At 67.3% G+C, this 113472-nt stretch carries 99 protein-coding genes, 2 tRNA genes and 1 other RNA gene (2 of these 102 running past the window's edge); 50 read left to right on the top strand and 52 right to left on the bottom strand.

All coding sequences use genetic code 11. The features are described from left to right. The 5 genes from ACFPPA_RS06890 to ACFPPA_RS06870 all read left to right on the top strand — a co-directional run. Positions 1 to 140 carry the 3' portion of a Maf family protein gene (locus tag ACFPPA_RS06890; protein ID WP_377318574.1) on the top strand. 460 nt of this gene lie to the left of the window's left edge, so the window shows 140 of its 600 coding nt (coding positions 461–600); its start codon lies beyond the left edge, outside the window; it ends in the stop codon at positions 138 to 140. A gap of 96 nt (positions 141 to 236) precedes the next feature. Then, a complete protein-coding gene (locus ACFPPA_RS06885) occupies positions 237 to 1178 on the top strand; it encodes an AAA family ATPase (RefSeq protein WP_377318572.1) in 942 nt (313 codons plus the stop codon). Then, the gene (locus tag ACFPPA_RS06880; protein WP_377318570.1) at positions 1178 to 2131 is read left to right on the top strand and encodes a DUF58 domain-containing protein; all 954 of its coding nucleotides are present in this window, start codon (positions 1178 to 1180) and stop codon (positions 2129 to 2131) included. Before ACFPPA_RS06885 ends, ACFPPA_RS06880 begins: the two co-directional genes overlap by 1 nt. Beyond that, positions 2128 to 4098 (top strand): transglutaminase TgpA family protein, encoded by a 1971-nt coding sequence (locus ACFPPA_RS06875; protein WP_377318568.1) that lies wholly within the window; start codon positions 2128 to 2130, stop codon positions 4096 to 4098. Before ACFPPA_RS06880 ends, ACFPPA_RS06875 begins: the two co-directional genes overlap by 4 nt. A 46-nt stretch (positions 4099 to 4144) precedes the next feature. Next, positions 4145 to 4738: a Slp family lipoprotein gene (locus ACFPPA_RS06870; protein WP_377318566.1), complete on the top strand. Its 594-nt coding sequence runs from the start codon at positions 4145 to 4147 to the stop codon at positions 4736 to 4738. Between the two features lie 60 nt (positions 4739 to 4798). On the opposite strand, the gene ACFPPA_RS06865 is transcribed toward ACFPPA_RS06870, so the two are convergent. The 8 genes from ACFPPA_RS06865 to ACFPPA_RS06830 all read right to left on the bottom strand — a co-directional run bounded on the left by ACFPPA_RS06865 (position 4799) and on the right by ACFPPA_RS06830 (position 9954). Then, positions 4799 to 5143 (bottom strand): histidine triad nucleotide-binding protein, encoded by a 345-nt coding sequence (locus tag ACFPPA_RS06865; protein ID WP_377318564.1) that lies wholly within the window; start codon positions 5141 to 5143, stop codon positions 4799 to 4801. Between the two features lie 20 nt (positions 5144 to 5163). Further along, positions 5164 to 5766: a recombination mediator RecR gene (recR, locus tag ACFPPA_RS06860; RefSeq protein WP_377318562.1), complete on the bottom strand. Its 603-nt coding sequence runs from the start codon at positions 5764 to 5766 to the stop codon at positions 5164 to 5166. A 160-nt stretch (positions 5767 to 5926) separates the two neighbouring features. Next, positions 5927 to 6250 carry a YbaB/EbfC family nucleoid-associated protein gene (locus ACFPPA_RS06855; RefSeq protein WP_377318560.1) on the bottom strand — a complete coding sequence of 108 codons (324 nt, stop codon included), beginning with the start codon at positions 6248 to 6250 and terminating at the stop codon, positions 5927 to 5929. Continuing rightward, on the bottom strand, positions 6250 to 7950 hold the full coding sequence (dnaX, locus tag ACFPPA_RS06850; RefSeq protein WP_377318558.1) for a DNA polymerase III subunit gamma/tau: 1701 nt from the start codon (positions 7948 to 7950) through the stop codon (positions 6250 to 6252). Before dnaX ends, ACFPPA_RS06855 begins: the two co-directional genes overlap by 1 nt. Positions 7951 to 8052: 102 nt before the next feature. Next, an RNA gene (gene ffs, locus ACFPPA_RS06845) (signal recognition particle sRNA small type) lies at positions 8053 to 8149 on the bottom strand. A gap of 81 nt (positions 8150 to 8230) precedes the next feature. Continuing rightward, positions 8231 to 8320: transfer RNA gene (locus tag ACFPPA_RS06840), tRNA-Ser, on the bottom strand. A gap of 147 nt (positions 8321 to 8467) precedes the next feature. After that, the gene (locus ACFPPA_RS06835) at positions 8468 to 9226 is read right to left on the bottom strand and encodes an MBL fold metallo-hydrolase (protein WP_377318556.1); all 759 of its coding nucleotides are present in this window, start codon (positions 9224 to 9226) and stop codon (positions 8468 to 8470) included. Further along, entirely contained in the window at positions 9223 to 9954 is a 732-nt protein-coding gene (locus ACFPPA_RS06830; protein ID WP_377318554.1) for a 3-deoxy-D-manno-octulosonic acid kinase, read from the bottom strand. Before ACFPPA_RS06830 ends, ACFPPA_RS06835 begins: the two co-directional genes overlap by 4 nt. 52 nt (positions 9955 to 10006) lie before the next feature. On the opposite strand from ACFPPA_RS06830, the gene ACFPPA_RS06825 reads away from it, so the two are divergent. Continuing rightward, positions 10007 to 11044, top strand: a complete 1038-nt coding sequence (locus tag ACFPPA_RS06825; protein ID WP_377318552.1) for a glycosyltransferase family 9 protein — start codon at positions 10007 to 10009, stop codon at positions 11042 to 11044. Between the two features lie 39 nt (positions 11045 to 11083). On the opposite strand, the gene ACFPPA_RS06820 is transcribed toward ACFPPA_RS06825, so the two are convergent. Genes ACFPPA_RS06820 through hisS form a run of 3 tightly spaced genes read right to left on the bottom strand, consistent with a single transcriptional unit; the run spans position 11084 to position 14853 of the window. Next, the gene (locus ACFPPA_RS06820; RefSeq protein ID WP_377318550.1) at positions 11084 to 11485 is read right to left on the bottom strand and encodes a DUF6165 family protein; all 402 of its coding nucleotides are present in this window, start codon (positions 11483 to 11485) and stop codon (positions 11084 to 11086) included. Between the two features lie 26 nt (positions 11486 to 11511). After that, positions 11512 to 13413, bottom strand: a complete 1902-nt coding sequence (locus ACFPPA_RS06815; protein WP_377318548.1) for an HAL/PAL/TAL family ammonia-lyase — start codon at positions 13411 to 13413, stop codon at positions 11512 to 11514. A 54-nt stretch (positions 13414 to 13467) separates the two neighbouring features. Beyond that, the gene (gene hisS, locus ACFPPA_RS06810) at positions 13468 to 14853 is read right to left on the bottom strand and encodes a histidine--tRNA ligase (RefSeq protein ID WP_377318546.1); all 1386 of its coding nucleotides are present in this window, start codon (positions 14851 to 14853) and stop codon (positions 13468 to 13470) included. A 167-nt stretch (positions 14854 to 15020) separates the two neighbouring features. Between hisS and ACFPPA_RS06805 the strand changes: the two genes are divergently transcribed. Continuing rightward, a tRNA-Pro gene (locus ACFPPA_RS06805) sits at positions 15021 to 15097 on the top strand. A gap of 144 nt (positions 15098 to 15241) precedes the next feature. Here ACFPPA_RS06805 and ACFPPA_RS06800 read toward each other — a convergent pair. Continuing rightward, positions 15242 to 16003 (bottom strand): helix-turn-helix domain-containing protein, encoded by a 762-nt coding sequence (locus ACFPPA_RS06800; RefSeq protein ID WP_377318544.1) that lies wholly within the window; start codon positions 16001 to 16003, stop codon positions 15242 to 15244. 275 nt (positions 16004 to 16278) lie between these two features. On the opposite strand from ACFPPA_RS06800, the gene ACFPPA_RS06795 reads away from it, so the two are divergent. After that, positions 16279 to 17079, top strand: a complete 801-nt coding sequence (locus ACFPPA_RS06795) for a universal stress protein (RefSeq protein WP_377318542.1) — start codon at positions 16279 to 16281, stop codon at positions 17077 to 17079. A 78-nt stretch (positions 17080 to 17157) separates the two neighbouring features. On the opposite strand, the gene ACFPPA_RS06790 is transcribed toward ACFPPA_RS06795, so the two are convergent. Genes ACFPPA_RS06790 through ACFPPA_RS06775 form a run of 4 tightly spaced genes read right to left on the bottom strand, consistent with a single transcriptional unit; the run spans position 17158 to position 23049 of the window. Next, the gene (locus ACFPPA_RS06790; protein ID WP_377318540.1) at positions 17158 to 20415 is read right to left on the bottom strand and encodes an efflux RND transporter permease subunit; all 3258 of its coding nucleotides are present in this window, start codon (positions 20413 to 20415) and stop codon (positions 17158 to 17160) included. Further along, entirely contained in the window at positions 20408 to 21505 is a 1098-nt protein-coding gene (locus ACFPPA_RS06785) for an efflux RND transporter periplasmic adaptor subunit (protein WP_377318538.1), read from the bottom strand. Before ACFPPA_RS06785 ends, ACFPPA_RS06790 begins: the two co-directional genes overlap by 8 nt. Before the next feature lie 29 nt (positions 21506 to 21534). Then, positions 21535 to 21744, bottom strand: coding sequence for a YgaP family membrane protein (locus ACFPPA_RS06780; RefSeq protein WP_377318536.1), 210 nt, complete (start codon positions 21742 to 21744; stop codon positions 21535 to 21537). A 24-nt stretch (positions 21745 to 21768) separates the two neighbouring features. Beyond that, positions 21769 to 23049: an NAD(P)/FAD-dependent oxidoreductase gene (locus tag ACFPPA_RS06775; RefSeq protein ID WP_377318534.1), complete on the bottom strand. Its 1281-nt coding sequence runs from the start codon at positions 23047 to 23049 to the stop codon at positions 21769 to 21771. 190 nt (positions 23050 to 23239) lie between these two features. Between ACFPPA_RS06775 and ACFPPA_RS06770 the strand changes: the two genes are divergently transcribed. From ACFPPA_RS06770 to ACFPPA_RS06750, 5 genes are all read left to right on the top strand, one after another. After that, complete coding sequence (locus ACFPPA_RS06770; RefSeq protein WP_377318532.1) at positions 23240 to 23623, top strand: ArsR/SmtB family transcription factor; 384 nt, start codon at positions 23240 to 23242, stop codon at positions 23621 to 23623. A gap of 275 nt (positions 23624 to 23898) precedes the next feature. Next, positions 23899 to 25800, top strand: a complete 1902-nt coding sequence (gene ftsH / locus ACFPPA_RS06765; RefSeq protein WP_377318530.1) for an ATP-dependent zinc metalloprotease FtsH — start codon at positions 23899 to 23901, stop codon at positions 25798 to 25800. Between the two features lie 27 nt (positions 25801 to 25827). Then, entirely contained in the window at positions 25828 to 26661 is an 834-nt protein-coding gene (locus tag ACFPPA_RS06760) for a universal stress protein (protein ID WP_377318528.1), read from the top strand. Positions 26662 to 26806: 145 nt separating this feature from the next. Then, positions 26807 to 27619, top strand: coding sequence for a universal stress protein (locus tag ACFPPA_RS06755; RefSeq protein WP_377318526.1), 813 nt, complete (start codon positions 26807 to 26809; stop codon positions 27617 to 27619). Positions 27620 to 27679: 60 nt separating this feature from the next. Continuing rightward, a complete protein-coding gene (locus ACFPPA_RS06750; RefSeq protein ID WP_377318524.1) occupies positions 27680 to 28837 on the top strand; it encodes a ribose-phosphate diphosphokinase in 1158 nt (385 codons plus the stop codon). 85 nt (positions 28838 to 28922) lie between these two features. Here ACFPPA_RS06750 and ACFPPA_RS06745 read toward each other — a convergent pair whose 3' ends face one another. Both ACFPPA_RS06745 and ACFPPA_RS06740 read right to left on the bottom strand, forming a co-directional pair. Next, complete coding sequence (locus tag ACFPPA_RS06745) at positions 28923 to 29840, bottom strand: hypothetical protein (RefSeq protein WP_377318522.1); 918 nt, start codon at positions 29838 to 29840, stop codon at positions 28923 to 28925. A gap of 118 nt (positions 29841 to 29958) precedes the next feature. Further along, entirely contained in the window at positions 29959 to 30978 is a 1020-nt protein-coding gene (locus ACFPPA_RS06740; RefSeq protein ID WP_377318520.1) for a CapA family protein, read from the bottom strand. 210 nt (positions 30979 to 31188) lie between these two features. Between ACFPPA_RS06740 and ACFPPA_RS06735 the strand changes: the two genes are divergently transcribed. The 16 genes from ACFPPA_RS06735 (at position 31189) to ACFPPA_RS06660 (ending at position 48122) form a co-directional block, all read left to right on the top strand. Beyond that, a complete protein-coding gene (locus ACFPPA_RS06735) occupies positions 31189 to 31698 on the top strand; it encodes a CDP-archaeol synthase (RefSeq protein WP_377318518.1) in 510 nt (169 codons plus the stop codon). Between the two features lie 271 nt (positions 31699 to 31969). Continuing rightward, positions 31970 to 32419: a CBS domain-containing protein gene (locus tag ACFPPA_RS06730; protein WP_377318516.1), complete on the top strand. Its 450-nt coding sequence runs from the start codon at positions 31970 to 31972 to the stop codon at positions 32417 to 32419. Between the two features lie 26 nt (positions 32420 to 32445). Continuing rightward, positions 32446 to 32937, top strand: a complete 492-nt coding sequence (locus tag ACFPPA_RS06725) for a flavodoxin family protein (protein WP_377318514.1) — start codon at positions 32446 to 32448, stop codon at positions 32935 to 32937. Between the two features lie 310 nt (positions 32938 to 33247). Next, a complete protein-coding gene (locus tag ACFPPA_RS06720) occupies positions 33248 to 35743 on the top strand; it encodes a cation-translocating P-type ATPase (protein ID WP_377319461.1) in 2496 nt (831 codons plus the stop codon). 391 nt (positions 35744 to 36134) lie between these two features. After that, positions 36135 to 37571: a bifunctional enoyl-CoA hydratase/phosphate acetyltransferase gene (locus ACFPPA_RS06715; RefSeq protein ID WP_377318512.1), complete on the top strand. Its 1437-nt coding sequence runs from the start codon at positions 36135 to 36137 to the stop codon at positions 37569 to 37571. 2 nt (positions 37572 to 37573) lie between these two features. Further along, positions 37574 to 38776, top strand: a complete 1203-nt coding sequence (locus ACFPPA_RS06710; RefSeq protein WP_377318510.1) for an acetate/propionate family kinase — start codon at positions 37574 to 37576, stop codon at positions 38774 to 38776. 136 nt (positions 38777 to 38912) lie between these two features. After that, positions 38913 to 41345 (top strand): phosphoketolase family protein, encoded by a 2433-nt coding sequence (locus ACFPPA_RS06705; protein ID WP_377318508.1) that lies wholly within the window; start codon positions 38913 to 38915, stop codon positions 41343 to 41345. Further along, positions 41342 to 42811, top strand: a complete 1470-nt coding sequence (atpD, locus tag ACFPPA_RS06700; RefSeq protein ID WP_377318506.1) for a F0F1 ATP synthase subunit beta — start codon at positions 41342 to 41344, stop codon at positions 42809 to 42811. Before ACFPPA_RS06705 ends, atpD begins: the two co-directional genes overlap by 4 nt. Then, on the top strand, positions 42801 to 43187 hold the full coding sequence (locus ACFPPA_RS06695; RefSeq protein WP_377318504.1) for a F0F1 ATP synthase subunit epsilon: 387 nt from the start codon (positions 42801 to 42803) through the stop codon (positions 43185 to 43187). Before atpD ends, ACFPPA_RS06695 begins: the two co-directional genes overlap by 11 nt. Beyond that, the gene (locus ACFPPA_RS06690; protein ID WP_377318502.1) at positions 43184 to 43525 is read left to right on the top strand and encodes an AtpZ/AtpI family protein; all 342 of its coding nucleotides are present in this window, start codon (positions 43184 to 43186) and stop codon (positions 43523 to 43525) included. The genes ACFPPA_RS06695 and ACFPPA_RS06690 overlap by 4 nt, the downstream gene beginning before the upstream one ends. Continuing rightward, positions 43518 to 43841, top strand: coding sequence for an N-ATPase subunit AtpR (locus ACFPPA_RS06685; RefSeq protein ID WP_377318500.1), 324 nt, complete (start codon positions 43518 to 43520; stop codon positions 43839 to 43841). The genes ACFPPA_RS06690 and ACFPPA_RS06685 overlap by 8 nt, the downstream gene beginning before the upstream one ends. Then, a complete protein-coding gene (locus ACFPPA_RS06680; protein ID WP_377318498.1) occupies positions 43822 to 44508 on the top strand; it encodes a F0F1 ATP synthase subunit A in 687 nt (228 codons plus the stop codon). Before ACFPPA_RS06685 ends, ACFPPA_RS06680 begins: the two co-directional genes overlap by 20 nt. Positions 44509 to 44528: 20 nt before the next feature. Next, positions 44529 to 44810, top strand: coding sequence for a F0F1 ATP synthase subunit C (locus ACFPPA_RS06675; protein ID WP_377318496.1), 282 nt, complete (start codon positions 44529 to 44531; stop codon positions 44808 to 44810). Between the two features lie 3 nt (positions 44811 to 44813). Then, positions 44814 to 45635, top strand: coding sequence for a F0F1 ATP synthase subunit delta (locus tag ACFPPA_RS06670; RefSeq protein ID WP_377318494.1), 822 nt, complete (start codon positions 44814 to 44816; stop codon positions 45633 to 45635). Beyond that, positions 45632 to 47230, top strand: a complete 1599-nt coding sequence (locus ACFPPA_RS06665; protein ID WP_377318492.1) for an alternate F1F0 ATPase, F1 subunit alpha — start codon at positions 45632 to 45634, stop codon at positions 47228 to 47230. Before ACFPPA_RS06670 ends, ACFPPA_RS06665 begins: the two co-directional genes overlap by 4 nt. Further along, on the top strand, positions 47223 to 48122 hold the full coding sequence (locus ACFPPA_RS06660; protein WP_377318490.1) for a F0F1 ATP synthase subunit gamma: 900 nt from the start codon (positions 47223 to 47225) through the stop codon (positions 48120 to 48122). The genes ACFPPA_RS06665 and ACFPPA_RS06660 overlap by 8 nt, the downstream gene beginning before the upstream one ends. Before the next feature lie 55 nt (positions 48123 to 48177). Here the strand turns inward: ACFPPA_RS06660 and hemN are convergent, their stop codons facing one another. After that, positions 48178 to 49614, bottom strand: a complete 1437-nt coding sequence (hemN, locus tag ACFPPA_RS06655; protein WP_377318488.1) for an oxygen-independent coproporphyrinogen III oxidase — start codon at positions 49612 to 49614, stop codon at positions 48178 to 48180. Positions 49615 to 49916: 302 nt separating this feature from the next. Between hemN and ACFPPA_RS06650 the strand changes: the two genes are divergently transcribed. Then, entirely contained in the window at positions 49917 to 50498 is a 582-nt protein-coding gene (locus ACFPPA_RS06650) for a GNAT family N-acetyltransferase (RefSeq protein WP_377318486.1), read from the top strand. Between the two features lie 61 nt (positions 50499 to 50559). Beyond that, the gene (locus ACFPPA_RS06645) at positions 50560 to 51423 is read left to right on the top strand and encodes a universal stress protein (protein ID WP_377318484.1); all 864 of its coding nucleotides are present in this window, start codon (positions 50560 to 50562) and stop codon (positions 51421 to 51423) included. A gap of 27 nt (positions 51424 to 51450) precedes the next feature. On the opposite strand, the gene ACFPPA_RS06640 is transcribed toward ACFPPA_RS06645, so the two are convergent. Genes ACFPPA_RS06640 through ACFPPA_RS06630 form a run of 3 tightly spaced genes read right to left on the bottom strand, consistent with a single transcriptional unit; the run spans position 51451 to position 54962 of the window. Further along, positions 51451 to 53745 carry a heavy metal translocating P-type ATPase gene (locus ACFPPA_RS06640; RefSeq protein WP_377318482.1) on the bottom strand — a complete coding sequence of 765 codons (2295 nt, stop codon included), beginning with the start codon at positions 53743 to 53745 and terminating at the stop codon, positions 51451 to 51453. Continuing rightward, positions 53742 to 54179: a universal stress protein gene (locus ACFPPA_RS06635; RefSeq protein ID WP_377318480.1), complete on the bottom strand. Its 438-nt coding sequence runs from the start codon at positions 54177 to 54179 to the stop codon at positions 53742 to 53744. Before ACFPPA_RS06635 ends, ACFPPA_RS06640 begins: the two co-directional genes overlap by 4 nt. 21 nt (positions 54180 to 54200) lie before the next feature. Continuing rightward, a complete protein-coding gene (locus ACFPPA_RS06630) occupies positions 54201 to 54962 on the bottom strand; it encodes a glucose 1-dehydrogenase (RefSeq protein WP_377318478.1) in 762 nt (253 codons plus the stop codon). Between the two features lie 213 nt (positions 54963 to 55175). On the opposite strand from ACFPPA_RS06630, the gene ACFPPA_RS06625 reads away from it, so the two are divergent. From ACFPPA_RS06625 to ACFPPA_RS06615, 3 genes are all read left to right on the top strand, one after another. Beyond that, the gene (locus tag ACFPPA_RS06625; protein WP_377318476.1) at positions 55176 to 55967 is read left to right on the top strand and encodes a universal stress protein; all 792 of its coding nucleotides are present in this window, start codon (positions 55176 to 55178) and stop codon (positions 55965 to 55967) included. A gap of 83 nt (positions 55968 to 56050) precedes the next feature. Next, positions 56051 to 57091 (top strand): L,D-transpeptidase family protein, encoded by a 1041-nt coding sequence (locus tag ACFPPA_RS06620; RefSeq protein ID WP_377319460.1) that lies wholly within the window; start codon positions 56051 to 56053, stop codon positions 57089 to 57091. A gap of 103 nt (positions 57092 to 57194) precedes the next feature. Continuing rightward, complete coding sequence (locus ACFPPA_RS06615; protein WP_377318474.1) at positions 57195 to 58598, top strand: MBL fold metallo-hydrolase RNA specificity domain-containing protein; 1404 nt, start codon at positions 57195 to 57197, stop codon at positions 58596 to 58598. Between the two features lie 54 nt (positions 58599 to 58652). Here ACFPPA_RS06615 and ACFPPA_RS06610 read toward each other — a convergent pair whose 3' ends face one another. The 9 genes from ACFPPA_RS06610 to ACFPPA_RS06570 form a co-directional block, all read right to left on the bottom strand. Next, complete coding sequence (locus ACFPPA_RS06610; protein WP_377318472.1) at positions 58653 to 59483, bottom strand: ferritin-like domain-containing protein; 831 nt, start codon at positions 59481 to 59483, stop codon at positions 58653 to 58655. A 102-nt stretch (positions 59484 to 59585) separates the two neighbouring features. After that, complete coding sequence (gene purF, locus ACFPPA_RS06605) at positions 59586 to 61058, bottom strand: amidophosphoribosyltransferase (protein WP_377318470.1); 1473 nt, start codon at positions 61056 to 61058, stop codon at positions 59586 to 59588. Between the two features lie 57 nt (positions 61059 to 61115). Continuing rightward, complete coding sequence (locus ACFPPA_RS06600; protein ID WP_377318468.1) at positions 61116 to 61748, bottom strand: CvpA family protein; 633 nt, start codon at positions 61746 to 61748, stop codon at positions 61116 to 61118. 40 nt (positions 61749 to 61788) lie between these two features. Further along, positions 61789 to 62832, bottom strand: a complete 1044-nt coding sequence (locus tag ACFPPA_RS06595) for an SPOR domain-containing protein (protein ID WP_377318466.1) — start codon at positions 62830 to 62832, stop codon at positions 61789 to 61791. Positions 62833 to 62919: 87 nt separating this feature from the next. Then, complete coding sequence (folC, locus tag ACFPPA_RS06590) at positions 62920 to 64194, bottom strand: bifunctional tetrahydrofolate synthase/dihydrofolate synthase (RefSeq protein WP_377318464.1); 1275 nt, start codon at positions 64192 to 64194, stop codon at positions 62920 to 62922. Between the two features lie 138 nt (positions 64195 to 64332). Then, positions 64333 to 66672 carry a heavy metal translocating P-type ATPase gene (locus tag ACFPPA_RS06585; RefSeq protein ID WP_377318462.1) on the bottom strand — a complete coding sequence of 780 codons (2340 nt, stop codon included), beginning with the start codon at positions 66670 to 66672 and terminating at the stop codon, positions 64333 to 64335. Further along, positions 66669 to 67091, bottom strand: a complete 423-nt coding sequence (locus ACFPPA_RS06580; RefSeq protein WP_377318460.1) for a MerR family DNA-binding protein — start codon at positions 67089 to 67091, stop codon at positions 66669 to 66671. The genes ACFPPA_RS06585 and ACFPPA_RS06580 overlap by 4 nt, the downstream gene beginning before the upstream one ends. A 203-nt stretch (positions 67092 to 67294) precedes the next feature. Then, positions 67295 to 67963 carry a nitroreductase family protein gene (locus ACFPPA_RS06575; RefSeq protein ID WP_377318458.1) on the bottom strand — a complete coding sequence of 223 codons (669 nt, stop codon included), beginning with the start codon at positions 67961 to 67963 and terminating at the stop codon, positions 67295 to 67297. 71 nt (positions 67964 to 68034) lie between these two features. Further along, the gene (locus tag ACFPPA_RS06570) at positions 68035 to 69861 is read right to left on the bottom strand and encodes an FAD-binding oxidoreductase (protein ID WP_377318456.1); all 1827 of its coding nucleotides are present in this window, start codon (positions 69859 to 69861) and stop codon (positions 68035 to 68037) included. Between the two features lie 333 nt (positions 69862 to 70194). On the opposite strand from ACFPPA_RS06570, the gene ACFPPA_RS06565 reads away from it, so the two are divergent. After that, positions 70195 to 72393 (top strand): penicillin acylase family protein, encoded by a 2199-nt coding sequence (locus ACFPPA_RS06565; protein WP_377318454.1) that lies wholly within the window; start codon positions 70195 to 70197, stop codon positions 72391 to 72393. A gap of 130 nt (positions 72394 to 72523) precedes the next feature. After that, positions 72524 to 75859 (top strand): bifunctional diguanylate cyclase/phosphodiesterase, encoded by a 3336-nt coding sequence (locus ACFPPA_RS06560; protein WP_377318452.1) that lies wholly within the window; start codon positions 72524 to 72526, stop codon positions 75857 to 75859. Between the two features lie 176 nt (positions 75860 to 76035). Here ACFPPA_RS06560 and ACFPPA_RS06555 read toward each other — a convergent pair whose 3' ends face one another. The 4 genes from ACFPPA_RS06555 to ACFPPA_RS06540 all read right to left on the bottom strand — a co-directional run bounded on the left by ACFPPA_RS06555 (position 76036) and on the right by ACFPPA_RS06540 (position 79816). Continuing rightward, positions 76036 to 76575, bottom strand: a complete 540-nt coding sequence (locus ACFPPA_RS06555; RefSeq protein WP_377318450.1) for a cytochrome b — start codon at positions 76573 to 76575, stop codon at positions 76036 to 76038. Between the two features lie 22 nt (positions 76576 to 76597). After that, positions 76598 to 77638, bottom strand: a complete 1041-nt coding sequence (locus ACFPPA_RS06550; protein ID WP_377318448.1) for a cytochrome-c peroxidase — start codon at positions 77636 to 77638, stop codon at positions 76598 to 76600. A 239-nt stretch (positions 77639 to 77877) separates the two neighbouring features. Next, the gene (locus ACFPPA_RS06545; protein WP_377318446.1) at positions 77878 to 78588 is read right to left on the bottom strand and encodes a hypothetical protein; all 711 of its coding nucleotides are present in this window, start codon (positions 78586 to 78588) and stop codon (positions 77878 to 77880) included. 55 nt (positions 78589 to 78643) lie between these two features. Next, on the bottom strand, positions 78644 to 79816 hold the full coding sequence (locus ACFPPA_RS06540; RefSeq protein WP_377318444.1) for an MFS transporter: 1173 nt from the start codon (positions 79814 to 79816) through the stop codon (positions 78644 to 78646). Positions 79817 to 80086: 270 nt separating this feature from the next. Between ACFPPA_RS06540 and ACFPPA_RS06535 the strand changes: the two genes are divergently transcribed. The 3 genes from ACFPPA_RS06535 (at position 80087) to ACFPPA_RS06525 (ending at position 81846) form a co-directional block, all read left to right on the top strand. Continuing rightward, positions 80087 to 80776, top strand: a complete 690-nt coding sequence (locus ACFPPA_RS06535) for a glutathione S-transferase family protein (RefSeq protein WP_377318442.1) — start codon at positions 80087 to 80089, stop codon at positions 80774 to 80776. A 43-nt stretch (positions 80777 to 80819) separates the two neighbouring features. After that, positions 80820 to 81530: a DUF899 family protein gene (locus ACFPPA_RS06530; protein ID WP_377318440.1), complete on the top strand. Its 711-nt coding sequence runs from the start codon at positions 80820 to 80822 to the stop codon at positions 81528 to 81530. A 145-nt stretch (positions 81531 to 81675) separates the two neighbouring features. Next, complete coding sequence (locus tag ACFPPA_RS06525) at positions 81676 to 81846, top strand: hypothetical protein (RefSeq protein ID WP_377318438.1); 171 nt, start codon at positions 81676 to 81678, stop codon at positions 81844 to 81846. A 63-nt stretch (positions 81847 to 81909) separates the two neighbouring features. Here ACFPPA_RS06525 and ACFPPA_RS06520 read toward each other — a convergent pair whose 3' ends face one another. The 4 genes from ACFPPA_RS06520 to ACFPPA_RS06505 all read right to left on the bottom strand — a co-directional run bounded on the left by ACFPPA_RS06520 (position 81910) and on the right by ACFPPA_RS06505 (position 86063). Continuing rightward, positions 81910 to 83160 carry an RNA polymerase sigma factor gene (locus tag ACFPPA_RS06520; protein ID WP_377318436.1) on the bottom strand — a complete coding sequence of 417 codons (1251 nt, stop codon included), beginning with the start codon at positions 83158 to 83160 and terminating at the stop codon, positions 81910 to 81912. 2 nt (positions 83161 to 83162) lie between these two features. Continuing rightward, a complete protein-coding gene (locus ACFPPA_RS06515; RefSeq protein WP_377318434.1) occupies positions 83163 to 83510 on the bottom strand; it encodes a YciI family protein in 348 nt (115 codons plus the stop codon). A gap of 136 nt (positions 83511 to 83646) precedes the next feature. After that, positions 83647 to 85509, bottom strand: a complete 1863-nt coding sequence (locus tag ACFPPA_RS06510) for a GGDEF domain-containing protein (protein ID WP_377318432.1) — start codon at positions 85507 to 85509, stop codon at positions 83647 to 83649. A 116-nt stretch (positions 85510 to 85625) separates the two neighbouring features. Then, complete coding sequence (locus ACFPPA_RS06505) at positions 85626 to 86063, bottom strand: MerR family transcriptional regulator (protein WP_377318430.1); 438 nt, start codon at positions 86061 to 86063, stop codon at positions 85626 to 85628. 72 nt (positions 86064 to 86135) lie between these two features. On the opposite strand from ACFPPA_RS06505, the gene ACFPPA_RS06500 reads away from it, so the two are divergent. Then, on the top strand, positions 86136 to 86966 hold the full coding sequence (locus ACFPPA_RS06500) for an oxidoreductase (RefSeq protein WP_377318428.1): 831 nt from the start codon (positions 86136 to 86138) through the stop codon (positions 86964 to 86966). An 86-nt stretch (positions 86967 to 87052) separates the two neighbouring features. Here the strand turns inward: ACFPPA_RS06500 and ACFPPA_RS06495 are convergent, their stop codons facing one another. From ACFPPA_RS06495 to pdxR (ACFPPA_RS06475), 5 genes are all read right to left on the bottom strand, one after another. After that, a complete protein-coding gene (locus ACFPPA_RS06495; RefSeq protein WP_377318426.1) occupies positions 87053 to 88381 on the bottom strand; it encodes an amidohydrolase family protein in 1329 nt (442 codons plus the stop codon). Positions 88382 to 88449: 68 nt separating this feature from the next. Further along, positions 88450 to 89076, bottom strand: a complete 627-nt coding sequence (plsY, locus tag ACFPPA_RS06490; RefSeq protein ID WP_377318424.1) for a glycerol-3-phosphate 1-O-acyltransferase PlsY — start codon at positions 89074 to 89076, stop codon at positions 88450 to 88452. Further along, the gene (locus ACFPPA_RS06485; RefSeq protein ID WP_377318422.1) at positions 89073 to 90920 is read right to left on the bottom strand and encodes a DegV family protein; all 1848 of its coding nucleotides are present in this window, start codon (positions 90918 to 90920) and stop codon (positions 89073 to 89075) included. Before ACFPPA_RS06485 ends, plsY begins: the two co-directional genes overlap by 4 nt. 209 nt (positions 90921 to 91129) lie before the next feature. After that, positions 91130 to 92278, bottom strand: a complete 1149-nt coding sequence (locus ACFPPA_RS06480; RefSeq protein WP_377318420.1) for a ScyD/ScyE family protein — start codon at positions 92276 to 92278, stop codon at positions 91130 to 91132. 782 nt (positions 92279 to 93060) lie between these two features. After that, on the bottom strand, positions 93061 to 94551 hold the full coding sequence (gene pdxR, locus ACFPPA_RS06475) for a MocR-like pyridoxine biosynthesis transcription factor PdxR (RefSeq protein WP_377318418.1): 1491 nt from the start codon (positions 94549 to 94551) through the stop codon (positions 93061 to 93063). A gap of 113 nt (positions 94552 to 94664) precedes the next feature. Between pdxR (ACFPPA_RS06475) and ACFPPA_RS06470 the strand changes: the two genes are divergently transcribed. The 3 genes from ACFPPA_RS06470 to ACFPPA_RS06460 all read left to right on the top strand — a co-directional run bounded on the left by ACFPPA_RS06470 (position 94665) and on the right by ACFPPA_RS06460 (position 97302). Then, on the top strand, positions 94665 to 95102 hold the full coding sequence (locus tag ACFPPA_RS06470) for a carboxymuconolactone decarboxylase family protein (RefSeq protein WP_377318416.1): 438 nt from the start codon (positions 94665 to 94667) through the stop codon (positions 95100 to 95102). Positions 95103 to 95121: 19 nt separating this feature from the next. Continuing rightward, positions 95122 to 95427, top strand: coding sequence for a cupin domain-containing protein (locus tag ACFPPA_RS06465; RefSeq protein WP_377318414.1), 306 nt, complete (start codon positions 95122 to 95124; stop codon positions 95425 to 95427). 267 nt (positions 95428 to 95694) lie between these two features. Further along, positions 95695 to 97302, top strand: coding sequence for a tryptophan halogenase family protein (locus ACFPPA_RS06460; protein WP_377318412.1), 1608 nt, complete (start codon positions 95695 to 95697; stop codon positions 97300 to 97302). Between the two features lie 187 nt (positions 97303 to 97489). Here ACFPPA_RS06460 and ACFPPA_RS06455 read toward each other — a convergent pair whose 3' ends face one another. Both ACFPPA_RS06455 and ACFPPA_RS06450 read right to left on the bottom strand, forming a co-directional pair. Continuing rightward, positions 97490 to 98278 carry a LytR/AlgR family response regulator transcription factor gene (locus ACFPPA_RS06455; RefSeq protein ID WP_377318410.1) on the bottom strand — a complete coding sequence of 263 codons (789 nt, stop codon included), beginning with the start codon at positions 98276 to 98278 and terminating at the stop codon, positions 97490 to 97492. Then, positions 98275 to 99381, bottom strand: coding sequence for a sensor histidine kinase (locus ACFPPA_RS06450; protein ID WP_377318408.1), 1107 nt, complete (start codon positions 99379 to 99381; stop codon positions 98275 to 98277). The genes ACFPPA_RS06455 and ACFPPA_RS06450 overlap by 4 nt, the downstream gene beginning before the upstream one ends. Positions 99382 to 99600: 219 nt before the next feature. On the opposite strand from ACFPPA_RS06450, the gene ACFPPA_RS06445 reads away from it, so the two are divergent. Next, the gene (locus tag ACFPPA_RS06445; RefSeq protein WP_377318406.1) at positions 99601 to 100011 is read left to right on the top strand and encodes a hypothetical protein; all 411 of its coding nucleotides are present in this window, start codon (positions 99601 to 99603) and stop codon (positions 100009 to 100011) included. A gap of 41 nt (positions 100012 to 100052) precedes the next feature. On the opposite strand, the gene ACFPPA_RS06440 is transcribed toward ACFPPA_RS06445, so the two are convergent. Next, positions 100053 to 100919: a bifunctional helix-turn-helix transcriptional regulator/GNAT family N-acetyltransferase gene (locus tag ACFPPA_RS06440; RefSeq protein ID WP_377318404.1), complete on the bottom strand. Its 867-nt coding sequence runs from the start codon at positions 100917 to 100919 to the stop codon at positions 100053 to 100055. Between the two features lie 152 nt (positions 100920 to 101071). Between ACFPPA_RS06440 and ACFPPA_RS06435 the strand changes: the two genes are divergently transcribed. Continuing rightward, positions 101072 to 101974: a class I SAM-dependent methyltransferase gene (locus ACFPPA_RS06435; protein ID WP_377318402.1), complete on the top strand. Its 903-nt coding sequence runs from the start codon at positions 101072 to 101074 to the stop codon at positions 101972 to 101974. A 42-nt stretch (positions 101975 to 102016) separates the two neighbouring features. Here the strand turns inward: ACFPPA_RS06435 and pdxR (ACFPPA_RS06430) are convergent, their stop codons facing one another. Beyond that, positions 102017 to 103474 (bottom strand): MocR-like pyridoxine biosynthesis transcription factor PdxR, encoded by a 1458-nt coding sequence (gene pdxR / locus ACFPPA_RS06430; protein WP_377318400.1) that lies wholly within the window; start codon positions 103472 to 103474, stop codon positions 102017 to 102019. Positions 103475 to 103564: 90 nt separating this feature from the next. On the opposite strand from pdxR (ACFPPA_RS06430), the gene ACFPPA_RS06425 reads away from it, so the two are divergent. Continuing rightward, complete coding sequence (locus tag ACFPPA_RS06425; protein ID WP_377318398.1) at positions 103565 to 104362, top strand: MBL fold metallo-hydrolase; 798 nt, start codon at positions 103565 to 103567, stop codon at positions 104360 to 104362. A gap of 25 nt (positions 104363 to 104387) precedes the next feature. Next, positions 104388 to 104861 carry a cupin domain-containing protein gene (locus ACFPPA_RS06420; protein ID WP_377318396.1) on the top strand — a complete coding sequence of 158 codons (474 nt, stop codon included), beginning with the start codon at positions 104388 to 104390 and terminating at the stop codon, positions 104859 to 104861. Positions 104862 to 105037: 176 nt separating this feature from the next. On the opposite strand, the gene ACFPPA_RS06415 is transcribed toward ACFPPA_RS06420, so the two are convergent. The 4 genes from ACFPPA_RS06415 to ACFPPA_RS06400 all read right to left on the bottom strand — a co-directional run bounded on the left by ACFPPA_RS06415 (position 105038) and on the right by ACFPPA_RS06400 (position 110855). After that, entirely contained in the window at positions 105038 to 105385 is a 348-nt protein-coding gene (locus ACFPPA_RS06415) for a YciI family protein (protein ID WP_377318394.1), read from the bottom strand. Between the two features lie 113 nt (positions 105386 to 105498). Continuing rightward, a complete protein-coding gene (locus tag ACFPPA_RS06410) occupies positions 105499 to 107451 on the bottom strand; it encodes a M61 family metallopeptidase (RefSeq protein ID WP_377318392.1) in 1953 nt (650 codons plus the stop codon). Positions 107452 to 107895: 444 nt separating this feature from the next. Beyond that, entirely contained in the window at positions 107896 to 109650 is a 1755-nt protein-coding gene (locus tag ACFPPA_RS06405; RefSeq protein WP_377318390.1) for a hypothetical protein, read from the bottom strand. 554 nt (positions 109651 to 110204) lie between these two features. Then, positions 110205 to 110855 carry a BON domain-containing protein gene (locus ACFPPA_RS06400; RefSeq protein ID WP_377318388.1) on the bottom strand — a complete coding sequence of 217 codons (651 nt, stop codon included), beginning with the start codon at positions 110853 to 110855 and terminating at the stop codon, positions 110205 to 110207. Between the two features lie 339 nt (positions 110856 to 111194). On the opposite strand from ACFPPA_RS06400, the gene ACFPPA_RS06395 reads away from it, so the two are divergent. From ACFPPA_RS06395 to bglX, 3 genes are all read left to right on the top strand, one after another. Further along, positions 111195 to 111662 (top strand): hypothetical protein, encoded by a 468-nt coding sequence (locus tag ACFPPA_RS06395; protein ID WP_377318386.1) that lies wholly within the window; start codon positions 111195 to 111197, stop codon positions 111660 to 111662. Positions 111663 to 111748: 86 nt separating this feature from the next. After that, on the top strand, positions 111749 to 112468 hold the full coding sequence (locus ACFPPA_RS06390) for a spermine/spermidine synthase domain-containing protein (RefSeq protein WP_377318384.1): 720 nt from the start codon (positions 111749 to 111751) through the stop codon (positions 112466 to 112468). Positions 112469 to 112571: 103 nt separating this feature from the next. Further along, positions 112572 to 113472 carry the start of a beta-glucosidase BglX gene (gene bglX, locus ACFPPA_RS06385; RefSeq protein WP_377318382.1) on the top strand. It continues 1502 nt past the right edge of the window, so only the first 901 of its 2403 coding nucleotides appear in the window; it begins with the start codon at positions 112572 to 112574; its stop codon lies beyond the right edge, outside the window.

The following is a 113472-nucleotide window of genomic DNA, read 5'->3' as shown; positions in this document are numbered from 1 at the left end:
GCGCGGGAAGCTTCAAGTGCGAAGGGCTCGGGATCAGCCTGTTCGAATCCATCGACAACCGTGATCCCAGCGCCCTGATCGGCTTGCCGCTGATCGCCCTGGCACGGCTGCTGCGCGAGGCGGGCGTCGAATTGCCCTAGGCGAGGCCGTTGGGCCCGGGAGGCGGCAGCCGCCGCTACACTGGCGACCGCACATGCGTGAAGACCCTCCTCCGTCGAGCCACCCAAGAAGAGCCCATGTCCGCCATCACCCAATCACACGACGAACCCTTGCAGCAGCGACTCGACGCCGCCATGGCCCAGGTCAACCGGGTGCTGCTGGGCAAGCCGCGCCAGGTGAAGCTGGCGTTCACCTGCCTGATCGCCGGCGGCCATCTGTTGCTGGAAGACGTGCCCGGCGTGGGCAAGACCACCCTGGCGCACGCGCTGGCCGCCACCTTCGCGCTGGAATTCCAGCGCGTGCAGTTCACCAGCGACCTGCTTCCCTCGGACATCATCGGGGTCAGCGTGTACGAGCGCGAGACCGGACAATTCCGCTTCCACCCGGGGCCGATCTTCACCGGCCTGCTGCTGGCCGATGAAATCAATCGCGCCAGTCCGAAGACGCAGAGTGCCCTGCTTGAAGCGATGGCCGAGGATCAGGTCACCGTGGACGGCCAGACCCATGCGCTGGCGAAGCCGTTCTTTGTCGTCGCCACCCAGAATCCGCTGGATCTCAACGGCACTTTCCCGCTGCCGGATTCGCAACTGGACCGCTTCATGCTGCGGCTGTCGCTGGATTATCCCGACACCATCGCCGAGCGCGCGCTGCTCACCGGCAGCGACCGCCGCGACCTGCTGGCCCAGCTGACCCCGCAGCTCGACGGCGCCGCGTTGATCGCGTTGCACCGCCGGGCTCAGACGATCACCGCCAGCAGCGCCCTGCTCGATTACCTGCAAGCCCTGCTCGCCGCCAGCCGCCGCCACGCCGATATCCGCGTGGGACTGTCGCCACGTGCCGGCCTGGCCCTGCTCGGCGCCGCTCGCGCATGGGCGCTGCTAAGCGGCCGCGGCCATGTGCTGCCGGAGGACATCCAGGCGCTGTTCGTGCCGCTGGCCGCCCACCGCCTGCTGCCGGCGCGGGGTGCCAGCGGCGACATGCTGGCGCGCCAGCTGCTGGCCGAGGTGGCGGTGGATTGATGCACGGCATGCTGCAACGCCTGCAACGCCGGGCCGAGCGTCGACTGCCGGCGCTCACCCGCTACCGGCGCCCCGAACGCCTGCCGATCGAGCTGCATCGACGACGCATATACATCGTGCCGACCGGCTTCGGCATCGGTTTCTCCGTGCTGCTGCTGGTGATGCTGGTCGGCTCGCTCAATTACGCCAACAACGCCGCGCTGTTGCTCACCTGCCTGCTCGGCGCGGCGAGCGCGGCCAGCATGCTGGTGGCTTTTCGCAGTCTCGACGGCTTGCGCCTGAGCCACATCCGTGCGGGCCACGCGGTCGCCGGCCAGCCGATCGAGCTGATCCTCGCGCTCGATTCCAGCCGGCCGCGCGATGCCATCCGCCTCGATCTGGGCAGCACCTCCCACGCGTTCGCCCTCGATGGCCACACCACGACGCATGCAAGGCTGGCACTGGCCACCACGGATCGCGGCTGGCAACCGCTGCCGCGCCTGCGCCTGTGGAGCACCTGGCCATTGGGCATGTTCCGGGCATGGAGCTGGCTGCATCCTGATCAGGCGGTGCTGGTGTGGCCACGGCCGGAAGCCGCCGGACCATCGCCCAGTGCACCGGCCGCCGACGCACGCCACATGCGCCTGCATCGCGGCGATGAGCTGGCCTCACTGCGCGACTATCGTGCCGGCGATCCGCAGCGGCATATCGCGTGGAAAGCCAGCGCTCGCCACGACAACCTGATGGTGAAGGATTTCGAGCAGCCGCAGAGCCACCCGCAATGGCAACTGGACTGGCGCCAGCTGCGCGGCATGGACAACGAGGCGCGCATCGCCCGGCTTGCCCGCTGGCTGAACGAGGCACAGGCCCAGCGCTGCAGCTACAGCCTGTGGCTGCCCGGCAACGAGATCGGCAGCGGCAGCGGCCCGCTGCATTACGCCCGCTGCATGAACGCCCTGGCACAGCTGCCATGACGCCGGCACGACGGCGCAAGCCGGTCGGCCTGCCGATCGACACGCGCGCATTCGATCTGCTGAGCCTGACCATGGCCCTGGTACTCGGCCTGCATGCGCCGCACCTGCCCTGGTGGCTCGACATGGCATTGGCGATCACGCTGGGCTGGCGTTGGTGGCAACGACGCGGGCTGTCCGGTCGCGTACCGCGCTGGCTCAAGCTGCCCCTGCTGGCCTTGCTGACCCTGGCGGTGATCGTCCACTACGGCAGCATTTTCGGACGTGCACCGGGGACGGCACTGGCGGTCGGCCTGCTGGTCCTGAAGCTGCTGGAAACCGAGACGGTCCGCGATGTCCGCGTCGGCGTCAGCTTTGCCTGTTTTGCGCTGATGACCGCGCTGTTGTTCGACCAGGGACTGGTCGCCACCGTCGTCGTCGCATGTGCCCTGTTGCCGGCGCTGGCCACCCTGCGTGCCCTGGAACCCGGCCAGCTGCCGGTCAGCGGGCCGCGCATGCTGCTGCCCGCGCTGGCCCTGTCGGCGGCCGCGCTGCCGCTGGCCCTGCTGGCCTTCCTGCTGGTACCGCGACTGAGCTCGCCACTGTGGGGCGCGCCCTCGCCGGATCAGGCCCGTTCCGGCCTCAGCGACAGCATGACACCGGGCAACTTCACCGAACTGCTCACCGACGACCGGCCGGCGATGCGGGTGACGTTCGACGGTCCGCCACCGGCGCCCGACCTGCGCTATTTCCGCGCCTACGTGATGTGGAATTACGACGGTCGCAGCTGGCGTCACATCCCTGCCGGGATACAGCCGCCCGATCCGATCGAGGTCGCCAGCTCGATCCACTACCGGATCAGCCTGCAGCCGACCCACCAGCGCATGCTGCCCACCCTGGATGTGCCGCTCGCAGCGCCGGAACAGGCCAGCCTGCAACGCGACCGCGAGGTCTTCGCCGACAGGCCGGTGAACGAGCAGCGCGAGTACCGGTTGAGCTCGGCGCTGCGTTACCGGCTGCAGCCCACGCTGGACGAACGCGCACGACGCCTCGGCCTCCGATTGCCGGCGAATTTCAATCCGCGTACGCGCGCGCTGGCAGCGCAATGGCGACAGCGCTATGGCAATGATGACGCCGCGATCGTGCGGGCCGCATTGACCCTGTTCCACGACGGCGGTTTCCGCTACACCCTGGCGCCGGCGCCGCTGGGTCGCGATGCGGTGGACGATTTCCTGTTCGACACCCATGAGGGTTTCTGCGAACACTATTCGTCGGCGTTCACCGTCCTGATGCGTGCCGCCGGCATTCCCGCGCGGGTGGTCACCGGCTATCAGGGCGGCTACTGGAACAAACTCGGAAACTATCTGCTGGTACGCAATTCCGATGCCCATGCGTGGAGCGAGGTATGGCTGGCCGGGCGCGGCTGGGTGAGGGTCGACCCCACCGGCGCCGTGCGTCCCGAACGCGTCACGCTGGGAGCTGCGGCTGCCGCAGGGGACCAGTTGGGCTGGTATCGCAATGACTGGTTGCAGGGTTTGCGCAATCGCTGGGATATTGTCAACCGATGGTGGGACCAGGGCGTTATCGGTTTCGACGCGTTGCGTCAGCGCGGCCTGCTGACGCCGTTCGGCATTCGCGATGCCGACACGGCGACCTTGGGTGTGCTGCTGGCAGTCGGCAGCGTGCTGTTCATCGTGATCGGGCTGGCGTGGGCATTGCTGCGGCGGCAGCCACGCGATCCGTTGCGCAGCGCGCTGCGCCAGCTGGAACGGAAACTGGCGCGCCGGGGCATCCTGCGCCGATCGGCCGAAGGCCCGCAGCATTACCTGAGCCGTGCTGCGCGTGCGCTGCCCGATCAACGCGATGAACTGGCGATGTTGATGAACAGCTACCTGGAACTGCGCTACGCCCACGACGAACCACCGCCTGAATCGCTGCGTGCATTTCAACGGGCCGTGCGGGATTTTCGGGCCGTCAACGTGGTCAAATGAGAACCGACTCGATGGCGCATGCCATCGCCCCTGATGGAGATATGCCATGCATGCCCTGTACCGCCCGCTCACCCTAGCCACCGCCCTGGCCTTGCTGGGCGGATGCGCGACGATACCCAAGCCGCTGGAAGGCACCTATACCGACGTCTCCACCACCAGTGCGCAGCAGGGCGGCGCCGGTGGCACGCATGTGCGCTGGGGCGGCGAGATCATCAGGACCGAACCGGGCCAGCAGCAGACCTGTTTCTACATTCTGGCGCGACCGCTTGACAGTCAGGCACGGCCCAGGGTGGGCACGGCCGGGGAGACCGATGGTCGTTTCGTGGCCTGCCGCGCCGGCTTCTACGATCCGGAAGTCTTCACCCGCGGACGCGAGCTGACGGTAACCGGAACGCTGCATGGCACGGTGACGGAGAAGGTCGGGGAATACGACTACGCCTATCCCCGCGTCGAGGCCGACGTGGTCTACCTGTGGCCGACGCGGCCGATCAGGGTCGACTACCCGCCCGGCTTCTACGATCCCTTCTGGGGTCCGGGTTTCGGCCCGGGCTACTACGGCTATGGACCGTGGGGTTACTCCCCGTACTGGGGGCGTCCGCGAGTGATCGTGGTGCGTCCGCCACCGCCGCCGAAGGGTTGACCGCACATGAAAACGCCGGCTTCACGCCGGCGTTTTCATGTGCCCGATCGGATCAGCGGGTCAGCCCGGCGGCCAGTGCAGGCGGCGCCCGGCCAGCAGGTGCACGTGCAGGTGAAACACGGTCTGCCCGCCATCCTCGTTGCAGTTGATCACGGTGCGATAGCCCTGCTCGGCAAACCCCTCCCGCTTCGCGTACTCGGCCGTCGCCAGCAGCAGCCGGCCCAGCAGCGCCGCATCGGCGTCGGTAGCCTCGTTGAGAGTGGCCAGTGCCCGCTTCGGAACAAACAGCACATGCACCGGCGCCTGCGGATTCAGATCGCGGAAGGCAAGCACCTCGTCGTTCTCGTAAACGATGTCGGCCGGGATCTCGCGGCGGATGATCTTGCTGAAGATGGTGTCGCTCATGCCCTCGCTCCTTTGGTGAGTCAATCCAGCAATTGGCGGCTGCCGAACGCGTGCGCCAGCGTGCCGCGGTCGACGTATTCCAGTTCGCCGCCGAGCGGGACGCCGTGGGCCAGCCGGGTCGGCCGCACGCCACCGGCACGGGCCAGCTGGGCCAGGTAATGCGCCGTGGCCTCGCCTTCGACGGTGGGGTTCGTCGCGATGATCAACTCGGTGATCTCGCCTTCGCCCAGACGCTGGGTCAGCTGCGCCAGCCCCAGCTCCTCCGGCCCCAGCCCGTCCAGCGGCGACAGCCGCCCCATCAGCACGAAATATTGACCGCGGTAGCCGGTGGCCTGCTCGATCGCCGCCAGGTCGGTCGGCGATTCGACCACGCACAGCACCTGGCGATCGCGACTGCTGCTGGCGCACAGCGCGCACAGCGGCTCCTCGCTGAAATTGCGGCACTGGCTGCAATGGCCGATCCGCCGCATCGCCTGCTCCAGCACCGCCGCCAGCTTCAGGCCCCGTTCGCGTTCGCGTTCGAGCAGATGGAAGGCCATCCGCTGCGCACTCTTGCCACCCACTCCGGGCAGGCAGCGCAGGGCTTCGATCAGATCGGCGAGGAGAGAGGAACCGTTGCTCATGGTGTGATTTGCACGGACGAGGTGCCGCTGGCGATGGCGCGCGATTCGCGCGCGAAGCAATACAACCCGGCACGAGAGAGATCAGCCCGGGCCGGCATTCCGCGAAGTCCACCGCCCCCGTCATCCGCTGCCCGCAGACGTGCCGTGTCTCGGCGTCCCATCAAAATGGCATCTTGAAGCCGGCCGGCAGGTTCATCCCCGCGGTGACGCCACCGAGCTTGTCCTTGCTCAGTTCGGCGACCTTGTTCACCGCGTCGTTGATCGCCGCAGCGACCAGATCCTCGGCCATCTCCGGATCATCGGCAAACGTCTGCCGGTCGATCTGCACGCGCCGTACCTCATGCGCGCCGCTCATCACCACACTGACCAGGCCACCACCGGCACTGCCGGTGACTTCCTGTTTGGCGATCTCTTCCTGCGCACGCTTCATGTCTTCCTGCATGCGCTGGGCTTGCTGCATCAGCTGACCAATCTGTCCTCTCATCACACGGCTCCGGATTCACTGTCAAAGGGTTTGATCGATTGCGGCACGACGCGCGCGCCAAAATCGCGCTTCATCGACTGCACCAGCGGATCGTCCTCGATCGCCTGCTCGGCCGCCGCCTGCGCCGTGTCCCGCGCCTGCGCGGCGCGCGCCGCCGGCGTTTCCACTGCCGCGCCCTGGCTGTGTCCGACGAAGCGCAGCCGGATGCGCTCACCGAGCGCCTGGCTGATGCGCTCTTCCATCTGGCTGACCATCGGCTCCACGGCCAGGCTCATGTGCGCCGGTTGCAGCGCGAGCACGAGGGTCTGGCCATCGCGTTCGCGCAATACCGCATTCTGCGCCAGCAAGCCGAACGGGCCACGCAGGCCGGCACGTTCGATCAGGGCATCCCAGTCCGGCAGGCCGTTGGCGTCCCGCGCGACGGGAGCAGGAGCAGGAGCCGTGGCAGGGGTCGCGGGGGCCGTCGGGCGGGCGGGTGCCGCATCCTTCGGCTGTTCGGCCGCCATGGCCGGGCGCGCAGCGCTCGCTGCGAGAGCGGCACGCGGCGCCGATGGCGCCTTCGGCGGCGGACTTGCGGCCACCGGGCGCTCCGCCCTTGCGGCCGGGGCACCATCACCCGGCCGGAACGCCAGCATGCGCAGCAGCGCCATCTCGAAACCGGTGCGGGCATCCGGCGCCAACGCCAGATCGCGTCGACCCGAGGTGGCGATCTGGTAATACAGCTGCACGTCTTCCGGCGTGATCCGCTCGGCCAGGCCGGCCAGCGCGTGATCGTCGTCGCCGCCTTCGTCCGGCCGGTAACCGGGAATAAGCTGGATCAGCTGCAGCCGGTGCAGCACGCTGGCCAGATCGTCCAGCACGCCTCCGAAGTCCGGCGAATACGAGGCGATCCGGGTGCATTCGGCCAGCAGCCGCTCGCCGTCGCCGGCCGCCAGCGCATCGAGCACGCCCAGCACCTGCCCGCGGGCCACGCTGCCCAGCATGGTGCGCACGTCGTCCGCCTGCAGTGCGCCGCCGCCGTAGGCAATCGCCTGGTCGAGCAGCGACAGGCCGTCGCGCAGCGAACCGTCGGCGGCACGCGCCAGTTCGGCGATCGCGGCGTCCTCGTAGGCAATGTTCTCGGCACCGAGGATGTGCCGCATCTGGCCGGAGATCTGTTCCGGCAGCAGGCGCTTCAGATTGAACTTCAGGCAGCGCGACAGCACCGTCACCGGCAGCTTCTGCGGATCGGTGGTGGCGAGCAGGAACTTCACGTGCGGCGGCGGCTCTTCCAGCGTCTTCAGCAACGCGTTGAACGCGTTCTTGGACAGCATGTGCACCTCGTCGACCAGATACACCTTGAAACGGCCGCGCGATGGCGCGTACTGCGCGTTTTCGATCACCTCGCGCACGTCGTCCACGCCGGTGTTGCTGGCCGCATCGATTTCCAGCAGATCGACGAAGCGCCCCTCGTCCACCGCGGTACAGACCGAACATTCTCCGCACGGATCGGCCGATTGCCCGCGCTCGCAGTTCAGCGACTTGGCGAAGATGCGCGCGATCGTGGTCTTGCCCACGCCGCGGGTGCCGGTGAACAGATAGGCGTGGTGCATACGCCCGGTGTCCAGCGCATTGGTCAGCGCACGGACCACGTGCTCCTGTCCGACCAGTTCGGCGAACTTGCGCGGGCGCCACTTGCGTGCGAGTACCTGATAAGACATGCCTGACTACCTTGGGGCGAAGGTCGATTGTGCCAAGTCGAGGCAGGTAAGTCAGTAAAGGCGGCGCTGGGTTCCGGCGATCACGACCCGAAAAGGCGGCGGCCCCGCCAGCCACACCCCGGCACCCGAATCATTCGCTACCGTTGCTTCCTTCCGGACCTGGCGGAGTTTGCGAACTATCGTCGCGGGGGGACCGACGGGGCCACCATAGACGTCAAGCGATGTCGCTTGCTGATATTGCTGTCACGCCGGCCCGTGGACCGTCGCTGTACTCAAATTCTGGCGGAGAGAGCGGGATTCGAACCCGCGATAGGTTTTACCCTATACACACTTTCCAGGCGTGCTCCTTCAACCACTCGGACACCTCTCCGCATAACTTTCCCCGTCGCGTCAACGACGGAATGGCTCGGCGCTTCCCGCGCCTCACCCGACACTTCCTGACGGACACCCAGGCCCGGCAAAGAAGCGGAATCATAAGCGACTGGCCCCGATGCAGGCAAGCGAACAGGTTTCGTCTTCAGCCCGCATCGCCCCGCGGCGCCGAGGGTGCGGCCACCGCGACCCGCTCGCCGGCACCGGCGATGCGGCAGCCTCGTGCAGCCAGCGCGGCACCATCGGCGGCACTCCCGTAGTGGTACAGCAGCAGCTGCGAGCGCAATGCCTCGGGGTATTCGCGCTCGATATCGTCGATCCCCGTATGCGAGGGATTGCCGACCAGGCTGCAATCGTGCGCGATCAGTTCGCCGCCAGCGGCATGACGCGCCAGCACTTCGGGGATCGGCCGGGTATCGCCGGTGTAGACGAAGCTGCCGTCCAGCGCCAGGCCATACGAAGTGCCGGGCACATGGTGGCGCGTGGCGAATACGTCGAACCACAGCCCGTCCAGCCAGAAGCCGCGCGTGCACGGCACGAGCCGGAAGGCTTCCCAGAAATTGACCCCGCCTTCGGCCAGCGCGCCGGGGTAATCCGCCACGCGCGTCTGCAACCACGGGATCAGGCCGGCGTGGGCAAACAACCGGGTAGTGCCGCGCAGGTGCGGGTCGAACCACAGCTTGAAGAACAGCTGTTCCAGCCCGGCCACATGATCCATGTGGGTGTGCGTGATGAACACCGCCGGCGGCAGCGCATCGTAGGCAGCGACGTAGCGGTCCAGCGTGTCGGGGCCGCAATCGACCAGCAGCAGCGGCACGCCATTGCGCTCAAGCACCACCGACGATGAACCGAGGGTCGTCGCGTGCGCAGCGCCCACGCCCAGAAAGTGCAGATGCCAGTTCATGGGGTCAGGGTACGCCCGTAGCGATGGAGGAGCGGTTGCCAGATGGTGGCCTCGAAAGCTGCCTCGCCCTCACCGGCGGCGCCCAGCTTGAGCAGCGAGCGGCGCAGCCGGCGCAGGTTGGACTGCTGCCAGGCCACGCCCGGCGCACGCAGGCGGCCGCGATCGAAATCGATCAGATACAGGCCGTCCGGCGCCACCAGCACGTTGTGGGCGTTCAGATCGGCATGCCAGATGCCGGCCCGATGGAAGCGGGCAACCAGGGCACCCACTTTTTCGGCCAGATCTTCGTCCAGTTGCCCCGTGGCCAGGCACTCGGCCAGGGTCTGCGCGGCGGCGATGCGGCGGGTGATCAGGTCGGCGCTGTAGACCAGCCCGCGCCGGCAATAGCGTGCCGCCAGCACGAGCGGCCCGGGCAGGCCCAGCCGGGCGATCTCGGCCAGCAGCCGGAATTCCCTGAAGGGGCGCGTACGGCTGGCACCCAGCCACAGATAGCGATCGCCCATCAGCGCGGCCACCAACCCGCCGCGGTGATAATGCCGCAACACGCATTCACCGACCGGGGTCAGCACGATCGCCACACCACCACGACCGCCGGCCTGCATGCGCAATGCATCGCGTTCGCGCCAGTATTCCGGAGCAAACCAGTCATGCCCGACTTGTGGCGACACCGCGGCGTCGAACAGAATCGCGCCCCTGGTGTCCCTGTGCATCCGTTCCTGCATCATCATGCCCGGTGATTCCCGTCATGATTCTAACCCAGGCCCCATGAGCCCAAGCCCGATGAGCGCCACTTCCTCGATCTGCCTGCTGCGCACCTCCGCCATCGGCGACGTCACCCACGTGGTGCCCCTGGTGCGCACCCTGCAACAGGCGTGGCCGCAGTCCTCGCTGACCTGGATCATCGGCAAGCTCGAGCGCAAGCTGGTCGGTGACCTGCCCGGTGTGGAGTTCGTCACGTTCGACAAGGCCGCGGGCTGGTCCGGCATGCGCGCGGTGCATGCGGCGCTGCGCGGCCGGCGGTTCGATGCGCTGCTGCAGATGCAGGTGGCGCTGCGCTCGAACCTGCTGAGTCTGGGCATCAGCGCGCAGCGGCGGATCGGCTACGACCGGGCACGCTCGAAGGACCTGCACGGCATGGTCGTCAACGAGCGCATTCCCGCGCGCAGCGGCGAACACGTGCTGGACGCGATCGGCAGCTTCTGCGAGCCGCTCGGGTTGAAACAGACCCGCGTGCGCTGGGATATCCCGATTCCCGACGAGGCACAGGCCTGGGCCGCGGCGCAATTGCCGGGCGACACGCCGACCCTGCTGGTCAGCCCGACCTCCAGCCACGTACTGCGCAACTGGCGAACGGAGCGCTATGCCGCGGTGATGGACCACGCCGCCGCACGCGGCTGGCGCGTGGCCCTGGTCGGCGGCCCTTCCGGCCTGGAACGCGACATGGCCGATGCCGTACTGGCGGCGTGCAGATCGCGCCCCCTCGACCTCACCGGCAAGGACACGCTGAAGAAGTTGCTGGCCCTGCTCGGCCGCGCGCAACTGCTGCTGACGCCCGACTCCGGCCCGATGCACATGGCGAACGCGGTCGGCACCCGGGTGCTCGGCCTGCACGCGGCGAGCAACCCGCACCGCTCCGGTCCCTACTCCGATCGCCGCTGGTGCGTGGACAAGTACGACGAGGCCGCGCGCAAGTACCTGGGCAAGCCGGCCAGCGAGATTCCCTGGGGCAGCAAGATCGAGAAGCCCGGCGTGATGGACCTGATCGGCGTGGACGACGTGATCGAACGCCTGGAAGCAGGAATGAACGACAAGGAGTGAGAAACGAGCGTACCGCACTCATTTCCCACTCCCCTCCACTCACTTCTGCTGCGTATAGTCCTGGTACGACTTTTCCTCGACCAGCTGCGAGCCCAGCTTGAGGTTGATCTCGCGCTTGAATGCCGCGCGCTCGTCGTTGCGGAAATACACCGAGCGGGCCAGCTCGATGAACTCCTGGTCGAATTCCGCCGCACGCTCCTTCAGGCGGATCTTGTCCTCGATGTCCCACAGCAGTTCGTTCACTTCGAACAGGCGCGCGCGCTCGCTGCCGATGTCGGTCTGCGAAGCGCTGTCGTTCGCCCAGGTGGCCTTGAGCAGATCCAGCTCGTTGCGCACGTTGACCAGCTTGGCCTCGTCGGTGATGCGGCGCGACTTGATCTCGAGGATGGTGATCTTGTCGATCAGTTCACCGTACGACACCGGGGTCTGGATCAGGCTCATGGTCTTGCTTCCGTTGAGGGGGGGAATCATGCCGCCGGGCGGAACGCGCCCTGCTGTACCAGCTCGCACACCTTGCCGACGTCACCGTCCATCGCGCGGTCGCGGTGCATGAAGCCGATGTGCCGACGCAGGACCGCATGGGCATCGCGCACCCTGACACCGGCGTGGAAATCGTCGGCGCCGGCCAGCGCGCCGGCGAGTTGCTGCAGCTCGGCGACGAACTGCGCGTAGTGCGGGTGGTCTTCACGCGGGGCATTGGCGATCTTGCCAGCCAGCGCCTGCCAGCCGCCGCGGCTGGCCAGGCGGCGTGCCGCATTCAGCATCGCCTGGCGGTAATCCAGTGCCTGCGCCGCGGTGTACAGCTCCAGCGCCAGCACGTGACCGAGATCCTCGGTCATCTCCAGCACGTGGCGCGCCTCGTTGGCGCCCATCGACACATGGTCCTCGGCATTCGCGCTGGTCGGCAGCGAGTACACGCTGGCCGGATGCGCCCGCGTGGCCAGGTCGTTGACCAGCGCTGCGGCGGTGTACTGCACGATCATGAAGCCGGAATCGGTGCCGTCCTCGTTGCCGGTCAGGAAGGCCGGCAGGCCGTCGTTCGTGGCCGAATCCACCAGCTTGTTCAGGCGCCGCTCGGAGATCGAGGCCAGCACCGGGATCGCCGCCTTCACGTAACTCATCGCCAGCGCCAGCGGCATGCCGTGAAAATGCCCGGCCGAGATCACCTGCTCCTCGATGAACCGGGCGTCGTCGTTGTCGGGAAAGATCAGCGGATTGTCGGTGACCGAATTCAGTTCGATGTCGAACACCCGGCACGCCTGCGCCCAGGCATCGCGCACCGCGCCATGCACCTGCGGCATGCAGCGCAGGCTGTAGGCATCCTGCGGCTGATGCTTCTTGCCGCCCTTGAACGGCAGGAAGCGGCTGTAGAACGCCTCGCGCCCGTGGCGCTGGTTGGCCGGCACCCAGTCCCAGCCGATATCGAAGCTGAGCGCCTGATCGTCCGGCTCGCTCCACGCCTCGGCGCACCACGGCTTGAACCGCGGCACCAGGTGATACGGAATATCCAGCAGGGTGGACCCGGCCAGCAGCTCGCGCACGTGCGCGGCCGTCTCGACCTGCCCCGGATGCGGACGCAGCGCGTGCACCTCCGGCCGCAGCGCGCCGCTGCGCCCGGCAAACGCGTCCAGCGTCATCGACGCCGCCAGGTCCGCGGTATCCAGCAACTGCTCGAGCCGGTCCAGCGCCAGCACGCCGGTCGCCAGCATCTGCGCGGTACCGTTGTTGAGCGCCAGGCCTTCCTTGAACGACAGCCGGATCGGCGCGAGGCCGGCGCGCTGCAGTGCCTCGGCGCCGCTCATCCGCTCGCCGCGGTAGAACGCCTCGCCGCCACCGAGCAACACGATCGCCAGATGCGACAGCGGTGCCAGGTCGCCACTGGCACCGACCGAACCCTTCTCCGGCACCACCGGTACCACGCCGGCATTGAGCATCGCGGTCAATGCCTCCAGCGTGCTGACGCGGATACCGGAATGACCGCGCATCAATGTGTTGATGCGGATCAGCAGCATCGCCCGCACCACGTCCTCGCCGAACGGCTTACCCACGCAGACCGCGTGGGTGATGATCAGGTTGTGCTGCAGTTCCTCCAGCAGCGTGCCTTCGGGTGCATGCGGATTCCCCCCCGGCAATTCGTCGCGCAGGCGATGCGCGCCGAGCAGCTTGTCGGCATTGCTGCCGAAGCCGGTGGTGACGCCATAGGTCGGCTCGCCACAGCTGACCTTTTCGGCCAGGAAATCGGCGGCGCGCCGCACGCGCGCGAGTCCGGCCGGGGCCAGCGAAACCTTGCGGCCGTGGCATGCGACCGCGACCAGCTGGGCGCGGGTGAGGCTGTTGCCGTCGAGAACGATGTTGTCGGTAGTGCTCACTGTTGCCTCATTCGATGGAATTGCGTGGTGTGTTCCGCCGGGCCGTGGCAACAATCAACCCATCACGGCGGCCTGCTCCAGCTCCACGCGCAATGTCTTGATCAATTCGCTCCGCGGCACTTCGAACTGGTCTTCGCGGCGCAGGTCCTTCACCGTCACCACGCCCTTGGCCAGTTCGTCCTCGCCCAGCACGATCACGAAGCGGATGCCGGCGCGATCGGCGTACTTGAACTGCTTGCCCAGCTTGCCGCCTTCCAGCACCACCTCGGTGGCGATGCCGGCATGACGCAACTCGCCGGCCAGCGCCAGGTAGGCCGGCAGCTGCGCCTCATCCATCTGCGTCACCAGCACGTCGACGGTGCTGGCCGCGGTGTTGATCAGGCCGGCATCGCGCAACTGCCAGTAGAGCCGGGTGAGGCCGATCGAGATGCCCACGCCGGGCAGCTGCGACCTGGTGTACTGGCTGGCCAGGTTCTCGTAGCGCCCGCCCGAGCAGATCGAGCCGATCTGCGGATGCTCGTTGAGCGTGGTCTCGTAGACCGTGCCGGTGTAGTAGTCCAGGCCGCGCGCGATCGACAGGTTCAGTGCGTAGTGGGTTTCCGGTACGCCGAAGGCATGGATCAGCCGCAGCACCTCTTTCAGCTCGGCGCGCCCCTGCTCCATCGCTTCCGGGCCCTGACCGAGGGCATCGAGCTTGCCCAGCGCATCCTGCAGCGAGGTCGAGCGCACTTGCACGAAGGCGAGGATCTTCGCCGCCACTTCGGCGGGGAGGCCGAACGCCTCGCCGGTCAGCGTCTCGCGCACGTAGTCGGCGCCGCGCTTGTCGAGCTTGTCGACCTCGCGCAGCACCAGCATCTGCTGTTCGCTGTCGGCGATGCCCAGGCTCTCGAAATAACCGCGCATCAACTTGCGGTTGTTGAGGTGGATGGTGAACGGGCCGATCGCCAGTTCGCGGAATACGCTGTAGATCACTGCCGGAATCTCGGCGTCGTAACGCACCGACAGCGCGTCCTTGCCGATCACGTCGATGTCGCACTGGTAGAACTCGCGGAAGCGCCCGCGCTGGGCGCGCTCGCCGCGGTAGACGCGCTGCATCTGGTAACGGCGGAACGGGAAACTGAGGTCGCGCTCGTGTTCGGCGACATAGCGCGCCAGCGGCACGGTGAGGTCGAAACGCAGGGCCAGTTCGGGCATGCCCTCATCGACCTTGCCGGCATTCAAGGCGCCAGTCGACTGCACGAAATACACCTGGCGCTCGGTCTCGCCACCGGTCTTGGTCAGCAACACGTCGGAGTATTCGATCACCGGCGTCTCGATCGGCAGGAAGCCGAAGCGCTCGTAATTGCGGCGGATCGTGTCGAGCATGCGCTGGAACGCGATCTGGTCGAGCGGCAACAGCTCGAGCACGCCGGGCATGGTGCGGGCCGGGGTAAGCGCCATGGAATCCTCTACTGACGATGGGGGACATTCCGTCTGACGGCAGACCGCGCGACGGCAGCCGTCAAGATTAGCAGAACGGCATGGGCCATCCGCGGCCGGATCGAGAAGCCGATGCATCGAACCTGTTGCCAAGCCCCCGCGTGGCGATTAAGATACGCGGCTTCCCACGGGGTGTAGCTCAGCCTGGTAGAGCGCTACGTTCGGGACGTAGAAGTCGCAGGTTCGAATCCTGTCTCCCCGACCAAGAAAAGCAACGACTTAGGCCGCCCTTACCCGGTGGCCTTTTTCGTTTTGCTGCAGTCGTTCCGCACCGGCATCACCTTGCAGCATGGCGCCGGACGTGAGGGCGAGTACTGGTGGAATCCCCACACGCGCTGCCGGGTGTCACTCAGTCCGCGTGATCGGCGTACGGCGTGCCGGATTGACCGCACAGCTCCGCAAGCAGGTCGGGGCGCAGTATCCGCACGGCCTTGCGGTTCACCGAGAGAATGCCGGCCGCCTCCATCCGGCTGAACAGTCGGCTGACCGTCTCCATCACCAGGCCCAGATAGTTGGCGATGTCATAGCGTGACATCGGCAGCGTCAGCGTCGCCGGATCACGCGACAACCGCGCGTAGCGAACGGCCAGGCCCTGCAGGAAGATCGCCAGCCGCTCCTGTGCCTGCTGCCGCCCCATCATCACCATGTGCTCGTGCTCGGCCACCATCTCGCGACTGACCACCCGCATCAGCTGGCGATGCAGCGCCGGGACCGCACCGGTGACGTGCTGCAGTTGCGCGTAGGGCAGCTCGCAGATGCTGGTGCGCTCGAGCGCCTCGGCGCTGCACATGTGGTGATCGCTGGTGAGGCCGTCGATGCCCACGATCTCGCCGGGCAGATGGAACCCGAGCACCTGCAGGTCGCCGCCGGCGCTTTCCACAAAGCTCTTCAGGGAACCCGAGCGCACGACGTACAGCGCATGGAATGATTCGCCCTGCCGGAACAGCGTCTTGCCGCGATCGAGCGCGCGCTTGTCGTGTACCGTGGCGTCCAGCAATTCGAGGTCATCCGTCCCGATGCCCGCTGGCAGGCACAACTCATGGAGCGCACACGATCCGCAACTGCGTCGCAGATGATCGAGATCGATAGGGATCGGGCTGTTTTCCATCATCGTCATCGCCGGGGAGCGGGACGCCAGGGGCAAATCCATTGGGAACAATTGCGACTATATCGCACTATGGCACTCCCGGCCGGGCGATGACACCGGGTCGGGCCGTCGACCTCACCGGGATGACCTCGACGGCGGCACCATTCCGGCCCGTCGGCGCACCCGCCGAGAGCTGCGGTGACGGGGGCAACGAAGCTGTCGATCCGTATTGATCGTAGTCAAATGAGCCTGGCCGCGACTGATGCAGGATGTTGCCAGTACGCCATCGTGGAATACCCATGCTCGATCTCATCGTCAATGCCGGACGGACGGAACCCGATTCACCGACGCTGCGCGGCGCACTGGCGCTGGCCCGCCGACAGCAGGCCTTTCTCACCGGCCTGGAGCTGGTGACCGTGTATCCCTCGCTGCTGGCGGTACCCGATGCGATCGCCCTGCTCGCCGAAGCGGAGAAGGAGGCGCGTGGCCGGCGCGACTGGTGGCTGGGACTATGCCGGGAAGCGGGGATTGCCGGCGACTGGGAGGTGATCCGCGGCATCCATGTCGAGGCACTGGCCAAGCGCTCGCGGCTGGCGGATTTCGTGATCGGTGAATTGCGCATCAGCGACCCGGATGCACCGGCCGGCCTGGACGAAATTACCCGCACGCTGTTTGCGGATGCCGCCCCCATGCTGCTCATACCTGATGTCTGGCATCGCGAATTGCACATCGAGCGCGTGCTGATCGCCTGGAATGGGTCGGCCGAGGCGGCACATGCGGTGAAGGCCGCGCTGCCGCTGCTGGCACAGGCCTCGGTGGTGCACGTGCTGGACGGCGAACGCGCGGGCCTGCCGGGTATCAGCCCGCCGCCGCTGCCGTTGCGCGGATGGTTGCGCAGGCACGGTATCGAAGCCCCATGGCAGCCGTTCCCGACCGAGCACGACGTGGGATCGGCATTGCTCGATGCGGCCCTTTCGTTTCAAGCCGACCTGCTGGTCATGGGAGCCTGGGGCCGTTCACGGATCGGCGAGCTGGTCCTGGGTGGTGCCACGCGATGGCTGCTTGGTCACGCGACGCTGCCGTTGTTCCTCGCCCGCTGACGGTAACGACTTCCGCATGGGCCTGCCGCCGCCCCACGGAAATCGACGAACCCCGCCGGCAACCTGCCTGCCCCGCCGTCAATCCACCTTCAATGCCTTCCGGTCGGCCGCACGGGCAAGCCAGGTGTAGTAAAGCAGCGGGATCACCAGCAGGGTCAGCACGGTGGAGACCAGCACGCCGAACACCAGCGATACCGCCAGTCCCTGGAAGATCGGATCGCTGAGAATGAAGAATGCACCGAGCATCGCCGCCAGGGCGGTGAGGATGATCGGCTTGGCGCGCACGGCGCCCGCCTCGACCACGGCCTCTTCCAGGCTCAGCCCCGCCGCCAGCGAGTGGTTGATGAAGTCCACCAGCAGGATCGAATTGCGCACGATGATGCCCGCCAGCGCGATCATGCCGATCATCGAGGTCGCGGTGAACTGTGCACCAAACAGCCAGTGCCCCGGCATCACGCCAATCACGGTCAGCGGAATCGGCGCCATGATGATCAGCGGCACCACGTAGCTCCTGAACTGTCCGACGACCAGCAGATAGATCAGCAGCAGGCCCATCGAATAGGCGATACCCATGTCGCGGAAGGTCTCGTAGGTGATCTCCCACTCGCCGCTCCAGCGCACCGAGTAGCCGGCATCGCTGGTGGGCGGCCCGGTGAATTCCTGCGCCAGATGATGACCGTGGACGGGGGTGTCGCTGATTTTGCCGACCAGCCGGAACATGCCGTAGACGGGACTGTCCTCGCTGCCCGCATCGTCCCCGGTGACGAAGGTATAGGGCAGCAGGTCCTTGTGGTAGATCGCATCGGCCCACGGCTTGTCGACCACCTTCACCACCTCGGAGATCGGCACCAGCTGGCCCGCGGCGGAGCGCACGCGCAAACTCAGGATCGAGTCCATCGAGCCCAGTGCCGCCGGCGGCAACCGCAGCATCACCGGCACCGCGTATTTGGCATTCGGGTCCGCGACATAGCTGGCCGGATCGCCGCCCACGCCCGCGCGCAAGGCATCCACGATCTCGGCCTGGCTTACCCCCAGGGCCGCCGCACGGGCACGGTCGATCTCGATCAGCTGATGGGTCGCCTGCGGGTTTTCGACACTGAGATTGACGTCGGCGATCCCCGGCGTCTTGTCGAACAGCTTCTCCAGTGACAGCGCCACGGCGCGCTGGCCCTTGTAGTTCGGCCCGTAGACCTCGGCCACGATCGGTGCCATCACCGGCGGCCCGGGCGGTACTTCGGCCACCACCATATGCGCATGGAATCGCTGCGCCACCGCGGCCAGCGCCGGACGCACGGCGATCGCGATCTCGTGGCTCTGTCGCTTGCGTTCGTCCTTGTCGACCAGGTTGACCTGGATGTCGCCCTGATAAGGCTGGTTGCGCAGGTAGTACTGGCGCACCAGTCCGTTGAAATTCATCGGCGCCGAGGTGCCCGCGTAGAGCTGGTAGTTCTTCACCTCGGGCACGCTATTCAACACCTGGCTCATGTCGACCAGGGCGCGGTGGGTCTGCTCGAGGGTCGAGCCCTCGGGCATGTTCAGCACCACCTGGAACTCGGATTTGTTGTCGAACGGCAGCATCTTCAGGATGACCAGCTTGACCCCGGCCAGGCCGGCCGCCAGCAGCACCAGCATGCCCATGCCGAGGAACAGCCGGCGGCGGTTGCGCGCGGCCTTCGGGTGGCCCAGGAAGGGCGCCATCACGCGGGTGAACAGCCGCTGCAGGAACCTGTCGATCTTCGACTCTTCCGCCAGCCGTGCCGGCGATACCTCGCCCACCGGCTGGTGCACCTGATGACGCAGCAGCCGATAGGCCAGCCAAGGCGTGACGATGAAGGCCACCGCCAGCGAGATCAGCATGCCGACCGAGGCATTGATCGGGATCGGCCGCATGTACGGGCCCATCAGGCCACCGACGAAGGCCATCGGCAGCAACGCGGCGATCACGGTGAAGGTGGCCAGGATGGTCGGCCCGCCCACTTCATTCACTGCCGCCGGAATCGCCTCGAGCAGGCTCTTGTCGCCGCGGGCCATGTGCCGATGGATGTTCTCCACCACCACGATCGCGTCGTCGACCAGGATACCGATCGAGAAGATCAGCGCGAACAGCGACACCCGGTTGATGGTGAAACCGATCGCCCAGGAGGCGAACAGCGTCACCGCCAGCGTGATCACCACCGCGGTGCCCACCACGATCGCCTCGCGCCAGCCCAGCGCGAACAGCACCAGCAGCACCACCGCCAGTGCGGCCAGCCCCAGGTGCAGCATCAACTCGTCGGCCTTGTCGTTGGCGGTTTGCCCGTAGTCGCGGGTCACCGTGGCATGCACGCCGTCGGGAATGTCCACGCCACGCAGCTCGTCCAGCCGGGTACGGATGCTGGTGGCGATGCTGTGGGCGTTGCTGCCGGCCTTCTTGGCGATCGCCAGGGTCACCGCCGGCGTCAATCCGCCGAGTGGCCCGGTTCGCCCCGGCGGCGTGCCGAACGAGGCCAGGCGCGTCGCATAGTTGGTGCCCGAAACGACGTGGGCCACGTCCGACAGGTACACCGGGTGGCCACCGGCCAGGCCGATCACCAGTTGCGAAACCTCGCCTGCATTCATCAGCAGGGTCCCGGCCTTGACCGGCTGGTCGAGGTTGCCACCGATCTCGCTGCCGACGTCGGCAGCGACATTCGCCGATTTCAGGGTCCGGGCCAGGTCGCCCACGCTGAGGTGGTAGCTGGCCAGCTTCGCCGGGTCGATCTCGACCATCACCGCGCGATCCGGTGCGCCGAGGGTATAGACGTCACGCGTGCCCGCCACGCGCTTCAGATCGGTCTCCAGCGTGTGCGCCACCTTGCCCAGTTGCTCGGGGGTGACTTCGGGCCGGTCGGACCACAGGGTGACCGCCATCATCGGCACGTCATCGATGCCGTAGGGCTTCACCAGCGGCTGGCCGACGCCGAGCCCGGCCGGCACCCAGTCGGCATTGGAATAGATCTTGTTGTACAGGTTGACCAGGGCTTCCTGACGCGGCACGCCCACCTGGAACTCCACCGTGACCACGGCCATGCCTGCACGACTCATCGAGTAGACGTGCTTGACCCCCTTGATCTCGGACAGCTTCTGCTCGAGCGGAAAACTGACCAGGTTCTCGACACTGTTCACGCTGGCGCCGGGATACGGCACCAGCACGTTGGCCATGGTCACCTCGATCTGCGGGTCCTCCTCCTTGGGCGTGATGATCGTCGCCGCGATACCCAGCAGCAGTCCGGCAATCGCCAGCAAGGGGGTGATCTGCGAGACCTGGAACGCCCGTGCGATGCGCCCGGAGATACCCAGCTTGGCCGGCTCACTCATGAGCGGAGGCACCCCTGGCATGCCGCTGGTCGAGCCAGGCCCTGGCCGCCTGCGGGTCACTGGCCACGCGCTCGCCGTCATCCAGCCCGGCCAGTACCTCGATCTGCTCGCCGTCACGGTCGCCGACGCGCACCTGGCGCAGGCTGACGGCGTGATCGTCGATCACATAGACGGCCACCAGCTCGCCACGCTGGACCACGCTCGACGCCGGCACCCGCAGGCGCTTCGCCTCGCCGGTGGCGAAAGCCACCTTCACCGTCATGCCCGGATACAGGCCGGTGTCGCCCGCGGGCAACTGCAGCCTCACGTTGAACGTGTGCGTAGCGGGGTCGGCATAGGGAAATACCTCGACCGTCGCCGCCTGGACGCGACGCCCGTGCCCGCCGTCCAGCAGCACGTCGGCGGCATGAAAGCGGCGGATCGCGTCGACCGCGCTTTGCGGCACCTGTACGTTGACCCGAAGGTCGTCCAGCGCCTGCAGCTGGATCAGCGGCTGCGGCGAAGGAGGACCGGCCTGCACCGCCTCGCCCACGTGCACGAAGCGGCGCGTGATGATTCCAGCGAAGGGGGCGCGCAACACGGTGTAATCCAGTTGCTGGCCAACCTGGCCCAACTGCGCCCGCGCCGACTCCAGCGCGGCCCTGGCCGCGTCACGTGCGGCGCGTTGCTGATCCATCTGCGCGGTGGAGACGTAACCCTTGGCGTAGACCGCCGCAATGCGCTCGTACGAGGCCTGCGCATCCTTGTAGGTCGCCTGCGCCGAAGCGATCTGCGCCTGCGCTGCATTGCGCGCCGACTTCTGCTCCACATCGCTGAAGCGCACCAGCACCGCGCCCCTGGCCACCACGTCGCCGACCTCGTACGGCAATTCGATCACCCGCGCATTGGTCTGCGCGGTGATGGTCGCCTGGTTGACCGCCTCGACCACGCCATCCCACACCTGCTCGCTCCGCGCCTGCTGCGCGTGCACCACGCTGCCCGCCAGTGCAGGAGGTGACGATACCTTGGCGGCAGGAGGCTGCTTGCCGCCGCAGGCGACCAGCGCGACCACAACGAATGACAGCGCGACGAGGCGCGGATTGAACTTCATGGCGTGGACTCGTTGCGAACGTGGATGGTTCAGGATAATGGGAACGCGCTGCCCGGCTTCACGCCCAGCCGGGCGAGGATCCTGGCCAACGGGCAGAAGCCGGTAAACGCCGACTGCAGCAGGTTGGCGCCGACAAACAGAGCCAGCAGCAGCCACCACGGCGAGAAAAAATGCGCCAGCGCCACGCTCAGCAGCACCATGCTGCCGGCGAACGCGAGGACGATGCGGTCGATGTTCATCAGGGTTCTCCGTTGTTGCAATGCTTAGTCGCGGTTCTTGAGACGCAGGATGCCCAGCAGCCTCATGACGTATTTCTCGTACACCGGCTCGGTGTTTCCGGTACGCATCTTGCGCAGGTAGTACTTCTCGAATGCGACCTTGGCCAGGTGGACCCATTTGCCGGTCTTGGCCCAGGTCACGTTGCGTGGCGGGATCTGCGGCAACGCAACGAACGCGATGCCGGTGTCGCCCATGTCGGCCAGGCAAATGGCGTTCCAGGTGGCGCGTTCGGCCGCCTCGCCACCGGCCAGCAGATCGCGCAGGTTGTGCGCGATGGCGGTCACCATCGACTCGATCATGAAGCCGGTCTTGGGCGCACCAGTGGGTACCGGCGTGACTTCCACCGGCGGAATGGCCACGCAGACGCCTGCCGCGAAGATGTTGCGCCAAGTCGGATTGCGCTGGTGTTCGTCGATGAGGATGAATCCGCGCGGATTGACCAGTCCTTCCACACCGCGCACGGCCGGCACGCCGGTGAACGCCGGCAGCAGCATCGAATAGGCGAACGGCAGTTCGTGCGACTGCACCGGCGCGCCCTTGCTGTCCACTTCATCGACCTTGATCCTGCCCGGCTCCACCGCGCTGACCCGGGCATTGGTAATCCACTTGATGTGGCGCTGACGCATCTCCGATTCCATCAGCCCCTTCGAATCGCCCACGCCGCCCAGGCCCATGTGACCGACGTACGGCTCCGAGGTCACGAAGGTCATCGGTACGCGGTCGCGCAGCTTGCGCTTGCGCAGATCCGCATCGACGATCATGGCGAACTCGTAGGCGGGTCCGAAACAGCTGGCGCCCTGCACCGCACCGATCACGATCGGCCCCGGATGGTCAAGGAACGCCTGATAGGATTCCCATGCCGACTGCGCGTGCTCGCCGGTGCAGATCGACTGAGTGAAACCTTCGGCCGGACCCAGTCCCGGCACCTCGTCGAACGCGAGTCGCGGGCCGGTGGCGATCACCAGATAGTCGTAATCCAGCACGCGCCCATCCTTCAGGCGCACCCGGTTTTCGCTGGCCAGCACGGCTTCGGCCGGCACCTCGATGAACTCGATGCCCTTTCCGCGCAGCGGTTCGGCCGCCTCAAGGCGGATATCCTGGGGCTTGCGCCAGCCCACCGCCACCCATGGATTGGACGGCGTGAAATTGAAATGCGGACCTTCGCCAACCACGGTGACGGCATGTTCCTGACCCACCGCGGCCCTGATTTCGTAGGCGGCGGCCATGCCGCCGAGCCCTGCGCCGAGAACGATGATGTGTGCCATTGCGTCAACCCCGCCGGTCTGTCTTTCTGGTACTTCAGGATGGCCATTCGTGCCGCGCGGCTTCTTGACTCCGGTCAATCAGCACGGAACAACACATATATCTAAATTAGATTTATCTTAATTAGAAGAGAATGCTAAAGTCAAGCCTGTGCGAGATGCGATGGGCAGCCCCTGCCCGGGAGATGAAACGATGTCACCGCCAGCCAATCCGCAGCTCATCGCGATGCAGGCCCGCGCCGGGGATGCCTCCCGGCTGCTCAAGGCGCTGAGCAATGCACAGCGGCTGCGCGTGCTGTGCCTGCTGATCGACCAGGAGATGTCGGTCGGCCAGATCAACGAGCAGTTGCCCGACCTCAGCCAGTCGGCGCTGTCCCAACACCTGGCCAAGTTGCGCGAGGAAGGTCTGGTACAGACACGCCGTGAGGCACAGACCATCTGGTACACGCTGGAGCACGGCCCCACGCAACAGATCATCGCCACGCTCTACGGCATCTACTGTGCGCCGCCGGACAACGCGCTGTGCGCAACCGCACCGACCAGGGCCAGGCGCAACAGGAAGACGGGCGCACCCTAGCGTGCTGTTGCGGTCTTGTCGCGCGGGCATTCACCGTTCGGGATGGCCCGCCGTGGCCGGATCCGGTCGCGCCTGGCGGTCTTCCGTCATGCCCGCGGGCTCCCGCTGTTCCGATTGACCTGAATCAATACCCGTCGACAGCGGAACATCGACCATGACTCGGCGATTGCCGGCTCACCTCCTCGCATCCCGGCCGGCACGCGCCTGCAAGCCGCGGCTGCCCCGTGCATGCCGCGTGGCGACAGTGCCCTCACTCGGGATCGGGTCGAGCGTCAATGAATCGGCAACAGCACTTCAGCCTCTGGTATGCCTTCATCGCGATTGCCGTGGTGATGCTGGTGCACGACTACATGACCGAGCGATTCCAGGTCGAAGTCATCCCCTACAGCCAGTTCGAGACGGCGCTGAAAGCCGGCGACATTGCCGACGTGACCGTCTCCGATACCAGCGTGCAAGGCACCTACAAGACACCGGGGCCGAATGGTCAACCACGGCGTTTCAAGGCGGTGCGGGTCGCACCCGAACTGGTCCAGGCGCTGAACCAGGCCAGGGTCACGTATCGCGGGGAACCCGGGCCCGGTGCGTTCCAGCAGATCCTGGGCTGGCTGCTGCCGATCGCCCTGCTGGTCGGCTTCTGGCTGTTCCTGTCGCAACGCCTGGCGCAGAGCCAGGGCGGCGTGCTGGCCGTCGGCAAGAGCAAGGCCCGAATATTCATGGAGAAGTCGATCTCGACCACGTTCGCCGACGTCGCCGGAGTGGACGAAGCGAAGGACGAACTGCAGGAGATCATTGCGTTCCTGAAGGACCCGCAAGGCTATGGACGGCTCGGCGCCCACGTGCCCAAGGGCGTGCTGCTGGTCGGGCCGCCCGGCACCGGCAAGACGCTGCTTGCCCGGGCCGTCGCCGGCGAGGCCAACGTGCCGTTCTTCTCGATCAGCGGCTCGGAGTTCGTCGAGCTTTTCGTGGGCGTGGGCGCGGCGCGCGTGCGCGATCTGTTTGAACAGGCGCAGCAGCAGGCACCCTGCATCATCTTCATCGACGAGCTGGATGCACTCGGCCGCGCACGCGGCATCTCGCCTGTCAGCGGCGGCCAGGACGAGAAGGAGCAGACCCTGAACCAGCTGCTGACCGAACTGGATGGCTTCGACGTACACAGCGGCGTGGTGTTGCTGGCGGCAACCAATCGCCCGGAAATTCTCGACCCCGCCCTGCTCCGCGCCGGCCGGTTCGATCGCCAGATCCTGGTGGATCGCCCGGACAAGGTCGGTCGCCTGGCGATACTTCGCGTGCACGCGCGCAAGGTGACGCTCGACACAAGGGTTTCGCTCGAGGAAATCGCCTCGCTCACCACGGGTTTCACCGGCGCCGACCTCGCCAACCTGATCAACGAAGCGGCACTGCTCGCCACGCGTCGTGGTGCAGGCGCGGTCGAGCAGGCGGACCTGAACGAGGCGATCGAGCGGATGGTGGCAGGACTCGAGAAGAAGACCCGGGTACTCAGTACCCATGAACGACGGACCGTCGCCTATCACGAACTGGGCCATGCCCTGGTTGCCCTGGCGCTGCCCGGCTCCGATCACGTGCAGAAGGTCTCCATCATCCCCCGTGGCATCGCGGCCCTCGGCTACACGCTCCAGCGCCCGAGCGAAGATCGGTTCCTCATGTCGCGTGCCGAGCTCAACAACAGGATGACGGTCCTGCTGGGAGGGCGAGCCGCCGAATCGCTGGTATTCGACGACATCTCCACCGGCGCCGCCGACGATCTGGCCAAGGCCACCGACATCGCGCGCAGCATGGCGCTGCGTTACGGCATGGTCTCCGAACTGGGCCAGGTCAGTTACGAATCCGATCCGACACCCCTGCTGGGGAACAGCATCGAAACCTGGAAGCCGCCACGCTATGCCGAGTCCACGGCGGCGTTGATCGACAAGTCGGTCCGCGAACGGATCGACATGGCGTTTATCCAGGCACGCAGCATTCTGGCCAGTGAGCGTGCGCTGCTCGACGAAGCCGTCGTCCAGCTCCTGGACAAGGAAACCTTGTCCGGGGAGCAACTTGCGGAACTGTTGAAAGGCATGCCCACACCGACCGGCCCGGCAGCACCCGCCGACCACGCGGCTTCCGTCCTGCCGGTCGATCGGCACAAGCCGCCGGACCATGCCGCCACACCCACCTGAAACTCACTCGACGCGGGAGTCAGTGCCATGAAAGACATTCTGGTTTACACGGAAAAGCTCCAGGACTGGTCACCCGCCGTGACCTATGCCGCAGGCCTCGCCGCCACATTCGACGCCACCCTCACGGGGCTCCACGTCTGCGTGTCACCGATGACCACGATGCCCCCATACGATGCACCCGGGGTGATGGAAAACCTGCTGGAAGACATCCGTGCGCGGGAGGACGACGCATTCGCTGCCGGCGACTCCTTCATCGCCAGGGCAACCGGGTCGGGTGTGCCGCGTGCCGCCTGGCAAGTGGCCACGGGCTACCTTCCGAGCGTACTGGAGCGCATCGGCAACTGGCAGGACCTGCTGGTACTCGAGCGCACCGCCAACGCGCCATGGGGCACGACACCTGCCATCAGCCGCATCCTGCTGACGGCCGGACTGCCATGCATCATGCTTCCCACGGGATACGAGCAAGCGTTTTCGCTCGATTGTATCGCCCTGGCCTGGAACGGCGCGGCGGAAGCGGTCCGGGCCATCCATGCGGCGCTGCCGCTGATCCGGCGCGCCAAACGCGTATTGCTTCTGCAAGGCGAAAGCCGGCCCGAATTCAGTGTCAGCGAAATCAGCTGGCGGCCCGAGTTCGACATTTTCCACTACCTGCGTCAGCACGGCGCCCAGGTCGAGCAGCATCCGTTGGTCACGAGCGGGCGCGATGCGGGCGTGGCCCTGCTCGATGCCGCCGACCAACACGGCGCCGACCTGCTGGTGATGGGTGCCTGGGGCCGCACGCGCTTCAGCGAGTGGATGCTCGGCGGCGCCACGCGCCACGTGCTGAATCATGCCGGGATACCGGTGTTCATGCGGCATTGAGACCGGAGCACGCATGTCTCCCGGTGGACCGCCACGATCGGGCGGCCAGCGGGCTTGATTCAAATCAATACGCCAGCCGCGGAAAAGCCGCAGTCTTCAAGTCGTTCACGGGGAATTCGAACAACTTCCCTGGAGGGGAACTGTCATGTATTCGACGTTGATGGTCTACCTCGAGCCGCACCGCGACAACACGCATCTGCTGGCGGCCACGCGAGATCTCGCCGAGCGTTCCGGCGCTGCCGTCATCGGGGTCAGTGCCGGCCGGCAATTCTATCTTGGCTACGCAGTGCGAGGCGTATCGGGCGATATTTTCGAACTCGATCGCCAGGAAATACAACGAAGCATGGCCGCTGCGGAGTCCGGATTCCGCGCCGCACTCGAACAGCCCGGCCGCCATGTCGAATGGCACGCCATCGTGACCAGCAGCCCGCCGATCGGTCAGCTCGCCAGCCAGGTGCGCAGTGCCGATCTGGTGATCACCGGAGCGGAGCGAGGCGGCACATCCGGGGTAGATGCCGGCGATCTGGTCATGCGGGCCGGACGCCCGGTGCTGGTCGTTCCGGCGGGTATCGACAGGCTGACCGCGCGGAATGTCCTCGTCGCCTGGAAGGATGCCCCGGAAGCGCGTCGGGCGATATCCGACGGGCTGGTGTTCCTCAAGACCGCCGGCCGCGTGCAGGTGGTCGAGATCGCCGACGCCGAAGGTATCGCCGAGGCCCGCCGGAGCGTGGAAGATGTCGTCCAATGGCTGAAACGACACGGCATTGAGGCCGAAGGCAAGGCCGTCCCGGAAACCGGTGACCATGCGCTCCAGCTCGCCGCCATTGCCGAGGAGGAAGGCGCTGACCTGATCATCGCCGGCGCCTATGGCCACAGCAGATTCCACGAATGGGTACTTGGCGGGGTGACCAGCGATCTGTTGCTGCGTTCCCGGGTGCCCACGTTGCTCTCCCACTGAGAACGGGCAGGACGGAAACTTGCGGCGCTACTTCCCTGCCCCGGCATGCATCCAGCCTGCGTGGCCATTGCCTGGCCGGGCAACGTCGAGGCGACTGGCCGGCGTATTCGCGGAGACCCGGATCGCGCTCGGCGTCAGCACGGCCGATCGCATGGGCCCGCGTCTCCGTGGAAGCACGCAGTCACGGCGGAACGTTTGAACCGGCGCGGGCCGGTTCATGTACAGCGAGCTGAAAGCGAGGGACTCAACGTGTCGGAGATCAAGGTTTTCGGACTGGGGTGCAGCCGCACGCAGGCACAAGCAATCGCGGCGGCGTTGGGTGTCCCGCCAGCGGGCATCGAGGAGCGTGAATTCGAGGATGGCGAGCACAAGGCGCGGCCGCTGGAAAGCGTTTACGGCGCTGACGTCTACGTGGTGCATTCGCTCTATGCCGACCGGGAGCAAAGCGGCAACGACAAGCTGTGCCGATTGCTGTTCTTCCTGGCCACGGTGCGCGACCAGGGTGCCGCCCGGGTCACCGCCATCGTTCCCTACCTGTGCTATGCGCGGAAGGATCGCCGGACCAAGCCGCATGACCCCATCACCACGCGCTACGTGGCACAGATGTTCGAAGCCAGCGGAGTCGATCGCGTGCTCGTGCTCGACGTGCACAATCCGGCGGCATTCGAAAACGCCTTTCGGTGCAGGACCGAACTTCTGCACGCACAGGAGCTATTCGTCGAGCACCTGCTTGCAGGCATGCGCACTCAGGACGTCACCGTGCTGTCTCCGGATGCCGGTGGCCTCAAGCGGGCCGATGCCTTTCGTGAGGTCATGCAGAAAGCCCACGACCGGCCGGTGGGCCTGGGCCTGATGGAGAAGCGACGCAGCGCCGGCGTTGTATCCGGAGACACCCTGTTTGCCGATGTCGCCGGGCGCAGCGTGATCATCGTCGACGACATGATCGGCACCGGCACCACCCTGCTGCGCGCCGCCCGGGCCTCGCGCGACGCGGGCGCCCGCGCCGTGCTCGCCGTCGCCAGCCATGGCCTGTTCGTCGGCTCCGCCGCCACGGCATTGGCCGACCCGGTGCTGGATCGCATCGTCGTGACCGACAGCGTCTCGCCTTTCCGCCTGGAGGGCAGCCCGGCAGCGGCCCGCGTCCAGATATTGGCGAGCGCCCCGCTGTTCGCCCGGGCGATAAGACAGTGGCGTGGAGAGGAATCGGCGACCGCCTGATCGACCGCCGCCCGTCGGCGGGGATTGAGTCTGCGTCGACGGATTCGGCGAAGGGCCGAAGTGGAGGGTGCCGGTCACCGAGCGCTCAATCACCCGATCGCGCCAGCACGCACCGGGCAATGCGCAGGTACTCGTTGGCGCGTGCCACCCAGGGTCCCGCGGCACCGGTGTCCGGATCGTCGAGATGCCAGATCGCGACCTTCGCACGGACAAAGGCGTTTTGTGCCTTGTGGAACTCGATCAATGGCCTCGCTGGATCGTCATCGCCGAGTTCGACGTAGGCATCGAATAGCCAGCCATCCGATGCGGGCTCGCCCAGACGTTCGCACTCCATCGCCAGAAACGACAATTCGTCGATGGGATCGCGCAAGCGCAGCGCCCGGTCGAACTCGATGCAGTCGATGATCGTCGGCGGCCGGGTCAGGTAGATATGCTCGGGGCGCAGATCGCCGTGGCCTTCCACGATGCGGCCCTCGCGCACGCGTGCGCCGAGCAGGCCCGCATGCGCCCTGATGCGTTTGCGCAGATCCGTGGCTATCCCGTCCACCCGCGCCCGATCCAGGCCGAATTCCGGTCGGGAAAGTTCGTGGGCGGTAACCTTGACCAGCTTCGCCAGGCGCCTCGTGTAACCGGCAGGCGTCCAGTGGGGACGGGCTGCTTCGGAGAAGAACGGCACGAGCCGCTCGATGATGCCACGGGCGTCGGCGGCATCGAATGAGCCGTTCTGGAGACGGCTTTCCAGGGTCAATGCCGAGTCAAGACGCTGCATCTTCACCAACCAGTCGACGGGTCGCCCATCACCGTCGAGCGCCAGCCTGCCGGCACGATCGCAGGTCAGCGGCACCACGCCCAGGTAGACATCTGCCGCCAGCCGGCGATTGAGGCGAAACTCGCTCTCGCAGTAGCGCCGACGCGCGCTCGGCGACCTGTAGTCGATGATGTCGTGATGGAAGGGCTTCTTCAGCTTGTAGACGTGCTTCCCGGCGAAAAAGAGCCAGGACATATGCGTTTCGAGCGCTTCGACTCGCGCAGGATGCTCCGGATAACTTGCCGGCCGGCTCAGGAAGGCGAGCTTCGCCGCCAATCCGGGAGCATGGGCCGCGCGCTGCGATGTCGCCGGGTCAGCCACCGGCGACATCCCCGGTCGGCGCGGCCGAGGTCGGCTGGATCTCGAAGCCCTCATCCAGCAGCATGATCACCTCGCTGCCCAGTGGGCGGCAGGCATCGCGCAGTCGATGCGCTATCCAGATCCGTGCATCGGCATCGGGCGGCGTGGTGCAGCCGATGCGTAACTGGATCGGATAGGCGCATACCCGCTCGACCCGGCCGGCGCCGAGGTCCAGGAGATACAACAATTGCCGATCATTGCGAAAAACCTCGTCCAGCGTGTAATCGTCGACCAGGTCCCCGGTGGAATAGATCGCCACTCCACCGGCTCGCCATTCGGTGCCAAGGATATGGTGCGGACTGTGCCCCCACAGCACCCGCGCGCCGGCGTCCAGCAGCTCGGCCGCCAGTTCCCGATAGGCCTCCGGAATGGACGGCACCCAGTTCGGCAGCCAGTGCAGCGAAACGACCAGATGGTCGACCTGCGCCGCCTCGGTGCGCACACGCTCGACCAGCCCGTTTCGCACGGTCCGATCCTGCAGGTCGAGGTAGTGGATGCCGGCTCGCTGCGGGGTCGCCGCAAAATCGGCCTGATGATCGCAGACCGCGAGGACGCCCACCTGCTGGCCGTCGCCTTCGAGACGACGCACGGCGGCAGCACTCGCCAGATCCGCACCGGCACCGGCAACGGCCACACCGTGCTGTTCCAGGATCGTCAGGGTATCGACCAGACCTTCGCTGCCTGCGTCCATTACATGGTTGTTCGCCAGGCTGACCAGGTCCACCCCGGCCAGTTCAAGCACACGCACCGCATCGGGTTCGGCCCGGAAGTAGAACGCCTTGGCCGGGCCGGCGTAGCGCTGGCGACGCGCACTCAAGGCGCATTCGAGGTTGACCAGAAACAGCTGGGCACGAGCGATCAGTGCCGATATCGCGGCGAACGGATACGCCGCGCCCTCCTCCGCCAGCACCCGCGTCACCAGACGCCCCAGCATCACGTCGCCTCCCAACAGCAGTCGCAGCGGCGGGTTCATCGCATATCCACCGGTCCTCTCCGAATGTCGGCGCCTGCCGCACGGCTTTCTGTCAGTGATTTGCCGATCGTGCAGCCTCGGTTGAAATCGTGAACTTCCCGTTGCCGACCGTATTGATGCAGGTCAAGCGCACGGCATCGCCTTGATCGCCATCAAGGTCGCGTCCGTGGCGACGATTAAGCTGACCGCGTCCAGCCGCGACAGCCCCGCATGAACGAATTCGCCCTGCATCTGATATCGCTGATCTACTTCATGGCCCCGGCCTACCTGGCCAACATGGCCCCGCCCTTCGTGCGCTACTGGAAAGGCTGGAACCGGCCGATCCATCAGCGTCTGCTCGGCAGCCACAAGACCGTGCTCGGCTTCGCGCTGGGTGTGGCGGTGGCCGTGCTGGTCACGCGCCTGCAGGCGGCACTGGCATGGCCGATCGGCCGTATCGACTACGGGCACTGGCTGCTGTTCGGCCTGGGCTTCGGGGTGGGAGCCATGGCCGGCGACGCGCTGAAGAGCCTGCTCAAACGCCGGCTCGCCATCGCACCGGGCAAACCGTGGCTGCCGTTCGACCAGCTCGATTTCGCGCTGGGCGCGCTGGCTCTGGTGGGCGTCCAGGCGGCCCTGTCATGGCCCGACGTACTGGTGATCCTGATCGCGACCTTTGTCGGCGATCTGGCAGTGAACCGGCTCGCGTTCCGGCTCGGCATCAAGGAGAGTCCATGGTGAATCCGGAGTACGATTCCGACAATCGATCGGACGCGTCATCGGAGCATCATGAGATGGCTATCCGACACGGAGCCTGCCGTCGCATCACCGCAGGTGTGCACGACGCAGGCGAGACCCGCGACTACCGCTAGACCCGACCACATCCCGCGGGAACCCAGCGGCGCTGCTCTTGCAACGGCCGGGGTTTATTTGATCCTGGTCAAGACCGCTGCCGCGCGGTCGCGCGATTCTTTCCAAGTGGCCAGCCGGGCCATCTTCGCGGAGACAACTCATGCGCACCGCTGATATTTGCACCCGCCAGGTCATCAGCACGGAAGCGGCCGTATCCATACGTCAGGCGGCCGAGATCATGCGCAAGCATCATGTCGGCGCGCTGGTGGTCACCGAACCGCCGAATGGCGAACGCATACCCATCGGATTCGTCACCGACCGCGACATCGTCGTTGCGGTGGTCGCCGTGGGCATCGACACCGAAGCCCTCACGGTGGGGGACATCATGAGCCAGAACCTGGCCACATGTACCGAGAGCGAAAACATATTCGATGCGATCCAGACGATGCGTGCCCGCAGCGTGCGGCGCCTGCCCGTAATCAACCAGAAAGGGGGGTTGGCGGGCATGCTCACCGCCGACGACATTTACTCCGCGCTGGGCGCGCACATGCGCGAGCTCAATGCGGCACTGACGCGCGAGCAGGTGCATGAGATGAAATCGCGCGCCTGAGTACCCCACCGCGTGGAGTAACTACCATGACAAAGCCCAATCTGGTGGCTTATTACTCGATGACCGGCAACACGCGAAGGATCGTCGACGAAGTCGTCGGCGCGCTCCACGCCGATGCTGAGGAAATTCGCGAGCCGCACCCGCGCCACGGCCTCGGCGGTGTCCTGCGTGCCTTGTTCGACGCCATCACCCGACGCGAACCGCCCATCGAGCCCGGCAGGTACGATCCGGCGGACTACGATCTGCTGGTCTTGAGCGGCCCGATCTGGGCCGGGCGCCTGGCTGCCCCGGTGCGGAGCTACGCACGACAGCATGCGGGAAAGGCACGCCGAATCGCCTTTGTGTGTACGGAAGGTGGCCGTGGCGGAGAGCAGGCATTTGCCGAACTGAGCAGCCTGTGTGGCCGCACACCCGATGCGACGCTGGAGGTCACCGCCGAGCAGATAAGGAATGCGAGCTATCGGGAGGCAGTGCAGCGCTTTGCATCGAGTCTGCCGCCCATGAAAGCGGCCGGGTGAACAAGCACGGGGGCATGGATATCCGCAATTCACCCCGACGGTTCCCTTGCGCATCGAGAAAGTCGTCCGGTCGGCGTGCAACGCCATTCGACAAGCATGAATCGCGCGACCCGATTTACGGCGGACCGGTTTTCCGTGGAGTTCCGGGGGTGGCCGTCCAGCCGATGGCAAAACCTGACGAGACAAGAAACATGTGATGACTCGCCGCACACCCGATGCAACGAAAGCAGAGCCGGCTGACACCGTCGACGTCCGCCGCGACGGAAGCCAAGGGCAGAGGCAGGCATGCCCTTCCCGCGAGCCTCCGGGCCTGTCGAGCAGCGAGGCGGCTGCCCGCCTTCGCCGCAACGGCCCCAACCTGTTGCCGCGAGCGCAACGGACCCGCTGGCTGGGTACGCTCGGCAACCTTCTGCGCGAACCGATGCTGCTGCTTTTGCTCGTTGCCGCGGCCATCTACTGGCTGTTGGGCGATCCACAGGAAGCGGCGGTACTGGGCGTCTCGATACTGCTGGTGATCGCCGTAACGGCGTATCAGGAACTGAAATCCGAACACGCGCTGCAAGCGTTGCGCGACCTCAGCAGCCCGCGTGCCCGCGTGCTTCGTGATGGAACGACTCGGTTGATCGCCGCGCGCGAGCTGGTGACCGGCGACGTGATCGTGCTGGCTGAAGGCGATCGCATACCCGCCGACGCCCGCATGTTCGGCGATGGCGATTTGCAGGTCGACGAATCGATGCTCACTGGCGAGTCGGTGCCGGTGCGGCACCGAAGCGGCGCTGCCATGGCTGACAGCGAAAGCGAATGGCTTGGTGCGAGCACGCTGGTGGTTGGCGGCCAGGGCACGGCCGAAGTCATTGCTACCGGCGCGGACACCACCGTGGGGCGCATCGGCGCCGCACTGCGCTCGATCCGCAAGGAACTGAGCCCCATGCAGCGCGAGATGCGGCGGGTGGTCGCCACTCTGGCCCTGATCGGGCTGGCTTCCTGTGCGCTGGTGGTCGCGCTCTATGTCAGCACCCGCGGCCACTGGCTGGAGGGATTGCTGGCCGGCATCACCCTGGCCATCTCCAATGTGCCCGAAGAGCTGCCGGTGGTGATGACGGTATTCCTGGCGCTCGGCGCATGGCGCATGGCCCGCCATCAGGCACTTGTCCGGCGGGCACCGGCGATCGAGGCGCTGGGTGCCATCACCGTGTTGTGCACGGACAAGACCGGGACGCTCACCGAAAATCACATGGCCGTGACCGAACTGGCGCTCGGCGCGGAAGCGGCGCCTCCCGGAGCAGGCCTTTCGACCGCGCTGCGACGCGCACTGGAATGCGCGGACCTGGCGGGTCCCCAGCGCTCGACCGACCCGATGGAGCAGGCGATCCGGACTGCCGCGCGAGACAGCGGCGTATCCGGGCGCCACGAGCGGGAGCATGTGCGGGAATATCCGCTGTCCGACGAACTGCTGGCCAAGGTCGAAGTCTGGCGTTCATCCGAACTTTCCGCCCTGCAGATCGCCGGCAAGGGCGCACCCGAAGCGATGGCCGACCTGTGTGCGCTCGAGCCCGCGACGCGCGCCCAGACATTGGCCCGGGTGGACGACATGGCCCGGCGCGGCCTGCGCGTCCTCGCCGTCGCGGAGGCGACCTGGCCCGACGCCGACGAAGCCCTGCCCGCTTCGGCGGATGGATTCCAATTCACCTGGCGTGGCCTGGTCGGGCTGGCCGATCCGCTGCGCGATGGCGTACCCGAGGCGATCGCCGAGGCCCGGGAGGCTGGCGTGCGCGTGGTCATGCTGACCGGCGATCACCTGCAGACGGCCTGCGCCGTCGCCTCTTCCGCCGGCCTGGGCACGCGAGTCAGCGCGCTCGGCAGTGAGCTGGACGCGCTGGACGATGACGAGCTTGGCCGGCGCGCGGCCGGCATCGACGTATTCGCGCGAGTGCGACCGGAGCACAAGCTGCGCCTGGTGCGCGCGCTGAAGCAGGCCGGCGACGTGGTGGCGATGACCGGCGATGGCGTGAACGACGCGCCCGCGCTCATGGCCGCACACGTGGGCATTGCGATGGGTGGGCGCGGTACCGATGTGGCGCGCGAGGCGGCGTCCATCGTGTTGCTGGATGACAATTTCGTCACCGTGGTGAAAGCCATCCGGCGCGGGCGCACGATCCACGACAACATCCTGCGCGCCGTGCGTTTCGTCCTCGCCGTGCATGTGCCCATCACCGGCCTCGCCCTGCTTCCCCTGCTCACGGGTGCCCCGCTGGTATTGTTGCCGGTGCATGTCGTGTTTCTGGAAATGATCGTCGATCCGGCCTGCTCGATCGTGTTCGAGCGCGAGCCACCCGAGGCGAACGTGATGCGTCGCCCGCCACGGCAGCCCAACCGGCCTCTGCTGGATCTTGCCACCCTGCTCAGCGGCCTTGCCGAAGGCTTGATCGTGCTGGCCGCTGTCGTCGGCATCTATGCCTACGGGCGCCATGTCGACCTGCCACAAGCCCAGTTGGCGTCGATGTCGTTCACGGCAGTGGTCACCGGCAATCTGGGCCTGATCCTGCTCAACCGCTCGGGAACCAGCATCCTGGGTGCACTGCAGCAGCCGAATGCCGCGTTCTGGCTGGTTTCCTGCGCGGCGCTCGGCCTGTTGATGATCGCGATCTGGGTGGACATGCCCGCGCGCTGGTTTCGCTTCGCCCCCCTGCCGCCCGGGTTGATGGCGATCGCACTTCTCCTGCCACTGCTTTCGGTGCTCTGCTTCGATCTGCTGCGACGCCGCTTCCCGCTTTTTCGCCGCGGCACGTCGACCGACAGCTCCTGACTCCTGAGCCACCCGGCCATCACTCACGAGCGATCATTTCCTCGAAGCACGAGAGACCGGCACGCCGGGCCAGCCCGAGCCTGCCTCCCGCGAGAACAGCGCCGTCCATTGATTTGAATCAATGAGCGACCCGGACGAGCCCTTCAGAATGTTTTCGCCGCATTGAAGTCTGGTGTCTCGTCTCTCCGGCCACCTGCTCGCTGACGAGACGCCGGTAACCGCATTCTCAGGACGCCTGCCAGCCCCATCGACAGCATCCTGCAAGAGCTCGGACGCACCTCGATGCAAGGCATGGACCGGTGGAGACCGTCGATGGCCGACTGCTGTATGCCCCACCCCGCTGGCAGGCGCCGCGCCAGTCACGTCCTTGAGCATTGGAAGAGTCCCCGCCATGAATGCACGTCCGACCGACACCGCTGGATTCATCGAGAACCGCACCTTCGACGAAATCGAGGTAGGCGATCACGCCAGCCTGGTGCGCACGCTGGCGCAGCGGGACATCGAGCTGTTCGCGGCGATGTCCGGCGACGTCAGCCCGGCGCACATGGATCCGGCGTACGCGCGCACCGACCTGTTCCATCGGGTGATTGCGCACGGCATGTGGGGCGGCGCACTGGTCTCCACCGTGCTGGGCACCGAGCTGCCCGGGCCGGGCACGATCTACCTGTCCCAGGATCTTCATTTCAACCTGCCCATTGGACTGGGCGACACCGTCACGGTCAGCGTCACCGCCAGGGAGAAATTCGCCGATACCCATCGCATCGTCTTCGACTGCCGCTGCATCAACCAGCGCGGCGAGGACGTGATCCTCGGCACCGCCGAGGTGCAGGCCCCGGTCGAGAAAGTCCGCCGCCCGCGGATCGAACTGCCGGAAGTGCGCCTGGGCAACCACGACCGCTTCCGCGAACTGATGGCGCGGGCGGCCTTCGGCTCATCCATCGCCACCGCCATCGTGCATCCCTGCGATGACGTGTCGCTCGGTGCAGCGATCGACGCCGCCCGGGCCGGGCTGATCGTGCCCATCCTGGTCGGCCCCGCCGCGAAGATCCAGGCTGCCGCGCAACAGGCGGGGCTCGACATCAGCGGCTACCGGCTCGTCGACACCCCGCACAGCCATGCCGCCGCCGCGCGGGCGGTAGCCCTGGTGCGCAATGGCGAAGCGCGGCTGCTGATGAAGGGCTCGCTGCACACCGATGAACTGATGCATGCCGTGGTCGCCGCCGATACCGGCTTGCGCACCGAACGTCGGCTCAGCCATGTCTACCTGATGGACGTACCCGGTTATGCGCGGCCGCTGCTGGTCACCGACGCGGCGATCAACATCGCGCCCTCGCTGGCCGACAAGCGCGACATCATCCAGAACGCGATCGACCTGGCCCTCATCATGGGCATGAAGATCCCGCGCGTCGCGGTGCTCTCCGCGGTGGAAACGGTCAACCCGGCGATCCCCTCGACAGTGGATGCCGCCGCGCTGTGCAAGATGGCCGAACGCGGCCAGATCAGCGGGGGCATCGTCGACGGGCCGCTCGCTTTCGACAACGCGGTCAGCCCGGAGGCGGCGCGCGAGAAAGGCATCGTCTCGCCGGTGGCGGGTCTGGCCGACATCCTGGTGGTACCCGACCTGGAATCCGGCAACATGCTGGCCAAGCAGCTGACGTTCCTGGCCGGGGCCGACGCCGCCGGCATCGTGATGGGCGCCCAGGTGCCGATCATCCTCACCAGTCGCGCCGATTCGCCACGAACCCGGGTCGCCTCCTGCGCCGTGGCGGTGCTGGTGGTGCGCTCGCGCGCGTCCCGCCCCCAGCCGTTGGTGGCGGTGGAGGCCTGAGCATGCCCGAAGCCGTCCTCACCCTGAATGCGGGTTCGTCCAGCATCAAGTTCGCGGTTTATGAAGTGACAGCGGACGCGACGGCGCGGCGCCTCTCGCACGGCCAGATCGAGGACATCGGCGGCGCGCCCCATTTCGTCGCCACCGATGGCGGGGGCGCGATCCTGGCCGAACACCGCTGGCCGGCGGGCGCATCGCTCGACCACGAGGCCCTGCTGAGCCCGCTGCTCGAGTGGATCACCCGTCACCTCGGCGCGGAGTCGCTGATGGCGGTGGGCCACCGGGTGGTCCATGGCGGCGAGACCTACGATCGGCCGGTGCGCCTGACGCCCGACGTGATCGCGGCGCTGTCCAGGCTGACGCCACTGGCGCCACTGCACCAGCCGCACAACCTCGCGGCGGTGGCCGCGGTCGCACGCCTGCGCCCCGGACTGCCCCAGGTGGCCTGCTTCGACACGGCGTTCCATCACGGCCTGGCGCCGACCGTGACCCGGCTGGCCCTGCCGCGCCGCTACGCGGCCGAGGGCGTGCGCCGCTACGGTTTCCACGGCCTGTCCTTCGAGTACATCGCCGGTCGCCTGCGCGAGCAGGACCCGGCGCTGGCGTCCGGGCGTGTCATCGCGGCGCACCTGGGCAATGGTGCCAGCCTGTGCGCGATCCATGATGGCCGCAGCATCGACGTCACCATGGGCTTCACCACGCTGGACGGACTGGTGATGGGCACGCGCTGCGGCAACCTTGATCCCGGTGTCGTGCTCTACCTGCAGCAGGTGCACGGACTCGACGCCGCGGCGGTAGAGCACCTGCTGTACCACGACAGCGGCCTGCTCGGGGTTTCAGGGATCAGCAACGACATGCGCACGCTGCTGGACAGCGACGACGTGCACGCGCGGGAAGCGATCGACTTGTTCGTGTTCCGCATCGCGCGGGAGATCGGCGCGCTCACTTCCAGCCTGGGCGGTCTCGACGGGCTGGTGTTTTCCGCCGGCATCGGCGAACACGCGCCACCGATCCGGGCGGCCGTGTGCGCGCGACTGGGGTGGCTGGGCGTCAGCTGCGACCTCGCCGCCAACGCCGGCAATGCCGCGCTGATCAGCACGCCGGACAGCGCCGTGCAGGTGCGCGTCATCGCCACCGACGAGGAATCGATGATCGCCACGCACACGGTGAACCTGCTTCACCCCGCGTTGGCATCGGCGGGGTGATCGTGGCGATGCATCGCGCCAGTGCAGTTGCGCGACGGGCCGGCGGATCGAACCGCTACTTCGAAGGGCGAAGGACGTCCGACGACAGCCCACCGCACACCCACCGGTCGGGCTCGGCGACCCCGATCGCCACGTCGTGATCCCGGTTCATGTCAGGCATCAGGAGAACCCGCCGATGACAACCCGCACACTCACGCCCGACCTGCTGCAGCGAATGGATGCCTACTGGCGCGCCGCCAACTACCTGGCGGTGGGCCAGCTCTACCTGTTCGACAACCCGCTGCTGAAGCGTCCGCTGACGCTCGCCGACGTGAAGCACATGCTGCTGGGGCACTGGGGCACCACGCCCGGGCAAAACTTCATCTACGTGCATCTGAACCGGGTCATCCGCAAGTACGACCTGGACATGATCTACGTCTCCGGACCCGGGCACGGCGGCCCGGCGGTGGTCGGCAACACCTACCTGGAGGGTACCTACAGCGAGATCTATCCGGAGATCAGCCAGGACGAGGAAGGCCTGCGGAAGCTGTTCCTGCAGTTCTCGTTTCCCGGCGGCATCCCCAGCCACGCTTCGCCGGAATGCCCCGGCTCGATCCACGAGGGCGGCGAGCTGGGCTATTCGCTGAGCCACTCGTTCGGTGCGGTGTTCGACAATCCGCAGCTGATCGTCGCCTGCGTGGTCGGCGACGGCGAGGCGGAAACCGGCCCACTGGCCACGGCCTGGCATTCCAACAAGTTCCTCGATGCGGCCAGCGACGGTGCGGTGCTGCCGATCCTGCATCTGAACGGCTACAAGATCGCCAACCCCACCGTGCTTGCCCGCATCAGCCACGAGGAGCTGGAGCAGCTGCTGCGCGGCTACGGCTGGTCGCCGATCTTCGTCGAGGGGCATGAGCCGGCGCTGATGCACGAGGCGATGGCGACCGCGCTGGACACCGCGGTGGAACAGATCCGGGCATTCCAGCGCGATGCCCGCGAGCGCGGCGAGCGCACCCGCCCGCGCTGGCCGATGATCGTGCTGAAGTCGCCCAAGGGCTGGACCGGGCCGAAGTTCGTCGATGGCCTGCCCGTCGAGGGCACCTTCCGCGCGCATCAGATCCCGATCAAGGTGTCGGCCACCTCGCCGCCCGAACACCTGCGGCAACTGGAAGACTGGCTGAAGAGCTACCGCCCGCAGGAACTGTTCGACGCGAACGGCCGACTGCTGCCGGAACTGGCCGAACTGGCGCCGGTGGGCGCGCGCCGGATGGGTGCCAATCCGCATGCCAACGGCGGCATCCTGCTGCGCGACCTGCGCCTGCCGGACTTCCGCGACTACGCCTGCGACGTACCCGAACCCGGCGTGCGCGGCATCGGTGACACCCATGTGCTGGGGCCATTCCTGCGCGACGTGGCGAAACTCAACGACGAACAGCGCAACTTCCGCGTGTTCGGGCCGGACGAGACGCTTTCCAACGGACTGGAGGCGCTGTTCGATGTCACCCAGCGGCAGTGGGACGCCGCCACCGAGCCGACCGACGAGTTCCTCGCGCCCAGCGGCCGGGTGATGGAGATGCTCAGCGAGCACCAGTGCGAGGGCTGGCTGGAGGGCTACCTGCTGACCGGGCGCCACGGCCTGTTCAACTGCTACGAGGCGTTCATCCACATCGTCGACTCGATGTTCAACCAGCATGCCAAGTGGCTGAAGGTCACCGCGGGCCTGCCGTGGCGGCGCCGGATCGCCTCGCTGAACTACCTGCTGGCCTCGCACGTGTGGCGGCAGGACCACAACGGCTTCACCCACCAGGATCCCGGCTTCATCGACCACGTGGTGAACAAGAAGGCGTCGGTGGTGCGGGTCTACCTGCCGCCGGATGCGAACTGCCTGCTGTCGGTGATGGATCACTGCCTGCGTAGCCGGCATTACGTCAACGTGGTGATCGCGGGCAAGCATCCGGCACCACAGTGGCTGTCGATGGACGCGGCCGTGAAGCACTGCAGCGAGGGCATCGGCATCTGGCCGTGGGCCAGCAACGATCAGGAAGCGGACGCGCCGGACCTGGTGATGGCCTGCTGCGGCGACGTGCCCACGCTGGAGACGCTGGCGGCGGTGTCGATCCTGCGCGAACACCTGCCCGAGCTGAAGATCCGCGTGGTCAACGTGGTCGACCTGATGCGCCTGCAGCCGTCCAGCGAGCATCCGCACGGCCTCGGCGACGTCGACTTCGACACGTTGTTCACCCGCGACAGGCCGGTGGTCTTCGCCTTCCATGCCTACCCGTGGCTGATTCACCGGCTGACCTACCGACGCACCAACCACGACAACATCCATGTGCGCGGCTACAAGGAGGAAGGCACCGTCACCACCCCGTTCGACATGACCGTGCTGAACGAGCTGGACCGCTTCCACCTGGTGATGGATGCGATCGACCGGCTGCCGCAGACCGGCGACCGCGGCATGTACCTTAAGCAGAAGTTGCGCGACAAGCTGATCGAACACAAGCAGTACATCGACTGCCACGGCGAGGATCTGCCGGAAGTCCGCCACTGGCGCTGGGGCCAGTCGGACGGGAGTCGGAAGCAGCCATGAGCGGTCGTGACGACAAGCCGAACACGGGCGTCGTCGCCTCGGTGCGAGGCAGCGTGGTGGACGTGGCTTTCGGGCAACGCCTGCCACCGGTGCATTCGCTGCTGCGTGCCGGTGCACAGCAGCAGATCGTGCTCGAGGTGCTGGCGCAGCAGGATGCCCAGCGCGTGCGCTGCATCGCGTTGACCTCCACCCAGGGTCTCGCCCGCGGCGACGTCGTCGCGGACAGCGGCGGCCCGCTGAAGGCGCCGGTCGGCAAGGGCATCCTGTCACGGATGTTCGACGTGTTCGGCCAGGCCATCGACCGGATGCCGGCACCGACCGACGTGCAATGGCGTTCGGTGCACCGGGCGCCACCGCCACTGGTGCAGCGCTCGACCCGATCCGAGATCTTCCAGACCGGGATCAAGGCCATCGACGTGCTGGTGCCGCTGGAGCGCGGCGGCAAGGCCGGGCTTTTCGGTGGCGCCGGCGTCGGCAAGACCGTCCTGCTGACCGAGATGATCCACAACATGATCGGCCACCACGAGGGCGTCAGCATCTTCTGCGGCATCGGCGAGCGTTGCCGCGAGGGCGAGGAGCTGTACCACGAGATGCAGCAGGCCGGCGTGCTGGAGAGCATGGTGATGATCTTCGGCCAGATGAACGAGCCGCCCGGCAGCCGCTTCCGGGTCGGCCACGCGGCGCTGACCATGGCCGAGTATTTCCGCGACGACGAGCATCGCGACGTGCTGCTGCTGATCGACAACATCTTCCGCTTCATCCAGGCCGGCTCCGAAGTGTCCGGCCTGATGGGACAGATGCCTTCGCGGCTGGGCTACCAGCCGACCATGGGCACCGAGCTGTCGGGGCTGGAGGAGCGCATCGCCAACACCGAGGCCGGCGCCATCACCTCGATCCAGGCGGTCTATGTGCCGGCGGACGATTTCACCGACCCGGCGGCGGTCCACACGTTCTCGCATCTATCGGCGTCCATCGTGCTCTCGCGCTCCCGCGCCAGCGAAGGCCTCTACCCGGCCATCGATCCGCTGCAGTCGAACTCCAAGATGGCCACGCCGGGCATTGTCGGTGAACGGCACTACGCCCTCGCGCAGCAGATCCGGCACACGCTGGCGCAGTACGACGAACTCAAGGACATCATCTCCATGCTCGGCCTGGAGCAGCTCTCGCCGGAGGATCGCAAGGTGGTCGCGCGCGCGCGCCGGCTCGAGCGCTTCCTCACCCAGCCGTTCTTCACCACCGAACAGTTCACCGGCATGAAGGGCCGGCTGGTCAGCCTGGAGGATGCGCTGGATGGCTGCGAGCGGATCCTGCACGACGAGTTCAAGGACTTTCCCGAAAGCACGCTGTACATGATCGGCGCGATCGACAAGGCGAAGGACAAGCTGAAGGCGACTCCGTCCCGCGCACCGGCCGCGCCCGTGCCGCAACCTCGACCCGTGCCGGAGGCCGCCGCCGATGAACCTTGAGATCCTGCTGCCGTTCAAGGTCTTCGCCCGCAAGACCGATGTCTCGCGCATCGTCGCGCAGACGAGCGCGGGCTCGTTCGGTCTGCTGCCGCATCGCCTGGATTGCGTGGCATCGCTGACGCCGGGGATCCTGCTCTATGAAACGCCCGCCGATGGCGAGGTCTTCGTGGCCGTCGACGAAGGCGTGCTGGTCAAGACCGGCGCGAACGTGTTCGTCTCGGTAAGGCGCGCCCTGGGCGGAGCGGACCTGGGTCAGCTGCGCGCCGCCATCGAGCAGGAGTTCCGGCGCGTGGACGAGCGCGAACAGGACGTGCGCCAGGTGATGGCGAAGCTGGAGGCGGGTTTCCTGCGCCGCTACGCGAGGCTGTCGTCATGACCGCCCGCAAGCCTCCCGACCAGGCTCCGAAACCCGGACCCGCGCTGGCCGAACAGGTGGACGCGCAGGCACGGCGCAAACTCAGGGCCCGGCGCCGGGGCAGCGCGAACGTCTGGTTCGGTCTCGGCATGATGGGACTGATCGGCTGGTCGGTGGCGGTGCCCACGCTGGTCGGCGCCGCCCTGGGCCTGTGGCTGGACAAATACCACGCGGGCAGACACGCCTGGACGCTCGCACTGATGGTGGCCGGGCTGGCCATCGGCTGCTTCAACGCATGGCGCTGGATCGTCAAGGAAGACAAGGCCATGCACGACGACGCGGAGGACGACGATGAATGACCTGCTGACGTGGCTGCTGGCGTGGGTGGCGGGCGCCGCGCTGGGCACGATATTTTATGGCGGCCTGTGGTGGACGGTGCGCAAGCTCGTTGCCTCCGGGCAGCCGGCGCTGTGGGTATTCGGCAGCCTGTTGCTGCGCATGGCGATCGCCCTGACCGGCATGTATTTCGTCGCCGGCGGTCACTGGCAACGGCTGCTGCTGTGCCTGCTCGGCTTCGCCATGGCCCGCCTGGCGGTCACCCGGCTGACACGGGAACCCGCGCCACCGCGCAGCGAATCCCCCGAGGAGGCCGCTCATGCACCTCAGTCCCGATGAAATGATCTTCTGGCAGTACGGCTGGCTGAAACTCAACGGCACCATCGTGTTCACCTGGGCACTGATGCTGGTGCTGGTGGTCGGCTCGAAACTCGTCACGCGCAGGCTTTCCCGCGATCTGCAGCGCTCCCGCTGGCAGAACGTGCTGGAAGTGGTGGTCGGCGCCATCAACAGGCAGATCCAGGATGTCGGCCTGGCCCAGCCCGGCCGCTACCTGGCCTTTCTCGGCACGCTGTTCCTGTTCATTGCGCTGGCCAGCCTGTGCACGATGATTCCGGGCTACGAGCCGCCCACCGGCTCGCTCTCGACCACCGCGGCGCTCGCCCTGTGCGTGTTCGTGGCGGTGCCTGCCTTCGGCATCCGGGACCAGGGCCTCGCCGGCTACCTGAAGTCGTATGCCGAACCGACCATCATCATGTTGCCGTTCAACATCATCAGCGAACTTTCGCGAACGCTGGCGCTGGCCGTGCGCCTGTTCGGCAACATGATGAGCGGGGTGATGATCATCGGCATCCTGCTCACCATCACGCCGTTCATCTTCCCCGTCTTCATGACCGTGCTCGGCCTGCTGACCGGCATGGTGCAGGCCTACATCTTCAGCATCCTCGCCGCCGTCTACATCGCCGCCGCCACGCGCACGCGCACGGCGATACCGAAACCGCAGTGACACCACCCGGGAACAAGCTCATGGACAACATGACCATCATCGCCATCGCCTCGATCGTCACGGCCGGCCTCACCATCGCACTGGGAAGCATCGGACCCGCGCTCGGCGAAGGGCGTGCCGTCGCCACCGCCCTGAGTTCGCTGGCGCAGCAGCCGGACAGCGCGGCGACGATCACCCGCACCCTGTTCGTGGGCCTGGCGATGATCGAATCGATCGCGATCTACTGCTTCGTGGTTTCGATGATCCTGCTGTTCGCCAATCCGTTCTGGAACCACGTCATCGCCCAGGTGGCGGGAAAGTAGGCCATGCTCATCGATTGGTTCACCGTCGGTGCGCAACTGCTCAACTTCCTCATCCTGGTGTGGTTGATGAAGCGCTTCCTGTACAAGCCGATCCTCAATGCGATCGACGCGCGCGAGAAGCGGATCGCGAAGGAACTGGCGGATGCCGAGGCCAAGCGCGCCGAAGCGGGCAGGCAGCGCGACGAGTTCCAGCGGCGCAACGACGAATTCGACCGGCAGCGGGCCGCGTTGCTGGACAAGGCCACGGGCGAGGCGAACGCCGAGCGCCAGCGGCTGCTCGAGGAAGCGCGCAAGGCGGCCGACCTGCTCGATGCGAAACGACAGCAGACGATGAGGCGCGATGCGGAAAACCTCGGTCGGGAGATCAGTCGCCGCACGAGCCAGGAGGTGTTTTCCATCGCCCGGAAAACGCTGGCCGATCTGGCCTCGACCACGCTCGAGGCCGCTGCCAGCACGGAGTTCGTGCGCCGGCTGCGCACGATGGACGGGGCCGCCAGAACCAGCCTCGCCGCGGCCATCGCCAGCGCCACCGGACCGGCGCTGGTACGCAGCGCATTCGAATTGCCGCCGGCGCAACGCGCGGCGATCGAGCAGGCATTCCGCGAAACGTTCGCCACCGACATGGCCGTCCAGTTCGAGACCGCGGCCGACCTGGTCGGCGGGATCGAACTGCGCGTGAACGGGCAGCGCGTGGCCTGGAGCATCGATGCCTATCTCGCCTCGCTGCAGGACGCCGTGGCCGGGCTGCTGGAGAGCGGCCAGCCGCCCGGCACCGGGGAGCCCGCCGCGCCCGGCGAATCCACGCCCGCGACAGGATCCCCATGAACACGTCTGCCGACAACCTGCAAGGCATCTACGACAGCGCGTTCGCCGGCATCCGCCAGGCACGCGAGGAATTCACGCCGCGGCTGACCCCGCAGGAGGTCGGCGTGATCACCCAGGTCGGCACCGGCATCGCCCGGGTCTCCGGCCTGCCCGGCGCGGGCTACGAGGAACTGCTGCAATTCCCCGGCGGGGTGTCCGGCATCGCGTTCAACCTGGACGACGACGAGATCGGCGTGGTGTTGCTGGGCGACCATGCCGCCCTGCACGCCGGCGACGAAGTCAGGCGCACCGGGCGGGTGATGGACGTGCTGGTCGGCGACGGGCTGCTCGGCCGTGTCATCGACCCGCTCGGCCGGCCGCTCGACGGTCGCGGCCCGGTGCCGGGCCACGAGCGCCTGCCGATCGAACGTCCCGCCGCAGCGATCATGGATCGCGCACCGGTCAGCGTGCCATTGCAGTCGGGACTGAAAGTCGTCGACGCACTCATCCCGATCGGACGCGGTCAGCGCGAGTTGATCGTGGGCGACCGCCAGACCGGCAAGACCTCCATCGCGATCGACACCATCCTGAACCAGCGCGGACAGAACGTGCTGTGCATCTACTGCGCCATCGGCCAGCGCGCCTCGGCGGTCGCCAAAGTCGTGGCCAACCTGCGCGAGCACGACGCGATGGCCTATACCGTGGTGGTGGTCGCCGAGGGAAACGACGCTCCCGGACTGCTCTACATCACGCCCTACGCCGCGACCAGCATCGCGGAACACTTCATGCTGGCCGGCCGCGACGTGCTGATCGTCTACGACGATCTCACCCAGCATGCGCGCGCCTATCGCGAGCTCTCGCTGCTGCTGCGCCGCCCACCCGGCCGCGAGGCCTTCCCCGGCGACATCTTCTACATCCATTCGCGCCTGCTCGAACGGGCCACCCATCTGCGCGCGGAACGCGGCAACGGTTCGCTGACCGCGCTGCCGATCATCGAGACGGAAGCCCAGGACATCTCCGCCTACATCCCGACCAACCTGATCTCGATCACCGACGGGCAGATCTATCTCTCGCCCTCGCTGTTCGAGTTGGGGGTGCTGCCCGCGATCGATGTCGGCAGATCCGTCTCGCGCGTCGGCAGCAAGGCGCAGCGGCCGTCGTATCGCGCGGTGACCGGCGACCTCAAGCTGGCCTATGCCCAGTTCGAGGAGCTCGAGACCTTTGCCCGCTTCGGCACCCGCCTGGATGAAGACACCCGCGCCATCATCGAACACGGGCAGCGCATCCGCGCATGCCTGAAGCAGCCGGAACTCGGTCCGGTCTCCGTGCCGGCACAGATGGCGATCCTGCTGGCGTTGTCGAACGGACTCTTCGACCCGGTGCCGCTCGCGCAGATGGCAAGGGCCGAGCAGGCCCTGCAGGAAGCCGCCTCGAACATCCCGGCCGCGGTCCGTGCCGGCTTCGAAACCAGCCAGCCCCTGAGCGATCACGATCGCGACGCCATCCTCGAGCTGGCCCGCCAGGCCCTTGCCGACCTGCCCCCGGCGCCCGGGACCGAGCCGACGGAGACGGCCGCGCAGGCGACAGCGGCGAACCCGGACCCGGGCCATGAGTGATTCGATCGCCAGCCTGCGCCGCAAGCTCGGCAGTGCAGCCGACCTGCAGGCCGTCGTGCGTACCATGAAGGCGCTGGCCGCCTCGAACATTGGCCAGTACGAACAGTCCGTGCTGGCACTGGCCGACTACTACCGCACGGTCGAGCTGGGGCTGGGCGTGTGCTTCCGTGGCGCCGGCCGGGCAGCCGGAATCGGCGACGACGTTCGCGCGGCCGATGCGCGTGCGGTCGGCCTGGTCGTGTTCGGCTCCGATCAGGGGCTGGTGGGGCAGTTCAACGAAATCGTGGTCGAACATGCGCTCGCCAGCGTGGCGAAGCTCACCGGCAAGCCGGTGGTGTGGGCGGTTGGCGAGCGCATCCACGCACGCCTGACCGATGCGGGCCTGCCGCCGGCGGGACTGTTCGGCGTACCGAACTCGGTCAACGCCATCACGCCGCTGGTCTGGCAGATCCTGCTGGAGAACGGACAGTCGGCCGGCCAGCAGCATGCGACGGAGCTCCACCTCTGCTACAACCGACCGCTGACCGGCTCGGGCTTTGCGCCGGTGACGCAACGCCTGCTGCCGCTGGACGAAAAGTGGCGCCGCCAGCTGGCCGCACAGCTCTGGCCGAGCGGGAACCTGCCGGAGGTCATCGGCAACGGCACCGACACGTTGCGGGCGCTGATTCGCGAATACCTGTTCGTCTCGATTTTCCGGGCCTGCGCCGAGTCCCTCGCCAGCGAGAACGCGAGCCGCCTGGCCGCGATGCAGCGCGCCGACCGGAACATCGACGAATTGCTGGAGAGGCTCAATGGGAGCTTCCATCGCCTGCGCCAGAACGGCATCGACGAGGAACTGTTCGACGTGGTCAGCGGGTTCGAGGCGCTGACCGGACCGCGGCGCCAGCCCTGAGCGGCGCACCCGGCATCGCTCGCCACCGCGTGTGACCGCACACCGGCAAAGCAGCTCACCTCGTCCGAGGGTCGATATTGCACGGGTCGGAGCGGCGTGGCCGCGGGGTGCTCGGGATATGCGCCACCTCGCGCGCATGGGCGTCGAAACACCGGGCGATGGCGTGCAGCAGCAGGCGTCCCCGCGCGGTCACCCGCAGCCGGCACGCATCCTCCTGCACCAGGCCGTCGGCGAGCAGCGGCCGCAGCCGCTGCCGTTCACGCGCGAAGTACTTGTCGAACAGCAACTGGTGGCGCCTGCCGAACGCCTGCTTGTCGAGCTCGCCGCGGCACATCAGCGTGCCGACCAATTCGCGCCGGATCAGGTCGTCCTCGCCCACCATCAGGCCACGCGCCACCGGCAGCCGGCCCGCATCCAGCGCTGCGTAATAGCCGATCAGGTCGCGCGCGTTCTGGCTGTAGCAGTCACCGACCCGGCTGATCGCGCCGAGGCCCAGGCCGACGGTGTCGCACTCGCCCTGGGTCGAGTAATCGCGGAAGTTGCACCGCAACCTGCCTGCACGCTGTGCCACTGCCAGCTCGTCGTCCACGCGGACGAATTGGTTCATGCCCAGGTAGACATAGCCTGCCCCCGACAGCTGCTCCAGTACGTGTCCCAGCAGGGCCAGCCGGGTCGCGCTGTCAGGCAGGTCGGCCACGTCGACCTGCCGCTGTGGCGTGAACATCTGCGGCACGTGCGCATAGCCGCAGACGGTGATGCGATCCGGCGCCAGCGCGACGACATGTGCCAGGGTGTGGGAAAGACGGTCCAGCCCCTGCTTCGGCATGCCGTAGATCAGGTCGACGCCGATCGAGCGAAAGTGCGCGGTGCGCGCGGCCTCGATCACCTCGCGGGTCCGCTCCAGGCTCTGGATCCGGCCGATCGCCTGCTGCACCTGCGGGTCGAAGTCATGGACGCCGACCGAGACCCGGTTGAAGCCCAGCTCGCCGAGCGCGCGTACATAAGCCGCGTCGGCGAAGCGTGGATCGATCTCGATGCCGTAATCCCGGCTCGCCTCATGACTGAAGCTGAAATGCCGCGCCAGCGATTCCATCAGCTCGCGCATCCGGGCGATGTCGAGGAAGTTCGACGTGCCACCGCCAAATTGCAGCTCACGCACCGACCGGTCACGATCGAACAGCGGCGCGATCAGCCCGATCTCGCGATACAGACGCTCGAGGTAGCGATCGGCTTCCGTCGCATCGGCGGTCAGGCGCTCGCAGCCGCTGTCGCAGTAGAAGCACGGAGTCAGGCAGAACGGCACCGACACCTGCACCGACAGCGGGCGTGGAATCGGCTCCTCGTTGGAATCACGGATCGCCGCGCGCAAGGCGGCTTCGTCGAAATCCGCATGGAACGGCAACGCCGTCGAACAGTCGGCATGGCGCTCGGCCGCGCCGTAGCGGGCGATCAACGCCGGATCGAACTCGTAGGCGTGGAAACCCTGGCTCATGCGACAAAATCTATCGGGCCGGTCACTCGCTCGTCTTGACTGAAATCAAGCCGGGACCGGGAAACGGCGAAACATCCGATACGGGTTGCCCACCCGCCCGCCGCGGTCCGCCCCCCCCCCGTCGCGGCGCCACCGGCTCGCCTGCGAGGCGCCTTGCATGGCATCCCGCCGAATTGATTGAGGTCAAGCCGAGCTCCCCCGATCGGGCGTAAGAATATTGCATGCAAGGCTTCTTGCGATCCATGCGCGCCTGTTCGCCACGGTGGCGGTCGCGCGACACCCACTCCATGGGAGATGACGTTATGCCAACCGACACCCACCACACCCCGGCCGACCGGGACGCTTCCGCCGCCGCGCCGTTCGGCATGCTGGAAGGCACGCACTGGATCGAATCGCTCAACGATGGAGTCCCGGTGCTGATCCGCCCGCTGCGCGAGGACGACCGTGCGCGGGAGGAGGCGTTCATCGGACGCCTTTCACCGCAGTCTCGTCGCCATCGCTTCATGGACACCTTCAAGGAAGCAAGCCCTGCCCTGGTCGACCAGTTGATGCAGGTCGACCATCAGCAGCAGGAGGCCTTCATCGCCCTGGCGCATGACAACGGCGAGCTGCGCGAAGTCGGCATCAGCCGCTACAGCGCCACCGGCAAGGACAAGCAGTGCGAGTGTGCGGTGACCGTGGCCGACGACTGGCAGAAGCGCGGCCTTGGCGTCCTGTTGATGCGGCATCTGATCGATCAGGCACGCAAGAACGGTTATCGGCAGCTGATCTCGCTCGATGCCGCCGACAACGAACCCATGCACGAACTGGCCAGCTACCTCGGCTTCCACTGCAAGCGCGACCCGGAGGATGCCACCCAGGTTGTGCATACCCTCGATCTGTGAACCGGACTTCCCCGACGCAAGGTGCAACGCCATGTCCACACCTGCAGGAAAGCTCCATCTCATGACGACCGACGACAAGACAGGCGTGCAGCCGCTGCTTGCGCGACCCCGCGACATCCTGGCCATGGCGACCTCGAGCGACCCGTGGAGCCCGGCCGTGACCGCCGCCATCGCGCTGGCGGCCCGCTGGGCCAGCAACCTCACCAGCTGTTACATCGAGCCTTCGCTGCGTCAGGTCGGCGGCGCGGATCTCGAGCCCAGCGCGCTGGGCCTGCTGCTGCAGCCACGCGGCGACGACGGCGGCGAACGCGCCGCCTTCGCATCCCATGCCCATCGGCTGGGCGTGCGCGAGGCGGTGTGGACGGTCACCCATGCCGGTCTGGCGCCCACGCTTCGGCGACTGGGCGCGTGGCACGACCTGGCCGTGCTGGAGCGGGACATGGTGGAAGGCGCCCACCTGTTCGACATCCTCGGCGAAGCGATGCTGACCAGTCGCATTCCCTGCCTGCTGTTGCCACCGGGCCGGGACGACGAACAACTGCTGCTGGATCGGGTGGCCATCGGCTGGAACGGCGGCATCGAGGCCGTCCGCGCGATCCATTCCGCGTTGCCATTCCTGCAGGCGGCGAAGGAGGTGCTGCTGATCGATGGGACTCCGCCAGGCGCGGATGATGCGGAGGAAAAGGTCCCTCGCTTCGATCCGCTGAATTATCTCCTGCGCCACAACGTCATGGTCCGCTCGCGGCAGATCCAGGTTCCCCCTCACCTGGCCGGGGCGACGCTGTTGAAGGAGGCCCAGGGCATGCACGCCAACCTGCTGGTGGTCGGTGCCTACAGTCATTCGCGGCTGCGCGAGCGGGTGCTGGGTGGCGCCACCCGGCACATGCTGCTGCATGCCGAGATACCCGTGCTGATGCAGCACTAGGGTGGCGTTGCACGCTCGGCAGTCCATTCAGCGACTGTCGAGATTGTGGTAAAGCTCCTCCTCCTGGGAAAAGTGCAGGCTCAGCACCGTATCCAGTCGTTGCAGCACGCGCTGGATCTCGACCATCGACGCGGCCACCGAATCGTCGAGCGGAATATCCTCGCTCATGCGCGTGAGCAGCCGGGTCAGGCGAAAGATCTCGCGATGGGTATGGCTCATCGCGGCCAGCGGGTCCTCGCCATGCAGGCGTTCGGCCAGTTGCGGATACAGCTCGCCCTCGTCTGCCTGCTCGTGCGGGATCAACTCGCGATTGAGCAGCTCGACCAGCCCGGCCAGCTCCCGGCGCGCCACCACCGGCGCATGGCCGACGATGCCCTCCGCCGCAGCATGCACGCGCTCCAGCAGCGGTGACAGTCCGGCGTGATCCTGACGCAGACGGTCGACCTGCTCGGTGTCCAGCGTGCGCGCCGCACGATGACGATGCCCCGCGCCCAGCGCACGCAAGGCGTTGAAAATCACCGCCACGTCGATCGCCTCCTGCACCACCGCACCGACCAGCGGCGGCAACAGGCCCATCGCTGCCAGCAGCATCGCCAGCAGCGACAGGCCCATGCCGGCAAGCACGCCCTGCAGCGCTATCCGGCGCGTGCGCGAGGCGATCTGCACGGCTTCGGCCACGCGATCGAGCCGGTCGACCAGAACGACCACGCCCGCCGCCTCGGACGAGGCAGTGGCGCCGTGCGCCCCCAGTGCGATGCCGACGTCCGCAGCAGCCAGTGCGGGAGCATCGTTGATGCCGTCGCCGACCATCAGGGTGGTGCCGTGGGCGGCCCCCTGCCGGATCGCGGCCAGCTTGTCGGCGGGCGTGAGTTCGGCGCGCACCTCGTCCACACCGGCAGCGAGACCGACCGCCTCGGCCACTTCGCTGCGATCGCCGGTGAGCATCACGATGCGCCTGATCCCGGCCTGGCGCAGCAGCCGCAACGCGCGCGGCGATTCCAGCCGCAGCCGGTCGGCGAACAGCACCGCGCCGGCCATCGCGCCGTCGACCGCGATGAAACTTCCGCTGACGTCCTCGTAGGCCATGCGCCGCAGCAAGGCCGCGGTCCATGCCACGGCGGGCGTCGCGGCAGCCACATAGTGGTGCCCGCCCAGCATCACCGCGTGGTCACCGATCATGCCGCTGAGCCCCGCGCCGGGCACCTCGTTCACCTCGCGCGGGGCTTCCAGCGCCAGCCCCTGCGCGCGCGCAGCCTGCACGACCGCCTGCGCCACCACGTGCGGCGAGGCCTGCGCCAGCGAGGCCGCGAGTTTCAGCAACTGCACCGGAGACTGCCCGCCGGCGCTCTCCACCGCCAGCACGCTGATCCGTCCGGCGGTGAGCGTGCCGGTCTTGTCAAAGAACAGTACCCGTGCGCGCGCCAACGCCTCCAGCGTGGCGCCATTCTTGACCAGGATGCCGCGGTGCGCGCAGCGCGACACGCCGGCCACGATCGCCACCGGCACCGCCAGGATCAGCGGGCACGGCGTGGCCACCACCAGCACCGCCAGCGCGCGGACCGGGTCGCCACTGAACAGCCACGCGGCCCCCGCCACCAGCAGGGTCAGCGGAATCAGCGCCAACGCATAGCGATCGGCCAGTCGCACGAAGGGCGCCCGCGATTGCCGTGCCGCCTCGACCATCCGCACGATGCCTGCATAGGTACTCTGCGCCGCCGGCTGGCTCGCCGTCATGTCGAACGGCGCACCGGCATTGACCACGCCGCTGAGCACCTCCTCCCCCGCCTGGCGGCGCAGCGGAAGCGATTCCCCGGTGAGTGCGGATTCGTCCAGCGTCGCCATGGTGTCGAGCAGGACGCCGTCGACCGGCACCACCTCGCCCATGCGCACCAGCAGGCGATCGCCCGGCACCACGCTTTCCACCGGAACCTGCTCCAGCACGTCGCCGCGATAGCGCCAGGCCGAACGAGGGGCACGATCCAGCAGCTGCCGCAGCTCGCGTTCGGCCCGCTGCGTGGTGTACTCCTCCAGTGCCCGCCCCCCGGCCAGCATCAAGGCGATCACCGCCGCCACCAGGGCCTGGGAAAGCAGCAGCGCGCCCGCGATGGCCAGGAACGCGATCAGGTCCACGCCCAGTTCGCGGCGGCGCAACCGGATGACGATCTCGACCAGCAGCAGCACCGCCAGCAGCAGCGCACTGGCACTCCACACGATGCCGGCGGCGCCAGCCTGATCGAACCAGCGCAACCCGGCTCCGGCCAGCAGCGCCGCCAGCGTGACGGCGAGCAGCCCCCGGTTCATCCAGCGCTGCAATACGTTCAATGGCAGACCAGTACCGGCACGTCGCAGTTGACGATGACCTTGTGCGTCTCGCTGCCCAGCAGCAGGCGATCGATGCCGTGCCAACCGTGCGATGCCATCACGATGAGATCGCACTGGTGCTGCGTTGCGGCGGCCACGATCGCGGTGTACGGACGGTTGTTCGTCTCATGGCCGCTCTCGCACGGGACACCGGCCGCGCTGGCGCGCTGCTCGACCTCCTTCAGGTAACCCTCGGCGCGCGCCACCGCCTCCTGCACATAGAACTCCTGGTTCGCCTGGATGATGTCGACCATGTAGGTCAGCGCCGGGAACGGCGGCACCACGTGAAAGGCGTAGACGCGCGAGCCCAGCCGTGCAGCCAGCGCGAGACCGGTATCGACCGCGCGCAGGGACAGTTCGGAACCATCGATCGGCAACAGGATGTGTTTGAACATGACGTCACTCCGTGGAAGGGATCAGCGGCAGCTGTAGCCGCCATCGATGACCAGTTCGCTGCCGGTCAGGAATTTCGCTTCATCGGAAGCGAGGTACACCACGCCCCAGGCGATGTCGTCGGCCTCGCCCATGTGGCCGAGCGGGTGCAGCGCATCGACCTCGCGCCGATGCTGCTGCGGATCGCCGCCGAGCGAGGCGAGGTGTTGCTCCACCATCGGTGTCCAGATGAAGCCGGGATGGATCGAGTTCACCCGGATCCGGTCTGCCGCATAAAGCAGTGCATCGGTCTTGCTCATCAGCCGCACCGCACCCTTGGAGGCGTGATACGGCGGCACGTCGGGTGCGCCGACCAGCCCGTAGATCGAGGACAGGTTGATGATGCTGCCGCCTCCGGCCGCGCGCAGCGGCGCAATGGCGTGCTTGGTGCAGAAGAACACGCCTTTCACGTTGACCGCCTGCACCCGATCCCATTCGGCCTCGGTCAGTTCGTGGGTCGGCTTGTTCGCACCGGCGATACCCGCATTGTTGACGAGGACGTCCAGCCGTCCGAAAGCCGCCATGGTCGCGGCGATCGCGGCAGCCACTTCGGCTTCCACCGCCACGTCGGCATGAAAGAATCGCGCCTGCCCACCGATGTGCCCGGCCAGCTGCCGACCCGCCTCGTCATCCAGATCCACTATCGCGACCCGTGCCCCGGCCTCGGCCAGCCGGGCCACGCACGCAGCGCCAATACCCACGGCACCACCGGTCACCAGTGCCACCTTGCCATCGAGCCTGCCCATCCGATTTCCTTCCGCGGGGTTCTGCCCGGCAGCATGCACCCGACCGTACGGGGCGGTGTTGATCAGGATCAAGTGAATACCGCCTCGCTGCAGCGATCCCGGCCGCTGCAACGCCCGCCGACACGATGCCATCGGCCTGGATTGACCTTGGTCAATTGATCCCGGCGACGTCTGTCGCACGATGTCATCGACGGAGCAAACCGGAGCATGGCCGTGCTTGACCTCATCGTGAATATCGGACCCACCGAGGCCGATGCGCCGTGGCTGCGCGGCGCGCTGGCGCTGGCGCACCGGCACCAGGCATTCCTGACCGGCCTGCAGCTGGTGCGCGCCGATGCGTCGCTGGTCGAGACCTGCGACGATCCCGTGCTGCTGGAAAGCCGCGCGCAAGCGCGCCGCGACTGGTGGCTGGAACTGTGCCGCGAAGCGGGCGTCGCCGGTGAGTGGGAGGTTCGGCCAGGTGTCCACGTCGATGCGCTGGCCAAACGCTCGCGGCTGGCCGATTTCGTGATCGGCCAACTGCACATTCGCGAGCCGGATGCGCCGGCCGGATTCGACGAGATCACCCGCGCGCTGTTCGCCTCGTCCTCACCGATGTTGCTGGTACCCGATGGCTGGCAGGGGGGATTGCGCGCGGAACGCGTGGTGATCGCCTGGAACGGTTCCGGCACGGCCGCGCACGCGGTGAAGGCGGCGCTGCCGCTGCTGCAGCAGGCCCTGGCGGTGCATGTCCTGGACGGCGAACGCCCCGGGCTGCCGGGCATCAGCATGCCTCCGCTGCCGCTGCGCGAATGGCTGCGCCGGCACCAGGTCGACGCCCAGTGGGAGACCTTCGAGGGTGAGCCCGATGCCGGCCAGAACCTGCAGGAAAGGGCAAAAGCCCTCCACGCCGAATTGCTGGTCGTCGGCGCGTGGGGCCGCTCGCGGATACGCGAACTCGTTCTGGGAGGCGCCACGCGATGGCTGCTGGAACACGCAACACTGCCGCTGTTCATGGCCCACTGAGCATGACCGTTGCGGAGGATCCGGCAACGTCTGCAGCCATGCGCCGGCCCTCGCCGCTTCAGCGGAAAAGCCCTCGCGCAGCGATCGGTCTCGTCGGGCGCCTCGCCGCGGTCTGCTCGGTGCTCATCGTCAGCCTGATCTTGCCCGCGGCCTCCGCGCTGGCCCGCAAGGCCGCGTCGGCGCCGGCCACGAAGCCTGCCGGCCATGCCTACTTCTGGCATCCGGAAATTGCGCCGAGCGGCCCGATGGTCATGGTGGTCAGCCTCGACGAGCAGTACATCTACGTCTATCGCAACGGCGTGGCCATCGGGGTCAGCCCGATCAGTTCCGGCCGTCCGGGCTACGAAACGCCGACCGGGGTCTACACGATCCTGCAGAAGGAGCGCGAACACCGCTCCAATCTCTACGACGACGCGCCGATGCCCTACATGCAGCGCCTGACCTGGGATGGCGTGGCGATGCACGGCGGCAACCTGCCCGGGCATCCGGCCTCGCACGGCTGCATCAGGTTGCCGCCGACCTTCGCCGAGAAGCTTTTCCAGGCGACCCGGCGTGGCGGCGTGGTGGTGATCGCGGATGCACGGGTGTCACCGGCAGCGATCGTCCACCCCGCCGCGCTGGCGCCGATCGATCTCGCCGGCCAGCCGGCCGTTCCCGTACGCCAGGGCGAAACGGATATCCCCCTGCCGGTCGAGGCCGGCGGCGCGCCGCTCAGCATCATCATCAGCACCCACGATCGCATGGCCTATGTGCTGCGCGACGGCAAGTTGAGCGCCAGTTCGCCGCTGCGGGTCGCGCCGGACGCACAGGAATATGGCTTCCACGGCACGCTGCTGTACGTGATGGGGGAGGACCGCACTGCCCCCTCGTCCCGGGAAACCGCCGTGCGGCCGCTGCATCAATGGTCGGCCTACCGGATCCTTGGCAGCGGACCGGTGCCCGAACCGGCGCAGATGGCGAAACAGCTGAAGCTGCCGGAGGCGTTCGGCCAGGGGATCCAGCAGGCCCTGGTCCCCGGCACCACCGTGCTGGTCACCGATCTGCCGGGCCAGGGCGGCGATGCGCTTCGCCCTTATGCGTCGCTGCTGGTGTCGGATCGACCGACCGCGACAGACGCGCCATGAGAGCAGGCCTGCCGCTCTCCGGAACCGATGCGGGCGCGCTGCCGGAAGGCCCCGGCAACGCGCGGCACTCCCCACCCATGACCATCACACAGGATGCTTCGGCATGAACTCGAAGATCGTCTACAGCTGCCACGGCGCGGCCAAACAGGTCACCGGCTCCTGCCACCTGGTCACCTGCAACGACCGCCGTGTATTGATCGACTGCGGCATGTTCCAGGGCGGACGCGAACAGGAGCAGGCGAACTACGAACCGTTCGGATTCGATCCGGCCAGCATCGACGTGCTGCTGCTGACCCACGCGCACCTGGATCATTGCGGACGGATTCCGAAGCTGGTGCACGATGGCTTCCGCGGGCGCATCCTGACCACCGCCGCCACCCGGGACCTGGCGCGGGTGGTGATGCTCGATGCCGCCGGCCTGCAGGAGGAGGAGGCCATGCGCAACCAGCGTCGCGGCCGGCGCCGCGACGAACCCGACTTCGTGCCGCTGTATACGCTGGACGATGCGCTCCATGCGATGGACTACTTTGCCGAGCCGGTCGCTTATGACGAGCTGGTGCCGGTGGTCGACGGCATCCAGGCGCGCTTCCTCGACGCGGGGCACATCCTCGGTTCCGCCTCGATCCTGCTGCGGCTCGATGACGGCCAGCAGCAGCGCGACATGGTGTTCTCCGGCGACCAGGGCAACCCGGGACGACCGATCCTGCGCGATCCCGTGCCCGCCCCGCCGGCCGACTACGTGGTGATGGAAACCACGTACGGCAACCGGCCGCACCGGTCACTGCCCGACTCGGTCGACGAGCTGCACCGCGCCGTGCGGGAGACCGTGGCGCGCGGCGGCAACGTGATCATTCCCACCTTCGCGCTGGAGCGCGCGCAGGAGGTCCTCTACTACCTGCATCGCGGCATCCTCGACGGTGCGATACCGGCACGCATTTCGGTGTTCCTGGATTCGCCGATGGCGATTTCCGCCACCGAGATCTTCCGCCGGCACCCCGAATGTTTCGACGCCGGCTTCATCGAGCAACTGAACCATGGCGACCCGTTCGCCATGCCGAGTCTGCATTTCTCGCGCGAGACCGGCGACTCGATGGCGATCAACAACATCGAGAGTGGCGCGGTGATCCTGGCCGGTTCCGGCATGTGCACCGGCGGACGCGTGCGCCACCACCTCAAGCACAACCTGTGGCGGGAGAAGAGCAGCATCGTGTTCGTCGGCTATGCGGCAGCCGGAACGCTGGCCCGGCGCATTGTCGACGGCGCGCAGAGCGTGCGGATCTTCAATGAAGAGATCCGGGTGCGCGCCCAGATATGGACCATCAACGGCTTCTCCGCCCACGCCGATCAGGCGGCACTGCTGAAGTGGCTGGGCACATCGCCGCGGCGAAAGGTGCTGCTCGTGCATGGCGAATACGAGTCCGGCATGACGGCGATGGCCGAGCGCCTGGAGGGACTGGGCATCGCCACGGGCATGCCCGGCATGCACGAACCCATCCTGATCGACTGAATCGCTGCCCTCGACGCCGCCTCGGATCCGGCCGGAGCCGGAATCGCCTCCGGCTCAGCGGGCGACGCTGCGCGGCGAGGCGCCTTCCAGCGCCAGCACGGTCAGGCGATCCAGTTCCTCCTGCACGAAACCCGCCTGCAGCCGGGCCGGTCGATTGAACGGCCCGCGCAGGCTGACCCCCATGTAGTCGCGCAACATCGCGAAGAACGTCTCGACCGGTTCGACGCCGTCGCGTTCGCAGCAATGCCGGTACCAGCGCGTGCCGGCCGCGACGTGGGCGACCTCCTCGCGCAGGATCACCTCGAGGATCGCCACCGTGCCGGTGTCGCCGAGCTGGCGCAGGCGATCGATCATGCCGGGGGTCACGTCCAGTCCTCGCGCTTCCAGCACGCGCGGCACCAGCGCCATGCGCGCGGTGTCGTGATGCGCGGTCTTCTCGGCCATCGCCCACAGGCCGTCGTGGGCATCGAAGTCGCCATAGGCATGACCGAGCTCGGCCAGTCGCCCGGACAGCAGCGCGAAATGGCGCGCCTCGTCGTTGGCACAGCTGGCCCAGTCACGGTAGTACGCCGCCGGCTTGCCGCGATAGCGATACACCGCGTCCCAGGCCAGGTTGATCGCGTTGAATTCGATGTGCGCCACCGCATGCACCAGCGCGGCGCGACCTTCGGCGCTGCCGAGTCCGCGCTGCGGCACCTGTCGCGCGTTGACCAGTCGCGGCCTCGCCGGACGGCCGGGCGAACCGATCGGCTCGGGTGGCGGCGACGCCGGATCGGGATGCAGTTCGCCGGCCACGAAGGCCTGCCAGGTGAGCTGGGTCAGGCGCAGTTTTTCGGCCGGATCGGTGGCATCGAGGCAACGCTTGGCGGCGGCGTGGAGATCCATGGGCAGCGGTAGAAATGAGTGGAGAGGAGTGAGAGGCGAGAGGAAAACGGGAGCGTCGACGTGGCGCCTCTCGTTTCTCACTCCTCTCCACTCACTCCTGCTCTAGGCCCGGCGGGCGGCCTTGGCGTCGTCGGAGCGCAGCATCTGGATCTGTTCCAGGTATTGCTGGTCGAGGCCGGTGATGTATTCGCCGGAGAAGCACGAGGTATCGAAGCGCTTGAGCTCTTCGTTGCCATCCTGCACCGCCCAGACCAGGTCCTCGAGATCCTGGTAGATCAGCCAGTCGGCGCCGAGCACCCGCTCGACTTCCTGTTCGGTATGACCGGCGGCGACCAGTTCGGAGACCGACGGCATGTCGATGCCGTAGACATTCGGATAACGCACCGGCGGCGCGGCGGAAGCGAAGTAGACGTTCTTCGCGCCGGCCTCGCGGGCCATCTGGATGATCTGCTTGGAAGTGGTGCCGCGCACGATCGAATCGTCCACCAGCAGCACGTTCTTGTTGCGGAACTCCAGATCGATCGCGTTGAGCTTGCGGCGCACCGATTTCACCCGTTCGCCCTGCCCCGGCATGATGAAGGTGCGGCCGATGTAACGATTCTTGACGAAGCCCTCGCGGAACGGCACACCGAGCGCGCCGGCCAGCGCGCTGGCGGCGGTACGGGCGGTGTCGGGAATCGGGATCACCGCGTCGATGCCGTGATCGGGGCGCATCCGCAGGATCTTTTCGGCCAGCTTCTCGCCCATGCGCAGACGCGCCTTGTACACCGAGACGTCCTCGATCATCGAGTCCGGTCGCGCCAGGTAGACGTATTCGAAGATGCACGGCGTATGCGGCGCGCCCTCGGCGCAGCGACGGCTGTGCAGCTGGCCGTGGTCGGTGATGATCACCGCCTCGCCCGGCAGGATGTCGCGCACCAGCTTGAAGCCCAGCACGTCGAACGCCACCGATTCCGAGGCCACCGCATATTCGCGGCCTTCGGCGGTCACCCGCTCGCCCAGCACCAGCGGACGGATGCCGTGGGGATCGCGGAACGCCACCAGGCCGTAGCCCAGAACCAGCGCCACGCAGGCATAGCCGCCGCTGGCGCGCGCATGCACGCCGGCGATCGCCTTGAAGATGTGGTCCGGGGTCAGCTCCATCCGGTCCTGGATCTGCAGTTCGTGGGCCAGTACGTTGAGCAGCACCTCGGAGTCCGAATCCGTGTTGATGTGGCGACGGTCGTCCTCGAACATCTCGCGCCGCAGCGTTTCGGTATTGACCAGGTTGCCGTTGTGCGCGAACGCGATGCCGTACGGCGAATTGACATACAGCGGCTGCGCTTCCGCCGAACCTTCCGACCCGGCCGTGGGATAGCGGCAATGACCGATCCCGATGCACCCGCGCAGCCCGCTCATCGCAGCCTGGTCGAATACGTCGCGGACCAGCCCGTTGCCCTTGTGCAGGCGCAGCTTCGAGCCGTCGACGGTGGCGATGCCGGCCGCGTCCTGGCCGCGATGCTGCAGCATGGTCAAGCCGTCATAAAGCGCCGATGCCACTTCGGTGGTACCGACAATGCCGATGATTCCGCACATGATGTGTTGCCCTGCCTAAAAGGTCGTGCTCAGAAGGTCGTGTTCGGTGGATCGCGTTCAGAAAGTCCCGGGCTGGCCCGCCACGCTGGTCGCCGCGGCCGGTAAGGCGGGCCGCGGCGAGGTTGCCGCGGGGGCTGGCGCCGGGCCCGATATGGGGGCCGGAAGCGAAACCGACAAGCGGGGCAGACGGTCGAGCACCGCGGCGGGATGGATATGCTCACGGATATCCGCCGGAACCCGCTGTTCCAGCCACGCCGCCACATGCTGGAACTGCGGCAACAGCACCGAGCGCTGCCACCACGGGTCGCGCGTGAAGGCGGTGAAACCGACCAGGAACACCAGCAGGGTCACCAGCAGCACGCCGCGCAGGAATCCGAACACCATGCCCAGCAGACGGTCGGTACCGGACAACCCGGTGCTTTCGATCAGCCTGCTGATCACGAAACGCAGCAGTGCGCCGAGAATCAGCACCGCGACGAAACACAGGCCGTAGGCGACGATGATCCGCGCCGACGGCAGCTCGATGAGGTGCCCGAAATGCGTCGCCACCACCGGGCCGAACGTCCAGGCCACCCAGAACGCGGCGATCCAGATGGCCAGCGCCAGCACCTCGGAAATCAGGCCACGCCACAGCCCGATCATCACCGAAATCGCCAGGATGGCGATGATGATGTAGTCGGTCCAGTTCATCCGGTCACCCGCCCGACTCGCGCATGGAGGGCGTGCATGTTCAAGGCACCGGGACGACGTTGCCGTCGATCCCCAGTTTGGCCTTGATCTGGTCGTGCACCCGCTGCGCATCGGCCCGCTGGGTCTGCGGCCCGGCGCGTACCCGCCACAGCCGTTTGCCGCCGGCCTGCACCGAATCGACGAAGCCGTCGAAACCGTTGGCGCGCAACTTGTCGCGCAAGGCATTGGCATCCGCCTGACTGCTCACCGCCGCCAGCTGCACGGCCCAGCCACCGGGCTTGCTGCCTGCCGATGCCGCGGGCCTGGCTGCCGCCGCGGCGCCGCCATAGTCGGCGCCCTGCTCCAGCCTTGCCGGCGCGCCGGGAATCGACCGGGTGATCTTCAGGCGCGCGGCCTCGGCGGCGGTGCGCGTCTCGAACGGCCCGGCGATGACCAGGGTGCGCGACTTGCCGGCCTGGGTGATGGCATGGCCGCTCACCGGATAGCCCAGCGCACGGACGCGGCGCTGCAGGCTGGCGGCACCCGCTGCACTGGCATAGGCACTGAGATTGAGCGTGTATTCGCCCCGTCCGCTGGCCGCCGGCGTGGCCGTCGGCGTGGCCGTCGGCGGCACGACGGCCGCTGGCGTCGGACGGGGGACCGGCGCCTTGGCCACGGTAGTCACCGGAGGCTTGGCCGCGGGTTTCACGTGGGCGTCCGCCGTCGTCTGCTGCGCAATCACCGGCTGGCTCGGCGACGTGCCCGAACCGGTGGTCACCGTCGTCGGGGCCGGCTTCTTGCCGGCCTCCGGGTCGGTTTCCACGTCACGTGGGCGGTTCGAACCGATGTTCACCGTGGCCAGCCGATCCGCCGAGACCGGGCTCACCGATTGCGTCGGCAAGGTCTCGACGCTCGATGCCGGCACCACCGCGTCCGGGGTCAGGCTCATGGTCTTGGTCTGCAGGTCGCGATCCGGCGCCGGCGGTATCGCCAGGCTGACCGTCTGATCGCCACCGGGGGTGGGCGGACTGCCGGAAAAGAACATCGGCACGAACAGAACCGCCAACGCAATCAGGACGGCGGCTCCCAGCAGGCGTGTTTTCAAGTCTTCGCTCCCAGGCGGCAAACGCGATGCGCAACGGCGTGATTATACCTGCCCGGGCCGGACACCATGACCGACCCGCCGATTCGGTCACCCGCCGCGTTCAGCGAGGACCGCGCTGGCCAGGAAAAACGAGCCGAACGCGAGAATGCGCTCACCCGGCCGGGCCAGGTCCCGCGCCGCGGCCAGCGCCTCGGCCACGTCGGCATGCGTATCGAACGGGGCCCATGGCAATACCTGCTGCAGCGTCGCGGCCAGGGCCGCCGCGGTCAGGCCGCGCGGCGTGAGCTGATCCAGCCCGGCCAGATGCCAGTGGTGGATGCGCGTACCCAGCGCGGCGATCACCCCGGCCACGTCCTTGTCGGCCAGCGCACCATAGACCGCATGCACGCGGGCGGCTGGCTGCGCGTCCAGCCACTCGGCCAGGGCCCGCGCCGCCTGGGGATTGTGCCCCACGTCGACGATCACGGCCGGTTCCCCACCCAGCCACTGCAGCCGGGCGTCAATGCGTGCCTCGTGCAGGCCCGTGCTGACGGCGGCGAAGAAGTTGCTTGGCGTCAACAGGTTGCCCCATAACGCATGCAGCGCGGCGATCGCGGTCGCCGCATTGGCGTATTGCACGGGCGCTGCCAGTGCCGGATCGGGCAATTCCATCGCACCGCGGTCGCGATGCCACCAGCGCCAACCGTCGACGTGGCGCTCGACCCCGAAATCGATGCCGGCCCGTTCGACTTGCGCGCCGCGCGCGGCCAGCACATCGAGCAGCCCCTGCGGAGGCGCCAGCTCGCCCACGATCACCGGCCGCCCGGCCCGCGCGATACCGGCCTTTTCCCGGCCGATGCTGTCGCGATCCGCCCCCAGCCACTCCATGTGATCCAGGTCCACGGTGGTGACGATCGCCACGTCGGCGTCGATGATGTTGACCGCATCCAGCCGCCCGCCCAGCCCTACTTCGAGCACCGCCACGTCGACGCCGGCACGGGCAAACAGATCCAGCGCGGCCAGCGTGCCGAACTCGAAATAGGTCAGCGGCAGCTCGCCGCGAGCCGCCTCGATCCGCTCGAACGAGGCAATCAGCGAGGAATCGTCGACATGACTGCGATCGATGCGTATGCGTTCGTTGTAATCCAGCAGATGCGGCGAAGTGAACGCGCCCACGCGCAGGTCGGCGGCCCTCAGCATGGCCTCGAGCAAGGCCACGGTGGAGCCCTTGCCATTGGTTCCCGCCACCGTGATCACCCGCGGCGCCGGCGCCGGTGAGCCCATCGCCTGCCATACGCTGCGCACGCGCTCGAGCCCGAGCTCGATGCTGTGCACGTTGACCCGTTCCTGATACGCCAGCCATTCGGCGAGATTGCGGCTCATGCAGTCATTTCTGATGGGTGAAGGCCAGGCGATCGGTGCGCGTCGACGCGCCCGGCCGCCAGCCCGGGCCGAGAGCATAAGGCATCTACGGCGATGTGGACCCGGCTCGCCGCCAGCTTTTCGTGCGCCGGACCATCGTCACAACTGTGCCTTGCGCAGGCGCAGGGCATTGCTCACCACCGACACCGAGCTCAGGCTCATCGCCGCCGCCGCGATCATCGGCGACAGCGTGATGCCGAACCAGGGATACAGCGCGCCGGCCGCCAGCGGCACGCCGATGGCGTTGTAGACGAAGGCGAAGAACAGGTTCTGATGAATGTTGCGCACGGTCGCCTGCGACAACCTGCGCGCACGCACGATCGCCCCCAGGTCGCCCTTGACCAGGGTCACCTGGGCGCTTTCCATCGCCACGTCGGTGCCGCCGCCCATGGCGATACCGATCTCGGCAGCAGCCAGCGCCGGCGCATCGTTGATGCCGTCGCCGGCCATCGCCACGCGGCGACCGGCCGCCTTCAGCGCATCGACCACCGCCGCCTTGTCGACCGGCGAGACATCCGCGTGCACCTCGTCGATACCCAGCTCGTCGGCCACCGCCTGCGCGGTGGTGCGGTTGTCGCCGGTCAGCATCACGATATGCAGCCCGGCTGCACGCAGGGCGCCGATCGCCGCCGGCGTGTCCGGCTTGATCCGGTCGGCCACCGCCAGCAGCGCGGCCAGGCGGCCGTCGATGGCAAGGAACATCACCGTGGCGCCCTTGCGCCGAAGCAGCTCGGCCCGGGCACCGGCGTCGTCGGCGATGGTGACCTGAAGTTGGTCCAGCAAGCTTGCGTTGCCCAGCGCCAGCGCGCGGCCATCCACCTGCGCACTGACGCCACGACCGGTCAGCGAACGGAAATCCGTTGCCGCCGGCGCCGTCGCGCCCTCCGCCTCCGCCGCGATCACGATGGCCCGCGCCAGCGGATGCTCGCTCGACTGCTCCAGCGCGGCGGCCAGCGCCAGCAGGCGTTCGCGCGGCTGCCCATCGAGACTCACCAGCTCGGTCAGGCTCGGCTTGCCGGTGGTCAGGGTGCCGGTCTTGTCCAGCACCAGGGTGTCAATGGCGCGCAGCGTCTCGATCGCGCTGGCGTCCTTGAACAGCACGCCACTGTGCGCGCCACGTCCGCTGGCCACCATGATCGATATCGGCGTGGCCAGACCCAGCGCGCAGGGACAGGCGATGATCAGCACCGACACCGCCGCAATCAGCGCATGGGTCAGCCGCGGCTCGGGGCCCAGCAGCGCCCACAACGCGAACGCCAGCACGGCCACCGTCACCACCGCCGGCACGAACCACGTCGCCACCCGGTCGGCCACGCGCTGCAGCGGCGCCTTGCTGCGCTGCGCCTTCGCCACCAGCGCCACGATCTGCGCCAGCATCGTCTCGCCGCCCACTTTCTGCGCGCGCATGCGCAGTGCGCCATCCTGGTTGACGGTGCCGCCGGTCAGCGCATCGTCCCGCGCCTTGCCCACCGGCATCGGCTCGCCGGTGAGCATCGACTCGTCGACGTGACTGTCGCCCTCCAGCACCACGCCATCGACCGGCACCTTCTCGCCGGGGCGCACCCGCAGCACATCGCCCGCACGTACCTGCTCCAGCGGCACGTCGCTCTCGCTGCCGTCGGCAGCGATCCGGTGCGCGGTCTTCGGCGTCAGCCCGAGCAGCGCCTTCAGTGCCGCACCGGTGCGTCGACGGGCGCGCAGCTCGAGGAAATCGCCCAGGGTGACCAGGCTGACGATCACCGCCGCCGATTCGAAATACACCGCGACCTGGCCATGCCTGTCGCGAAAGCCGGGCGGAAACACGCCCGGCAGCAGGAAAGCCACCGCGCTGTACAACCACGCGACCCCGGTGCCCAGCGCAATCAGCGTGTACATGTTCGGCTGCCACGGCTGCAACGAGCGCCAGCCGCGGGCGAAGAACGGCGCACCACCCCACAGCACCACCACGCTCGCCAGCATCGCCTCGACCCAGCCGGCCACGCGATCCCACGGCATCGGCAGCCGCCAGCCGAACAGATGCGGCCCCATTGCCAGGGCGAACACCGGCACGGTCAGCGCGACCAGGATCCAGAACCGTCGCGTCATCGATGCGAGTTCGCCGCCGTCGTCGGCATCCACGCTCGGCAGCATCGGCTCCAGCGCCATGCCGCACTTGGGACAGGCACCCGGGCCGACCTGCTGCACTTCCGGATGCATGGGACAGGTGTAGATCGTGCCGGCCGGCGCCGCCGGCCCGGCCGCGCGTGGCTCGATATACGCAGCCGGATCGGCAAGGAATTTGTCCTTGCAGCGTGCGGCACAGAAAAAATAGGTCTGGTCGCCATGCTCCGCGCGTTGTCTGGCGGTCTGCGGATCCACCTTCATTCCGCACACCGGATCGATCGCCATGCCGTCCGCCGACGCTTCGCCGCCGGCGCAGCACGAACCGTGGCCGCTCATGCCGGCACCTCGTCGGTCAGCGCACGCAGGATCGGGCATTGCTCCGGCGCACCGTGCCCCGGGCACGATTCAACCAGTTGTGCCAGTCCGTCGCGCACGCGCTGCAGCTCGACGATGCGCTGCTCGAGCGCTGCCAGCCGCTGCTGCGCCCGCTGTTTCACCGCCTTCACCCCGCGCTGGCGATCCGCCGACAGCGCCAGCAGCTCGCGGATCTCCTCCAGCGTGAAGCCCAGCTGCTTGGCCCGCCGGATGAAGCGCAACTGGGCGATCGTGCCCTCGCCGTAGCTGCGGTAGCCGGAAGCCCGCCGCAGCGGCGCGGGCAGCAGTCCCTCGCGCTCGTAGTAACGGATCGTGTCGATCGCCACGCCGACGCGCTTGGCGACGGCCCCGATGGTGAGTGAGTCGGCTGGTATGCTCATGCAGATAGTCTAGACCCTTGATCAAGGTCCAGAGTCAAGCCGTCGATCGACGCGACCCGGCGTCAGGGATTCAGCGCCGCCTCGGCCCGATCGTCCTCACCCGCCTGATCTTGCCAACGCGTCAGCGCGTCAGTGCCCAGCGGATCAGCTCGAGGCCGGCCCACCGTCGACATCGGGCGACGCCTTGCCTCGGTCGGCCCCGGCTACAGGAAGCTCGCGTAGGCTTCCAGTGGCAGGCGTTCGATCGCCGGCACGCGACAACCGTCGGCCGGATGGCCGACCACCAGCAGCAGGAACGGCATCTCGTTGCGTGGACGCCCCAGCACTTCGTTGAGGAAGCCCATCGGGCTGGGCGTATGCGTCAACGTGGCCAGCCCGGCCCGGTGCAGCGCGGCGATCAGCAAGCCGGTGGCGATGCCGACCGACTCCTGCGGGTAATAGCGCTTGTGCCTGGCGCCGTCGGCATCGAGGCCGAAGCGCTCGTAGAAGATCGCGATCAGCCACGGCGCGGTCTCCAGGAAGGGTTTTTCCGCATCCGTGCCCAACGGCGCCAGCGCCTGCAGCCACTCGTCCGGTGCACGCCGACCGTAGAACTCGCGCTCCTCCGCCTCGGCACCCTCGCGGATACGCTGCTTGACCCGCGCATCGGCGACCGCCACGAAGCGCCACGGCTGCTGGTTGGCACCACTGGGCGCGGTGCCCGCCGCACGCAGGCAGTGTTCGATCACCTCGCGCGGCACCGCGGTGGCGGCGAAATCGCGCACCGTGCGCCGGTGCGACAGTTCCTGTGCGAACGCGGCGGCTGCGGCGATGCGCTCGGCATCGGTCCGCGCTTCATGTGCGGCCAGGGGCATGGTGGCGTGAACAGGCATGGGCATCCTCGTTGCAGCGGCAAGCCGCTATCGTAGCGCCCGCACGGCCAAGTCCGCCGGCCGGCACGGCACTACCGGCGCGTGAACCCGTCCGCACTCCAGCCCTCGCTGCCCACGCCATGGTGGACGTGGAACAGTCCGTCCGGATCGACCTTCCGTTTCACTGCCGCCAGCCGCGGGTAGTTCGAGCCCCAGAACGACGTCTGCCAGTGACGCTCGAAGTAGTCGCTTTCGGAGACGTAGGAACCGGCCCGCGGAGCGACCTTCAGCAACGCGTCCATCGACCGCCCCACACCTGCCGCATCCCGCCGCGCCTTCGCCAGATCCGGTCCCGGACCGGGCATGCCCGGGAACGCCGGCGGACCGTCGGCGCCGCACATCGCCAGCGCGAACGCCTCGACCATGCCGGGGTGGGTCGCGGTGTCGCGCGCGGCGGCCAGCTCCTCCGGTGGGGCGCCGGCCAGTCCCTTGTTGAAGTGCAAGGCGAAATCCCATTCGCGCGAGGCAGCGAACATCGCCTCCACCAGCCGGGAGCGGGCGCCTTTTTCCAGCAGCGACGCAGGCAGCCACGCCGAGCGGAAGCCGTGCAGGAACCAGCCCACCTGGCCCTGGTCGCCGGCCCACAGGATGTGATCGCGCGGCGCGCCCGGCCGGGTGTCCTCGACGATGAACTGCGGCGCGTGCTGGCGGAAGAAATCCGCGTCCCAGAAGTGCCGGGCCGGCAAGGCGATGATCTTGATCTCGCGGGCGAAGGCATACTCCTTGCGCGCCCGCACCCAGTCCAGGAACGGAGCCCAGACCTGCTCCGCCTGTGCCTGGCTCAAGCCCTGGAACACCATCGAGATGCGCAGCGTGTTGTCCGGCTGGAACGCCATCTGCTCGCCCCAATGCGGATTGAACAGGTCGTTGCGGTAGAAGCCCATGACCTTCGCGATCAGCGCCCGGAACGCCGTATCGGACGAGGCGGTGATCGCGCCGAATGCGGCACCGAAGGTCTCCGGCAGCTCACGCGTGCGCAGGGTCAGCCGCGTCACCACGCCCAGGCTGCCGCCACCGCCACCCTTGAGGCCCCAGAACAGCTCGGGATGGCTGCAGGCGTTGGCGATGCGCACCACGCCATCGGCGGTGACCACCTCGGCCTCGATCAGCCCCGCCGCCGCGGTGCCGTATTTCTTGGAGAAGCTGCCGAAGCCGCCGCTCTGCACCAGCCCGGCCACGCCGACCGTGGTGCAGCCGCCGCCCTGCACGTAGCGACCGCCTTTCGTTGTCACCGCGTCGTAGGCATCGATCCACATCGCGCCGGCACCCAGGCTCACCGCCGGCTGCGGCGCCTGCCGTCCTTCGCAGCCCTGCCCGACGAAGGCGTCATGCAGGCTGATCCCGTTCATGTGCCGGGTCCACACCAGCAGCGAATCGGGCGCGTCCGAGGTGCCCTGGTAGCTGTGCCCGCCCCCCTTCACCACCAGCCGCAGATGGTGTTCGCGGGCGAAATTGACCGCCGCCACCACATCGGCCGTATCGCGTGCCGCCACCGCATAGGCACTCGGCTGCGAGGTCCAGGCGTCGGCCCAGCCGCTGGTCTGGGTCAGCGCGGGCTGGTCGCCGATGTAATAGGGGTTCTTCAACTGCTCGAGCGCTTCGCGGCAGGCGGCGCCGGGCGCCGCTGCCGTGCAGCCGGCAAACGGCGACTGCGGCTGCAGCAGGCGACCGCCCACGTCGCGCTTCAATTGTTCCCACTCGGCCGGCGACGGCCAGCCGGGCGCACCCGGCCGCACCCGCCGGCGGAACGTCGCGGCCGGCATCTGCCCGGCCCACGCCGAGGCCAGACGGTCGCCGGCAAAGGCCAGCGGAAGCAGCGGCAGCGCCACGGCGGCCTTCAGCAGATCTCTTCGGTTCATCGCACATCCTCCATGGGCAGATCGCCTCGCAAGTCGACAGGGTTCACCGGGGATGCCCGACCGGCAAGCGCGGAGTGACCGGAAGTGCCCGCCCTGTGACCAACGGTGGAATGCAGGGATGAACGAATGGCGAAGCGCGGTGCCTCGCCGCCGGCGCGTCGACCCTGCTAGGGTTGCTCCATTCGCCTGGAGCCGTGCCAGCCCACCGGGGCGGCGCCCGGCGAAACTCGACCCGGACGGCGTCTCGCCGGCCACCGGCACCCTGCAACGACGAAGACGGGAAAGCGGATGCACGCATTGATCTGGGACAAGCGGCGCCAACCGGCGCGTCACATGGCATACGTCCGGACCGGCATGAGCCGGTTGCCGGCCATCGCGCTGCTCGCGCTCGGCCTGGCCACCGCGGCGCAGGCCACCACGCCGGACCAGGCGCGCTGGCAGCGCGAGGCGCAGGCGGTGACGGTCACCCGCGACGACTGGGGCATCGCCCACGTGCACGGCAGGACCGATGCCGACGCCGTGTTCGGCATGGCCTACACGCAGGCCGAGGACGACTTCAACCGGGTCGAGACGAACTACCTCACCGCGCTGGGGCGCACGGCCGAAGCCGAAGGTGAGCCGGCGATCTGGGGCGATCTGCGGCAGAAGCTGTTCATCGACCCGGTCGTGCTGAAGAGGCTCTACGCGCAAAGCCCCGGCTGGCTGCAGTCGCTGATGAACGCCTGGGCCGACGGACTCAACTATTACCTGGCCACGCATCCGCAGGTGCACCCGCGCGTGATCACCCGGTTCGAGCCGTGGATGGCGCTGTCGTTCACCGAAGGCAGCATCGGCGGCGATATCGAACGGGTGGCGCTGGGCCCGCTCGAGGCGTTCTACGGCCGGCCCGGCGACGCGCCGCTGGCGCAGGTCGAGAGCCGCCCCAGCTGGATCGAACCGACCGGCTCCAACGGCATCGCGATCGCGCCGAAGCTCACCGTGGACGGCCATGCGCTGCTGCTGATCAACCCGCACACCTCGTTCTTCTTCCGCTCCGAGCTGCAGATGTCCAGCGACCAGGGACTGGATGCCTATGGCGCAGTCACCTGGGGCCAGTTCTTCGTCTACCAGGGCTTCAACAAGCACGTGGGCTGGATGCATACCTCGACCGGCCTCGATGCGGTGGACGAGTTCGCCGAGACCGTCGTGCACCAGGACGGCAAGCTGTCCTACCGTTACGGCAAGGCACTGCGCCCGGTCACCACGCGCCGGATCACCGTGCCGTACCGGGCGAAGGACGGCTCGATGGCGCAGCGCACGTTCACCGCGTACTTCACCCATCACGGCCCGATCGTGCGCGAGCTGGACGGCAAGTGGATCGCCGAGGCACTGATGAACACGCCGATCCCCGCGCTGGAGCAGAGCTGGCTGCGCACGAAGACCGACGACTACGCCAGCTACATGAAGGTGGCCGAGCTGAAGGCCAACTCGTCCAACAACACCATCTTCGCCGACGACAAGGGCGAGATCGCGTACCTGCACCCGCAGTTCATCCCCCGCCGCGACGACCGCTTCGACTACACCCAACCGGTCGACGGCTCCGACCCGGCCACCGACTGGCACGGTCTGTTGCCGCTGGATGCCGCGCCGCACCTGCTCGATCCGCCGAACGGCTGGATATTCAACACCAACGACTGGCCGTATTCCGCCGCCGGCCCGTACAGCCCGAAGCGTACCGATTACCCGCGCTACATGGACACCTTCGGCGAGAATCCGCGCGGCCTGCACGCCACCCGCCTGCTCACCGGCGCGAAGGATTTCACCCTGCCCTCGCTGATCACCGCCGCGTTCGATTCGTACCTGCCGGCGTTCGCGCGGCAGATCCCGATCCTCGTCGCCGACTACGACGCACTGCCCGCCGGCGATCCGCTACGGTCGAAGCTGGCCGGCCAGATCGCGATGCTGCGGCACTGGGACTACCGCTGGGGCATCGCCTCGATGCCGACCTCGCTGGCGGTGTTCTGGGGCGATACGCTGTGGGACGAAGTGAGCAAGGCCGACACCGCCGAAGGCCTGTCAATCTACGATTACATGGCCGAAAAGGCCGGTGCGAAAGCGCGCCTCAACGCATTGCTCGATGCGTCCAACCGGCTGCAAAAAGATTTCGGCAGCTGGGGCGTGCCGTGGGGCGAGATCAACCGCTTCCAGCGCATCAACGGCGACATCCAGCAGCCATTCAACGACGCGAAGCCGAGCATCCCGGTGCCGTTCGTCTCCTCGCGCTGGGGCTCGCTGGCCTCGTTCGGCGCGCACCGCTGGCCGGGCACCAGGCGCTACTACGGCACCGGCGGCAACAGCTTCGTCGCGGTGGTCGAGTTCGGCCCGAAGGTCAGTGCACGCGCGATCACCGCCGGCGGCGAAAGCGGCCATCCGGATTCGCCGCACTTCAATGACGAGGCCGAGCGCTACACCACCGGCAACCTGCGCACGGTCTACTTCTGGCCCGATCAACTGAACGGGCATACCGAGCGGGTCTATCACCCGGGCGGATGAGGTTGCACCGCACGCCAGCGACATGTCACGCCACCGAGCGTGACGCATGGCCCGACCCCCACCGTGATCCATACACTCGCCCACGGTGCCCGTGCTAGATTTCGGTCGGGGCCCCGACCGATGGATATTGATGGAACAATCTCCCTTCCCGGCCGCACGGGACTGGCAATCACCAGCACGCCTTGCCTGCATCCTGGCCGCGTACATTGCCCTTACGCTCGCGATGATCTGGTGGTCGCGCCATGCGCACCATGTCAGCGAAGTGTGGTTTGCCGATACGTTGCTGGTCGCACTGCTTCTGCGCGGCGTTCTGCGATCCCTGCCCTTGGCCATGGCACTGTGCATGCTCGGCTCCACACTCGCCAACATGCTGCTGCACATGGCATGGGTACCATCACTGGGCATCGGCGTTGCCAACATGACCGAAGTGGCCACGGCCATGATCGGCGCACGCATGCTCGGCCTGCGCCTTGCCGGCCCGCCTGACGACCGCTTCTTCCTGAAGGCCCTGACCGCACTGATCCTGGGCGCCCCGATGGCCGGCGCCGTGACCGGTGCGACGGTGCTGCACAACCTGTTCGGATCCAACTGGCCACACACGTTCTACAAGTGGTGGCTGGGTGATGCCATGGGCATGATCATCCTGTTGCCACCGCTGCTGGCCTGTAGCGCCCGCGGCCTGCAGTCCCTGACGTACGGGAAGCATGCACGCGCATTCTGGGGCACCCTGCTGCTGTCGATCTGCATCACGGTGCTGTCCACGGTATTTTTCCGGCACCCCTTCATTGTCCTGTCGATCCCGTTGTTGTTCGCGGCCTATCGGCTGGGTGTGTTCGGCACCACGCTCGCCTGCACCGTCAATGTCAGCGTCCTCTTCGCGATGGCCATGGCGCACGACCAGCGGTGGATTGCCCCGTTGTCCGGGCTTGATCAGATCCAGGGCAACGAAGTAGCCTTCTATTCGGCCATGACGGTGGTCGGACCGCTGCTGATCAGCATCGTGATTGCCCAGCGCAGGCACCTTGCTCATGCGCTTGCCGAGCTGTCCGAGCAGCTCAGGATCGTCACCGACAACGTACCGGCACTGATCGGCCAGCTCGACGCGGATCAGCGCTACCGCTTCGTGAACAGCAAGTATCAGGCCTTCTACGACAAGCCTGCAGCAGAGATCATCGGCAAGACGCCGCGAGAGGCCTTCGGCGACGATTTCGGGCGAACGATGGAACCACGGGTACGCCAGGTGCTGGAGGGAACTCCCCAGCGCTTCACCATCATCCTGCCGCAGCAGCAGCGGCTCGAGGTGAATCTGGAACCGCAGCGGGATCGCGAGGATACGGTCGTGGGCTGCTTTGTTCTGGCCCAGGACATCAGCGAACGCGTCGAGCTGGAATCGCGACTGCGCGAGATCACCGACAATGTGCCTGCGCTGATTGCCTACCTGGACGATCAGCTGATCTATCGCTTCGCCAACGAACACTACGTCGAGCTGTGGGGAATCCCACCCACCGAACTGGTCGGGCGATCTTCCGCCGAGATCGCTGGCGAACGCTACGCGCCGCTGGTTCTGCCCAGACAGCATGCGTGCCTGCAATGCGAGCACGTCGAGCAGGAACTTCACCTTGACGATGGTCGCGTCTTCGACATGACCTACGTTCCGCATGTCGTCGGCGGCAGCGTGCGTGGCATCTATACGCTGGGCATCGACATCACCGCACGCAAACAGGCCGAGGCCCTGCTGTTCGAGGCGATGGACCGGTCGCAGAGAATGCTCGAGTCCATCGGCGATGCCGTGATTGCCTGCGACGTGGACCTGCGCATCACCATGATGAACCCGGTGGCGGCATTCATAACCGGATGGACGGAGAAGCAGGCCCTGGGGCGATCATTCGCCGAGGTGGTGCGGCTGGTCGACATGGGATCGGGCGAAGTTTCGCTGAACCCGCTGAAAATGGCCATCAAGGAAGACCAGGCGGTGGCCTTGCAGATGAACAGCAAGCTGGTCCGCAGCGATGGCACCGAGACCGCTGTCGAGGACTCGGCCGCCCCCATCCACAATCGGGAAGGACGGGTCATCGGCGGCATCATGGTGCTGCATGACGTCAGCGAGGCGCGGCTGATGGCGCTGAAGATGTCGCATCTGGCCCAGCACGATCATCTCACCGACCTGCCGAACCGGGTGTTGCTGCACGATCGGCTATCGCTGGCCCTGGCCCGTCTGAGGGCGAAAGACAAGGGCGCCGTGTTGTTCATCGATCTCGATCACTTCAAGCACATCAACGACTCGCTCGGGCACACCGCTGGCGACCATGTGCTGAAAGAGATTGCCCGGCGACTGCGCCAGGTGATCCGGCCAGACGACACCGTCAGTCGTCAGGGCGGTGACGAGTTCGTGGTACTGCTGAACCGGTTGCACGATGTACGTGATGCGGCGCGGGTCGCTGAAAAGATCATCGCCGCCATCGAGCAGGCCATCATCTTCGATGATCGCGACCTGCGCGTTTCCGCCAGCGTCGGCATCGCGATCTTCCCCGAGGATTCGGTCGACTCCAAGATCCTCATGAAACAGGCCGACACCGCGCTCTACCATGCCAAGCAGTGCGGGCGCAGCGGCTTCAGCTACTTCACGCGCAACATGAGCGAACGTGCGGAACAGCGGCTGGCGATGGAGCATGCGTTGCGACGCGGAATCCGCAACGGCGAGCTGTTCCTGGTCTACCAGCCCAAGTTCCGTTTGCCTGCCGGCACCCTGATCGGTACCGAGGCGCTGGTCCGCTGGCGGCAGCCTGACGGCACCGTCATGATGCCGGAGCAGTTCATTCCGCTGGCCGAGGAAACCGGCCTGATCACCCAGATCGACACCTGGGTCATGCTCGAAGCCTGTCGACAAGTTCGCCTCTGGGAGGATGAAAACAAGTCGCCGGTACCGGTCTCGGTCAACGTATCCCTGGCGCGGCTGGACATGGAGCGGCTGCCGCAGAGCGTCAGCGCGGCACTGCAGACAACCGGCATCCCGGCCAGCATGCTGGAGATCGAATTCACCGAGAGCCAGATGTTCGCCCAGCAGGATCAGGCCCGCACCCTCCTGGCCAAGCTCAAGGCACTGGGCGTGGGACTGGCGGTGGACGACTTCGGCACCGGCTACTCCAGCCTGAACTACCTGGCCCACTACGAATTCGACACGATCAAGATCGATCGTGCATTTGTCAGCAACCTGCCCTCCAACCCCAAACACAAGGCGATCGTGCAGGCCATCATCGGCATCGCGCACGCTCTCGGCTATGGGCTGATCGCCGAGGGCGTGGAAACACTGGAGGAAGCCAACGTGCTGCTGGACTTCGGCTGCAGGGACATGCAGGGCTACTACTTCAGTCACCCTCTTCCTGCCGAGACCTGCGCGACCCTGATGGATGGCCGCCCCCTGTTGGTGGACTTCGCCGCCGGCAGCCCCTGCTCCGACGCGACCTGAGCATTCCCGCCGTGTCCGCGCGATCGCGGTGAGCGACAGGCGAAGCACCCGCTGACCCGGCGCAGCAACCTGAGTGCATGCGCCCATGCGCCGCCCATGACCTGGTGGATCCACACTGACAGAAAGCACCAGCCCGGCATCGGGCGGGTGCTTTCGAACAGGCTCGCGAAGCCGACTCAGAGCATCCGCCGCAGGGTGTTGTCGCGGACCAGGAAGTGGTGCCACAGCGCGGCGGCGATGTGCGCGCCGATGACCCAGTAGAAAATTTCCCCGAGCGTCTCGTGGATCTCGGCGACGGATTCATGCGCCGCATGATCGGGGCCGACCAGCGCGGGGAGGCTCCAGTCCACCCACGGCAGACTGACGAGCTGCCCGGCATAGTTCACCTGCAACACGCCGAGGATCGGCTGCACCAGCAAGAACGCATACAACGCCAGGTGCAGGGTGTGCGCGGCGAAGGCGATGATCGCCTTCGGGGCCGGCACGATCGGCGGCACCGGTGTGGCGAGGCGCGCGAGAACGCGCGGCAGCAGCAGCGCCAGTACCGCCAACCCCGCCAGGTAGTGCCCCTGCAGCATCAGCGAGGGCGGCGAACGGCCTTCGGTCCCCTCTTCATCGCCAAGATCCACCAGCACGTAGGCCAGCACGATGGCGAGCACGGTCAGCCAGTGCGTGTAGCGAAGCACCCAGTGGTAGCGGCTGGATTTCATCATCATGCGAGCATCCTCTTCGTGCTGGCTACGGCTTGGGCCGCGGGGTGGTTGCCACACTGGGCGGCAGGATCGGCAGCGTGACCTTCGGCTGGTCTCCGGTCAGCGAGCCCAGGAAAGCCTCGATCTTGCCGACCTCCTCGTCGCTCAGCTTCGCGCCGAGCTGGCTGCTGCCCATGATCGCGACGGCCTGGCGAAGATCCCACACCTTGCCCGTATGGAAATAGGGCGCGGTCAGCGCGATGTTGCGCAGTGAGGGCACCCGAAACACGTATGCGTCGCTGGCCGTCTTGGTCACCGCGAAGCGCCCCTTGTCCCCCGGCGGGAGAATGTCGGCACCGGGCCGCTCGACCACGCCGAACGGGGCGTACATGCCCCCGCCCACGTTGATGCCGTTGTGGCATGCCGCGCAGCCCTTGTTGATGAACAACGCCAGGCCTTCCTTCTGGTTCGCGTCGAGCGCCTTCTCGTTGCCCTTGAGGTAACGGTCGAACGGTGCGTTCGGCGTGGTCAGGGTGGCCTCGAACAAGGCGATCGCCTTGCGCACGTTGTCGAACGTGATCGGGTCCGCCGCACCCGGAAAGGCCCTGGCGAACACCGCGGCGTAGCCTGGAATCCCCTTGAGCTGTTCGACCACGTGCGCCTCGGTGGTGTCCATCTCGACCGGGTTGACCAGCGGACCGCCGGCCTGCTGCTCAAGGTCCCTGGCGCGCCCGTCCCAGAACTGGGCGACGTCGAACACCGCGTTGTAGACGGTCGGCGCGTTGCGCCCCCCATGTTGCCAGCGATGACCCAGCGAAGTCTCCTGCAGGTCGACCCCGCCCATGCCGACCATGTGGCAGGAATTGCAGCTGATGGAGTGGCTTTCGGACAGCCGTGGCTCGAAATAAAGCATCTTGCCGAGGTCCACCTTCGCCGGGCTGACGGGGTTGCCCGGCAAGGACGGTGCGCTGGCGGGTATCGGCTTGAACAGGCCCTGGGCCTGTTTCATCAGCGCGGTCTGCGACCAGGCGTGGCCCGGCGCCATGGAGGTGAGAACCATTAGTGCAACCAGCTTGATCGACGACATGAGCTGACCCTCCGACGTTGTGTGGCAATCAAGATCATCAATGTCTGTTACATATCCGGGGAACCTGGGTATTTGGAGACGAAGCGTGGACCCGACGGCCCGGCTGGACTTCTCCCGCCTCGTCGGCGCGCCTGTCATCCAGGCTCAGCCATGGCCATCGGCCACGCCTGTCGAGGCCAGGGCGAGGCCACGCCGGCACGGCGCAGCATCAGGCTGACACCGTGCCGACGCCGTTGCCTTCAGTTGTTGCCGTCGTCCTTCTGCTGCTGGGTCTGTTGCTCGGTGCTTTGCTTCTGCTGGATCTGCTGCTCCTTGCCCTGGTTTTGCTGTTGCTGCTCGGTCTGCTGTTGCGTCCGTTGCCGCATGCCGGCGCCCGGGCCCATGCCTGCACCCGGACCCATGCCCGCGCCGGGGCCCATGCCGGCACCAGGACCCATGCCTCCGCCCTGCCTGGGTGGCATGTCGGGCAGCGTCATGCCACGTTCGGCAGCACGCTTCTGCATCTGCTCATGATGCTGCTTGCGCAGCGCCTCACGCTCCTGGGCAGTCTTCAGGCTGCGCATCTGCTTGCGGTACGCCCTGCGCTCGGCCTGAGTCATCAGCTGGGAACCATAGATCTGATCGCGATCCTTCAGCGTGGTTCGGTCCTGCGTGCGCAACTGGTCTCGCTGCATCACGCCGCGAGCAGGCTGGCTGGCAGGTGCGGATTGACCGCCGCGCTGGCCGCCGCCGCTTTGGTAGGCCAGTGCCGGCAAGGTGGCGAGCAGGCAAGCAGAGATAGCGGAAACGAAAACGTATCTGATTCGCATGGGAGTAGCCTCGCTTTCAGTTGCGGGGGGGATGTCGCCGGGAGTGTGGCAACACCCGGATATTCGATTCACCGGCACGGATGTCTGTTGACCGAGATCAACAAAACGGTATCGAAACGCAAGAACTTGCCTGCCGGCCATGCCGAGCCACCACGCGGGGGGCAACCGTGGCAGCCCCTGATAATCATTCGCAGGATCAGGAGGGCGGTGGAAATGTCTTCGGGCGATAGAACAGCAGGCCAAGTGCCGCCAGCGCGGCAAACGCGGCCCCGGCCACGAAGGTCGCCGGGGCACCGAACTTTTCCCACAACGCCCCCGCGACCACGCTGGCCAGCAGCAGCGAAACGCCGCTGACCAGATTGAAGATGCCGAAAGCCGTGCCACGAAGCGGGCCGGGTGCGGTATCGGCGACCAGCTTCGACAGCAGTCCCTGGGTCAGCGCCATGTGCGCACCCCACAGCACGGCGCCACCGAGGGCCAGGGGCGGCGAGTCCGCCAGCGCCAGCACGATGTCGGCGATGAGCAGCACGACCAGGCCCAGGATCAGCAGCGTTCGCGCGGACAGCCGGTCGGCAGCGACACCCGCCGGATACGCCAGCGCGGCGTAGACGACATTCATCGCCACCATGATCAGCGGGGTGGAACCGAGCCCCATGCCGACATCCCGTCCGCGAAGAATCAGGAACGCCTCGCTGAACCGGGCCAGGGTGAAAATCGCACCCAGGGCGACCACATACCAGTAGCGAACGTGAAGCTGCCTCAGCGCCGCAAGCACCACCCGCCGGGGCGTGTCGACCGGCCGCCCCGGCGTCTCCGGCTCGCGCACGGCCACCAGCAACAACAGCACCGCGAGAAACCCCGGCACCGCGGCCACCCACAGCACCGCCCTGATGTTGTTCGCCAGCCACGCCATGCAGGCCACCGCCAGCAGCGGCCCCAGCAAGGCGCCGATCGAATCCAGCGCCTGGCGCAGGCCATACGCCTTGCCGCGCTGCGCGGGCTGCACGATGTCCGCGATCAGGGCGTCACGGGGAGCACCGCGGATGCCCTTGCCGACGCGGTCGACGAAGCGCGCCGAAAAGACCCACCACAAGGTGGACGCCAGCGGAAACACCAGCTTGGTGACGGCACTCAGTCCGTAGCCGAGAACGACCAGTGGCTTGCGCTTGCGCAGGTAGTCGCTGAGGCCGCCGGAAAATACCCTGGTGATCGATGCCGTGGCCTCGGCCACCCCCTCGATCACCCCGATCGTGGCCATCGACGCCCCCAGCACCGTGGCCATGAAGATCGGCAGCAGGCTGTGCACCAGCTCGGAGGAAGTGTCCATCAGCAGCGAGCCGAAGCCGAGTACCCAGATGCCTTTCGGCAAGGCATGAAAGCGGCCCCTTTCCGGAACGGATGACGGCGGATGCCTGATCGGTGATGGGCGCATGAGCGTGGAAGACTCCCCCGGGTGGCGACCTGTCCCGAGCCAGTGTGCCGCGATTTCAAGCGGGATGGGCAACCCGCGCGCAGGGTTTCATCACGCCACGACCGGACAGGTCACTTTTCCTGTCGATTCCGTCCTGCCCCGTTCGTCGTGAGGGAGAAGCCACCGATCCGGCCGCCTGGCCGGACCGCCCTGTTCCCGGAAACCACCATGCCATCGAAGCCACATGCCGCGCCCGCGCCGGATCTCGTCCTGTACGCCCACCCGTTCTCGTCGTACTGCCAGAAGGTACTGATCGCGCTGTACGAAAACGACACGCCCTTCGACTGGCGCCTGCTGTCGGGGGACGACCCGCCGGCACTGCAGGCCTGGTCGGCGCTGTGGCCATTGAAGCGCATGCCGGTACTGGTCGACGCCGGCCGCACCGTGACCGAGTCGAGCATCATCATCGAGCACCTCGACCTGCATCACCCCGGTCCGGTGCCACTGCTGCCGCGCGACGCCCTTGCCGCGCTGGACGTGCGCATGATGGATCGCTTCTTCGACAACTACATCTCGACGCCGCAGCAGAAGATCGTGTTCGACAGCCTGCGCCCGGAACCGGAACGCGACCCTCGCGGCGTGGCCGACGCACGCGCCATGCTGGATACCGCCTACGGCTGGCTCGACCGGCACATGGCCGGGCGCGAATGGGCGGCCGGTGACCGCTTCAGCCTCGCCGACTGCGGCGCCGCGCCGTTCCTGTTCTACGCCGACTGGACCCATCGCATCGATGCCTCGTTCGCGCAGGTGATCGCCTATCGGCAGCGGCTGCTGGCGCGGCCGTCGTTCGCCCGCGCCGTCGACGAGGCGCGCCCGTACCGCCCGCTGTTTCCGCTCGGCGCGCCCGAGCGCGATTGATGCCGGATGCCGCGCCTTGTCCCAAACCCACCGGAGTCTCCCCATGAGTCATGCCACCCCGCTCGTTCCGGCCGCCGAACTGGTGAAACGCAACACCATGCGCTTTCCCGACGAAAGCGACGAATACCGCCGCGCACGCGATGCCCTGCTGGCCGAGGAAATCGAATTGCGCCGTCATATCGAACGCGTCGCCGAACAGCGCCGTCGTTTGCCGCCCGGTGGCGCGGTGAACGGCAACTATCGCTTCCAGGGCGAACAGGGCCTGGTCGACTTCGCCGGCCTGTTCGGCGACAAGCAGACCCTGGTCGTCTACAGCTACATGTTCGGTCCGCAGCGCGAACGGCCATGCCCGATGTGTACCTCGCTGCTGAGCGCGTGGGACGGCGAGGCCCGCGACGTCGGGCAGCGCGTGGCACTGGCGGTGATCGCGCGCTCGCCGATCGAGCGCCTCGTTGCGTTCAAGCATCAGCGTGGCTGGCGCGACCTGCAGCTGTACTCGGATATCGACGGCAGCTACAGCCGCGATTACTTCGGCATCGGCAGGAATGGTGGCGACGACGCGGCCTTCGCGGTGTTCACCCGCCGCGACGGCACGATCCGCCACTTCTGGAGCGGCGAGATGGGCATGGAAACCGCCGATCCCGGACAGGACCCGCGCGGTGCGCCGGACCTGATGCCGCTGTGGACGATCCTCGACTGCACGCCCGAAGGACGCGGCACCGACTGGTATCCGAAACTCGACTACCCCGGCTGAGGCCGGCCTCCCGTCGCTCGGCAAGGCCTGGTCCGCCAGGCCGGGCACGGTCGGGGCGAACCGCGCAAATCCGCGCCGAATCGGCATTTCGATGCCCCGATCGGGGCGGGGTACTACACTGGCGCATCCCGATGGAGAAATATCCTTGGCCAAGCCCAACTATTCATTCGAAAAACGCCAGCGCGAAATCGCGAAGAAAAAGCAGCAGGAAGAGAAGGATGCGCGCAAGCGCGAGGCCCGCGATGCCGCCAAACCGGCCCCGGCCGCCGGGTCGGATACCCCACCCGGTGGGCAGCCCGGAACCAAGGGATTCTAGCGATCGCTGTTGCCCGGGCGCGAGCGAGGCAACCCACCGAAGTGGCGACGGGAGCGGTGTGGATCAGCTGCGCAACGCAGCCTGACGTGCCTGCAGGAAACGACGCACGGCGGGATCCCGTTCCAGCCCGATCGCATTGTCATAGGCGTGACGGGCGTCGGCGTAGGCGCGAAGGCGGGTCAGCAGCGCGGCGCGGGCAGCCCAGTACGGTTGGTAATCGAGCAGCCGTCCGTCGACGGTCAGCGCATCGATGATCCCCATCGCCACCTGCGGCCCGCTCACCTCGGCGATCGCCAGCGCGCGGTTGAGTGCAACGACTGGCGAGCCGGTGAGCGCGAGCAGCGCGTCGTACAGCTGCACTTCCGCCGTCCAGTCGGTGCGCCCGCTGCGCCGGCGCTCGACATGGGCCGACTGCAGTGCAGCCTCGAGCTGGTAACGACCAAGGCGACCCAGCGTGCTGGCGCGCAACAGCAACGCCTCGGCTTCGGCGATCATCGCCGTATCCCACAGCGAGACATCCTGCGCAGCCAGCGGCACATAGTCACCGCCGGCGGTGCGCCGCGCCAGGCGGCGCGCCTCCGCGTACAGCATGCCGGCGAGCAGGCCCATCGCCTCCGGTTCCTGCGGCAGCAGGTCGGCGACCAGTCGGGCAAGAAACAGCGCCTCGGTGGTGAGATCGCGACGAATCACATCGGTACCCCCGGGATCGCTCCACCCCTCCGAAAACGCCGCGTAGATAGCCTCCAGCACGCCTTCCAGCCGCCCGGTCAATTCGTCGCGTGAGGGAATGGCGAACGGGATGCCGGCCTGGCGGATCTTCCGTTTCGCCCGCCCCAACCGCTTGCCCATGGCGCCTGGCGAGGCGAGAAAGGCCGAGGCGATTGTCTTCGCGTCCAACCCGAGCACCACCTGCAACATCAGCGGTGCGCGGATCCCCGCATCGATGGCAGGATGCGCGCAGGCGAACAGCAGCGCCAGACGCCGGTCGGGAATGGCCGTGTCGTCGAAGTCGGCCGACACGGCGTGCCGGTCTCCCGCCAGTATCTGCAACTGCGCGACTGCTGCTTCGCCGCCGCGGTGACGGCGGAGGCCATCGATGCCCTTGCGCCGGGCAACGGTCAGCAACCACGCTTCCGGGTTGGCGGGACAGCCGTTGAGTGGCCAGTCCGCCAGGGCCGCAGCGAACGCCTCGGACAGTGCATCCTCGGCCGCGGCCACATCGCGCGTGGCGGCGGCCAGGAAGGCGACGAGCTTGCCATAGCTGCGACGCGCCACCGCGTCTGCCATGCCGCGCGCCTGTACCGTGCGATCCAACGCTACATGCTCCAGACCGGCCGCACCTCGATCGTGCCGTGGCTCGCACCGGGGCAGCGCGCGGCCCATGCAAGCGCCGCGTCCAGGTCGGGCACGTCGATCAGGTAGTAGCCGCCCAACTGCTCCCTGGAATCCACGTAGGGGCCATCCAGCACCTGCGACTTGCCGTTCTCCACGTGCACGGTGGTTGCCGTCGCGGTATCCCGCAGGCGGTTCGACCCGGCCAGTACGCCTGCCGTCTTCAGCGCCTGCGTATAGGCAGCATAAGCCGCGGCGCCCTGTTCCTGTTCCGCCGGCGACATCCGGGACCAGCCGCTCTCATCTGCATACAGCAACAGAAGGTATTCCATGGGGATTCTCCGTTCGGGTGATGGGCAGGCACGATGCACCGCCATTCCCATGACGTGCGAGCGTCCGTACTTTGGACAGGTGTGGCAAGTGTCGCTGGGGGATCACGGGAATCCGATGCCACTCCCGGCAACGACCTCAGCAGGCCACCCGATCGCGCCCGCCCTGCTTGGCGCGATAGAGCGCCTCGTCGGCGCGCTTGACCAGGGCTTCGACACTGTCCTTGCCGCCGGCCCAACTGCTGACGCCCAGGCTGACGCTGGTGCGCAGGCACGGGGATATCTCGTCGAAACTGGCGGCGGCGATCGCCGAGCGGGTGCGCTCGGCGATCTCGGCGGCAGTCTCCGCGCCGGCGCCCGGCAGCACCAGCAGGAACTCCTCGCCGCCGATGCGGCCCACCCGGTCGCTGTCCCTCAGCGCACTGCCGGCGAGCCGGGCGACCGCGGCCAGTGCGCGGTCGCCGCCATCGTGGCCGTGCAAATCGTTGATGCGCTTGAAGCGATCGATGTCCAGCGCGACCACGCTCAACGCTTCGCCACGGCGACGGGCGACGCGGATACGTTCGTCGAGGAAAGCCAGGATGCTGCGGCGATTCGGCAGGCCGGTAAGTTCGTCGGTCATGGCCTGCAGGTGCAGGCGTCGCAACTTTCCCAGCTGGCGCATCGCCAGCATGCCCAGTACGGCCAGCAGCAGCGCACCCAGGGTGATGACCTGGGCCTGCAACCGGTACTCCCGTCCGGCGGCGCGAAGGGCCTCGCCGCGGTGCAGGTTCTCCTCCTGCAACTCGCGATTCTGCTGCTCGGTACGCTCGGCATCGAACTGCACGCGCAGGCTGGTCGTGCGCTTGCTGGCCAGCTCGTGATCCAGCGCGCTCTGCGCCTTGAACTGCCGGCCCAGCGCCTCGTAGGCTTGCTGCCAGCGTGACAGGCCTGCCAGGGCAAGCGCGCGTGCTTCGTCGATGCGCACCAGGAAACGCAAGTTGCCCTGCTGCTGAAAGTAGACACGGGCAGCGTCCAGATCGACCAGCGCCGAATCCAGCCTGCCGGCCCGGCGCAGCAGTTCGCCGCGGGCCAGCCGCAAGCGCGCGATGCCGTCCGGGTCGGCCTGTGCCTGGAAATACGCCAGCGCCTTCTCGACCCAGGTCAGGCCCAGCTGCGGCTGGCCCTGCTTGCCCAGCAGCACGCCGATACCCTGCTGCTCGGTGGCGACCGAGCCGGCATCGCCGCGTGCCTGATCGATCTCCAGGGCCCGCCGGTAGTAGGGCATCGCCGCATCCAGGTCGCCTTTCAGCTCCAGGCTGGAGCCGATGTTGAAGTCGATGGTGGCGACATCGGCGCGATTGCCGCCCTTCTCGTACCCGGCCAGCAACTGCCGGTAGTAGGCGATGGCCTTGTCGTACTCGCCCACGCTGGGGTCGGAGTAAAGATTGGCCATCGCGTTGAGCACGTTGTTCTGCTTGTACGGCTGTCCCAATGCCAGGTACAGGTCGTAGGCGCGCTTGAGATCGTTGATCGCTCCGGCATATTCACCGCTGGTCTGGCGCAGCTCGCCACGCGCCGCCAGCGCTTGTGCCAGTGCGGCCCGATCGCCCGATGCCTCGCCGGCAGACACCGCGGCAGCGTAGTCCCGGGCCGCCGCCGTCATCTCACCCAGTGATTCCCCGGCATAGCCCCGGCATTGCAGGAACTTCGACTCGGCCCGGCGATCGCCCGTCTGGCGTGCTTCGGCCAGGCCCTGCTGCGCCATCGCCAGTCCTGCCCTGGCTTCGGCATCGGCGGTGAGTACGCACAGATGGGCCAGCGCATCGCGCCGGGTCGCGCCCGGCGACAACTGCGGCATCAACGCGACCAGCGCGCGGCGTGTCGCCTCCGGGTTGCGGTCCTCCCCGGTCAGCACCTGCGCCAGCAGGGCCTCCGGCGAGCGGCCACGACCCGGCGGCGCGGCGGGCATCAACGCCGGCCACAGCAACAGGATCAGTCCCAGATACTTTCGCGCGCCCATGGCTTCCGTCCCCCGATCCACGGAATGCACAGAAGCGGGAGAGTAACGCGAAGCGCCAGCCAGAGTGTCAACGCCGCCGCCCGACGACGACGCCGACCCGGGCGTGGCCGGCCCGCTCAGGCACGCCGCTCGACCGCCCGCACCGGTGGTCCGGCGAGGTCCGTGTTCCGCAGGCCGCAGAACGCCGGTTCGGCGCCCCGCTCGCCGCCTTCCAGCCAGGCGATCTTCGCGCGCAGGTATTTCCGCATCGCGCGGATGCGCCCGGCCTGCACCTCGACCGCCTCGAGCTGGTTGCGCATCACGGCGAGCTTGCGCCCGGTGTCCATCGCGCCCGCTTCGTACTCGCGGTTGAGCGAAACGATCTGTTTCAGGGTGAAACCCAGCTGCTGGGCCGTGCGGATGAGCGCCGCGCGTTCGACATCGGCCGCGGCGAACCGCTGGTAGCGGTTGCTGCCATGGGCACCCACAGCGGGCGTGATCAGGCCCAGCTTCACATACAGGCGCACCGCGTCGCGGGTCAGCCCGGCCTGGCGGCAGAACTCGGCAATCAACATCACGAACCTCTTGACTGTGGGCCTAAGACCCTAGTTTAGACTGCGGTCGACCGAATCCCGAAGGTATCCATCATGACCACGAAAATTGCACTGATCACCGGTGCGTCCTCCGGCATCGGCGAGGCGACGGCACGGCAGCTGCTGATGGACGGCTACAGGGTCTACGCCGCCGCACGGCGGCTCGAGCGGATGCAGCCGCTCGCTGCGGCGGGCGCCCGGCTGCTGGCGCTGGACCTGACCGACGACGCATCGATCGTCGCCGCGGTCGATGCCATCCGCCAGGCGGAGGGACGGCTGGACGTCCTGGTCAACAACGCCGGCTACGGTTCGTACGGCGCGCTGGAGGACGTGCCGCTGGCGGAGGGGCGGCGCCAGTTCGAGGTCAACCTGTTCGGCCTGGCCCGGCTGATCCAGCTGGGCACGCCGCTGATGCGGGCGCAGGGCGCCGGCACGATCGTCAACATCACCTCGATCGGCGGCAAGATGCACGAACCGATGGGCAGCTGGTACCACGCCACCAAGTTCGCCGTCGAAGGGCTCAGCGACTGCCTGCGGATGGAGCTGGCGCCGTTCGGCATCCACGTGGTGGTGGTCGAGCCCGGTGCGATCCGCACCGAGTGGAGCAGTATCGCGCAGCAGAGCCTGCTGCAGCATTCCGGTCACACCGCCTATGCCGGGCAGGCCACCGCGCACGCACGCATGCTGGCCGGCAGCGACAGCTCGAGCCTGGTCTCGCCGCCCGAGGTGGTCGCCCGCACGATCGCCCGCGCCCTGCGGGCACGGCGCCCGCGCACCCGCTACGCCACCGGCGGCGGCGCCCGCACCATCCTGTTCCTGCGGCGCCTGCTCAGCGACCGCGCGTTCGACGCAGTGATGCGGATGGCGGAAAAGGGACTGGCCTGAGACAGCTCGCGTGCGGACGTCGCCGCGGGCAACACGGCACGCGGGTGGTGCGAGCTTCCGCCTGCGCCGCAGAACGACGGCCGGCCTCAGTCCCGGCGCTTCGCCGAGTAGATGCGCCCCTGCTTGATCACGTAGGCGATTTTTCCGGTGTTGTGGATGTCCCGCGTCGGGTCGGCCGTCAGCACGACCAGGTCGGCGCGCTTGCCGACGCTGATGGTGCCGCGTTGCGCGCCCTGCCCCAATGCCGCGGCGCTGATCTGGGTAGCGGCCTGGATTGCCTCGATCGGGGTGAAGCCGCAGTGCTCGACCAGCAGGGCCATTTCCGCGTGCACCGGCGGCAACGCGCGCAGGTCCACGCCATGCGTCCCGGCGACCAGTCCCGCACTGTCCGTGCCGACGTCGATCGACACGCCCTGCTGGTGCGCCAGCCGGGTCACCGCGTAGCTCCACGGCATGATGCCGGCGCCCACGCCGTGCGGATCGCGCCGCGCCTCCTGCGCGAACGCGCGCAACGTGGCGTCGAGGATGGTGCCGTGCTGCTTCATCGCCTTGAACAGTGCGAGGATCGCCGGCGCGTCCGGCCGGATATGCGCGAAATCGCCGTGGGCACGCACGCGATAGTCGTCCGGCACCCGCGGCGCCGCGGCCCAGATCAGGTACGGACTGTGCGAAATGGTATCGACCCCGGCGGTCACTGCGTCATCGGGCGAGGCGGGAAAGATCGTGGCGTGTGTCCACACCTGCAGACCCTGCCGGTGCGCCTCGGCGGCGATCTTCTTCACCAGGCTGGCGGGCAGGTTCGCGTAGAGCTTGATGCCGGTCGCGCCGGTGCCTTTGGCCTCGGCGACGGCAAGCGGCACATCGGTGGCCGAAGTGACCGCCTGCATCCAGGGTGCGACGCCGAGCGGCTCCCCGGCGGAGGCCTGCTGCGCACGAACGTCCTCGGCAAAGAAGCTCGGCCCGGCCATCAACGCCACGTAGAAGATGTCCGGCGACGCCCATTCATCCGCATTGGCCTGGCGGGCGAGATAGGCAATCAGCCGATCATCGCCCGCCATGTCGCGCAGCGCGGTGACCCCGCCCAGCAGCATCGCGCGCAGGTGCGGCCGGTAATGGGCGATGTCCGCTTCGGCGCCGGTGAGATGCACATGTGCGTCGATCAGCCCGGGAATGACATAGCGCCCGCTCAGGTCTTCCACGTGTGCGGATTTCGGTGGCGCCCGGCTGCCGTCGGGGTAGACCGCCGCGATGCGCCCATCGCTTATCGCGATGCTCATGTCCGCCTGTGCCGGTGAGCCGCTGCCGTCGATCAGCGTGACGTGGGTCAGCAGCAACGGCGGCTGCGCGGAAAAGGCCGGTGCGGACAGCACGCACAACACCAGCAACAGCGTCCGTCCGAGGAAAATGTCTGCCATGTCTCGTTCCCCTTGGTGTGCCACAGAAGGCTCGGGCGCGACGCTCGCAAGGCTGACCCGGTCCCGGCTCAGCCCTGCCGTCGCCCGAACAGGCGGCCAAGCAGGCGGGCGCGCTCGAAACGGGATTCGTTGCCTGCGCGCAGGCGCGCCAGGTTGGCCCGGTGAGTGAACACCAGCAGCAACGCGGCGCAGGCCGCGAAGGCCAGCCGTGCAGGGTCGGCATGGCTCAGCAGCGACAGCAGCAGCAGGCTGATCCCGGCCAGCACGGTGGACAGGCCCACGTAACCGCTCAGGGTGAGACCGAGCAGCCACACCGCCAGCACCACCGGTAACGCCGCCGGCCACAGCACGACCAGCGTGCCGACCAGGGTGGCGGCACCCTTGCCGCCGCGGAAGCCGTGGAAGACCGGCCAGACGTGACCCACCACCGCGGCCAGCGCACAGACATACACACCGGCCGGCTGCACCGCCGCCGGCAACCATCGCCAGGCCAGCCACGCCGCCAGCGCGCCCTTGCCGATATCCAGCACCACCGTGCCCAGCGCGAAGCGAATGCCCTGCGTGCGCAGCGCGTTGGTGCCGCCGGCGTTGCCGCTGCCCAGGGTGCGGATGTCCACCCCGCGCAGCTTGCCCAGCAGCAGGCTGCCCGACAGCGAACCGAGCAGGTAGGCGATCGCGATCAGCACGAAGGTCATGCGTCTGTACTGCCGATCCGCGACGCCGCCTGGCGCTCCACCGGCTGCAGGCTCACCACCAGCGTGCCCGGCCCCGCGTGCGCGCCGATTGCCGGACCGGTTTCCACCAGCCACGCCTGTTCGCAATCCAGCAGGGTACGCAGGCTGTCCCGCAGCAGCTCGCCGTCGGCCGCGGCGTCGCAGTGGCCCACGATCACCCGCCAGCGCCGGCGGCGATCCACCCGCCGAGCCACATGCCGTGCGAACCGCTCGGGCAGGCGGTGGCGGCCGAACAGGCCGGCGCTCAGGCTCAGCTTGCCACTGGGTTTGATCCGGGCGATCGGGGTCAGCCCCAGCGCCAGCACCAGCGACCTGCTCCACGCCGGCAGACGACCGCCGCGCACCGCCATGGTCAGATCGCGGGTCATCGCCCAGGTCAGCGTCTGCGGGCGCAGCGCGTCCAGCCGCGCCACGATCCCGGCGGCGTCCTCGCCACACCGGGCCGCCTCGGCGGCGGCGATCGCCAGCAGCGCCTGCCCGCCGGCCGCATTGGCGCTGTCGACGATGAAGGTGCGTTGCGGCGCGCCGCGCTGGGCCGCGGTCTCGGCGGACTGGATGGTGCCGGACACCGCGCGCGCCACGCCCACATAAACCACCGCCGGATGATGCGACAGCAGAAACTCGAACTGCCGGCGGAAATCACCCGGCGGCGGCTGGCTGGTGCGCGGCAGCACGTTCCCGTCGCGCAGCTTGGCGTAGAACTGCGCCGGACTCAGTCCGATCTTGTCCAGGTAATCCTGCTCGCCGAAGTTCAGCCGCAGCGGCACCACGTGGATGTTCAGCGCCTCGGCGACGCCTGCCGGCAGGTCGGCCGAGCTGTCGGTGATCACCGCCACGCTGCGTCCGTCCGCCGCGGTGCGGGCCTGCGCATGCATGTCGTCGGCCTTGGTCGACTCGACCCGCCCGAACCGGGCCGCCAGCTCGAACAATGCCTGCGGCCCCGCGACATGGGCATGCAGGCGAACCCGCGTCGCCGACCCGGCCACCACCACGCAGGACGCGCCCAGCTGCATCACCGCGGCGCGCAGCGCGGACAGCTCCAGATCCTTGCCCAGCAGCAGGCACTCGCTGCACCAGCGGTGGGTGGGGTCGGCGTCGGCCAGCTCCTCGTGACCATCCGCCATGGCCGGCTCGGCCTCGCCACCGCGTGGCGCCATCCGCGCGCCGGACTCGCCGCCGAGGTACGCGCCGATGCCTTCCAGCAGATCCACGAATCCCTGCGCGCCCGCATCCACCACGCCGGCCTTCAGCAGCACCGGCAATTGCTGCGGCGTGTGAGCCAGCGCCTTGCGCGCCGCCACCAGGGCGGCGACGAACCAGGCCTTGATGTCGTGCACATCAAGGGCGGGCTCGAGCGCGTCGGCAAACGCCGAGATCACGCTGAGGATGGTGCCCTCGCGAGGCTCGGCAACCGCCTCGCGCGCCGATTGCGCACCGGCACGCACGGCCAGTGCGAACTGCCCGGGTGCGACCGTCACGCAGTCGCCGATACCTGCCGCGGTGCCGGTGAGGAACTGCGCCAGGATCGCACCGGAATTGCCGCGGCCACCGTCGATGGCGTCCTCGCCGACCCGGCGCAGCAACTCCCCCACCCCTGCCACGCGACGGCTCAGCGTGCCGCTCAGCACACTGCCCAGGGTGAACGCCAGGTTGCTGCCCGTGTCGCCGTCGGCCACCGGAAACACATTGATGCGATTGAGCGTCTCGCGATCGGCGATGACCCAGCGGGCGCCTCCGATCAACGCACGACGCAGGCCGGGGCCGCGGATGTGCCGCGCAGTGCGTTCATGGACTAGATTGTTCATAGGCGGCCAGTCTGCCGGATGCGCGGCAGGCTTGGTAAGGGGGCCGCTCGTTCAGGCGACGCGTCCGTGCCTCAACGCGGTTCCATCGGGCTGCGCGGGCGCTGGCGGGTGCGGGGCCGTACATGCCGCCGGCCATCCCCGGCCCAGGGCGCAGAACCAAGGAGTTGGGCACCAGGACCCAACTCCTCGTTCTGCCCCGCCGCGCGCACTCAGTTGCCCAAGTCGAACCTCAGCACCTGACCCAGGCCGATCGGAGGAAATCCAAGGCCGACGTTGGAAATGTAAAGCGCCCCGTCGGGTCCGAAAGTCATGCCGGTCGGAAGCACCAGGCCGGTAATGATGGTCTGCTGCAGGCCCGATGGATCGATGCGGACCACGCTGCCCGCGCCCGGTGTCGGGAACAGGTAACCGGTGGTGTTTTGCAGCACGTACATCCGGTCGTGGCGATCAAAGGCCAGTCCCAGCACCGTGGTCAGGCCGGTGGCGACGGTCCGCACCTGCCCGCTGGGGGTGATCTTGAGGATCTTGGACGAGCCGTCGACGATCGGGAACGTGTGCAGATTGCCCACATAGAAATTGCCGTGGTACGCCAGCGCGGTCGGCACGATATGACCCTGGCTGGCGGAAATGTCAGCCACCCGGCTCACCGCTCCATTCAGGCGAATCCGCACCAGTTCGCCATGGTTGGGTTCCACCGCATACAGGTCGCCGCGAAGCGCGATCATGCTGTACCAGGTGCCATCGGGCTCGAAGTCCTCCGGCTCGGGGTTCTGCACCGGGTGACTCATCTGGTACGCACTGAGATTGGCGATCGGATGTATCGAACCGTCCGGTGACACCAGCGCCACTTCGTTGTAGGTGCCGATCACGCCATGCGAGCAACCCGAACCGGCGGTTATCGCGTAAAGGTTGTTGCCGATGAAGGCCACGTCGGCCACACCGCTGACCAGCGAGCCGAGCCCGGGGTTGGTCTGGCTGGACGGAAACCCGTCGGTAACCGTGGTGCGCACATGGAAGCGGTCGATCCTGGAGATCCGGCCTCCGGTCGGACTGCCGGTGTATGGCCCGGCCGACGGCACCTGCGTGCACTGCAGCGGTGTGGTGGAGTCGTTGCCACCGGAACCACCCTCGGCCACGTACAGGTTGCCGTCCGGCCCGAATTTCAATCCGCGCGGGTTGAGCAGGCCAGTGGCATAAATCGACATCGTCACCGGTTGTGCCGTGTGCACGCTGACCAGACTGGCGATGTCTGCGGCGCTGATCGGTGCCGGTCCCTTCGCGCTGGCCGGGGTCGGGGCAAAGGCCATGGAAATGGCAAACGCCAGGGCGCCTGCCACGAGTCGCATTTGATGGGTCATGGGATCTCTCCTGCTGATGGCGGCAGAATCAGGCGGTGCCGCGTCGCCTCGGCATGGCCGGCCAGCCCCTCGGGACCGGCCATGAACGATCGGGTTGACCCCCTGTGAAACATGCATTCGCGGTCTTGCTTGCCGCCCATCCAGGGCGGCGCCGGGCACACGCGTGGGTAGCCCGCACGGTTCGCGGTCGGAAACGTGATCGGAAAATACGGCCACGCCTGGTGGCCGGTGCGCATCGGCGGTGCCGGAAGACTCGCGCAGCATGCGCGCGATGTCCCCTGTTGCGATCTGCGTCCGGCATGGCTTCTTGCTCCCGCCATGCATGGCATGGCCGGCAGACAGCTCCCCGAACCGGGCGGATGGCCCGGCGATCGTCTCGATCGAGCGTGCCGATCAGCATGCTCCCGCAGTAGCTGCCCGACAGGCCCGCCGCGGCGACGCGGAATCGGGGTCCATACCTGTCGATCGGCGACAACCGCCTCGCGGCTGCCGACGTGACCGCCCCTGGCACAGGCCTGCATGCGCCGACGCGAACATCGGGGTTCCGGCGAAACATTGCGGGCGCAAGCCGGGTATCGACCTGCTGCTCGCCTGCTCCCTCGCCGGTATCGGTGCTCGCCCCCGCGCGGTATCGCTTTTTTCCAGCGACGGTGTACGCCAGGCCACGTAATCAAAACGTAACTGGCGCCAGCGGTTTGTGCCAGTTCCTGGTGGCCCTCGTTCATGGCCGTCCCGGCATCGCCGCCGCGCAGCGCCACCCGGTCGCTCCGCGCGTCCGTGCATCAGTCCGGTTCCATCGCGCTGCGCTGACGCCGGCGGGCGGGCGTCGCCCGTGCCGCGGGCGCCAGCTGGCGCAGCAACGCGTGCAGCTGCGCCATCGACTGGTGGATCGCTTCCAGCTGGATCGCACCGTAGCCGAACAACAGGCCGTGGCGGGCGCGGGCGCGCACATGGAAACCGGCAATCCCATAGAGGCCGAGCGAGGCCTGTCGAGCGCGCTCGATCACCGCCTCCTCCGCGATACCTTCGCGCAGCAGCGCGGCCAGATGAATGCCTGCGGCCGGCGCGATCGGCGTGAGCCAAGGCGCCAACTCGCCGCGCAAGTGGGTCAGCAAGGCCTCGCGACGCAATGCATAGTGCTTCTGCACCCGCCGCAGGTGGCGGGCGAAATCGCCATCCAGCATGAACCGGGCGAGCGCCGCCTGGGTCAGGCTGCAGCCATGCCAGTCGTTGAGCTGACGAGCCTTGAGACAGGCCTCGGCCAGCGACGGCGGCGGCACCACGTAGCCCAGCCGCAGCTCGGGAAAAATGGTCTTGGAGAACGTGCCGACATAGGCCACCACGCCGGCGCGGTCCAGGCTCTTGAGCGAATCCAGCGGCCGACCCTCGAAGCGGAACTCGCCGTCGTAGTCGTCCTCGACGATCAACGCGCCCCGGGCGGACGCCCACTCCAGCAGGGCCAGGCGGCGCTCCAGGCTCATCGGCATACCCAGCGGAAACTGGTGCGAAGGGGTCACGTAGACCAGCTTCGCCGCATCCGGCAACTTGTCGACCCGCAAGCCCTCGCCGTCGACGGGAACCGGCACCACCCGCGCGCCCAGGGCCAGCAGGCTGGAACGAGCCGGCGGATAGCCGGGATCCTCCACTGCCACCGTATCGCCGCGCTCGATCATCACGCGGGCAATAATGTCCAGCGCCTGCTGCGCCCCCTGGGTAACGATCACGTCCTGCCACTGACAGGCCACCGCACGACTGAAGCCCACGTAGCGCGCAATCGCCAGGCGCAGCTCCTGCTCGCCGCCGGGATCGCGATAGATGCCGCGACCGCGCGCCTGCGTGCGCAGGGCATGCCCCATGCAGCGGCGCCAGGCGTCGAAGGCGAACAGGCGCTTGTCGGTGACGCCGCCGAGATAATCGCGAGGCAGCTCGGTGCCCGGCAGCGGCATCGACAACGCCGGTGGCACGCGCTGCCACACCGCTGCCGGCCGCGGTGCGACTGACTGGGCCACGACGGCACGGGTCGTCGCCTGCTGCAGGCCGTCGGCGACGAAGGTGCCGTCACCCGGGCGGGCGCGCAGGTAGCCCTCCGCCAGCAGTCGCTCGAACGCCTCCAGCGTGGTCTTGCGCGAGACCCCCAGCTGGATCGCCAGGTCGCGTGTCGACGGCAGTCGCGAGCCGGCCGGCAAGCGGCCATCGACGATGCCCGCGCGCAGTTGGCGATAGACCTGGCCGATCAGGTCGCGACGACCGCGGATAGCCAATTGGATGTCCATACAGTGGTCACCTCGAATTGGGGAAAAACGGTTATTTCCGAAGACCACGGGCAAGTCTAACCTTGCTCGCCATCAACCCGTGAATCCCCCTCTCCAACCTCAGGAGCATGACCATGAACAACCGTCTCGACTTTTACAAGGCAAGCCCGGACGCCATCAAGGCGATGGTCGGGCTGGAACAGCGCATCGGCAAGAGCGCGCTGGAGAAATCGCTGGTGGAACTGGTGCGTCTGCGCGCGTCGCAGATCAATGGCTGCGCGTTCTGCATGGACATGCATTCCAGCGATGCACGCAAGGCCGGCGAGGACGAGCGCCGCCTGGCCACGCTCGGCGCCTGGCGTGAAACCCCGTTCTTCACCGATCGCGAGCGCGCCGCGCTGGCCTGGACCGAATCGCTGACCCTGGTCAGCGAGACCCACGTGCCCGACGCCGTGTGGGCGCAGGTGGAACCGCACTTCTCGCCCGAGGAAATCACCGACCTGACCCTGCTGGTGGTGGCGATCAATGGCTGGAACCGCTTCTCCATCGCCTTCCGCAAGACCCCGGCCTGAGCCCGCGGAGAAACCCGACATGAAAAGCCGATCCCTGCGCCTGCCACTGGCGGCGCTGTTCCTGGCCACGGCCCTCGCCCCGGGGCACCCGTTGCTCGCTCATGAAGGCGGCGGCGGGGAATCGCACCAGCTGCTGATGGTGCAGCCGATCGCCGAAACCGGCGGCAGGCATGTGGTGATGGTGACCGTGAGCTACGCGCCCGGACAGGTTTCACAGCCCCACGTACATCCGGGTCCGGTGTTCGCCTACGTGCTAGAAGGCAGCGTGGTCTCGCAGCTGGAAGGTCAGAGCGCGCACCTACACCAAGGGCCAGAGCTGGTATGAGCCGCCTTACGCGCACCACCTGGTCTCGCGCAACGCCAGTGCCACGGCGCCCGCGCAGCTGCTGGTGTGGGCGCTGGTGGGCGAACACGCACCGATCAAGCTGCCGTTGCCGGCGTCCGGCAAGAACCAGGCGAAGGACCCACCGTCACGTTGATCCCCGCGTGACGGCGCCGGCAAGCTGGCAAGCTTGAAGAAAGCGGAGGCAGCGGGCAGAGTCGACGTCAGCAACGTGCGCCCTGCCCCGTCCTGCCTACCGGTACGCCTCGCATGCCAGACACCGCCACCGTGTTCAACCAGACCGTCACCGCCCATCGTGCCGGTTCGCGTACCGAGGGCGAACCGCCGGTGAAGAAGATCGTCGTGGTCGGTGGCGGCACGGCCGGCTGGATGACCGCCATGCTGCTGGCCGATTCGGCTTACGGGGCGCGCCTGCAGGTCACCGTGATCGAATCGCCGCAGGTCGGCATCGTCGGCGTCGGCGAGGGATCCACGCCGTGGCTGCGCGGCTTCTTCGAGGGACTCGGCATCGAAGAGTCGGAATGGATGCCCGCCTGCCACGCCACCTACAAAAGCGGCATCACCTTCGACAAGTGGTCGACCCGGCCCGGCTTCGAAAGCTACTTCCACGCGTTCGCGTCGATGCTCGACAACATGACGATGACCCAGTTCGTCGACAATGTGCATCGTCGGCTGGACCGCGAGGACGTGCATGCCCATCCCGACCGCTATTTCATCGCCGCCAGGCTGGCGCGCGACTGCCTGGCGCCGAAACCGCGGCGCAGCTTTCCGTTCGACGTCTGGTACGGCTACCACTTCGACGCGGTACTGCTCGGCGCGTTCCTGCAGCGCAAGGCGCTGGAGCGTGGCGTGCACCACGTAGCGCGCCACGTGAACACGGTGACGCTGGACCAGCGCGGCGACATCGCGTCGCTGCAACTGGAGGGCGACGAGACACTGGCGGCCGACTTCTTCGTCGACTGCACCGGCTTCGCCTCGCTGCTGATCGGCAAGGCGCTGAAGACCCCGTTCGTCCCCTATGCCGAGAACCTGTTCAACGACGCGGCGATCGCGCTGCCCACGCCCCACGACGGGCCGATCATGTCGCAGACCATCTCGACCGCGCTGCGCCATGGCTGGGCGTGGAAGATTCCGCTGACCAACCGCCACGGCAACGGCTACGTCTACAGCACCGCGTTCTGCTCGCCGGACGAGGCGGAGACCGAACTGCGCAGCCACCTGGGCCTGCTCGACGCCGACATCCCCGCGCGCCACCTCAAGATGCGCGTGGGCCGGGTCACCCGGCACTGGAACCGCAACTGCGTCGCGATCGGCCTGTCGCAGGGATTCATCGAGCCACTGGAAGCCACCGCCCTGCTGTTCGTGCAGAAAACCGCGGCGCTGCTGGTCGAGGCACTCGAGAAAGGCGACCTTGGCGAAACCGTGCAGGCCAGCTTCAACGAGGCGGTCAACGGACAATTCGAAGGCACCCGCGATTACATCGTCACCCATTACAAGACCAACACGCGCAGCGACACCGACTACTGGCGCGCCAACGCCGCCAACACGAACCTGTCGGAACCGCTGCAACGGCTGCTGAAGACCTGGCTGGCGAGCCGGCCGATCATCGGCGGGATCAGGCAGGGCAGCTTCGGTCGTGGCTATCCGGTGATGTCCTGGTACAGCCTGCTCGCCGGCATGGGGCTGTTCCCCGACCCCGGGGAAATGCGCCCGTCCGCAATCGACCCGCCGCACGACCTCGCCGCGATCGACAACCTGATCGGGCGCAGCGCGATGAACTTCCCCGATCATCGCGAACTGCTGCAGAGGATCCCCATGAAGCCGAAGGAGAGTTCGCTGCAGCTGTATCTGTGGTGAGGCGCCGACCGGGAAGGCAGGGGCGGAGCCCGCTTTCGGAAAGCGCGCTTCGACCCCACCGGTTTCATCCCGACCTCACTGCCGGCTGAAGGTCGCGGCGCGCCGCGGAGGGTGGCACGCCCAGCGTCCCATGAAAACGCGGAAGAACCGCCTGATCCAGGTGGCCTCGTTCGCCTTGCCGTGCGCCCTAATCCGCCCGTCTCTCGCCCCGGGTCGAGACCAGGCGAAGGAACGCTTCGTGCTGGTAGCGGCTCATGCGCAGCTTCTGGCCGGTGTCCATGGTGACGACGTGGTGGCCGTTGAACCACGGATGGATGGCCTGGACGCGCCGCACGTTGATGATGGCGGAGCGATGGACGCGCGCGAAATGCCGCGGATCGAGGCGTGCGGCGAGTGCGCTCATGGTTTCGCGCATTTCATGGACGCGGTCGGCCAGATGGATCTGCACGGTGTTGCGGCTGGCCTTGATCCAGACGATGTCGTCGACGTCGATGAAGGCAACGTGCTCGTCGATGCGCACGGGCAGGCGCTCCAGGTAGTCGTCGCGCTGGCGCAAGGCATCGAGCGCCCGCAGTATCCGCGCGGAGGCCGCGCCATCCAGGCGCTCCCCGGCGGACAATCGTGCCTTCACGCGCAGCAGCGAGTTCGCGAAGCGTTCGCGACTGAATGGCTTCACCAGATAGTCCACCGCGTTCGCCTCGAACGCCCGCACCGCGTACTGCTCGAAGGCGGTGACGAACACCGTCGCCGGCATGCGTTCCGCGCCGATGGTCGCGACCACGTCGATGCCGTTGATCGCGGGCATCTGGATGTCGAGGAAAACCAGGTCGGGCGACTGGCAGCGGATCGCCTCGACCGCCGACACGCCGTCGCCGCATTCACCCAGCAGCTCGATGTCCGGATCGTCGCGCAGCAGGCGCACGATCGCATGCCGCGCGATCGGCTCATCGTCCACGACGAGGGTACCAATGCTCATGCGGCCGCGACCTCGGGCGCGTCGTCGGGTTCCTCGATCTCGCGGAACGGCAGGCGAAGCCGGCAGACCACGCCCTGCGGCCAGATCATCTCGAGGCGTACCTGCGCGATGTCGCCGTACAGCTCACGCAAACGCAGCCCCGTGTTCGACAGACCGATGCCGTGCCCGGACGCGGGCCCTTCCTCGAGCGTGCTGTTGCGGTTGCGCACATCGATGCAGAGACTGTCGCCCTCGCGTCGGATCTCGATCTCGATGCAATCGGCGCCGACCCGCTCACCGATCCCGTGGCGAATGGCATTCTCCACGATCGGCTGCAGGATCAGGCTCGGCACGGCGCAGTCCAGCGCGTCCGGGGCAACATAGATCTGCGTGGTCAGGCGATCCTTGAAGCGCGTGCGCTGGATGCCGAGGTAGAGATCCAGCAGCATCAGTTCCCGCCGCAGGCTGATCTCCTGGCCGTCGTAGTCTTCGAGGAACGCACGCAACAAATCGCTCAGGCGCAGCAGCATGTCCTCCGCCGACAGCTTGTCCTCGTCCAGCAACGTCGCAATCGCATGCAGGGTGTTGAACAGGAAATGCGGCTGCAGCTGTGACTTCAACGCGCGCAGACGCGATTGCGCGAGTTCTGTCGCCATCTGGCTCGCTTCGATCTCGCGGCGCGTCTTTTCGGCGTGGAACTGCATGGCCTGCTGAATCGCGAACAGTGACCAGTAGGCCAGCAAGCCGGTGGCGAAATGCTGGCCAAGAAACTGTCTGACCTGCACATCGAACGAGCTCGGCTCGAATGCGGTCGACACGAATGCGCCCATGAGCATGGCCAGCAGGGTCACGCCCACGCTCGCGGGCAATTGCATGCCCAGCCCGCGCAGGCGCACCGGCGACTGGATCGGGTACTTCGCTGCCAACCGGAACACCAGGGGTGCCAGTGCTGCCCACGAATACCACTGAATAATCGACCAGCGAAGGTCATCGAAGATCGTCCAGGTTCTTCCGTACAACGCGTCTTGCATGGACCGCTGTATCGTAAACACGACCACTACCACCGCCCACAGCCCGAGATAGCGGAACAGACCGATCTTCGTGTTGCCGAGGCGAACCTTCATCGCGGAGTGTCCGGTGGAGTGATGGAGCCATCCTAGGCGCAGCGCACGGTGCTGAAAAGCGATCCGCGACCGCCACTACGATTCGCCCTCGGGTCACGACGATTCGTCCCGAATCGCTTTCCCGGGAGACCACCCATCCGGCCAGATCACGGCACCGAGCACGTGCGCGATGCAGCGCGCGAGCCACCGCCGACATGTCGCCCCCGCCGGAGCCCCACCATGAATCCGACCCACGCCACCGCTTTCACCGTGATGCTTGCCGCCGCTCTCGGCAGCATGGTCGTCACCGCCGCGCCTGCCCGTGCCATGCACGGCGATGCCGGGCGCAGGCCCACGCGATACTTCAACCTCGTGAACGCCACGTTCGACAGCGTGACCGCGCTGGCCATCGCGCCTGCCGGCGGCGACGGCTTCCACGACATCGACCTCGGCAAGCCGCTGCAGGGCGGCCTCAACTCGATGACCTTCGATGTCCCGGGTGGCGGGTGCCTGCGCGATATCCGGGTGACCTTCCACGGCGGACGCATCCTGCTCTACCCGCACATCGACGTCTGCCGATACGAAGGCCTGCGCCTGAAGCCGCAGGACAACAGGCCGGTGCCATCCGTGGCCTCGTCGAGTGGAGATTGACGGTGCATCGCAGAGGCCGGACCCGAGGACGGCAACCGATATCAGGCCGGGCGGCGGGAGGAACGTGCGCCCTGCCCCGAGGCTTTCCGCAAGCCCCGCTTTTCGAACCAATGATGCGCATAGGGGTTGCTGTTGTACGGGGCAATTTCCACGTATCCATTGCGCGCATACAGTGCACGGGCTTCGTCGAGCGTGCGATTGGTATCCAGCTGCAACTTGTCCAGGCCGATGTCGGCGGCGTATTTCTCGAGTGCCTCGAGCATGCGCTGGGCGATGCCGAGCCCGCGGGCCGAAGGCGCGACCCACATGCGCTTGATCTCGCCGAACCGGCGTCCCTTCACCTTGAGTGCGCCGCAGCCCACGGCCTGCCCGTCCAGGTACGCGGCAAGCAACAGGCCCGCGGGCGGCACGAGTTCCCCGGGATCGGCCGACGGGCCGCGCGCGGGATCGAACCCGGCCTCGAAGCGTGCGTCCAGTTCGCGGAAATACGCCTCGATGCAGGCGCGGGCGTCGGCACTGCCGGGATCGATGGGCTCGATCGTCACCATCGACGCACGCATGAGCCGCTCCACCTCGGCCATCGCCGCGATCAGTCGCGCACGCTGCGACTCGCCCAGCGGCGTCAGCAAGGAGGCGGCGAGATCCTGCGAACGCCGGTCGAGCGCGTCCCATTCCCTGCGTCCCTTCCGCGTCAGCGCGACCCGCCGTACCCGGGCGTCGCCGGCAGCGCGCTCCGAGGTTGCGATTCCCTGCCGTTCCAGTGAGCGCAGCAATCGGCTGAGATAGCCCGAATCCAGCAGCAGGCGAGCGCGCAGATCGCGGACGTTCGCGCCATCCCTGCCGATCTCGAACAGCACCCGCGCTTCGCCCAGCGAACGGCCGCGGCCGAGGTAGTCGTCGGTCAGCACGCCTATCCGCTGCGTGACCGCGCGATTGAACAGGCGAACCTGCTGAATCTGTTTTTCGTCCATTACCTGACTATAGTCAGGTAATGGACCGTGTCAACCCGGCAACCCCGCGCAAGACCACGGCGGGAAAGTCCACGCACCTGTGCGTTACGATGCCCTCCTTTCGCCGTATCGCAGCCAACCGCTGCCGCTGCAGGAGATTCCCCATCGTGTCGCATTATTCCGGCCCCCTGCTCACGCGCCCGATCGCCGAGGCGCTGCTGGCTGCACGCGATGCCGGTGCGGCCGAATGGACCGGCTCGCTGGATCTGGGCCGTTCCGGCGGCAGCGTGCTGCTGCAGGCGGATGCCTGGCAGTGGCGCGACCAGCGCTATCCCTATCCGGACAAGCTGAAGGACCGCACGATCTACTACTGGGACGGCGACGGGTTCTCGCCGGTGTCGCGTTTTGCCGGCGCGCTGATCAAGCTGGTACCGACCGAGTGGGGCGCCCCGACGTTCGAGATCGACGGCATCAAGATGCTGCCCACGTCGAAGGAATCGCCGTTCGAGGATGCGCGCCGCAAGGTGGCGCTGGTCGAACCGCGAGGCAAGGTGGTGCTGGACACCTGCGGTGGCCTGGGCTATTTCGCCGCGTGCTGCCTGGAGACGGGTGTGGCACACATCCACTCGTTCGAGAAGAACGCCGACGTGCTGTGGCTGCGCACGCTCAACCCGTGGTCGCCGGACCCTGGCACGGCAGCCAGCGGCGGCCGACTGGAACTCGCTCACGCCGACGTGTCGCAGGCGATCACCCGCTTCGCCGACGCCTCGGTCGACGCGCTGCTGCACGATCCGCCGCGCTTCGGCATCGCCGGCGAGCTCTACTCGCAGGCGTTCTACGGGGAACTGGCGCGCGTCCTGCGTCGTGGCGGGCGCCTGTTCCACTACACCGGCAGCCCGAACAAGCTCACCAGCGGTCGCGATGTGCCGCGCGAAGTGGCGAAACGGCTGGAGAAGGCCGGCTTCAAGGCGCAGCTGGCACTGGACGGCGTGCTCGCGACGAGCCGTCGCTAAGAGGCCCGCACGCACGCAAGTTCCCCCGGCCCCCGGATCCGTCTACAACCCGCCGCTCTTTTCCAGCGCACGACGCATGTCCTTCAGCGCCGCCGCAATGGCGTGCGCATCGATCACGCCGTAGCCGAACGTCACCGCCGGCGCGATGTCGTGCGTCATCGCATAGTCCGCAGTGGATTCCGCGCCGGGCGCGAAGCGCAGTACCGTGGGCAGGAGCCTCGACGCCCGCTCCGGTTCGCGGATGCGCGCGGCGAGGTGCAGTCCGGCTTCGGACGGGATGGGCTCCAGCCAGGGAGCGAGTTCGCCGCGCAACCCGTCGAGCAGCGCTTCACGCCGTTCCGCGTAGATCGGCCGCATGTGGCGTACGTGCCGCGCGAGATGGCCATCGCGGATGAAGGCGGCGAGCGCGGACTGGGTGATGGTGTCGCAGTGAGAATCCGTGCAGTGCTTGACCGTGACGAGACCACCGCGGGCCCAGGCGGGCGCGACCACGAAACCCTTGCGCAACGACGGGAACATGCTTTTGGAGAAGGTCCCGACGTAGAACACCAGGTCGTCGCGGTCGAGCATCTGCAGCGCGTCGAGCGGGCGGCCGCCGAAGCGGAATTCGCCGTCGTAGTCGTCCTCGATGATCACCGCATGGTGGCGGCGGGCGAAGTCGAGCAAGGCGGCGCGCCGGCGCAGGGACATGACTGCGCCGGTGGGCGACTGGTGCGACGGGGTGACGACGATGATGCGCACGTCCGGGGACAGGCGTTCGACGCAAAGACCTTCCTCATCCACCGGCATCGGCAGCAGTTGCGCACCGGCGGCGGCGAAAGCGGCACGGACCGGCGGATAACCGGGCTCCTCCACCGCTACGGCGGTCTGCCCCGGCGTGACCAGCAAGCGCGCGAGCAGATCCATCGCCTGCTGCGCGCCGGAGGTGACGACCACATCATCCGCCGTGCAAGCCACGGCCCTGGCGAACGCGACATGTTGCGCAATGGCCTCGCGCAGCGCGGGAATCCCCTCGGACGGCGCATACGCGAACGGCTCGCGCGAACTCCTGCGCAGGGTTTGCGCCATCAGCCGGCGCCAGACGTCGTGGGGAAAATGACGGTGATCGGGAATGCCCAGCCGGAAGTTGCGCTCGGGCAGCACGCGCGCCGGCGACGGCAGCAGGAACGGCGTACGCCAGATCGGCGCGAAACGTGGCGCTTCAGAACCGGGAACGGCCTTCGACGCCCGGTTCCGCCGTCGCCGGGAAAGATCGGCCACGACCGGCCTGGCACCCTTGCGTGGAATCAGATAACCCTCGGCGATCAGGAGATCGTAGACGCCGACCACGGTGTTGCGTGCCACGCCCAGCCCCCGGGCGACCTTGCGCGTGGCGGGCAATGGCGCATCCGGCAGCAGGCGTCCATCCAGGATCGCTGCGCGCAACTGTTGGTGCAATGCATGCGCGAGCGTGCCCCGACCGCGCGGCAACACCAGGGAAAACGGAAAAACTGGCTCCATCGAATATCCCGATAATGGATCAATCACTGGGCCAGTTTATGCCTAAAGTGAAAGCCGGAACCACGTCGCCAGCCCCGAGGAGACCCGGCCATGACCCTGTCGATCTGCGAAACATGCGGCACGCAATACCCGGATACCCCGACCCACTGCCCGGTCTGCGAGGACGAGCGCCAGTACGTCGGCGCGAAAGGCCAGACGTGGACTACGCACGAAGCCTTGAGGACCAGTCATTCGCTGCGCATCGAGGACGACGACGGCCTGCTCGGGATCGGCCTCGCACCCGGCTTCGCCATCAACCAGCGGGCGCTGTATCTGCCCACGGATGCGGGCAACATCCTGTGGGAGTGTCTCAGCCTGGTCACCGACGAAGCCGTCGCCGCCCTGAGGGCACGCGGCGGGCTGGACCTGATCGCGATCTCGCACCCGCACTTCTACACCTCGATGCTGCAATGGAGCGAGGCGTTCGGCAACGTGCCGATCCTGTTGCACGAAGCGGATCGGGAATGGGTGCGCCGACCCTCGCCGCACATCCAGTTCTGGCGTGGCGACTCGTACCGCCTGTCCGACGCCGTCACGCTGATTCGCAGCGGCGGCCATTTTCCCGGCAGCACCGTGCTGCACTGGAAGGATGCACCGGGACCTGGCGGTGCACTGCTGGCCGGCGATGCACCGCAAGTGGCAAGCAATCGGCGCCACGTCTCGTTCATGCACAGCTACCCCAACTTCGTGCCGATGTCGCCCGCTGCCGTGCGTGGCATGCGCACGCGTCTCGCCGGTTACGCGTTCGAGGATGTCTATGGCTACACCTGGAACCGCAACATCATCGGCGGCGGGCGCGAGGCAGTCGACGCGTCGTTCGAGCTCTACCTGTCGGCCATAGCCGCCTGAACTCGCCCTGCATGGAACCCGACCAATGACCACGCCATCCGTTCGTCTCCAGGACTACCTTCCCGCACGCTTCAGCACCGCCGCCGCCCGGCCATGGGTGCCCTCCTCGACACCCGGCAAGTCGTCCAGCCCGTTGCGCTTCTTCGCCGACGACCGTGGCTTCGTCGAACTGCTGCGGATGGAACCCGGCCTGGTGATGCCACTGCATCGCCATACCGGCGAAATCCACGCGTACAACCTAACCGGCACGCGCCAGCTCTGCACCGGCGAGTTGATCGGCCCCGGCGACTACGTCTACGAACCGCCGGGCAATACCGACTGGTGGAAGATCGTCGGCGACGAACCGATGCTTGCGCTGGTGATCGTCATGGGCACCGTCGAGTTCCTCGGCCCCGGCGGCGTGGTGACCGCTCGGGCTTCGGCCAGCACGCAACTGGCGGAGTACCGGCGCCATTGCCATGAGCAGGGTCTGCCGATGCAGGACCTCGTGGACCGATAGTCGACGCGGGACCCTGTCTACCTCATCGCCGATCGCGGCCGGATTCAACGGTCTCGCCAGGCATCCGGCCAATCACGATGTCGCGCCGGCGGCGACATCGCGTGGCGATTGCGCCGGTGGCATCGACGGCGCGCCGCGGCGCCCGCGGCACAGCGCCTGCGCCGCGTCACCCTGACCTACATGCTCCAGACCGGCCGCACTTCGATGGTGCCGTGGCTCGCGCCGGGGCAGCGCGCGGTCCAGGCCAGCGCCGCATCGAGGTCGGGCACGTCGATCAGGTAGTAGCCGGCCAGCTGTTCCTTGGAGTCCACGTAGGGACCATCCAGCACCTGCGATTTGCCATCGGCGACATGCACGGTGGTGGCGGTGTTGCTGTTTTGCAGGCGGTTCGAGCCCACCAGCACGCCGGCCGCCTTCAGCGCCTGCGTATACGCCCCGTAGGCCGCGACGCCCTGCTCCTGTTCGGCCGGCGTCATCTGCGCCCAGCCATTCTCGTTCGAATACAGCATCAACAGATATTGCATCGGGATTCTCCGCAATGAGTGACCGACGGGCAGTGTGCGCCGCCATTCCCATGACGCGCGAGGCCCGGCGATTTGGACAGCGCCGGCCCGCTGGCCGGCGCTGTCCATCCGTCCTACTTGCGCGGCGCGATGATCTCGCCGAGGTAATCGGGCGTGCCCTTCACGCGTATCAGATGCGGGTACTGCGGGCCGCCGTGGTAATCCACCGGCACGGTACGGTAGGCGCCCTGGTATTTCAGCAGCAGCTGGATCGGCGCCTTGCTGGCCCTGGCCGCCGTGATCGCCTGCTTCAGCACGTCGCTGCTGTAGTCCTGGCCGTCCACCGCGACCAGGGTGGCGCCGCTGCTGACGCCGGCCTTGAACGCCGGGCCGTTCCAGCGCACGTCGTTGATGTGGCCACCCTTGGCCAGAGTCAGGCCGATCGACCAGGTGAAGTTGTACAGGTGCCGGGGCGATTGCGGCCGGTTGTCGTACTGCTTTTCGTAGGCGCTTTCCTGGTCGGTGTAGACCAGCTTCCAGCCGGTTCCCGCCAGGCCGTCCAGCAGCGGTGGGTCGAGCGTATCCACGTGCGCGTGCAGGAAGCCGGCCCAGTCGCATTTCGCCACACCGTTCAGGGCCGCCACCACGTCGTCGAAGGTATAGGTCTTCGTGACGTAGCTGCCGTTGTCGACACCGAAGAACGCGCGCGCGAAATCGTCCAGCGACTTGCGGTCGTGTGTCAGCTCGCGCAGCCTGGCGTCAACCTCCAGCCACATCATCTGGCCGGCGCTGTAGTACTCCTCGCTCATCTGCCAGCTGCGATACGGCAACCCCGAGCGGCGGGCCGCGGTCGGGTCGTTGGTGGTGTCCTGCAGCGTGCGCCACTGGAAGCCCTCGCGATTGCGCTCGTAGTTGGCCGCGGTCATCGCCAGCGCGTCGCGGAACTGTTCTGGCGACCACAGGCCCGAGCGCGCGGTCAGCACGAAACCCCAGTACTGCGTCTGCCCCTCGTACACCCACAGCAGCGAATCGCCCATCGGCACGTTGAAGTTGGGCGTCCACAGGTCGGCCGGACGACGGAACTTTCCGTTCCACGAATGGGCGTACTCGTGCGCCAGCAGGTCGCGGCCGGGTGCGTTGTCGCTCCAGGCGGTGAAGTAGTCCGCATCCATGCCGTCTTCGCTGGACTGGTGATGCTCGGTGCCGTTGCCGCCCAACTGGTCGGACAGCGAGAACAGGAAGTCGTAGTGGTCGTAATGATGCGAGCCGAACAGCGCGGTCGCCTGCGCCACCAGCGCGCGATGCACCTTCAGCTGTTCGGGCGTCATCGCCAGGTACTTCGGCGCGTCGGCGACGATGTCCATATGCACCGGCGCCCCGCCAGGCGGCGTGAGATCCACGCGCTTGAAATACTCGCCGGCGTAGATCGGCGAATCGACCAGGTTGTTGAACGTCACCGGCTTGAACATGGTGGTGTCGTCCGAGTGCGAGGCCGGCTCCAGTGCGCTGCCGAGCTGCCAGCCGTGCGGCAGGGTCACGCTGGGCGCGAAGGTGATGCCGCGCGTGAAATGGCCGGCCGGATACAGCGCCACCTTGCTCCACTCCATGTCCATCATGCGGTCGGTGATCTCGAACCCGCCGTCACGGGGCGACAGGTACTGGAATTCCGCGTCGATGCTGGCCACGCCCGCGGGCACGTCGAGATGGAACGCGTACACGTCGTACTCGTCGCGCTTCCATTTCAACGGCTTGCCGGCGGCGGTGAGCCGGAGGCCGGCCAGCATGGCGATCGGGCCGGTCGGCGAGTGGTCGCCGGGAATCCACTGCGGGTACAGCAGGGTCAAGGCGCCCGCCTGCACGGGGATCGTCTCGTGCACGCGGAAGATGCCCTGCGAGGTGTCGCCGGCATCGACGTGCAGAATGATCGTGCCGGGATACGGCGTGTCCTGCGGCGGCGGCACCCGGGCGCTGCCCGCTTCCTGCGCGCACACGGCAGTGGCCGCGAGCGTCAGCGATACAGCGATGAGAAGACGTGTGACGGTGCGGCGCACGACAGCCGGCAGCCCGGCGGGAAAAGCAAGGATCATGGGGAACTCCGGCCATCCGACAAAAGATTTCCCCAACCTATCATCCCCGGCGCAGCATGAGTTGCACGCCAGGCAATACCGCCTTCCGATGAACCTCCATTCCACCGCAACGACGCCTCGCCGGACGCTTCGCCGCGCCGGGAACGTGCCCCCCGCCGCCTGCCTTTGCCCGGATCGTTGCAACAGTCGTGGCATCACTTCCAGCTGCTTCGGGAAGTGAGCCCGGCACCGTTCCGGAGCGTTCGACGGACGTCCCGACCGCATGGCCGGGCGCAGAGACCAGGCATGACATCGATTGCGCCTTCGCGGTGATCCCCGATCCGGTCAGGTACCGATCCCTCGACGATCCGGCTCGGGCCAGCGGGCCCGCTGTGGATTCCCGGGAACAGAACGGGCGTGGTGGAGTACCGCCACCACGCCCGTAGCTGTCACCTTGCCGAGGACTCAGAGTTCGAATTTCGAGATACGGGTCGCCCAGTTGCCAAGGGCGCCGCGCGTGCCGCCGCACTGGAACATCGGTGCGGTCAGGTAGTCGGTCAGGGTGCAGGTCTGCGCGATGTACTCCGATGCGGTCCAGATCCTGTCGCCATCGGTCGCGGCCGCGCCATAGTCGCCCCAGCGCGGCCGATTGCCGGCGAGATAGGGGATGCCGGTAAAGCCGTCCCAGGGACCCGCGCCCGCCGCGGCAATGTGGACGTCGCCGGCACCGATTTTCGCATCGAAGCTGGCGTAACCCGCACTGGGATAGTTGTCGGGACCGACCACGGTGAACGCGATGACGCCACGTCCGCTTCGGGTGACCGCGGCAGCGCCGTAGGTCAGATTCGCGTCGGGCAGGGCCAGCGTGCCGTTGGCGAAGAGCCCGCCCGAATGCGGGTTGATCACGAAGTAGTTGATGCCCGAGCCATGAGTTCCATCGGCCAGCAGGACATCGGTATCCAGCGTGCCCCACAGCTTGCCGTTGGCGTAGGTCACCTGCTGCATGCGCGAATCATTCACCGCCATCGGGCGCGGCGTCGGGTAGACGATGTTCGGGTAGCCGAGATAGGTCGGTGCGCACCCGGTCAGGGCAAAGCAGTCGCGCAAGGGTGTATCACCGGGCTTCTGCTGGACCAGACTGGTCGGCACGGCATAGTCCTGCACGGTCAGCGGCGAGACGTCCAGGTTGAGCGCCGTGGGGGCCTTGTCGATGGCCCGTGTGTTCGACACCGACCACAGCCACAAGGTATTGGACGTGCCGGAGTCGTAGAACACGGCGTCCGAGCTGAGCAGGTATTCGGTCCCTCCCCTGGCACCGGCAAACTGCCCGTCCGGCGAAGTGGCCGGCCAGACCGTGAACGCCGGCGCCGGAATGTTCGGATCGCCGCCGTTGAACAACACGACGTTCGGTGACGCGGCGCCATGCACCAGGGCCTTCTTGGAGATGGCGTAGATCTGCGCTCCGTAGAAGCCGGAACCGAACAGTGCGAACTCGTTGGTGGTCAGGAAGATCGCGTTGTTGTCGGCGCCGATGTGCGGGTAGTCTCCCAGGCAGAATCCGCCGTCGCAGCCGTGGTCCGGGGTGCCCTGCGTGCCGTTGTTCTGCACCGGCAGATGGTAGATATTCCAGGCACCGGTGGGATTGGCAGTCTGACTGACCGCGATATCCAGGTGATTGGTGCCGGCCAGCGACGATGTCGTACCCACGCGATCGAGCGTCAACACGACCTGGAACCAGCGCCGGGTGTCCGAGTCGTAGTAGCACGACGGATCGGTGATGCTGGGTCCGTACGCTCCGGTGCTGCGATTGATCGCCGCGGGGTAGCCATAGAACGTATTGAGATCGACGGGACCGACGAGCTCGTTGCCGGATTTGTCATAGACGGCCAATACGTCGTTGACACTTTCCATGACGAAGCCGTTGCCGACGCACAACCCCTGGTCGGGCGGCTCCACCGAAAACTGGTTGCCACCATTGGCGTAACGCTGGTCGTGGAAATTCAGACCGTCGAAGCCCCCGCGCAATTCGGGATTCGACTTCGCGCGCCGGCCATGCCCCATCCAGTTGCGTCCATGATGGCCATGACGACGGCCGATCGTTCGGTTCACCACGGGCTGGGGCCCGAGGTCGCCGGCATCACCCGAATCGGCGTCCCCGCCGGCCATCGCGGGATCCTGTTCCAGGCTGGTCAATGGTGCGCCCCCAAGAGGCGTGGTCACGGGTACCGTGGTGCCTCCTTTTTGCAGTGTGAGCGAGGTTGGTGGCGCGCCTAGTGCGCACGTGGCGAACGCCACGGCTGCCATGGCGATCAGCAATCGAGTCTTCATTGCACCGGTCTCCTGTGCGTATGGTTAGGTGACCGCGCCCCCTGTAAGACGCTGAATATCGGTTGCACCGATAGGCGTCCGCGCAAGTACGCATACTTGACATATGCGCCGGAGCAGTCTACGCGCCAGCGCGGGGATTCGCCAAGGGGTGCATGGCATCGGAAGCCGGTGGAACGACCCGGCGGTCGCCCGCCCCTCCGCGCCGCGGAAATCCGTCCTGCCCTGCCTCGACCCGCGGGCGGAACCGCCCCGTTCCCCGCACCATTTGCCGTGGCGGGCAGGAGCCGATCCGACGCCAGGCATTGCCCTTGGCGTCTCTTTCCGTCATGGCAGCTGGATACCGGGATACCAGCCGCTCCCCGACACGACCGCGCGGCTCGACCGTGGATGATCGCCCGGCCTGACATCATCCACATGCGAGCGGGATGGGGCGATGCCGCGTCAGCTCAGCTGATGCGCAGGTGGTCCTCGACCATGCGGACGCCCGGTGCGGACCAGGCGGCGCGTTCCACTGCCCGGCGCTCCTCCCAGTTGTCGACCTCACCTTCGATGCTGACCCGGCCACCGTCGCGGACGAAAACGCGGATCCGGCTCGCCTCGACTTCGGCCTGTCGCTTCAGCGCGTTATTGATGCGCTCCACGATGTCGGCGGATTGCACCGCCGGCGTCAGCGCGATGTCGTTGGTCACGCCGAGTACGCCGGACAATCTGCGTATGCTGGTCTCGGCTGCTTCGCGCTGATAGTTCCAGCCCACCTCACCCATCAGCGTGACCCAGCCGTTCTGTACTTTCACGTGCACCGAATCATGCGGCACCGACGAAGTCCACGCGAGGATATCGATCGCCCGCTGAGCGATCTCGTCGTCGTTGGATTTCTTGTCGCCGGGGAAGCGGACCTGGATCTCCTGCGCAATCGCCTTGACGCCCTTGACGCGCCAGGCGGCCCGTTCGGCCGCGACCTTCTGCGTGTAGCTCGGGACATGGCCGGAAAGCGTGATCACGCCTCTTTCCGCCGTCACGCCGATGTCCGCCGAATCGATGCTGGGCTCGAAGTCGAGCTCGTCAATCACATTCTGCTGCAACAACTTGTCGTCCATCGCACACCTCCGCAGGGGGATTTGGGGGAGTGTCATTAGCGCCCCATTCCACCGCCGGAATATTGATCGACGTCAACTGATCCGGCGTTCCTCCGCTCCACGACGGGATCGGCCGCCGGCTCCAAACGATCGGTGCAGGCGGCATGGCGGTTTCATTCCGCGGACATCGGCCCGACCTCAGACGTCGCTCCCCCCGACACCTCTCCCGCTGCTTCTTTCGCGGGCAGGATGGCTTTTTCGAGGCCCTGCTAGACTCTGGCGACCGACTGACGACGAGGTTCAATCGGGGGAGTACGGATGCTGAGGGGTTCTCCACAATCTTGTTGAGGTTCGGGTGACATGGCCATGCCGTTGTCGTGGAAGATCGGAGCAGTGGCCGCGAGTTTGATCGTCGGCATGCTGGGCTGGAATGGACTTTCCCGGTACCTCGCCGCGCGCCAGGCCGATGAGATCATCCACGATTCCGCCCGCACCGCCGAGCTGGATGCGCAGCTGGCCAGAGCCCGCGCCAGGCAAAACCGGGAACTGTTGGCGAACGAGCTGAAGCAGCGTCGCGAGGACTTGTCCAACACGTACCAGCAGGTCAAGGAAGATGCCCGGCTGTACCAGGAAGAACAAGCCATACGCCTGAACAAGCAGCGGCAGGAAGCACTTCGCGTAAAGGCAACCTATCGGCTGGACCGGAACCAGCGGTGTGTTGGCGGCATCGTCATCAACCGCAGCGGCTCGAGTTTCACGCAGACGGTCGGTACCGACGGCAAGCCGATCCCGTGCAAGGGCGACACGGCGGCGCAACCGCTGCGCTGAATCGGCACCCCCATCACCGCGACTGCGTCGGGCACGGTTCCCGGCACCTTTTCCTTTTTTCCTCCACCCATGGATCTACCTCGCCTATGCACGTGCTCTTCGAGGAAATCGACTATTGCCCGACCCCGATCGGGGCCGTGAGCCTCCGGCGCCGTTTCGAGCTGACGCTGAAGCGCGAGGTCTACGAGATCAAGCTGGACGACGAGTTCCTGATGTCGAGCCTGTTCACCGCGTCGGAGGAAGCGCTGGCGCGGCTGGGCCTGGCCGCGCTCGAGGGCGGGCAGCTCGACGTGGTTGTCGGCGGGCTGGGCCTGGGCTACACCGCACGCGCCGTGCTGGAGCACGACAAGGTCGCCGCGCTCGCGGTGGTCGAGATGCTCGCACCGGTGATCCAGTGGCATCGCAAGGGACTGCTGCCGCTGGGCCCGGAGCTGGTGGCCGACCCACGCTGCCGCTTCGTGCAGGGCGACTTCTTCGCGCTCGCCGGCTCGGCACAGGGGTTTGATCCGGAGTCGCCCGGCCGCCGCTTCGATGCCATCCTGCTCGACATCGACCACTCCCCCGAAGCCCTGCTGGACCAGCGCAGCACCAGCTTCTACCAACCCGACGGTCTGCGTGCGCTGACCGCCCACCTCAAGCCGGGCGGCATCTTCGGGCTGTGGTCCAACGACCGCCCCGACCCCGCCTTCACCGCTCGTCTCGCCGGCGTGTTCGCCGAGGCCTGGGCCGAACCGGTCACGTTCGACAACCCGCTGCAGGGCCGACCGTTCACGCAGACGGTCTATCTGGCCCGCCGCGGCCGATAGCCATGCCGGGCGGATCGATCGGGGATTTACGTCCGCCCATGTAAACGTTTACATTTAGCCGCTGGCGCCCCCGGCGCGCCCCTCGCGCCTCCCAGGAGAAAGAATGAGCCCTCCCACACCCCTCCCTCGGCGCGCCCCGCTGCTGTCGTCCGTCGCAGCCTGTGCCTTGAGCCTGGCGCTCGCCCGGGGAGCACTGGCCACCGAGGCTGCTGCGCCCCGGTTTCCGCTGGCGCAGCAACCGTCCAATGCGCAACTGGCCTCCCCCGCGATCAGCCAGAAAGTCGACGCGCTGCTGAAGAAGATGACCCTGGCCGAGAAGATCGGCCAGTTGATGCAGTACAACGATCAGGGCTCGTCGGCGCCCACGGCGGCCGATGCGGAGGGTGCGCTCGCCGCCAATCCGGAAACGCGCGACCACGTCGACGCGTACGAACTGGCTCGGAAGGGACAGCTGGGTTCGATGCTCAACGTGATCGGTGCGGAGAAGACGCGCCGTTTCCAGGAGGCGGCGATGCACAGCCGCCTGGGCATCCCGATCCTGTTCGGCGCCGACGTGATCCACGGTTATCGCACCATCTATCCGGTGCCGCTGGGCCTGTCCGCCTCGTGGGATCCGCAGCTGGTGCAGGACGTCTCGCACATGGCCGCGGTCGAAGCCACCACCGCCGGCGTGAAATGGTTCTATTCGCCGATGGTCGACATCTCGCGCGACGCGCGCTGGGGCCGCTCGACCGAGGGCGCCGGTGAGGATGCCTACCTCGGTTCGGCGATGGCGCGCGCGTATATCCGCGGCTACCAGGGCAGCGATCTCTCGAAGCCCGAGAGCGTGGCCGCATCGGTCAAGCACTTCGCCGCCTACGGCGCGGCCGAGGCGGGCCGCGAATACAACACCACCGACATGTCCGACATCCGCCTGCGCCAGGTCTACCTTCCGCCCTACAAGGCCGCGGTGGACGCCGGCGCGGCCACGATGATGAGCTCGTTCAACGCGCTCAACGGCGTGC

The organism is Rhodanobacter ginsengisoli, from assembly GCF_042657065.1.
Classification (GTDB): Bacteria; Pseudomonadota; Gammaproteobacteria; order Xanthomonadales; family Rhodanobacteraceae; genus Rhodanobacter; species Rhodanobacter ginsengisoli.
This window is presented reverse-complemented; position numbering and strand designations above follow the sequence as displayed.

Bases quoted from the DNA above. Each gene is read 5' to 3' on its own strand.
- ACFPPA_RS06680 (WP_377318498.1), top strand. From the start codon at position 43,822: ATGCACCTCAGTCCCGATGAAATGATCTTCTGGCAGTACGGCTGGCTG.
- ACFPPA_RS06570 (WP_377318456.1), bottom strand. From the start codon at position 69,861: ATGAACCGAAGAGATCTGCTGAAGGCCGCCGTGGCGCTGCCGCTGCTT.
- ACFPPA_RS06665 (WP_377318492.1), top strand. From the start codon at position 45,632: ATGAACACGTCTGCCGACAACCTGCAAGGCATCTACGACAGCGCGTTC.
- ACFPPA_RS06555 (WP_377318450.1), bottom strand. From the start codon at position 76,575: ATGATGATGAAATCCAGCCGCTACCACTGGGTGCTTCGCTACACGCAC.
- ACFPPA_RS06685 (WP_377318500.1), top strand. From the start codon at position 43,518: ATGAATGACCTGCTGACGTGGCTGCTGGCGTGGGTGGCGGGCGCCGCG.
- purF (WP_377318470.1), bottom strand. From the start codon at position 61,058: ATGTGCGGAATCATCGGCATTGTCGGTACCACCGAAGTGGCATCGGCG.
- dnaX (WP_377318558.1), bottom strand. From the start codon at position 7,950: ATGTCTTATCAGGTACTCGCACGCAAGTGGCGCCCGCGCAAGTTCGCC.
- ACFPPA_RS06530 (WP_377318440.1), top strand. From the start codon at position 80,820: ATGAGTCATGCCACCCCGCTCGTTCCGGCCGCCGAACTGGTGAAACGC.
- hisS (WP_377318546.1), bottom strand. From the start codon at position 14,853: ATGGCGCTTACCCCGGCCCGCACCATGCCCGGCGTGCTCGAGCTGTTG.
- ACFPPA_RS06395 (WP_377318386.1), top strand. From the start codon at position 111,195: ATGGCCATGCCGTTGTCGTGGAAGATCGGAGCAGTGGCCGCGAGTTTG.
- ACFPPA_RS06725 (WP_377318514.1), top strand. From the start codon at position 32,446: ATGACAAAGCCCAATCTGGTGGCTTATTACTCGATGACCGGCAACACG.
- ACFPPA_RS06580 (WP_377318460.1), bottom strand. From the start codon at position 67,091: ATGAGCATACCAGCCGACTCACTCACCATCGGGGCCGTCGCCAAGCGC.
- pdxR (WP_377318418.1), bottom strand. From the start codon at position 94,551: ATGGACATCCAATTGGCTATCCGCGGTCGTCGCGACCTGATCGGCCAG.
- folC (WP_377318464.1), bottom strand. From the start codon at position 64,194: ATGAGCCGCAATCTCGCCGAATGGCTGGCGTATCAGGAACGGGTCAAC.
- ACFPPA_RS06560 (WP_377318452.1), top strand. From the start codon at position 72,524: ATGGAACAATCTCCCTTCCCGGCCGCACGGGACTGGCAATCACCAGCA.
- ACFPPA_RS06455 (WP_377318410.1), bottom strand. From the start codon at position 98,278: ATGAGCATTGGTACCCTCGTCGTGGACGATGAGCCGATCGCGCGGCAT.
- ACFPPA_RS06825 (WP_377318552.1), top strand. From the start codon at position 10,007: ATGAGCGCCACTTCCTCGATCTGCCTGCTGCGCACCTCCGCCATCGGC.
- ACFPPA_RS06390 (WP_377318384.1), top strand. From the start codon at position 111,749: ATGCACGTGCTCTTCGAGGAAATCGACTATTGCCCGACCCCGATCGGG.
- ACFPPA_RS06660 (WP_377318490.1), top strand. From the start codon at position 47,223: ATGAGTGATTCGATCGCCAGCCTGCGCCGCAAGCTCGGCAGTGCAGCC.
- ACFPPA_RS06505 (WP_377318430.1), bottom strand. From the start codon at position 86,063: ATGTTGATTGCCGAGTTCTGCCGCCAGGCCGGGCTGACCCGCGACGCG.
- ftsH (WP_377318530.1), top strand. From the start codon at position 23,899: ATGAATCGGCAACAGCACTTCAGCCTCTGGTATGCCTTCATCGCGATT.
- ACFPPA_RS06755 (WP_377318526.1), top strand. From the start codon at position 26,807: ATGTATTCGACGTTGATGGTCTACCTCGAGCCGCACCGCGACAACACG.
- ACFPPA_RS06780 (WP_377318536.1), bottom strand. From the start codon at position 21,744: ATGAACATCGACCGCATCGTCCTCGCGTTCGCCGGCAGCATGGTGCTG.
- ACFPPA_RS06615 (WP_377318474.1), top strand. From the start codon at position 57,195: ATGAACTCGAAGATCGTCTACAGCTGCCACGGCGCGGCCAAACAGGTC.
- ACFPPA_RS06870 (WP_377318566.1), top strand. From the start codon at position 4,145: ATGCATGCCCTGTACCGCCCGCTCACCCTAGCCACCGCCCTGGCCTTG.
- ACFPPA_RS06785 (WP_377318538.1), bottom strand. From the start codon at position 21,505: ATGAAGTTCAATCCGCGCCTCGTCGCGCTGTCATTCGTTGTGGTCGCG.
- ACFPPA_RS06715 (WP_377318512.1), top strand. From the start codon at position 36,135: ATGAATGCACGTCCGACCGACACCGCTGGATTCATCGAGAACCGCACC.
- ACFPPA_RS06770 (WP_377318532.1), top strand. From the start codon at position 23,240: ATGTCACCGCCAGCCAATCCGCAGCTCATCGCGATGCAGGCCCGCGCC.
- ACFPPA_RS06865 (WP_377318564.1), bottom strand. From the start codon at position 5,143: ATGAGCGACACCATCTTCAGCAAGATCATCCGCCGCGAGATCCCGGCC.
- ACFPPA_RS06450 (WP_377318408.1), bottom strand. From the start codon at position 99,381: ATGAAGGTTCGCCTCGGCAACACGAAGATCGGTCTGTTCCGCTATCTC.
- ACFPPA_RS06500 (WP_377318428.1), top strand. From the start codon at position 86,136: ATGACCACGAAAATTGCACTGATCACCGGTGCGTCCTCCGGCATCGGC.
- ACFPPA_RS06410 (WP_377318392.1), bottom strand. From the start codon at position 107,451: ATGATCCTTGCTTTTCCCGCCGGGCTGCCGGCTGTCGTGCGCCGCACC.
- ACFPPA_RS06610 (WP_377318472.1), bottom strand. From the start codon at position 59,483: ATGGATCTCCACGCCGCCGCCAAGCGTTGCCTCGATGCCACCGATCCG.
- ACFPPA_RS06600 (WP_377318468.1), bottom strand. From the start codon at position 61,748: ATGAACTGGACCGACTACATCATCATCGCCATCCTGGCGATTTCGGTG.
- ACFPPA_RS06420 (WP_377318396.1), top strand. From the start codon at position 104,388: ATGACCACGCCATCCGTTCGTCTCCAGGACTACCTTCCCGCACGCTTC.
- ACFPPA_RS06735 (WP_377318518.1), top strand. From the start codon at position 31,189: ATGAACGAATTCGCCCTGCATCTGATATCGCTGATCTACTTCATGGCC.
- hemN (WP_377318488.1), bottom strand. From the start codon at position 49,614: ATGAGCCAGGGTTTCCACGCCTACGAGTTCGATCCGGCGTTGATCGCC.
- ACFPPA_RS06820 (WP_377318550.1), bottom strand. From the start codon at position 11,485: ATGAGCCTGATCCAGACCCCGGTGTCGTACGGTGAACTGATCGACAAG.
- ACFPPA_RS06435 (WP_377318402.1), top strand. From the start codon at position 101,072: ATGCCCTCCTTTCGCCGTATCGCAGCCAACCGCTGCCGCTGCAGGAGA.
- ACFPPA_RS06830 (WP_377318554.1), bottom strand. From the start codon at position 9,954: ATGATGATGCAGGAACGGATGCACAGGGACACCAGGGGCGCGATTCTG.
- ACFPPA_RS06415 (WP_377318394.1), bottom strand. From the start codon at position 105,385: ATGCAATATCTGTTGATGCTGTATTCGAACGAGAATGGCTGGGCGCAG.
- ACFPPA_RS06545 (WP_377318446.1), bottom strand. From the start codon at position 78,588: ATGGCCGGCAGGCAAGTTCTTGCGTTTCGATACCGTTTTGTTGATCTC.
- recR (WP_377318562.1), bottom strand. From the start codon at position 5,766: ATGAGCAACGGTTCCTCTCTCCTCGCCGATCTGATCGAAGCCCTGCGC.
- ACFPPA_RS06565 (WP_377318454.1), top strand. From the start codon at position 70,195: ATGGCATACGTCCGGACCGGCATGAGCCGGTTGCCGGCCATCGCGCTG.
- ACFPPA_RS06400 (WP_377318388.1), bottom strand. From the start codon at position 110,855: ATGGACGACAAGTTGTTGCAGCAGAATGTGATTGACGAGCTCGACTTC.
- ACFPPA_RS06535 (WP_377318442.1), top strand. From the start codon at position 80,087: ATGCCATCGAAGCCACATGCCGCGCCCGCGCCGGATCTCGTCCTGTAC.
- ACFPPA_RS06445 (WP_377318406.1), top strand. From the start codon at position 99,601: ATGAATCCGACCCACGCCACCGCTTTCACCGTGATGCTTGCCGCCGCT.
- atpD (WP_377318506.1), top strand. From the start codon at position 41,342: ATGAGCGGTCGTGACGACAAGCCGAACACGGGCGTCGTCGCCTCGGTG.
- ACFPPA_RS06775 (WP_377318534.1), bottom strand. From the start codon at position 23,049: ATGGCACACATCATCGTTCTCGGCGCAGGGCTCGGCGGCATGGCCGCC.
- ACFPPA_RS06575 (WP_377318458.1), bottom strand. From the start codon at position 67,963: ATGCCTGTTCACGCCACCATGCCCCTGGCCGCACATGAAGCGCGGACC.
- ACFPPA_RS06835 (WP_377318556.1), bottom strand. From the start codon at position 9,226: ATGAACTGGCATCTGCACTTTCTGGGCGTGGGCGCTGCGCACGCGACG.
- ACFPPA_RS06510 (WP_377318432.1), bottom strand. From the start codon at position 85,509: ATGGGCGCGCGAAAGTATCTGGGACTGATCCTGTTGCTGTGGCCGGCG.
- ACFPPA_RS06855 (WP_377318560.1), bottom strand. From the start codon at position 6,250: ATGAGAGGACAGATTGGTCAGCTGATGCAGCAAGCCCAGCGCATGCAG.
- ACFPPA_RS06740 (WP_377318520.1), bottom strand. From the start codon at position 30,978: ATGAACCCGCCGCTGCGACTGCTGTTGGGAGGCGACGTGATGCTGGGG.
- ACFPPA_RS06630 (WP_377318478.1), bottom strand. From the start codon at position 54,962: ATGGGCAGGCTCGATGGCAAGGTGGCACTGGTGACCGGTGGTGCCGTG.
- ACFPPA_RS06645 (WP_377318484.1), top strand. From the start codon at position 50,560: ATGACGACCGACGACAAGACAGGCGTGCAGCCGCTGCTTGCGCGACCC.
- ACFPPA_RS06495 (WP_377318426.1), bottom strand. From the start codon at position 88,381: ATGGCAGACATTTTCCTCGGACGGACGCTGTTGCTGGTGTTGTGCGTG.
- ACFPPA_RS06675 (WP_377318496.1), top strand. From the start codon at position 44,529: ATGGACAACATGACCATCATCGCCATCGCCTCGATCGTCACGGCCGGC.
- ACFPPA_RS06635 (WP_377318480.1), bottom strand. From the start codon at position 54,179: ATGTTCAAACACATCCTGTTGCCGATCGATGGTTCCGAACTGTCCCTG.
- ACFPPA_RS06695 (WP_377318504.1), top strand. From the start codon at position 42,801: ATGAACCTTGAGATCCTGCTGCCGTTCAAGGTCTTCGCCCGCAAGACC.
- ACFPPA_RS06470 (WP_377318416.1), top strand. From the start codon at position 94,665: ATGAACAACCGTCTCGACTTTTACAAGGCAAGCCCGGACGCCATCAAG.
- ACFPPA_RS06460 (WP_377318412.1), top strand. From the start codon at position 95,695: ATGCCAGACACCGCCACCGTGTTCAACCAGACCGTCACCGCCCATCGT.
- ACFPPA_RS06550 (WP_377318448.1), bottom strand. From the start codon at position 77,638: ATGTCGTCGATCAAGCTGGTTGCACTAATGGTTCTCACCTCCATGGCG.
- ACFPPA_RS06730 (WP_377318516.1), top strand. From the start codon at position 31,970: ATGCGCACCGCTGATATTTGCACCCGCCAGGTCATCAGCACGGAAGCG.
- plsY (WP_377318424.1), bottom strand. From the start codon at position 89,076: ATGACCTTCGTGCTGATCGCGATCGCCTACCTGCTCGGTTCGCTGTCG.
- ACFPPA_RS06465 (WP_377318414.1), top strand. From the start codon at position 95,122: ATGAAAAGCCGATCCCTGCGCCTGCCACTGGCGGCGCTGTTCCTGGCC.
- ACFPPA_RS06790 (WP_377318540.1), bottom strand. From the start codon at position 20,415: ATGAGTGAGCCGGCCAAGCTGGGTATCTCCGGGCGCATCGCACGGGCG.
- ACFPPA_RS06875 (WP_377318568.1), top strand. From the start codon at position 2,128: ATGACGCCGGCACGACGGCGCAAGCCGGTCGGCCTGCCGATCGACACG.
- ACFPPA_RS06480 (WP_377318420.1), bottom strand. From the start codon at position 92,278: ATGACCCATCAAATGCGACTCGTGGCAGGCGCCCTGGCGTTTGCCATT.
- ACFPPA_RS06795 (WP_377318542.1), top strand. From the start codon at position 16,279: ATGCTCGATCTCATCGTCAATGCCGGACGGACGGAACCCGATTCACCG.
- ACFPPA_RS06745 (WP_377318522.1), bottom strand. From the start codon at position 29,840: ATGTCCTGGCTCTTTTTCGCCGGGAAGCACGTCTACAAGCTGAAGAAG.
- ACFPPA_RS06710 (WP_377318510.1), top strand. From the start codon at position 37,574: ATGCCCGAAGCCGTCCTCACCCTGAATGCGGGTTCGTCCAGCATCAAG.
- ACFPPA_RS06800 (WP_377318544.1), bottom strand. From the start codon at position 16,003: ATGATGGAAAACAGCCCGATCCCTATCGATCTCGATCATCTGCGACGC.
- ACFPPA_RS06880 (WP_377318570.1), top strand. From the start codon at position 1,178: ATGCACGGCATGCTGCAACGCCTGCAACGCCGGGCCGAGCGTCGACTG.
- ACFPPA_RS06650 (WP_377318486.1), top strand. From the start codon at position 49,917: ATGCCAACCGACACCCACCACACCCCGGCCGACCGGGACGCTTCCGCC.
- ACFPPA_RS06760 (WP_377318528.1), top strand. From the start codon at position 25,828: ATGAAAGACATTCTGGTTTACACGGAAAAGCTCCAGGACTGGTCACCC.
- ACFPPA_RS06515 (WP_377318434.1), bottom strand. From the start codon at position 83,510: ATGGAATACCTTCTGTTGCTGTATGCAGATGAGAGCGGCTGGTCCCGG.
- pdxR (WP_377318400.1), bottom strand. From the start codon at position 103,474: ATGGAGCCAGTTTTTCCGTTTTCCCTGGTGTTGCCGCGCGGTCGGGGC.
- ACFPPA_RS06425 (WP_377318398.1), top strand. From the start codon at position 103,565: ATGACCCTGTCGATCTGCGAAACATGCGGCACGCAATACCCGGATACC.
- ACFPPA_RS06670 (WP_377318494.1), top strand. From the start codon at position 44,814: ATGCTCATCGATTGGTTCACCGTCGGTGCGCAACTGCTCAACTTCCTC.
- ACFPPA_RS06485 (WP_377318422.1), bottom strand. From the start codon at position 90,920: ATGAACAATCTAGTCCATGAACGCACTGCGCGGCACATCCGCGGCCCC.
- ACFPPA_RS06585 (WP_377318462.1), bottom strand. From the start codon at position 66,672: ATGAGCGGCCACGGTTCGTGCTGCGCCGGCGGCGAAGCGTCGGCGGAC.
- ACFPPA_RS06885 (WP_377318572.1), top strand. From the start codon at position 237: ATGTCCGCCATCACCCAATCACACGACGAACCCTTGCAGCAGCGACTC.
- ACFPPA_RS06690 (WP_377318502.1), top strand. From the start codon at position 43,184: ATGACCGCCCGCAAGCCTCCCGACCAGGCTCCGAAACCCGGACCCGCG.